At 37.2% G+C, this 100,635-nt stretch carries 88 protein-coding genes and 1 tRNA gene (1 of these 89 running past the window's edge); 43 read left to right on the forward strand and 46 right to left on the reverse strand.

Going from position 1 to position 100,635, the window contains the following annotated elements:
* From C0975_RS01975 to C0975_RS01995, 5 genes are all read left to right on the forward strand, one after another.
* Positions 1–902, forward strand: partial view of a DNA topoisomerase III gene (locus C0975_RS01975; RefSeq protein WP_101774719.1) — the end only. Its footprint begins 1,066 nt before the window's first position; only the last 902 of its 1,968 coding nucleotides appear in the window; its start codon lies beyond the left edge, outside the window; its stop codon occupies positions 900–902.
* A gap of 116 nt (positions 903–1,018) precedes the next feature.
* Positions 1,019–1,366 (forward strand): preprotein translocase subunit SecG, encoded by a 348-nt coding sequence (gene secG, locus C0975_RS01980; protein WP_101774720.1) that lies wholly within the window; start codon positions 1,019–1,021, stop codon positions 1,364–1,366.
* A gap of 20 nt (positions 1,367–1,386) precedes the next feature.
* A tRNA-Leu gene (locus C0975_RS01985) sits at positions 1,387–1,472 on the forward strand.
* Positions 1,473–1,603: 131 nt separating this feature from the next.
* Positions 1,604–2,155: a sigma-70 family RNA polymerase sigma factor gene (locus C0975_RS01990; RefSeq protein WP_101774721.1), complete on the forward strand. Its 552-nt coding sequence runs from the start codon at positions 1,604–1,606 to the stop codon at positions 2,153–2,155.
* Entirely contained in the window at positions 2,156–2,350 is a 195-nt protein-coding gene (locus C0975_RS01995) for an anti-sigma factor family protein (RefSeq protein ID WP_101774722.1), read from the forward strand. It abuts the gene before it with no gap.
* A gap of 537 nt (positions 2,351–2,887) precedes the next feature.
* Here C0975_RS01995 and C0975_RS02000 read toward each other — a convergent pair.
* The 4 genes from C0975_RS02000 to C0975_RS02015 all read right to left on the reverse strand — a co-directional run bounded on the left by C0975_RS02000 (position 2,888) and on the right by C0975_RS02015 (position 5,373).
* Positions 2,888–3,604 carry an HvfC family RiPP maturation protein gene (locus C0975_RS02000; protein WP_101774723.1) on the reverse strand — a complete coding sequence of 239 codons (717 nt, stop codon included), beginning with the start codon at positions 3,602–3,604 and terminating at the stop codon, positions 2,888–2,890.
* Entirely contained in the window at positions 3,594–4,514 is a 921-nt protein-coding gene (locus C0975_RS02005; protein WP_101774724.1) for an HvfB family MNIO-type RiPP peptide maturase, read from the reverse strand. The genes C0975_RS02000 and C0975_RS02005 overlap by 11 nt, the downstream gene beginning before the upstream one ends.
* Positions 4,515–4,578: 64 nt before the next feature.
* Positions 4,579–4,872 (reverse strand): oxazolone/thioamide-modified RiPP metallophore HvfA, encoded by a 294-nt coding sequence (gene hvfA, locus C0975_RS02010; RefSeq protein WP_101774725.1) that lies wholly within the window; start codon positions 4,870–4,872, stop codon positions 4,579–4,581.
* Between the two features lie 39 nt (positions 4,873–4,911).
* Positions 4,912–5,373, reverse strand: coding sequence for an HvfX family Cu-binding RiPP maturation protein (locus C0975_RS02015; RefSeq protein ID WP_101774726.1), 462 nt, complete (start codon positions 5,371–5,373; stop codon positions 4,912–4,914).
* Between the two features lie 363 nt (positions 5,374–5,736).
* Here C0975_RS02015 and C0975_RS02025 point away from each other — a divergent pair, with 363 nt between their 5' ends.
* The 3 genes from C0975_RS02025 to C0975_RS02035 all read left to right on the forward strand — a co-directional run bounded on the left by C0975_RS02025 (position 5,737) and on the right by C0975_RS02035 (position 8,095).
* Positions 5,737–6,408: a response regulator gene (locus tag C0975_RS02025; protein ID WP_101774728.1), complete on the forward strand. Its 672-nt coding sequence runs from the start codon at positions 5,737–5,739 to the stop codon at positions 6,406–6,408.
* Positions 6,377–7,792, forward strand: coding sequence for a quorum sensing histidine kinase QseC (gene qseC, locus C0975_RS02030; RefSeq protein ID WP_101774729.1), 1,416 nt, complete (start codon positions 6,377–6,379; stop codon positions 7,790–7,792). Before C0975_RS02025 ends, qseC begins: the two co-directional genes overlap by 32 nt.
* 93 nt (positions 7,793–7,885) lie before the next feature.
* Positions 7,886–8,095, forward strand: coding sequence for a TOBE domain-containing protein (locus C0975_RS02035; RefSeq protein WP_101774730.1), 210 nt, complete (start codon positions 7,886–7,888; stop codon positions 8,093–8,095).
* Between the two features lie 63 nt (positions 8,096–8,158).
* Here the strand turns inward: C0975_RS02035 and smpB are convergent, their stop codons facing one another.
* Complete coding sequence (gene smpB, locus C0975_RS02040; RefSeq protein ID WP_049216363.1) at positions 8,159–8,641, reverse strand: SsrA-binding protein SmpB; 483 nt, start codon at positions 8,639–8,641, stop codon at positions 8,159–8,161.
* A gap of 217 nt (positions 8,642–8,858) precedes the next feature.
* Between smpB and ubiD the strand changes: the two genes are divergently transcribed.
* The gene (ubiD, locus tag C0975_RS02045) at positions 8,859–10,331 is read left to right on the forward strand and encodes a 4-hydroxy-3-polyprenylbenzoate decarboxylase (protein WP_101774731.1); all 1,473 of its coding nucleotides are present in this window, start codon (positions 8,859–8,861) and stop codon (positions 10,329–10,331) included.
* 131 nt (positions 10,332–10,462) lie between these two features.
* Here ubiD and arcA read toward each other — a convergent pair whose 3' ends face one another.
* Entirely contained in the window at positions 10,463–11,173 is a 711-nt protein-coding gene (arcA, locus tag C0975_RS02050) for a two-component system response regulator ArcA (RefSeq protein ID WP_101774732.1), read from the reverse strand.
* 468 nt (positions 11,174–11,641) lie between these two features.
* On the opposite strand from arcA, the gene C0975_RS02055 reads away from it, so the two are divergent.
* The 6 genes from C0975_RS02055 (at position 11,642) to C0975_RS02080 (ending at position 18,708) form a co-directional block, all read left to right on the forward strand.
* Complete coding sequence (locus tag C0975_RS02055) at positions 11,642–13,369, forward strand: protein-disulfide reductase DsbD (protein ID WP_101774733.1); 1,728 nt, start codon at positions 11,642–11,644, stop codon at positions 13,367–13,369.
* Positions 13,370–13,519: 150 nt separating this feature from the next.
* A complete protein-coding gene (locus tag C0975_RS02060) occupies positions 13,520–13,924 on the forward strand; it encodes a DoxX family protein (RefSeq protein WP_101774734.1) in 405 nt (134 codons plus the stop codon).
* Positions 13,925–14,076: 152 nt separating this feature from the next.
* Complete coding sequence (gene purH / locus C0975_RS02065) at positions 14,077–15,678, forward strand: bifunctional phosphoribosylaminoimidazolecarboxamide formyltransferase/IMP cyclohydrolase (protein ID WP_101774735.1); 1,602 nt, start codon at positions 14,077–14,079, stop codon at positions 15,676–15,678.
* A 73-nt stretch (positions 15,679–15,751) separates the two neighbouring features.
* The gene (gene purD, locus C0975_RS02070) at positions 15,752–17,041 is read left to right on the forward strand and encodes a phosphoribosylamine--glycine ligase (RefSeq protein ID WP_101774736.1); all 1,290 of its coding nucleotides are present in this window, start codon (positions 15,752–15,754) and stop codon (positions 17,039–17,041) included.
* A 127-nt stretch (positions 17,042–17,168) separates the two neighbouring features.
* Positions 17,169–18,431 carry a serine hydroxymethyltransferase gene (gene glyA, locus C0975_RS02075; RefSeq protein ID WP_101774737.1) on the forward strand — a complete coding sequence of 421 codons (1,263 nt, stop codon included), beginning with the start codon at positions 17,169–17,171 and terminating at the stop codon, positions 18,429–18,431.
* A 13-nt stretch (positions 18,432–18,444) separates the two neighbouring features.
* Positions 18,445–18,708: a DUF1294 domain-containing protein gene (locus tag C0975_RS02080; RefSeq protein ID WP_167383023.1), complete on the forward strand. Its 264-nt coding sequence runs from the start codon at positions 18,445–18,447 to the stop codon at positions 18,706–18,708.
* 188 nt (positions 18,709–18,896) lie between these two features.
* Here C0975_RS02080 and secF read toward each other — a convergent pair whose 3' ends face one another.
* The 12 genes from secF to C0975_RS02140 form a co-directional block, all read right to left on the reverse strand.
* The gene (gene secF, locus C0975_RS02085; RefSeq protein ID WP_101774739.1) at positions 18,897–19,868 is read right to left on the reverse strand and encodes a protein translocase subunit SecF; all 972 of its coding nucleotides are present in this window, start codon (positions 19,866–19,868) and stop codon (positions 18,897–18,899) included.
* Between the two features lie 10 nt (positions 19,869–19,878).
* Positions 19,879–21,729 carry a protein translocase subunit SecD gene (secD, locus tag C0975_RS02090; protein ID WP_101774740.1) on the reverse strand — a complete coding sequence of 617 codons (1,851 nt, stop codon included), beginning with the start codon at positions 21,727–21,729 and terminating at the stop codon, positions 19,879–19,881.
* Positions 21,730–21,754: 25 nt separating this feature from the next.
* Positions 21,755–22,051, reverse strand: a complete 297-nt coding sequence (yajC, locus tag C0975_RS02095) for a preprotein translocase subunit YajC (RefSeq protein ID WP_101774741.1) — start codon at positions 22,049–22,051, stop codon at positions 21,755–21,757.
* 101 nt (positions 22,052–22,152) lie between these two features.
* Positions 22,153–22,374 (reverse strand): sulfurtransferase TusA family protein, encoded by a 222-nt coding sequence (locus tag C0975_RS02100; RefSeq protein ID WP_101774742.1) that lies wholly within the window; start codon positions 22,372–22,374, stop codon positions 22,153–22,155.
* Between the two features lie 16 nt (positions 22,375–22,390).
* Positions 22,391–22,906: a hemerythrin domain-containing protein gene (locus C0975_RS02105; RefSeq protein WP_101774743.1), complete on the reverse strand. Its 516-nt coding sequence runs from the start codon at positions 22,904–22,906 to the stop codon at positions 22,391–22,393.
* Positions 22,899–24,050: a tRNA guanosine(34) transglycosylase Tgt gene (tgt, locus tag C0975_RS02110; protein ID WP_101774744.1), complete on the reverse strand. Its 1,152-nt coding sequence runs from the start codon at positions 24,048–24,050 to the stop codon at positions 22,899–22,901. The genes C0975_RS02105 and tgt overlap by 8 nt, the downstream gene beginning before the upstream one ends.
* Before the next feature lie 490 nt (positions 24,051–24,540).
* Complete coding sequence (locus C0975_RS02115) at positions 24,541–25,305, reverse strand: HAD-IIB family hydrolase (protein WP_101774745.1); 765 nt, start codon at positions 25,303–25,305, stop codon at positions 24,541–24,543.
* Entirely contained in the window at positions 25,305–26,396 is a 1,092-nt protein-coding gene (gene queA / locus C0975_RS02120; protein ID WP_101774746.1) for a tRNA preQ1(34) S-adenosylmethionine ribosyltransferase-isomerase QueA, read from the reverse strand. The genes C0975_RS02115 and queA overlap by 1 nt, the downstream gene beginning before the upstream one ends.
* A 283-nt stretch (positions 26,397–26,679) precedes the next feature.
* Positions 26,680–27,135 carry a MarR family winged helix-turn-helix transcriptional regulator gene (locus C0975_RS02125; protein ID WP_101774747.1) on the reverse strand — a complete coding sequence of 152 codons (456 nt, stop codon included), beginning with the start codon at positions 27,133–27,135 and terminating at the stop codon, positions 26,680–26,682.
* Positions 27,132–27,545: an SRPBCC family protein gene (locus C0975_RS02130; protein WP_101774748.1), complete on the reverse strand. Its 414-nt coding sequence runs from the start codon at positions 27,543–27,545 to the stop codon at positions 27,132–27,134. The genes C0975_RS02125 and C0975_RS02130 overlap by 4 nt, the downstream gene beginning before the upstream one ends.
* Before the next feature lie 177 nt (positions 27,546–27,722).
* Entirely contained in the window at positions 27,723–29,093 is a 1,371-nt protein-coding gene (gene trhP, locus C0975_RS02135; protein ID WP_101774749.1) for a prephenate-dependent tRNA uridine(34) hydroxylase TrhP, read from the reverse strand.
* Between the two features lie 162 nt (positions 29,094–29,255).
* The gene (locus C0975_RS02140) at positions 29,256–31,388 is read right to left on the reverse strand and encodes a hypothetical protein (protein ID WP_101774750.1); all 2,133 of its coding nucleotides are present in this window, start codon (positions 31,386–31,388) and stop codon (positions 29,256–29,258) included.
* Between the two features lie 205 nt (positions 31,389–31,593).
* Here C0975_RS02140 and metF point away from each other — a divergent pair, with 205 nt between their 5' ends.
* The 6 genes from metF to C0975_RS02170 all read left to right on the forward strand — a co-directional run bounded on the left by metF (position 31,594) and on the right by C0975_RS02170 (position 38,541).
* A complete protein-coding gene (metF, locus tag C0975_RS02145; protein WP_101774751.1) occupies positions 31,594–32,478 on the forward strand; it encodes a methylenetetrahydrofolate reductase in 885 nt (294 codons plus the stop codon).
* A 357-nt stretch (positions 32,479–32,835) separates the two neighbouring features.
* Positions 32,836–34,434 carry an ABC transporter substrate-binding protein gene (locus C0975_RS02150; RefSeq protein WP_101774752.1) on the forward strand — a complete coding sequence of 533 codons (1,599 nt, stop codon included), beginning with the start codon at positions 32,836–32,838 and terminating at the stop codon, positions 34,432–34,434.
* Positions 34,435–34,609: 175 nt separating this feature from the next.
* Positions 34,610–35,614, forward strand: a complete 1,005-nt coding sequence (locus C0975_RS02155; RefSeq protein WP_101774753.1) for an ABC transporter permease subunit — start codon at positions 34,610–34,612, stop codon at positions 35,612–35,614.
* 23 nt (positions 35,615–35,637) lie between these two features.
* Complete coding sequence (locus tag C0975_RS02160; RefSeq protein ID WP_101774754.1) at positions 35,638–36,531, forward strand: ABC transporter permease subunit; 894 nt, start codon at positions 35,638–35,640, stop codon at positions 36,529–36,531.
* 10 nt (positions 36,532–36,541) lie between these two features.
* The gene (dppD, locus tag C0975_RS02165; protein ID WP_101774755.1) at positions 36,542–37,537 is read left to right on the forward strand and encodes a dipeptide ABC transporter ATP-binding protein; all 996 of its coding nucleotides are present in this window, start codon (positions 36,542–36,544) and stop codon (positions 37,535–37,537) included.
* 23 nt (positions 37,538–37,560) lie between these two features.
* On the forward strand, positions 37,561–38,541 hold the full coding sequence (locus C0975_RS02170) for a peptide ABC transporter ATP-binding protein (RefSeq protein WP_101774756.1): 981 nt from the start codon (positions 37,561–37,563) through the stop codon (positions 38,539–38,541).
* Positions 38,542–38,605: 64 nt separating this feature from the next.
* Here the strand turns inward: C0975_RS02170 and znuB are convergent, their stop codons facing one another.
* Together znuB and znuC are read right to left on the reverse strand one after the other, a co-directional pair.
* Positions 38,606–39,391, reverse strand: coding sequence for a zinc ABC transporter permease subunit ZnuB (gene znuB, locus C0975_RS02175; RefSeq protein ID WP_101774757.1), 786 nt, complete (start codon positions 39,389–39,391; stop codon positions 38,606–38,608).
* Positions 39,392–39,402: 11 nt separating this feature from the next.
* Positions 39,403–40,194, reverse strand: coding sequence for a zinc ABC transporter ATP-binding protein ZnuC (gene znuC / locus C0975_RS02180; protein ID WP_101774758.1), 792 nt, complete (start codon positions 40,192–40,194; stop codon positions 39,403–39,405).
* A gap of 192 nt (positions 40,195–40,386) precedes the next feature.
* Here znuC and mepM point away from each other — a divergent pair, with 192 nt between their 5' ends.
* Positions 40,387–42,183 carry a murein DD-endopeptidase MepM gene (gene mepM, locus C0975_RS02185; protein WP_245853279.1) on the forward strand — a complete coding sequence of 599 codons (1,797 nt, stop codon included), beginning with the start codon at positions 40,387–40,389 and terminating at the stop codon, positions 42,181–42,183.
* A gap of 212 nt (positions 42,184–42,395) precedes the next feature.
* Here the strand turns inward: mepM and C0975_RS02190 are convergent, their stop codons facing one another.
* The 7 genes from C0975_RS02190 to C0975_RS02220 form a co-directional block, all read right to left on the reverse strand.
* Positions 42,396–43,343, reverse strand: a complete 948-nt coding sequence (locus tag C0975_RS02190; RefSeq protein WP_101774759.1) for a ribose-phosphate pyrophosphokinase — start codon at positions 43,341–43,343, stop codon at positions 42,396–42,398.
* A 69-nt stretch (positions 43,344–43,412) separates the two neighbouring features.
* Positions 43,413–44,300, reverse strand: coding sequence for a 4-(cytidine 5'-diphospho)-2-C-methyl-D-erythritol kinase (gene ispE / locus C0975_RS02195; protein WP_101774760.1), 888 nt, complete (start codon positions 44,298–44,300; stop codon positions 43,413–43,415).
* On the reverse strand, positions 44,300–44,917 hold the full coding sequence (gene lolB, locus C0975_RS02200) for a lipoprotein insertase outer membrane protein LolB (protein WP_101774761.1): 618 nt from the start codon (positions 44,915–44,917) through the stop codon (positions 44,300–44,302). Before lolB ends, ispE begins: the two co-directional genes overlap by 1 nt.
* 40 nt (positions 44,918–44,957) lie before the next feature.
* Entirely contained in the window at positions 44,958–46,235 is a 1,278-nt protein-coding gene (locus C0975_RS02205; RefSeq protein WP_101774762.1) for a multifunctional CCA addition/repair protein, read from the reverse strand.
* An 11-nt stretch (positions 46,236–46,246) separates the two neighbouring features.
* Positions 46,247–46,858: a TIGR04211 family SH3 domain-containing protein gene (locus tag C0975_RS02210; protein WP_101774763.1), complete on the reverse strand. Its 612-nt coding sequence runs from the start codon at positions 46,856–46,858 to the stop codon at positions 46,247–46,249.
* Positions 46,859–46,928: 70 nt separating this feature from the next.
* Positions 46,929–48,191, reverse strand: coding sequence for an inorganic phosphate transporter (locus C0975_RS02215; protein WP_101774764.1), 1,263 nt, complete (start codon positions 48,189–48,191; stop codon positions 46,929–46,931).
* A 27-nt stretch (positions 48,192–48,218) separates the two neighbouring features.
* Entirely contained in the window at positions 48,219–48,899 is a 681-nt protein-coding gene (locus C0975_RS02220; RefSeq protein ID WP_101774765.1) for a TIGR00153 family protein, read from the reverse strand.
* A 175-nt stretch (positions 48,900–49,074) separates the two neighbouring features.
* On the opposite strand from C0975_RS02220, the gene C0975_RS02225 reads away from it, so the two are divergent.
* From C0975_RS02225 to serS, 7 genes are all read left to right on the forward strand, one after another.
* Entirely contained in the window at positions 49,075–50,145 is a 1,071-nt protein-coding gene (locus tag C0975_RS02225; RefSeq protein WP_101774766.1) for a CYTH domain-containing protein, read from the forward strand.
* A 3-nt stretch (positions 50,146–50,148) separates the two neighbouring features.
* Positions 50,149–51,528: a DNA repair protein RadA gene (gene radA, locus C0975_RS02230; protein ID WP_101774767.1), complete on the forward strand. Its 1,380-nt coding sequence runs from the start codon at positions 50,149–50,151 to the stop codon at positions 51,526–51,528.
* Positions 51,529–51,587: 59 nt separating this feature from the next.
* Positions 51,588–52,067 (forward strand): leucine-responsive transcriptional regulator Lrp, encoded by a 480-nt coding sequence (gene lrp, locus C0975_RS02235; protein ID WP_005721107.1) that lies wholly within the window; start codon positions 51,588–51,590, stop codon positions 52,065–52,067.
* Between the two features lie 4 nt (positions 52,068–52,071).
* Positions 52,072–54,858: a DNA translocase FtsK gene (locus tag C0975_RS02240; protein ID WP_101774768.1), complete on the forward strand. Its 2,787-nt coding sequence runs from the start codon at positions 52,072–52,074 to the stop codon at positions 54,856–54,858.
* Positions 54,859–54,868: 10 nt separating this feature from the next.
* On the forward strand, positions 54,869–55,486 hold the full coding sequence (gene lolA / locus C0975_RS02245) for an outer membrane lipoprotein periplasmic chaperone LolA (RefSeq protein WP_101774769.1): 618 nt from the start codon (positions 54,869–54,871) through the stop codon (positions 55,484–55,486).
* Between the two features lie 13 nt (positions 55,487–55,499).
* Positions 55,500–56,837 (forward strand): replication-associated recombination protein A, encoded by a 1,338-nt coding sequence (locus C0975_RS02250; RefSeq protein ID WP_101774770.1) that lies wholly within the window; start codon positions 55,500–55,502, stop codon positions 56,835–56,837.
* A gap of 361 nt (positions 56,838–57,198) precedes the next feature.
* Positions 57,199–58,488 carry a serine--tRNA ligase gene (gene serS / locus C0975_RS02255; RefSeq protein WP_101774771.1) on the forward strand — a complete coding sequence of 430 codons (1,290 nt, stop codon included), beginning with the start codon at positions 57,199–57,201 and terminating at the stop codon, positions 58,486–58,488.
* A gap of 178 nt (positions 58,489–58,666) precedes the next feature.
* Here the strand turns inward: serS and cdd are convergent, their stop codons facing one another.
* From cdd to potA, 6 genes are all read right to left on the reverse strand, one after another.
* The gene (gene cdd / locus C0975_RS02260; RefSeq protein WP_101774772.1) at positions 58,667–59,563 is read right to left on the reverse strand and encodes a cytidine deaminase; all 897 of its coding nucleotides are present in this window, start codon (positions 59,561–59,563) and stop codon (positions 58,667–58,669) included.
* Positions 59,564–59,666: 103 nt separating this feature from the next.
* On the reverse strand, positions 59,667–60,713 hold the full coding sequence (locus C0975_RS02265; RefSeq protein WP_101774773.1) for an extracellular solute-binding protein: 1,047 nt from the start codon (positions 60,711–60,713) through the stop codon (positions 59,667–59,669).
* A 261-nt stretch (positions 60,714–60,974) separates the two neighbouring features.
* Positions 60,975–62,021, reverse strand: coding sequence for an extracellular solute-binding protein (locus C0975_RS02270; RefSeq protein ID WP_101774774.1), 1,047 nt, complete (start codon positions 62,019–62,021; stop codon positions 60,975–60,977).
* A 127-nt stretch (positions 62,022–62,148) separates the two neighbouring features.
* Positions 62,149–62,916 carry a spermidine/putrescine ABC transporter permease PotC gene (potC, locus tag C0975_RS02275; RefSeq protein WP_101774775.1) on the reverse strand — a complete coding sequence of 256 codons (768 nt, stop codon included), beginning with the start codon at positions 62,914–62,916 and terminating at the stop codon, positions 62,149–62,151.
* Positions 62,916–63,770: a spermidine/putrescine ABC transporter permease PotB gene (gene potB, locus C0975_RS02280; protein ID WP_101774776.1), complete on the reverse strand. Its 855-nt coding sequence runs from the start codon at positions 63,768–63,770 to the stop codon at positions 62,916–62,918. Before potB ends, potC begins: the two co-directional genes overlap by 1 nt.
* On the reverse strand, positions 63,760–64,872 hold the full coding sequence (gene potA / locus C0975_RS02285) for a spermidine/putrescine ABC transporter ATP-binding protein PotA (protein ID WP_167383024.1): 1,113 nt from the start codon (positions 64,870–64,872) through the stop codon (positions 63,760–63,762). Before potA ends, potB begins: the two co-directional genes overlap by 11 nt.
* A gap of 326 nt (positions 64,873–65,198) precedes the next feature.
* Between potA and pepT the strand changes: the two genes are divergently transcribed.
* Positions 65,199–66,437 carry a peptidase T gene (gene pepT / locus C0975_RS02290; RefSeq protein ID WP_101774778.1) on the forward strand — a complete coding sequence of 413 codons (1,239 nt, stop codon included), beginning with the start codon at positions 65,199–65,201 and terminating at the stop codon, positions 66,435–66,437.
* An 81-nt stretch (positions 66,438–66,518) separates the two neighbouring features.
* Here pepT and C0975_RS02295 read toward each other — a convergent pair whose 3' ends face one another.
* Together C0975_RS02295 and C0975_RS02300 are read right to left on the reverse strand one after the other, a co-directional pair.
* Positions 66,519–69,173: a PqiB family protein gene (locus C0975_RS02295; RefSeq protein WP_101774779.1), complete on the reverse strand. Its 2,655-nt coding sequence runs from the start codon at positions 69,171–69,173 to the stop codon at positions 66,519–66,521.
* The gene (locus C0975_RS02300) at positions 69,151–70,407 is read right to left on the reverse strand and encodes a paraquat-inducible protein A (protein WP_101774780.1); all 1,257 of its coding nucleotides are present in this window, start codon (positions 70,405–70,407) and stop codon (positions 69,151–69,153) included. The genes C0975_RS02295 and C0975_RS02300 overlap by 23 nt, the downstream gene beginning before the upstream one ends.
* Before the next feature lie 219 nt (positions 70,408–70,626).
* Here C0975_RS02300 and proQ point away from each other — a divergent pair, with 219 nt between their 5' ends.
* From proQ to C0975_RS02325, 5 genes are all read left to right on the forward strand, one after another.
* Positions 70,627–71,262 carry an RNA chaperone ProQ gene (gene proQ / locus C0975_RS02305; protein WP_101774781.1) on the forward strand — a complete coding sequence of 212 codons (636 nt, stop codon included), beginning with the start codon at positions 70,627–70,629 and terminating at the stop codon, positions 71,260–71,262.
* Positions 71,263–71,350: 88 nt separating this feature from the next.
* Positions 71,351–73,402: a carboxy terminal-processing peptidase gene (gene prc, locus C0975_RS02310; RefSeq protein WP_101774782.1), complete on the forward strand. Its 2,052-nt coding sequence runs from the start codon at positions 71,351–71,353 to the stop codon at positions 73,400–73,402.
* A 67-nt stretch (positions 73,403–73,469) separates the two neighbouring features.
* Positions 73,470–74,978 (forward strand): L,D-transpeptidase family protein, encoded by a 1,509-nt coding sequence (locus tag C0975_RS02315; protein WP_101774783.1) that lies wholly within the window; start codon positions 73,470–73,472, stop codon positions 74,976–74,978.
* 143 nt (positions 74,979–75,121) lie between these two features.
* Positions 75,122–75,682 (forward strand): peptidoglycan L,D-endopeptidase MepK, encoded by a 561-nt coding sequence (mepK, locus tag C0975_RS02320; protein WP_101774784.1) that lies wholly within the window; start codon positions 75,122–75,124, stop codon positions 75,680–75,682.
* Between the two features lie 100 nt (positions 75,683–75,782).
* Positions 75,783–76,412 (forward strand): MBL fold metallo-hydrolase, encoded by a 630-nt coding sequence (locus tag C0975_RS02325; protein WP_101774785.1) that lies wholly within the window; start codon positions 75,783–75,785, stop codon positions 76,410–76,412.
* Between the two features lie 289 nt (positions 76,413–76,701).
* Here C0975_RS02325 and C0975_RS02330 read toward each other — a convergent pair whose 3' ends face one another.
* A complete protein-coding gene (locus C0975_RS02330; RefSeq protein WP_101774786.1) occupies positions 76,702–77,994 on the reverse strand; it encodes a citrate synthase in 1,293 nt (430 codons plus the stop codon).
* 319 nt (positions 77,995–78,313) lie between these two features.
* On the opposite strand from C0975_RS02330, the gene sucA reads away from it, so the two are divergent.
* The 4 genes from sucA to sucD all read left to right on the forward strand — a co-directional run bounded on the left by sucA (position 78,314) and on the right by sucD (position 84,787).
* Positions 78,314–81,109 carry a 2-oxoglutarate dehydrogenase E1 component gene (gene sucA, locus C0975_RS02335; protein ID WP_101774787.1) on the forward strand — a complete coding sequence of 932 codons (2,796 nt, stop codon included), beginning with the start codon at positions 78,314–78,316 and terminating at the stop codon, positions 81,107–81,109.
* A gap of 69 nt (positions 81,110–81,178) precedes the next feature.
* Positions 81,179–82,402 (forward strand): 2-oxoglutarate dehydrogenase complex dihydrolipoyllysine-residue succinyltransferase, encoded by a 1,224-nt coding sequence (gene odhB, locus C0975_RS02340; protein ID WP_101774788.1) that lies wholly within the window; start codon positions 81,179–81,181, stop codon positions 82,400–82,402.
* Between the two features lie 347 nt (positions 82,403–82,749).
* Positions 82,750–83,916: an ADP-forming succinate--CoA ligase subunit beta gene (sucC, locus tag C0975_RS02345; RefSeq protein WP_101774789.1), complete on the forward strand. Its 1,167-nt coding sequence runs from the start codon at positions 82,750–82,752 to the stop codon at positions 83,914–83,916.
* A gap of 1 nt (position 83,917) precedes the next feature.
* Positions 83,918–84,787, forward strand: coding sequence for a succinate--CoA ligase subunit alpha (sucD, locus tag C0975_RS02350; RefSeq protein ID WP_101774790.1), 870 nt, complete (start codon positions 83,918–83,920; stop codon positions 84,785–84,787).
* A gap of 67 nt (positions 84,788–84,854) precedes the next feature.
* Here sucD and adk read toward each other — a convergent pair whose 3' ends face one another.
* From adk to galE, 3 genes are all read right to left on the reverse strand, one after another.
* On the reverse strand, positions 84,855–85,499 hold the full coding sequence (gene adk / locus C0975_RS02355) for an adenylate kinase (protein WP_101774791.1): 645 nt from the start codon (positions 85,497–85,499) through the stop codon (positions 84,855–84,857).
* 153 nt (positions 85,500–85,652) lie between these two features.
* Positions 85,653–86,936 (reverse strand): AmpG family muropeptide MFS transporter, encoded by a 1,284-nt coding sequence (locus tag C0975_RS02360; protein ID WP_425440134.1) that lies wholly within the window; start codon positions 86,934–86,936, stop codon positions 85,653–85,655.
* A gap of 2 nt (positions 86,937–86,938) precedes the next feature.
* Positions 86,939–87,955: a UDP-glucose 4-epimerase GalE gene (gene galE, locus C0975_RS02365; protein ID WP_101774793.1), complete on the reverse strand. Its 1,017-nt coding sequence runs from the start codon at positions 87,953–87,955 to the stop codon at positions 86,939–86,941.
* Positions 87,956–88,138: 183 nt separating this feature from the next.
* Here galE and C0975_RS02370 point away from each other — a divergent pair, with 183 nt between their 5' ends.
* Together C0975_RS02370 and C0975_RS02375 are read left to right on the forward strand one after the other, a co-directional pair.
* Entirely contained in the window at positions 88,139–88,543 is a 405-nt protein-coding gene (locus C0975_RS02370; protein ID WP_101774794.1) for a DUF805 domain-containing protein, read from the forward strand.
* Positions 88,544–88,699: 156 nt separating this feature from the next.
* Complete coding sequence (locus C0975_RS02375) at positions 88,700–90,013, forward strand: NCS2 family permease (RefSeq protein WP_101774795.1); 1,314 nt, start codon at positions 88,700–88,702, stop codon at positions 90,011–90,013.
* 47 nt (positions 90,014–90,060) lie between these two features.
* Here the strand turns inward: C0975_RS02375 and tilS are convergent, their stop codons facing one another.
* The 3 genes from tilS to accA all read right to left on the reverse strand — a co-directional run bounded on the left by tilS (position 90,061) and on the right by accA (position 93,330).
* Positions 90,061–91,374 carry a tRNA lysidine(34) synthetase TilS gene (gene tilS, locus C0975_RS02380; protein ID WP_101774796.1) on the reverse strand — a complete coding sequence of 438 codons (1,314 nt, stop codon included), beginning with the start codon at positions 91,372–91,374 and terminating at the stop codon, positions 90,061–90,063.
* A gap of 55 nt (positions 91,375–91,429) precedes the next feature.
* Positions 91,430–92,290 carry a pyridoxal kinase PdxY gene (pdxY, locus tag C0975_RS02385; protein ID WP_101774797.1) on the reverse strand — a complete coding sequence of 287 codons (861 nt, stop codon included), beginning with the start codon at positions 92,288–92,290 and terminating at the stop codon, positions 91,430–91,432.
* A gap of 86 nt (positions 92,291–92,376) precedes the next feature.
* Positions 92,377–93,330: an acetyl-CoA carboxylase carboxyl transferase subunit alpha gene (gene accA / locus C0975_RS02390; RefSeq protein WP_101774798.1), complete on the reverse strand. Its 954-nt coding sequence runs from the start codon at positions 93,328–93,330 to the stop codon at positions 92,377–92,379.
* Between the two features lie 275 nt (positions 93,331–93,605).
* On the opposite strand from accA, the gene C0975_RS02395 reads away from it, so the two are divergent.
* On the forward strand, positions 93,606–93,959 hold the full coding sequence (locus C0975_RS02395; RefSeq protein WP_101774799.1) for a c-type lysozyme inhibitor: 354 nt from the start codon (positions 93,606–93,608) through the stop codon (positions 93,957–93,959).
* A gap of 99 nt (positions 93,960–94,058) precedes the next feature.
* Here C0975_RS02395 and guaA read toward each other — a convergent pair whose 3' ends face one another.
* The 3 genes from guaA to guaB all read right to left on the reverse strand — a co-directional run bounded on the left by guaA (position 94,059) and on the right by guaB (position 98,544).
* Positions 94,059–95,630: a glutamine-hydrolyzing GMP synthase gene (gene guaA / locus C0975_RS02400; protein ID WP_101774800.1), complete on the reverse strand. Its 1,572-nt coding sequence runs from the start codon at positions 95,628–95,630 to the stop codon at positions 94,059–94,061.
* A gap of 101 nt (positions 95,631–95,731) precedes the next feature.
* Complete coding sequence (locus tag C0975_RS02405) at positions 95,732–97,003, reverse strand: hypothetical protein (RefSeq protein WP_101774801.1); 1,272 nt, start codon at positions 97,001–97,003, stop codon at positions 95,732–95,734.
* Positions 97,004–97,080: 77 nt separating this feature from the next.
* Complete coding sequence (guaB, locus tag C0975_RS02410) at positions 97,081–98,544, reverse strand: IMP dehydrogenase (RefSeq protein WP_101774802.1); 1,464 nt, start codon at positions 98,542–98,544, stop codon at positions 97,081–97,083.
* 170 nt (positions 98,545–98,714) lie between these two features.
* Between guaB and birA the strand changes: the two genes are divergently transcribed.
* Positions 98,715–99,650: a bifunctional biotin--[acetyl-CoA-carboxylase] ligase/biotin operon repressor BirA gene (gene birA / locus C0975_RS02415; protein ID WP_101774803.1), complete on the forward strand. Its 936-nt coding sequence runs from the start codon at positions 98,715–98,717 to the stop codon at positions 99,648–99,650.
* Between the two features lie 48 nt (positions 99,651–99,698).
* On the opposite strand, the gene C0975_RS02420 is transcribed toward birA, so the two are convergent.
* The gene (locus C0975_RS02420) at positions 99,699–100,538 is read right to left on the reverse strand and encodes a DUF5718 family protein (protein WP_101774804.1); all 840 of its coding nucleotides are present in this window, start codon (positions 100,536–100,538) and stop codon (positions 99,699–99,701) included.
* Positions 100,539–100,635: the final 97 nt, after the last annotated feature.

Consider the following 100,635-nt stretch of genomic DNA (forward strand, 5'->3'; position numbering starts at 1 on the left):
CTGAACGATTTCATGTATTAAAAGCAATTTCAACGCACATTAATGAATATCAACCTTTGCCAGATATTGTTCAGCCTGAACAAAAAAATCGTTGTTGGAATGATAAAAAAGTAGAAGCGCATCATGCCATTATTCCAACAGCAAAAAATAGATTGGTGAATTTGACGCAGCAAGAATGGCAAATTTATCACCTCATTGCGCGACAATATTTAATGCAATTTTGTCCTGATGCGGAATATCGCAAAAGTAAAATTACTCTCAATATTGCTGGTGGAACATTTATTGCACAAGCACGAAATCTACAAATTGCGGGTTGGAAACAGCTTTGGGGGAAAGAAGATGAGGATGAGCAGCAAGAACCTTTATTGCCAGTCGTCAAAAAAGGACAGATTTTGTTTTGTAAGCAAGGTGAAATTGTGAGCAAAAAAACACAACCGCCAAAACCTTTTACTGATGCAACATTGTTGTCCGCAATGACTGGAATTGCACGTTTTGTTCAAGATAAAGAATTAAAGAAAATTCTACGTGAAACAGATGGACTAGGCACAGAAGCTACTCGAGCTGGCATTATTGAATTGTTATTTAAGCGGGGATTTTTATATAAGAAAGGGCGTAATATCCATAGTAGTGAAACGGGGCGAATTTTGATTGAAGCTTTGCCTGATATTGCTACACAGCCTGATATGACTGCACATTGGGAGTCCCAATTAACAAGTATTAGCCAAAAAGAAATGAGTTATCAGCAATTTATGTCCGCATTAACTCATTCTTTGCCTGAATTAATGCGCTATGTTAATTTTGCTGCATTGAGACAATTAAGCCAAGTTGCCGCGAAGACAGCTCAACATTTACCTAAAAAACGGAGAAGTACGATTAAAAAAAATGAAAAAACAGATGATTGAGTGAAATACCACCAAATGATGTCATTTTTCATGAAAAAACTTGCAAAATGTGTGGATGTCCGCTAATATCCGCACGTTATTTTCAATGCTAATTTGCGAATGTAGAGAAGAGTATAATGTATCAAGCACTATTAATTGGTTATCTATTAATTTCACTTGCTGTGATTGTTCTGATTTTACTTCAACAGGGTAAAGGTGCAGATGCAGGTGCATCTTTTGGTGGTGGCGCGTCTGGTACTATCTTTGGTTCAGCAGGTTCAGGTAACTTCTTATCTAAAATGACTGCAATTTTAGCAACAGCATTTTTTGTTATTAGTATTGTGATTGGTAATATCAACTCACATCGTAACAATGTGAAGCAAGGTGCTTTTGATGATTTATCTTCAACGGTTGAACAAATTCAACAGCAACAAAAAGTAGAAGCGCCAGCTGTTGAAAGTAAAAATAGTGATATTCCTCAATAAATTAAAAAGAATTTAAATTTGCTCTGGTGGTGGAATTGGTAGACACGCTATCTTGAGGGGGTAGTGTCCATAGGACGTGCGAGTTCAAGTCTCGCCCAGAGCACCAAATAGATTTATTTAGGCTAGAATTTTTAGAATTCTAGCCTTTTTTGTCGACTTTAGTTTAGTAATAAACTAGTTTGTGATATGGCTAAAATTTGATAAAATTTAATGAATTAAATAAAGGTGGAAATGAATATGCAAAGTATTTCATCGGAAGAACTTGAAGCAATCCGTGGGCAGATGTTGAAGTTTGCAGAATTACAGATAAAAGATCCAGTTTTAGCTGAAGACATTGTGCAAGAAGCATTTGTTAGTGCATTGAAAAATATAGAGAGTTTTAAGCGACAATCTGCATTAAAAACATGGATTTTTGCTATCCTGAAGAACAAGATTATTGATTATCTACGTGTTAATAATCGCTTTGTTGTAGAAAGTGATTTAGTAAGTGATGAAGATGAAAATAGTTTCTTTGAAAGTGGTCGTTGGAAGAAAGAATATGCGCCATCACGTTTACAAGAAGATGAAAATACAGTTTATTCAGAGCAATTTTGGGCATTGTTTGAAGTTTGTTTGACTCGTTTGCCTGCAGTACAAGCTAAAGTGTTTATGATGCGTGAATATTTAGAATGTACTACAGATGATATTTGCTCGTCTGAACAAATTACAGTGTCTAATTTACATGTATTGCTCTATCGGGCGCGTTTACAATTGCAACATTGTTTGACAACAAAAATGGGGGAGAGATAAATGAAGTATTGTTTCAAAGTAACTAAATTAATTTCAGAGTCTCATGAAAGGCAACTCTCATTTGCGGAAAGTGTTGGGGTACGTTTACATCGTTTAATGTGTCCAAGATGTGATAATTTTGGTAAGAACTGTGAAAGCTTAAGTCAAATGATGAAAGATTTTGCTACAGAACAGGATAAAGCAGAAAATAAATGATCAATGTTGTTATATTTAAAGTAAGAGGAAGTCTAGCTGTCGCACTAGGCTTTTTTATTGCATAAATGATAGATGATTTCGTTGGATAGTGATTTTAGCAAATATAATTTGCTCATTTTGTGCTTATTCAATAAAGACTCACATTAAGAGAGTAGTAGCTTGGATTAGTGCTTTCAGAAATCTATATAACCTATATTTCAACACAAATAAGAGTAAAAAAATAGTTTGTTGCGTTCTGCAATTAGCATGTTCAAGTTGTTAGTAGTTAAATTGTTAAAGACGGCATTTAAAAAGTGAATAGTATTTTCAGAGAAGTTACTTTTGTGGTATTGAATTGCTTCATAAGTTTTTTCTTTATGATGATTATTAACTTTTCAGCAAAATTTTTATGTGTTTTTTATTTAAGTAAAACCGTTTAAGGCGGTGACTATTTTCAGCGAAGATAGTTTTCAGTTGTAATAAAAAAGTGCGGTAAAAATTTTGAAAATTTCGACCGCACTTAGAATTAAGTCCTTTTAAAATCAGCCTTAGCTGAATTTACCCTTCCATTGGATAAATTACTTCTGCATTTACCCATTTAACCCAAGCTTGTTCCAATAAGGGTTTTAATGGTTCACTATCATCAATAATGGTACTTAATGCATTTAGCAGATTTTCTAAGGATATCGTTTGTTCTGCAAGATAAGTAAGTAACCAGAAATCAAGCTCTGATAATTGTTGCTGATTTACTGCGAAATCACTATCTCGCCATACAATAAGCTGGCAAGGTGTTTCTGCAAAGGTAGCGAAATCACTAGATAAAAAATCAACGTCATAGCTTTTTAGAAAGGCTGTTTTTGATAAGCCCATTTCTGTATTTCTATCCCATACAAATGTCTCAGGTACGGTAGTGGTGACAACCTCAGCAAGTAGCTGTGTATTTTCAAAATCCATTAACGCAAGGACATTGGCATTGAATACTTTTCTTTGTTGGCAAAAAGTAAGAAACTCGCCTGCAATATCTTGGAAATAAGGAGAATGCGCCTTGCCTTCTCTGACAAAGGTTTCTTTTACTTCTTGCCAAGCATCTGCTGCAATATGGCGAGGTGCCTCAACAAAACAACGATCAATAAAACTAAAAGTATTGTTGCGTACTAAACGCGCATAAATAGCTAAACGATTGGGTGCATAATTATTAAGCGGATCTGCATTACCTAAACGAACGGCTTGTGCCAACGCATTTTGTGTTTTTACAAGATTTGATTTAGGCTGCATAACGATTTTCCTGCATTGGTTTCGCATATTTTTGCTGTAATTTCGCAATATGCTCAACTTCCGCATATAATTCAGCAAATGGTGGAAAATTAAAATCACGCTCTAATAATGTCGGTGGAATTTGTGGTAAGCGTTGGTAAGTGTATTCTAATAAATCCCAAACACTCCCTTTAACGGCTTCTCCATGCGTATCCACTAAGAGTTCAGGTAAATGGCGATATTCACCTTTTACTTTGTTAAAAGATTCACCCGTTTCTTGGATTGGCTTCGCAGCTGCGTGTTCTTCATCATGACCTGCAATGTGAATATAATCTACACGTTTTACATCCACTTTATCAAGGAATACATAAGGATTAAGTAAACCATGATTGACGCCATTCACATAAATATTATTAACATCTAAGTGAATCCCGCAGTCTGCTTCTTGAGCAATGGCATTTAAGAATTCAACTTCGTTCATTGTACTTGTTGGTGAATGTAAGTAGTAAGACGTATTTTCAAGTGAAATACGTAACCCTAAAAAGTCTTGTACCTCACGAATACGCTGTGCAACGTGTTTAACTGCTTCATCTGTGAATGGCATCGGTAATAAATCGTAAAGATGACCTTCACATTCACAATAACTCAGATGCTCAGAGAAAAAGACTGAATTATATTGTGTCATCAATGTTTTAATGCCTTTTAACAATTCACGATCTAAAGGAGCTTGTCCACCTAGAGAAAGTGATAATCCATGTACTGCTAATGGAAAACGTTCAGCAGCCTGATCAAATTTATAGCGTGCTGCACCACCCATTTTTATCCAGTTTTCAGGAGCGACCTCCATGAATTGAATTGCATTTTCTGTTGGAAGTGATAAAAAATCATCGGCTAAGTCGCGACGATAGCCCAATCCTGCACCTTTTAACATCGTATTGACTCCATTAATTTTGAAAAAGCGCTGGTGCAAAAAACGTTACACCAGCAAAATAAGATTATTTAGAACCGCATTTACCTTCGCCACATTTGCCTTCACCAGCTTTTGCTTTTTTATGGTCATGTGCGCCGCATTTGCCTTCACCACATTTACCTTCGCCAGCTTTTGCTTTGTCGCCATGTGCGCCGCATTTACCTTCGCCACATTTACCTTCACCAGCTTTAGTCTTCATGCATTTGCCTTCTACGCATTGCTCAGCTTTATCTGCCATTTTAGTTTCTGCGCTTACTGGTGCTGAAACTGCCATAGTTAATGCGCCTGCTAATGCTGCTAAAGTTGCTAATTTTTTCATACTTAAATCTCCTATTATTAATTGTGTTGAACTAAATGATTAAAGGAACTTCAACCAATTTTTGGTTGAAAATTTTCTCTGTAATAGAGAGTCTAAAGAAAGCATCCCTGCTCCTTGCGTAAATAATGGTAGTAGTGCCACTAAGTAAATTAATGCCATTTTGTAACCATTGCTACACACGTTATAACCTGCTCCAGTATGTACGGTATACCATGCAACAGCGGTTAAAATTGCTAAACTTAAAGTGCTAAAACGAGTTGCTAAGCCAAGTACAAGAAATATTGGTAGTAATAATTCTGCACTCATTGCTAATAGCCAGCTCAAATCTGTTGGCAGTAAATTGAATGGGAATGGAAAGCTATCTTGTACTTCCATAAACCAGTTCTCTCCATTCAACTTTTCCATACCTGATTCAAAAAACTCCCAAGCGAGAAAAAGGCGTAAACCTAACAAGCCAATCCCTGTGCTTACTGCTTGAAAATAACATTTCTGTTTATCCATTGTTTTTATCCTTATAAATCCGTTTACGTTGAATTAGTCGAATTAAAAATGTTTTTCTTACAACTTTTTTTAATTTTTCTTATTGAATTTCCTTATTCTGGGGTATTAGTCGCGCCTATTATCTTTTTCTTACAACTTTTTTTAAAAAATTGTGTTATATCGAAAATGAGTAGAGAAAAGCTAAGTGCGGTCAGTTTTGATGCAGTTTTTATTATGGTTGTCATTCTCAATACAATTGGTTATCAATATTAAATTTATTAAGTATTTCTTCAGTTTTGTTTGTTATGTTTGATTTTGATTGAGATTTGTATGCTTATTTTGTGTACAATTGGATGAATTGAGCGAAAAAGTGCGGTGTGAAATATGCGAATTTTATTAATAGAAGATGATACGCTGATTGGTAATGGGATACAGACAGGGTTAACTAAATCAGGTTTTACGGTGGACTGGTTTAACGATGGAAAAATGGGATTAGAAGCAGTGAAAAGTGCACCTTATGATGCAGTCGTGCTTGATTTGACTTTACCAAAAATGGATGGGCTTGATATTTTGCAAATTTGGCGCCGAGAAAAATATGACGTACCAGTATTGATTTTGACAGCACGCGATACTTTAGATGAGCGTATTACTGGATTACAACGTGGTGCAGATGATTACTTATGTAAACCTTTTGCCTTGGCTGAAGTTGTTGCGCGCTTGCAAGCGTTGATTCGCCGTCGTTATGGACAAACTAATCCTGTAATTGAACACAGTTTAGTGAAGTTCGATCCAAATCAACGTAAAGTATTTTTAAAAAATGAAGAAATATCACTGACAACAAGGGAATATAAGTTGCTTGAATTATTTATGCTCAATAAAGAGCGTGTTCTAGCTCGTACATTAATTGAAGAAAAATTGTACACTTGGGATGATGAAGTGAGTAGCAATGCCCTTGAAGTGCATATTTATAATTTACGCCAAAAATTAGGTAAGCAATTTATTCGTACAGTACATGGTGTTGGGTATGCATTGGGGAAAAATGATGACGCGCTCTGAATCATTGGAAAAAAGGGTGATTTCAAATAAAAGTTTGCGTTTTCGTTTAATTCTTGTGCTGTCATTGACTGCATTAGCGACTTGGCTTATTTCCACAGCCGTGGCTTGGCTTCAAGTTCGCAAGGAAGTTAATGAACTATTTGATGCGCAACAAGTACTGTTTGCACAACGTTTAGCTTCGTCGAATTTACGTAATATTTTAATTGAGAATAGAGCCTCAAAGTATCAGCCAGTGAAGTTTAAGAAAGTCGGTTTTGATGATGACGCGCTTGGTTTTGCAGTATTTACACAAGATGGCAACATCTTATTAAGTGATGGTCATAATGGCGATAATTTTATTTTTACGCCTAAAAAAGGTTTTTCAGTAAACCATATTTTAGGTGATGATGATAAATGGCGTATTTTTTGGTTACCTGTAAATAATGGGCGTCTAGTCATTGCTGTAGGGCAGGAGCTAGATTATCGCAATGATTTAATTAATAAGATGGTATTTGGTCAAATGTGGATTTGGTTTGCTAGTTTGCCTTTCTTATTAGGGATTATTGTTTGGGTAGTCACGCGTGAATTACAAAGTGTAAGACGGGTCAGTGAGCAATTAGAACAACGTAGTCCAGATGATAATACTTTAATTGCAACAGCACATTTGCCGAAAGAAATTTTGCCATTAGTACAGAACTTAAACCAATTTTTTGATCGTACGGCAACGATGTTACTGCGCGAACGGCGTTTTACTTCTGATGCAGCACATGAATTAAGAAGCCCTTTAGCAGCACTACGGGTTCAAACAGAGGTGGCACAAATTGTTGGTGATGATGCTGCGTTGCGACAGGAAGCGCTAGAGAATCTAACTAAAGGAATTGATCGTGCGAGCCAGTTAATTGACCAATTATTAACGCTTTCACGTTTAGATAATTTAAATGAATTAGAAAGTGTTGAAAATGTAGATTGGCAAGCTTTAGTCACTTCATTAATAGGAGAGCGATATTTTGCTGCACAAAAACGTCAAATTGAGTTGCAATTTGAATTGATTTCTAAGCCTGCAATTATGCAAGGACAACCATTATTATTATCTTTGATGGTGCGTAATTTGATTGATAATGCTATTAAATATTGCCCAGATGGCAGTACAATTAAAGTGATTTTACAGCGAGATAGATTATTAATTGAGGATAATGGTGAAGGGGTAAGTGAGGCTGATTTAGTGAAATTAGGTCAACGTTTTTATCGTCCTGCGGGGCAGAATGATAAGGGCAGTGGGCTGGGGCTATCGATCGTACATCGTATTGCGGAATTACACCATTATCAAGTACAGTTAGAAAATGTAAAAAATTCGCAAGGCATTATTAGTGGATTTAGCGTTTTGATTTTATTTGATAAAACCTAGAAAGAGTGATTATTTGATTTTTATTATTGGTTATAATCAAGACACATTTTTACTGAATTTTATTCACTTAATTCTTAAAGAGGAAAAAACATAATGAAAATCAGTGCAAGAAACCAATTGAAAGGTAAAGTTGTTGGCTTAGAAAAAGGAGCAGTAAATGCGGTAGTGAGTATTGATATTGGTGCGGGTAACATCATTACTTCCACAATTTCTCTTGCTGCGGCACAAGAATTACAACTTGAAGTCGGCAAAGAAGCTTATGCGATTATCAAAGCAACTTCTGTTATGGTTGGCGTTGAGTAATTTCTGTTTAAGTGCGTAAAAAAGCCTTGTAGATACAGTCACAAGGCTTTTTTAATTGTTATTTTAACCAAGTCGAGCGTTTTTCATGATCCGATCTTTAGTGACTTTCCATTCACGCTCTTTAATATCTTCACGCTTATCATGTTGTTTTTTCCCTTTGGCTAAACCAATTTTTATTTTCGCCCAGGCACCTTTCCAATAAAGGGAGAGAGCAACAATAGTATAGCCGTCGCGATTCGCTTTACCAAATAAAGAAGCTAATTCTTTTTGGTTTAATAGCAATTTACGCGTACGAGTAGGATCACACACAATATGTGTCGAGGCGAGGCTTAATGGTTGAATTGTTGCACCAAATAAATAGGCTTCGCCATTTTTGAAAATAATATAGCTGTCGCTGATATTAGCTTTGCCTGCGCGCATTGATTTAACTTCCCAGCCTTGTAATGAAAGCCCAGCTTCGATTTCATCTTCAATAAAGTAGTCATGTCTTGCACGTTTATTTAGCGCAATCGTATTTGAGGCTACTTTGGCTTTTTTCTTTGTCATGATTATCCGTTTTATCAACTATGAATTGGGGAATTCTACCTAAACTTTGTTGAGATAGCAAAACTAGATGGATTGATATAATATAACCAGCTTAGTGCAATTCATGTTGCAGCGCTTAATCAAAGTGTGTTTAAGTATTAGCATATGTCGTTTTGCAGATAGCCGATTAAAAGTGCGGTCTGTTTTTGCAAAATTTTGAAATAAAAAGGTAATAAACATGAAATATAAAGATTTGCGTGATTTTTTGGATTTACTTGAACAACGTGGTGAATTGAAACGTATTAAACAAGAAGTCGATCCTTATTTAGAAATGACGGAAATTTCTGACCGCACGTTACGTGCGGGAGGACCTGCGCTGTTATTTGAGAACCCAAAAGGATTTGCTATTCCTGTTTTGTGTAATTTATTTGGTACCCCAAAACGTGTAGCGATGGGGATGGGGCAGGAGGATGTTGCAGCATTACGTGATGTTGGCAAGTTGCTGGCTTTTTTGAAAGAACCAGAACCACCAAAAGGATTTAAAGATTTTTTATCTAGCTTACCGCAGTTTAAACAAGTATTAAATATGCCAACGAAAGTATTGGGCAAAGCTGATTGCCAACAAGTCGTTTTGAAAGGGGATGAGGTTGATTTGTACAAATTGCCGATTATGCAGTGCTGGAAAGACGATGTCGCACCGTTGGTTACATGGGGATTAACTATTACTAAAGGTCCCTTGAAAAAACGTCAAAACTTAGGCATTTACCGCCAGCAATTAATTGCTAAAAATAAGTTAATCATGCGTTGGCTATCGCATCGTGGTGGTGCATTAGATTTTCAAGAGTGGAAAGAAACACATCCAGATAAACCTTTTCCTGTGTCTGTGGCGTTGGGGGCTGATCCTGCGACAATTTTAGGTGCAGTAACGCCTATACCTGACACGTTATCAGAATATGCGTTTGCTGGATTATTGCGCGGAACTAAGACGGCAGTTGTTAAGTCAGTCAGTAATGATTTAGAAGTACCTGCGAGTGCAGAAATTGTGTTAGAAGGCTATATTGATCCAAATGAAACTGCGCTTGAAGGTCCTTATGGCGATCACACCGGCTATTATAATGAACAAGAGTACTTCCCTGTGTTTACTGTTACCCATATTACGATGCGTAAGGATCCAATTTATCATTCGACTTATACGGGGCGTCCACCAGATGAACCCGCAGTATTAGGGGAAGCACTAAATGAAGTTTTTATTCCTATTTTGCAAAAACAATTTCCTGAAATTGTTGATTTTTATTTGCCGCCTGAAGGCTGTTCTTATCGGTTAGCTGTGGTCACGATTAAGAAACAATATGCGGGACATGCGAAACGTGTGATGATGGGGGTGTGGTCATTTTTACGCCAGTTTATGTACACGAAATTTGTCATAGTCTGTGATGATGATGTGAATGCACGTGATTGGAAAGATGTAATTTGGGCAATGACGACGCGTTGTGATCCTGTACGTGATTTAACCTTAGTAGAGAATACGCCTATTGATTATCTTGATTTTGCTTCGCCAGTTGCTGGGTTAGGTTCAAAAATGGGGATTGATGCAACCAATAAATGGGCAGGCGAAACCCAACGAGAATGGGGCATTCCAATTAAAAAAGATCCTGAGGTTGTTAAACGAGTGGATGAAATTTGGCAAAGTTTAGGCATTATCGTAGATTGATTTTGGCAGAAAAAGCAAGCCTAACCGTCTATGATTTGAAAAGAAGATAATGCTTAAATAAAGATAGTTGTTTATTGGTAATTAAAAAGCCTACCAAAAGTACTTTGGTAGGCTTTTTCTTTGTTAAATTTTTATTCTAATTCACCACAGAAACGATAGCCCTCACCGTGAATTGTGGTAATGATTTCGGGTGTTGCTGGATGATCTTCAAAATGTTTACGAATACGGCGGATAGTGACATCAACAGTCCGATCTTGCGGTTTTAATTCGCGTCCCGTCATTTTCTTCAATAATTCCTCACGCGTTTGGATTTTGCCTGGATGTTCACAGAAATGTAACATAGCGCGGAATTCGCTACGTGGTAATTTATATTCTTCACCTTCTGGATTGATTAGAGTCCGGCTATTGAGATCTAATGTCCAACCATTGAAACGATATTGATCAATAGGTTGTGCCACTTCTTTCGTGTTTTCTTGCATGGTACGTTGCAATAAGTTCCTTGCACGAATAGTCAATTCTCTCGGGTTAAATGGTTTAGTGATATAGTCATCGGCACCAATTTCTAAACCCAAAATTTTATCGACTTCATTATCGCGTCCAGTTAAAAACATTAATGCTGTATCAGTTGTTTCACGTAATTCACGTGCAAGCATTAAACCATTCTTACCAGGTAAGTTAATATCCATAATGACAAGATTAATGACTTTATTAGACAGAATACGGTGCATCTGTGCACCATCTGCAGCCTCAAATACTTCATAACCCTCAGCTTCAAAAATACTTTTTAGCGTATTTCTTGTAATTGCTTCGTCTTCAACAATTAAAATTTGTGGCGTTCCCATTTGTATTTCCTATTACAATTTTCTAAAAGTTAATAATTTTGTTAGCAAGATAAGAACAAAATTAACGTGCTCATTGTATAGTTGCAACATAATTGTAACAATAGAAAAAGTGAGTTTTGTTAAATTAGATAGTCATTTCATGACCTAGATCATAAAAAAATCCCTCAATAGAGTGAGGTTATTGAGGGAATAAGCAGAGCTGAATGCTCGTTTAAGTTACATACAAAATTGTGAATAACGTGATATTTTGGATGAGTTTTTCCTCAACATTGTAGTCAGAAAATGGGTTTATTTTGAGGAATATCACTATAAAGGCTATCCTACAATAATTTTCTGTCCTGATCAAAACTTATTTTTATAAAAAAAATAAGTTAGCTGAATTTTAGCTTATTTACTGAATATTTTTTAGATTTGAAAGTAGCTTATGCTAGAATGTAACTTATGAATTTTCGTTGTAATGATGTATTTATGAAAAAAATATTCTCAGTTTTATTGCTTTTGTCAGTGGCATTAATGGCACAAGCTAGTTTTTTTGATAAAAAACCACGTTTTTTAAGTGCAGATCAAGCATTTATTTTTTCTAGTAGCCAACAAGCAGAAATGATTGAACTGAATTGGTTAATTGCGGAAAACTACTATTTATATAAGCAATCTTTCGAGATTAACGGGATCAATGTTGGACTCGGCGAAATAGATTTTCCTGCTGCCGAAAAGTACCAAGATGATTTTTTTGGTGAAGTGGAAATTTATCGTAATGACGTGACATTACAAGTTCCTCTATCAAAAATTAATCAGCATGCTCAATTACAAATCAGCTATCAAGGTTGTACAACTGGATTTTGTTACCCACCAGAAACAAAAGTTGTTGATATCAACCCAATATTTACAGCAAATGTGTTAGAAAAGATTGAAACTTCGCCAAAATCGACCGCACTTCAACCACCCGTGTTAGCAGAACAAGATCGCCTAGCTGCCAGTTTATTCCAAAGTAAGTATGCCGTATTTTGGTTCTTTTTATTTGGTTTAGGTCTTGCATTTACTCCTTGTGTACTCCCGATGTTGCCTTTGCTCTCTGCGATTGTGATTGGTGCCAATCAGCGACCTTCAACAACACGTGCATTAGGACTCAGTATCGTATATGTACAAGGAATGGCATTGACTTATACTTTACTTGGTTTGATTGTTGCGGCAATAGGCTTGCCATTTCAAGTCGCACTACAAAGCCCTTATGTTTTAGTTGCGCTTGCTATTATTTTTACTTTGCTTGCACTATCGATGTTTGGCTTATTCACTTTACAGCTACCAAGCCGTTTACAAACGAAATTAACGCAGTATAGCCAGCAACAGAAAAGTGGTGCGTTTAGTGGTGTGTTTGTGATGGGGATGATTGCAGGCTTAGTTGCCTCGCCTTGTACTTCTGCGCCTCTGTCGGGGGTGTTACTGTATGTAGCACAAAGCGGCGATTTATTTACTGGGGCGATTACTTTGTATTTATTAGCGTTAGGTATGGGAACGCCGTTAATTTTAATTACTGTTTTTGGCAATAAAGTTTTACCAAAATCTGGTGATTGGATGATTCAAGTAAAAAATGCGTTTGGCTTTGTATTACTTGCCTTACCTGTATTCTTACTTTCTCGTGTTTTTCCTGATATAGAAAGTCATCTATGGTTTAGTTTAGCTGTTGGCTTTGTATTATGGTTATTATTTCAATTGAGACATCGTCGTTGGATTTGGTTCGTACTTTTTGCAGCTTTAGTATTAGGTAAAGTTTATTATTTTCCATTGCAGAGTGAGGTGTTAGGAAAAAGTGCGGTTAAAAAATTAGAAATTTCACAACATGTGCCGTTTCAGTCAGTCACAAGTTATGCACAGTTACAACAAGTGTTACAACAAAATCCTAAAGCAATGGCTATGTTAGACTTGTATGCAGATTGGTGTGTGGCATGTAAAGAATTTGAAAAATATACTTTTTCTGATCCACTAGTACAAAAGCAGTTTGAGCATATTTTATTATTGCAAGTGGATATGACGAAAAACACGGAACAAAATCGTGAATTATTACAGAAGTTACAAGTTATCGGATTACCTACGCTTATTTTCTTTGATCAGCAAGGCAATGAAATTGTGGGAAGCCGAGTGACAGGTTTTATGCAAGCGGCCCCTTTTGCTACTTGGTTACAACAAATTAAACCTTAGTTTTCAAATGCAAATTATTAACTTAAAGTAAAAAATCCCTTTCTTGTTTACTGGTTTTTTGCTTTTTAGATGATTGTTAAGATAGGGTTAACTTTAGTTCAACGAATAGAATTGAAGTTAACCTTTTTTATTGTATTGAAGGAAAGCAAAATGGATTCATTAAACAAATTTCAACCTTATGTGTTAGCCTTATTGCGTATTATTGCTGGTTATATGTTTTTATTACATGGTACCGCGAAATTTTTTGAGTTCCCTATTTCTATGACTGGCGGCAATGGGGCTGTTGAATTTTTTTCACTTTATGGGATTGGTGGGCTAATTGAAATTACAGGGGGAATTTTGATTATACTTGGCTTATTCACTCGTCCTGCAGCATTTATGTTGTCTGGTCAAATGGCCTATGCTTATTTTTTCATACATGCTTCAGTAGAAAATATATTGTTACCAGTAGTTAACCAAGGTGAGTTAGCGGCGCTTTATTCTTTAGTTTTCTGCTATTTTGTAGTTTCTGGTGCAGGTGCGTTTGCATTTGATAATAGACGTAATAAAGGCTAATTTTCTATTTCATAAGCTAAAACGGTCTGTTTCAGTAGATGGAAACAGACCGTTTTTTATTGAAAATTTTCACACAAGCGCAAACGTTTGCGTTATAATTCGTGCTTCTCTTTTATGACTCATTTTTAACTCTCAATTTTAAGGATTTTTCAATGCAAGCTAATCGTCCTATCCGTCAGGCATTACTGAGCGTTTCAGATAAAACTGGTATCGTTGAATTTGCCCAAGGCCTAGTGCAACGTGGTGTGAAATTACTTTCAACGGGTGGCACAGCAAAATTATTAACTAATAATGGCTTACCCGTAATCGAAGTATCAGATTATACAGGATTTCCTGAGATGATGGATGGGCGTGTGAAGACCTTACATCCTAAGGTGCATGGTGGTATTTTAGGTCGTCGTGGCACGGATGATGCGGTGATGAGCCAACATGGTATTGATGCTATTGATATGGTTGTGGTGAACTTATATCCTTTTGCAGCAACGGTAGCAAAAACGAATTGTACCTTAGAAGAAGCCGTTGAAAATATTGATATTGGTGGACCAACAATGGTACGTTCTGCGGCAAAGAATCATAAAGATGTAGCGATTGTGGTCAATAATCAGGATTTTTCAGCGATTCTGGCAGAAATGGATCAGCACCAAAACAGCTTAACTTTAGAAACGCGTTTTGATCTTGCTATTAAGGCGTTTGAGCACACCGCACAATATGACTCAATGATTGCGAACTATTTTGGTCAATTAGTCAAACCATATTTTGTGGCAGAGGAAGAAGATACGGAAGCGAAGTGCGGTCAATTTCCACGTACTTTAAACTTAAATTTTATCCGTAAACAAACCATGCGTTATGGTGAAAATGGTCATCAAAAAGCGGCATTTTATGTGGAAAAAGAAGTGAAGGAAGCTTCTGTTTCAACGGCAACGCAATTACAAGGTAAAGCCCTTTCTTACAATAATATTGCAGATACAGATGCCGCACTAGAATGTGTAAAAAGTTTTGTTGAACCAGCTTGTGTCATTGTGAAGCATGCAAACCCATGTGGTGTGGCTTTAGGTAAAGATATTTTGGAAGCTTATGATCGTGCTTATCAAACCGATCCAACCTCTGCATTTGGTGGCATTATTGCCTTCAACCGTGAACTTGATGCGGAGACGGCACAAATTATTATTGATCGTCAATTTGTAGAAGTGATCATTGCGCCAACGGTGTCTGAACAAGCAAAAATATTATTAAAAGCGAAAAAAAATGTGCGCGTTTTAGCTTGTGGTCAATGGGCGCAAGCAGAGCAACGTTTAGATTTTAAACGAGTAAACGGTGGCTTGTTAGTACAAGAAAGCGATTTAGGTATGGTTGAGCTTGCCGATTTAAAAGTGGTGAGTAAGCGTCAACCTACAGAGCAAGAATTAAAAGATTTATTATTTTGTTGGAAAGTAGCGAAATTTGTCAAATCCAATGCGATTGTTTATGCCAAAAATAATCAAACGATTGGTATTGGTGCGGGACAAATGAGTCGTGTGTATTCTGCCAAAATTGCGGGAATTAAAGCACAAGATGAAGGTTTGGAAGTGGCTGGTTGCGTAATGGCTTCTGATGCATTCTTCCCATTCCGCGATGGTATTGATGCCGCTGCGAAAGTGGGCATTCAATGTGTTATTCACCCTGGTGGTTCAATGCGCGATCAAGAGGTCATTGATGCGGCAGATGAGCATAATATGGTGATGGTATTGACGGGAATGCGTCATTTTAGACATTAGGATGGATTGTTACTTTTCTTTACTTCCGTAAAGAAAAGTAACCGAATGAAATAAACCAATACAGGAAAACATTATGAATATTCTCATCATCGGAAATGGCGGTCGTGAACATGCTCTTGCTTGGAAAGTAGCACAATCACCATTAGCAGGTAAAATTTTTGTGGCTCCGGGTAATGCGGGAACGGCGTTGGAAGATAAAGTTGAAAACATAGCTATTTCGGCGACAGATGTTGAAAAATTAGTCGCTTTTGCACAAGAGAAGAAGGTTGGTTTAACGATTGTTGGACCAGAAGCGCCACTTGTTATTGGCGTAGTAGATGCATTCCGTGCAGCTGGTTTGAAAATTTTTGGACCGACTCAAGCCGCCGCGCAATTAGAAGGGTCAAAAGCTTTTACCAAAGATTTTTTAGCGCGTCATAACATTCCAACGGCTGAATATCAAAACTTTACCGAAGTTGAGCCTGCGTTGGCTTATTTACGTGAAAAGGGTGCGCCAATTGTAGTTAAAGCTGATGGGCTTGCCGCAGGCAAAGGCGTGATTGTGGCGATGACATTAGAAGAAGCTGAAGCCGCAGTGAAAGATATGTTGTCAGGCAATGCCTTTGGTGAAGCGGGTAGCCGTGTCGTGATTGAAGAGTTTTTGGACGGTGAAGAAGCCAGTTTCATTGTGATGGTGGATGGTAAAAATGTCGAGCCAATGGCAACCAGTCAAGATCATAAACGTGTGGGGGAAAACGATACTGGGTTGAATACTGGTGGTATGGGTGCCTATTCTCCAGCCCCTGTAGTCACGCCAGAAATCCACGATCGCATTATGCAACAAGTGATTTATCCAACAGTACATGGCATGGCGGCAGAGGGTAATGTTTATACAGGATTCCTTTATGCTGGTCTGATGATTATGCCAAATGGTCAACCAAAAGTGATTGAGTTTAACTGTCGTTTTGGTGATCCAGAAACCCAGCCTATTATGTTGCGTTTAGAATCCGATTTAGTTGAACTTTGTCTTGCTGCTTGTGATGGTAAGTTAGATCAGAAAAAATCACACTGGTGTGAAAAAGCGTCATTAGGTATTGTGTTGGCTGCGGAAGGTTATCCAGGCGATTATCGCAAAGGTGATGAAATTACAGGGCTTGAAAGTGCGGTCGAAAATCAAAAAGTTTTCTTGGCTGGTGTGGAAAATAAAGTAGGTAAATTAGTCACAAATGGCGGACGTGTGGTATGTGTGACCGCATTAGGTGATAGCGTTTATGATGCGCAACAACAAGCGTTAAGCTTAGCTGAAAAAGTCAACTGGACAGGGCGTTTTTATCGTCGTGATATTGGTTATCGAGCCGTAGCGAGAGAGCAACAAAAAGGCTAATTTGGCATGATGAATTTTTTTCATTAAAACAATGAAAAAATTCCGACTAAATTTTAATTAAAAAATACGCTATAAACCTGTACACTAACAAAATTCACAATCATCTTTACTTAAAGAGGAAATCATAATGTTAAAAAGAAGTATGAACATCGCTGATTACGATCCCGTTTTATGGCAAGCAATTCAAGATGAAAATCGCCGTCAAGAAGAACACATTGAATTAATTGCATCTGAAAACTATGCTAGCCCTCGTGTTATGGAAGCGCAAGGTTCTCAATTTACTAATAAATATGCGGAAGGTTATCCGGGTAAGCGTTATTACGGTGGTTGTGAGTATGCCGATATTGTTGAGCAATTGGCAATTGATCGTGCAAAAGCGTTATTCAACGCAGATTATGTCAATGTACAACCTCACTCAGGTTCACAAGCAAATGCGGCAGTGTATGGTGCTTTATTACAGCCACATGACACCATTCTTGGTATGAGCCTTGCACACGGAGGGCACTTAACGCACGGTGCATCAGTGAGCTTCTCGGGTAAAATCTATAACGCTGTACAATATGGTATCACTGCTGACGGTTTAATTGATTATGCAGATGTTCGTCAGAAGGCGTTAGAATGCAAACCCAAAATGATTGTCGCGGGTTTCTCTGCCTATTCTCAAGTCGTTGATTGGGCAAAAATGCGTGAAATTGCTGATGAAGTGGGCGCTTATCTTTTCGTTGACATGGCGCATGTTGCTGGTCTTATTGCGGCAGGTGTTTACCCAAGCCCATTACCACATGCACATGTTGTTACCACAACAACGCATAAAACTTTAGGTGGACCTCGTGGTGGTTTAATTCTTTCGGCAGCAAAAGATGAAGAACTGTATAAAAAATTACAAAGCTCGGTGTTTCCTGCTAATCAAGGTGGTCCATTAGTGCATGTAATTGCAGCCAAAGCAGTCTGCTTTAAAGAAGCACTTGAGCCTGAGTATAAAGTATATCAGCAACAAGTGGTGAAAAATGCTAAAGCAATGGTAGACGTATTTAAACAGCGTGGTTATAACGTGGTTTCAAATAGTACAGAAAACCATTTATTCTTAGTGGATTTAGTCAGTCACGGTTTAACGGGTAAAGCCGCAGATGCGGCATTAGGTAGTGCAAACATTACGGTAAACAAAAATGCGGTACCAAATGACCCACAAAAACCATTTGTGACTTCAGGTATTCGTGTGGGAACACCTTCAATTACGCGTCGTGGCTTTAAAGAAGCAGAGTCTGCTGAATTAGCAGGCTGGATGTGTGATGTATTAGATGCGATGGGTAAGGAAAATGAAACACAAGTGATTGCAGAAACAAAAGAAAAGGTTTTAGCAGTTTGTCAGCGCCTTCCTGTCTATGCCTAATCTTTGGCTTTGGATGTTTATTTATTTCGCGGTGGCAAATGTCACCGCTTATTTTTTGATGTATAAAGATAAGCAGCATGCAATTAAACAACAATGGCGTATTGCTGAATACTTGTTTTGGCTACTTTGTCTTGTTGGTGGATTCATTGGTGTACACTTAGGCATGCAACATTTTCAACATAAAACAACACGGCTTGCTTTTAAAAGTGCGGTCTGTTTTGCGGGAATTTTGTGGATTGTGCTTGTGCCGTTATCTTTTCTGATTTTGAACCATTAAAGCAAAATTTTGCTAAAACAGACCGCACTTTTGCTTAACATATAGTATCTTGTTTCTTCAATGGTAATTTCATCTTACTAGCCCATAGATTTATTGAAGTCGTCAAGCTGTATTGTTATTTTAACTTGGTTGCTTAATAAAAAAGGTGAAACAGATGTTTCACCTTTTTCCGATTTAAAAACAATTTGTTATGGAATATCATTTAAATCATCGTTATCAATTTTTGGTGGTAACATATGTTCACGTTTTAAACCCAAATCATAAGCTAACGCGATAGCGACGAAGATAGAAGAGTAAGTACCAAAGCCAATCCCAATTAATAACGCAACAGAGAAGCTATGGATACTTGGTCCTCCAAAGACCAATAATGATACGACAACAATTACTGTTGTTGCTGACGTCATTAAGGTTCTCGATAAAGTTTGTGAAAGCGAAATATTGATAATATCAATGACTTCGGTACGTCTGATCTTACGCATATTCTCTCTAACACGGTCAAATACGACGATACTATCATTTAATGAATAACCCACAACCGTTAAGATTGCTGCAACGAAAGTCAGATTCATCTCAATTTGCAATAGCGAGAAGAAACCAAGTGTGACAATTACATCATGTGTTAGTGAAGCAACAGCACCAACAGCTAAACGCCATTCAAAGCGCATACCGATGTAGACTAGTAACATGAGTAAGGTAGCTAAAGTGGCATAAATAGCAGATTGTGTTAATTCTTCACCTACGTTTGGACCAACGAATTCAATACTGTGTACTGTCACATTTTTATCTACTGCAACTGCAAGCATTTCTTTCACATTGTTACCGATATTGGCATCACTAATTGCTGCGGGTAAGCGAATGATAATATCTCTTACACTACCTGAATTTTGTACGATGGCACCTTGAATACCATTTTGCTCTAAAGTTACTCGTACTTTATCTAATTCGGCTGGTTGTGAAAAGCTTATATCAATCACTGTTCCACCAGTAAAGTCTAGCCCCCAATTAAAGCCTTTAGTGACAATGAAGAAGATAGAGGCAACCATGACCAGCACAGAAACGAGATAGCCCCATTTACGAAAATCCATAAAGCGAATTAAACGATATGGTAGTTTGATATTTCCGACTTCAGAAGTTTCTTTTTTATTTGTAAATAAACTCACAATATCCTCGCTAAATCGACAATTTGTTTACGCGCTTGCCACCGTATAAGAAATTTACGATAGCGCGAGTGCCTACAATGGCGGTAAACATGGAAATACCTACCCCAAGTGCGAGCGTAATTGCAAAACCTTTGACTGGTCCAGCACCCACTGCATAAAGAATAATTGAGGTTAAAATAGTAGTTAAGTTTGCGTCAAAGATACTGGTAAATGCACCAGAATATCCTTCATGAATTGCTTGCTGGATTGGTCTACCATGGCGAATTTCTTCCTTAATACGCTCAAAGATAAGTACGTTCGCATCAATCGACATTCCCACCGATAATACAATACCTGCGATACCCGGCATAGATAATGTGGCGCCTGGCAGTAATGACATTAACCCGACAACTAATACGATATTCGCGATAAGGGCAATATTGGCAATCAGACCAAATTTACGGTAGTAAATTGTCATGAACACAATAACAGCCAACAGTCCCCAGAAGCTCGCTTCTAATCCCTGACGGACATTTTCTGCACCAAGTGATGGTCCAATTGTACGTTCTTCAACAATTTGAATTGGCGCAATTAAGGCACCAGAACGTAATAGTACCGCAAGATTTAATGCTTCTGCTGGGCTATCAATTCCAGTAATTTGGAATTGGCTACCAAAACGCCCTTGGATTGTTGCAACATTGATGACTTCTTCATGTTTTTCTAAGATAGCTTTACCGTTTTCATCTTTTTTACTACTGTCTTTATATTCAACATATAAGGTTGCCATTGGTTTTTTTAGATTCAAACGAGTCGCTTGTGACATGATTTCACCACCTTCACTGTCTAAAGTTACACTCACTTGTGGACGTGAAGTTTGTTGATCAACACCTGAACTCGCATTAGTAATGTGTGCACCACCGAGTACTGCACGTTTATAAAGTACGACTGGGCGACCATGACGATCAAGTTTCACTTCAGAATCATTTGGTACAAAACCACGTGTTGCTGAATCAAGATTAACATTCTCATTGACTAAACGAAATTCTAACGTTGCTGTTGCTCCTAAAATTTCTTTTGCGCGAGCTGTGTCTTGTACACCGGGTAATTCAACCACAATGCGTTCTGCACCTTGGCGCTGAATAACTGCTTCAGAAACACCTAGCTCTGAAACACGTTTACGCAAAATAGTTAAGTTTTGTTCGATTGCACTTTCACGTGATTCACTCAATGCTGCCTCAGAAAGTTCTAGAGAAATAGTATTGTCTGAGATAGCTTTGATATCTAAATTGTGATGTTGTTTACGCAAGAAACGTTGTACGTCGTCTAATTGTTCTGGTTTTAATAACGTGACTAAGGTGCTGAAATTATCACCCGATTTAATTGCAGTATATTGATATTTTTCTTTACGTAATTGAGTGCGTAACGCATCTTGTAGTTGTTCTTGACGCTTAGTTAAAGCAGAGTTCATATCAACCTCCATTAAGAAGCGAACTCCACCTCGTAAGTCTAGACCCCATTTCATTGGATAGGCACCTACTGAAGTTAACCATTTTGGTGTGGCAGGCGCAAGATTAAGTGCAACAGAATAACTATTGCCGAGCTTTTCAGACAATTTATCTTTGGCGAGAAGTTGATCGTCGGTATTGTGAAAACGTGCAAGAATAGAACCGTTTTCTAAGATAATTGATTTTGTTTCTAACTTATTTTGATTTAATAAAGCTTGTACTTCACTAAACACTTGTGTATTGGCTTCTTGTCCTCGCGTTCCTGAAACTTGAACAGCGGGATCTTCACCATAAAGATTTGGAAGAGAATATAAAACACCAATGGCGATCACAAGGATCACCATTAGGTTCTTCCAAAGAGGGTAACGATTTAACATAGTTTTCCCTTTAGGAATGAAAAAATTAAGATTTTAATGAGCCTTTTGGTAACACTGCAACAACGTAGTTACGGTTGATGGTGACTTCAGTAGAGTCATTTAATGCAATGATGATGCTGTCGCTATCTGGTGATACTTTGGTGATACGACCAATTAAGCCACCTGAGATTAATACTTCTGTACCTTTTGCTAACTCAGACATTAACTTTTTGTGTTCTTTATTACGTTTTGCTTGCGGACGATAAATCATAAAATAGAAAATCAATCCGAAGATCACGAAAATAAATAACATTGACATTGGACTACCTTGTTGAGCTTCCATTTGTTATTTCCCTTCTTAAAAGTAAAATTAAAACATAAATTTGACGAAAAAATCGCTTGCTAAAAATACCATAAAATCAGGTGAAGTGAAAGGAATTGGCGTTATTTTTGAAGGGTTAGGCGATAAGCACAACGATTGATTTGTTCAATGTTCAGTAATTGATAATTTTGTTGCTGACAAAGTAATTTAATATCATTTATTGTGCTTTCATTATTAAGTATAAGCGTGAGAGTTTCTGCTGGATTAAGCTGCTTTAATGCTTTTTGGCTCATTAGCAGAGGTAAAGGGCAAGTAAATGAGGTTAAATCAAGAAAATAATCCATATTACTTGCCCTTTGCTTATTTTACGCAACGACGTGCAAACATGATTTTGCCCATACTATTTAATTCTTCAATAGATAAATACTGTTTACCCAGTTCAAATAGTGGTTCTTCAATTGCAATATGTTCATCATAGCTTGCAATAAATTTACTGATAAGCTCAACATCAATGTTGGCACGTTGATTGCTTAGAAATGCGCTCAATTGCACGGATAATTCTGCCCAATTTTGATGCAATAGGCTATGTTGCGCTGCTAATTTTTCAATTTCTGACCGCACTTGTGGGGCTTTTGCTAGTAATGCAGGAAAGAAATCATCTTCTTCATCTTGGTGATGTAATGGCGCAGATTGATTAAAATAAGTCAGAATTTGTTGGACATCATTTTTTACTGCTTGGTTACAGCCGTGTTCTGCCAAATAATTAGGTAATATACTCAATTGATGGCAAAAACGCTTGACTTTACTATGGCAAGCGTAAAGCATCTCAATCGGTTGCTCCCAAGTCACAAATTGTTGCGGTGACAGATTAAGCATGTTGAGCGTCCAATTGCATTGGTGGAACAGGTTTACCAATTTTAGCGTAAAATTCGTGTACAAAATCATCAAAGCGATTTTGTTCTATAGCCTCACGAATTTGAGCCATTAAACGCTGATAATAACGTAAATTATGAATAGTATTTAATCTTGCACCAAGAATCTCATTACACTTATCTAAATGGTATAAATAAGCTTTAGTGTAATTTTTGCAAGTATAGCAGTCACATTCAGGATCTAATGGCGTTGTATCATCGCGATATTTGGCATTGCGGATTTTGACAATGCCATTGCTGACAAACAAGTGACCATTACGAGCATTGCGAGTTGGCATGACGCAGTCGAACATATCTATTCCGCGACGTACGCCTTCGACTAGATCTTCAGGTTTACCAACACCCATTAAATAGCGCGGTTTGTCTGCAGGAATTTGTGGACAAACATATTCTAAAATGCGGTGCATATCTTCTTTAGGTTCACCAACAGCTAAGCCACCAACGGCATAACCATCAAAACCAATATTCACTAAGCCCTCTACTGAAACCTTACGCAATTCTTCATAAACGCCACCTTGAATAATACCGAACAATGCGTTTTTATTACCCAGTTCATCGAAGCGAACACGACTACGTTTTGCCCAGCGTAATGACATTTCCATCGATTTTTTGGCGTAGTCAAAAGTGGCTGGATAAGGTGTACATTCATCGAAAATCATCACAATATCTGAACCAAGATCGTATTGGATTTCCATCGATTTTTCCGGAGATAAAAAAATACGTTCACCATTAATTGGGTTTTGGAATTTCACTCCTTCTTCAGTAATTTTACGTAGTTTACCTAGACTGAAGACTTGGAAACCGCCTGAGTCAGTTAAAATAGGGCGGTGCCATTGCATAAAATCGTGTAAATCGCCATGCTTACGCATGACTTCTTGACCTGGGCGTAGCCATAAATGGAAAGTGTTGCCTAATAAGATTTCTGCGCCAGTGGCACGGACTTCTTCTGGGGTCATACCTTTTACTGTGCCATAAGTACCAACGGGCATAAAAGCAGGGGTTTCAACCGTAAAGGTTCCTTGCGGGCGTTCAAAAACAAGGCGTCCACGTCTTGCATTACCACTTGTTTTATCAAGTTCGTATTTCATTTAATTTCCTTTCAACGAATAAACAGTTCGAAGTGTTTTATGAATAAAAAAGCCTGTGTCAATAAACAGGCTTTATACTATGATTTTTTTCAATGTTCTGACAGGGTATAAGTGAGAACAGTGATGGATCTGCTAAAATTTAGTTTGCCAATTGTTGCTGTTGGATTGCTTTGTTTAGTTGATCCAAACGTTATATTTTTAATATGAGGATAAAAATATGAAACGCATAATTATGTGTTGCATTGTATGTGCTCAGTACGCATAAGTCAAATTTCCGCAGCCAACACGTATCGTCATTTCTATAACAACAATAGAGAGTAACAAAATTTAACTATATGGGATATATAGGTTTTTAGTCTTTAATATTGTCAATGTTTTTACACAACCAACACTAGTATTACATTAGAAATAGACCATAAGCAGTGGTCAACATTTAAGGTTTATGAGCTTGGGGTGAGTCGGTATGTAAGATGATGATTCAATGGGTTAATTAGCCATCATTCGCTATTAATTGTATGATTTTATCGGCAATAAGCGCTGGATTTGCGGGTAGCGTTATATCCGCAACTGATTGTAATGGTGCAAAATTACCAATGCAAACCGCATAAGTTGCATGTTGTAGTAATTCAAAATCATTGATGTCATTACCAAATGCAATATATTTTTCATATCCGATTAATCTAGTTAACGTATTGTATTTGTTGATATGACTTGCAGTAATGTCCAGATTAAATGAGCCATTTTGTTCTGTATGTTCGATGACATTTAGATCTAACTGGCTGAGATTCTGCTTTAAAGAAAAGTAATGTGTTGTAGAAAGATTGAGCAATATTGTTTTGATGGGGTGTTGAATTGTAAAGAGCGGTCGGTTTTCAGCGAGTTTTGCACTGTCAATTTTATGCTCAATACTATGAGGTTGGCGAATACGTTTACTATAGTGCCAAAGATCATCTGCGAGGTAATCTAAATCATATTCTTGAATCCATTGCTTTATTTGATTGAAATCGTTATGCGTAATAGGATTATTGGCTTGAATTTGCTGATTGACTTGTGTAATTGAACCATTACCACCAATTAATAAGGCTTGTTTTAGTTGGGTATTTAAAAGCGGGAGCAAATCTCGAATAGGACGGGCGGAAGCAAAAATCAGTTGATGATTTGTGATCATCAACTGTTCAAGGGCAATTTCAATTTCAGATGGAATATGTTTACCATCAAAACAAATTGTCCCGTCCAAATCAAATACAAAAATCATTAATCTAATCCAGTGACATTTGGATTTTTGTTGATAAACATCGCATCGCCATAACTGAAAAAACGATAGCGATTTTCGACCGCACTTTGATAGGCTGTCATTGTATGTTTATAACCTGCAAATGCCGACACTAGCATAATTAATGTACTTTCGGGTAAGTGGAAATTAGTAATTAAGCAATCTACTACACGGAATTTTTTACCTGGGTAAATAAAAATTGAGGTATCAGAAAAGTAAGGTGTAATTAATTGTGCACTCCCTTGTTGTTCGGCAGCCAAAGCAGCACTTTCTACGGAACGGACAGAGGTCGTACCTACTGCAATGACACGCTTACCCGCCCGTTTAGTTTCGATAATTGCCTCACAAACTTCGGCTGGCACTTTGACATACTCTGCATGCATTTTATGATCTTCAATTTGTTCAACACGCACAGGTTGGAATGTACCCGCGCCGACATGCAGTGTGACAAAAGCGAAGTTCACCCCTTTGTCTTTGAGTTGTGCTAATAATGCATCATCAAAATGTAAACCTGCAGTCGGTGCCGCTACTGCACCAGGGACTTTGTTATAAACCGTTTGGTAACGTTCTTTATCAGCTTCCTCATCAGGGCGATCGATATAAGGGGGGAGAGGCATATGCCCAATTTGTTGTAGAACATCTAAAAGTGCGGTCTGTTTTTCTGTAATTTCGAGTTCAAATAATGTGTCATGACGCGTGATCATGCACACTTTCACGCCATTATTTTCACCTAACTTATCTTCACCTAGCCAAAGTTCCGCGCCTTCTTTTGGCGCTTTTGAGGAACGAACATGAGCTAAAAATCGCCTGTCAGATAAAATTCGTTCTACCAAGACTTCTACCTTCCCCCCACTGGCTTTACGACCAAACATCCGAGCTGGAATAACTCGTGTATTGTTAAAAATAAGTAAGTCGCCTGCATTGATTTGATCAATGATATCCGCAAAAGTGCGGTGTGAGATTTCACCATTTTCACCATTGAGTTGGAGTAAACGGCTTGAAGTACGATCGGTTTTAGGATAACGAGCAATGAGCTCATCAGGTAAGACGAAATTAAAATCAGCAACACGCATAAGAAATTGTTATCACAGTTATCTAAAAAAGGTGGGCGTAAGTCTATTGCGAATTCAAACATAGTACAAGGAAAAATCCCGAATTTTATGCGAAGAACCGATTTAGTCTGACGCAAGGCAAAAAAAAGCCCTTTCAAAGCGAAAGGGCAAAAATATATTTGGAGTCATACTTTTTAGGGTATGGGTTGCATTATACACATAAAAATAACAAATGCAACAATTATTTAACAAAAAATGCGCATGATAATATTTAAGATTTACCGAAATCTTTTTTGCTAAAAAATTAGACTAAATTTGTATTATGACAAATCAATGCATGTAAGTTTTCTTGGAACTGTTTTAGTTTTTGCTTATTGGTAAAAAAGAATTGACTATCCACATATTCTACTTGCTGAATAGCTTGAATAAGTCGCTCTTTTCCTTGTGTTGTATTGCAGATAGAGTAAGCTCTGGTGTCATTTTTGCTTTGTACACGCACAATATAATGCTTTTTTTCCAACAATCTTACTGTTGAAGAAACTGTCATCACATCTATCATGGAAAAATCGGAAATCATTTTTTGTGTGATTTCATCCTCTTTTTCGGACAATTCTTCGACTACAGCCAAAATAACAAATTGAGTATGAGTGAGATCTAAGGGCTGTAATACCTCTTTAATTTTTCTTTGCCATAGTACGGTCGTTTGCCAAAACAAGAGTCCCGTGCTTTCCTCTGTATTTTTATAGTGAGAATATTTCATTCTTGATTTACCAAGTGAATTAAGTTTTGTAAGCTCTCAGTTAAGTCGTTGGAGAATTTATTACCAAGCATTTTTGCTTGTTGTTCATCTTCACTTTGAATAATCACTTTATGATGAATGATTATGTCATTGTTTTTTTGTTCTAATCGATGAACGAAATTAATACAAAGATTACCTAATTCTGCTTTTGTAGTAAAACTTTTATTCGGTGTGCATTCAATAATAGTAAAAGGAATACTCATCTTATTTTGCATATACATGACACCATCAGTGCCATTTTTGAATGGACCAGAAAGACTAACTGAGCGAATTGTTTTATCCCAATGCGCCCATTTATTTACATTCACATATAATTGCCAGACGCTTTCAGCTTTGGCTAACCCTTTGATATTTTGCTCAAATTCAAACATGTTACTCTCCTCGTGTTTATTGTGTACGTTTGCTTATTATAAGTTAACTTATAATAAGTATTTTTATTATGTGGGAGGGAGTTGTTATTGTCAAATGTCATGTTTATTTTTTATGACTAATACAAAGCAAAAGCATGCAAATGAATGCATGCCTTTGGTTTATATTGAATAGAGAGATTATGCGCTGTGAGGCTGGCGAGTATTGGTATTGACTAAATTACGCATGAGCAGCGCATAATCTAATTGTACATCTTCTGGTACGTCTAAGAATACGAAATGCCCGTCACCTAAACCTGCTTCCACTTGTTCATTTTTACAGTTGAGCATATGTTGAATTTTAAACACAATATTACCTTTCGGTGTCATCATTTCCACTTCATCGCCAAGTAAAAATTTATTTTTTACCGCCACTTCTGCCATGCCTTGTGCGTTACGTTTGCCTGTAAATTCACCAACGAATTGTTGGCGCTCAGAAATCGAATAACCATAGTCATAGTTCTGATATTCATCATGTGTATGACGACGTAAGAAACCTTCGGTATAGCCACGATGTGCAAGAGATTCTAGCGTATGCATCAGACTTTCATCAAATGGTTTACCTGCCACCGCATCATCAATCGCTTTGCGATACACTTGTGCTGTTCTTGCGCAGTAATAGAAAGATTTAGTCCGCCCTTCAATTTTAAGTGAATGTACTCCAAGTGCGGTCAGTTTTTCCACATGTTGTACGGCACGTAGATCTTTGGAGTTCATGATGTAAGTACCATGTTCATCTTCGAAGGCCGACATTTGCTCTTCTGGGCGTTGGCTTTCTGCAAGTAAGAATACTTTGCTAGTGGTATCACCTTCACCAAGGGTTGGTGCGACATTTTTCACTGGAATTTCTTCGCCCACATTGACAATATTGCCGATGTCATCTTCTTTCGCTTCTGTCACGCTATATTCCCAACGGCACGCATTGGTGCATGTGCCTTGATTTGGGTCACGTTTATTAATATAACCTGACAGCAAACAACGCCCTGAATACGCCATACATAATGCGCCGTGAACGAATACCTCAATTTCCATATCGGGTACTTGCTGGCGAATTTCAGCAATTTCATCAAGTGAAAGTTCACGCGATAGAATCACACGAGTCAAGCCCATTTGTTTCCAGAATTTCACTGATGCCCAGTTAACTGCATTTGCTTGTACAGAAAGATGAATGGCTACTTGCGGAAAATGTTCACGCACCAACATGATAAGACCGGGATCGGACATAATAAGAGCATCAGGTCCCATTGTGATCACGGGTTCTAAATCACGAATAAACGTTTTTAATTTTGAATTGTGTGGTGCGATATTGACCACCACATAGAATTTCTTGCCTAGCGCATGGGCTTCATCAATCCCAATTTTTAAATTAGTATGATTGAATTCATTATTACGTACACGCAAGCTATAGCGTGGTTGCCCTGCATAGACGGCATCTGCACCATAAGCAAACGCATAGCGCATGTTTTTTAATGAGCCAGCAGGTGAGAGTAGCTCTGGAGTGAAAGTTGTCATCGTTTTTCCGTTAGTCTGATTACAAGTCAGGTATTCACTGTAGTGAATAATTAAAGGGCAATATTGTAGGAGGATTTTGTACTTTGTAAAGTAGAAAGCTTTAACTGGGATAAAAAGCGCGGTCTATTTTAAAAATTTGGCAAAAACAGACCGCACTTTTGTTTACGGCGCAACAGATTGATTCTCTTGTTCTACTGTTGATGGTAATTCAGAACTTGACTGTTCAAAAGAAGAAGATGACTCATCGTTCGTTTTTGGCTCTGGTGATGAATTGAGTTTATTCATTATGTCATCAAATGGTTGGTCATTAACTGTTTTAACATCATCTTGTTGCACATAATGCATGACATAACTATCATTTTGTTCGATAAAATAAGGCGCGAGTTGATCATTTGGTTTAACGAAAACATGTAACATATCCCAAACGCGTCGCTCTTTAGAGTCTATTTGAAGCAACGTTTGAGCGTCTTTGATCAAGCCTTTTGCAAGTGTTAATTTGATATCCACATTCGCATTCATCAAGTTGGGTAGCATATCGATAATATTGAAAGACATCATTTCATTTTCAGATGGCATAAAGCCAATGGTGAAGTTAGCACTAATCGGATAAGCTTGGCTGTTAGGTAATGTATCCAAAGCAGCTTTAAGTTCTGCATTGTGAATTGTTGGTGCCGTTTCTTTGATAAAACTTTTTTGCCATTTTTGGTAGGTTTTTTCTGAAAGATAGAATACGCACAACATTCGATAACTATTGTCATAGCATAAGTCTAATGGTGAAGGTGTTGTACGCGGTGATAGACGAAATGGGACTCGATTACTCAAATCGTTGACTTGTAATCCGAGAGCGTTATCGACAAATTTTTCAATAGAAAACGTCGAGGTATAGCCATATTTAGCTTGCTGTTGGTCCTCAAAATATGTCATGTTGAGCTTGTCGAACGCCAATTTTTTTTCTGATTCTGTATTGGCATAGCTCAGTGCATCTATATTGAGAGTAAATTCACGTTTTTCGTTAAAATTATCTAAGCTTTGTTTTAATTTTTCAATGAAAACGGGATTATCTTTCTCTGGGAAGGTCTTCATTGTTGACGTATTTTTAAATAGATCAGTATAGAATGGGAGCAAACTTAAGCGATCAGTTAAGTTTATTTGATCGAGTTTATGTGTTGCAGATAATCCTTTGATTGTTAATGCTTCTTTTCCATCTCCGTCTAGTATGATTTGTTTAGCATTGAGTGCTAGTTCTGCATTAATATTTTGGCGATCTTTATTATTTGCTTCAAAAGAGAGAGCAAGATCTTTTAGTTTTAGAAATTTATTTTGGTGAGGATTATCTGGCAGACTTAATGCTTTCATCGTCACTTTTGCTTCGACAGTATCATTATTAAATAGCGTATCAATGAGTAAATTAATGGCCTCTGGTAAGGTTTTATTTTCTTCAATGATATTGCTGAATTCACGGTAGAAGCTTAGACTATTGGGAATTTGTGTATGTTTAGATGAGAAAACAAATTCATCAATGTCAGTTTGATCTTGTTCTGAACTTTTATTTTTGTTTGAGATATTGATTTTTTTGCTATTAAATTCTGTACTCAAATCATAATGTTGTTCATTTAAGGATTTACTCAGTGAGTAGTTCAGCTGTTCTAGTTTAATATTGGTATTTTCGCCATTTAATAAGTAAATGTCTGCGCTTTTTACTTTTAATTCTAACTCAGCCAGATCATATTGGTGATCACCAGTTGGAATTAACACATATTGCCCAGTTAAGCCGTCGAATTTCGTTTTGGCATCATAGTTAAAGCCAGAAAGCTGACTTTGGATTTCCATTGATTTTGTTTTTGCCGCATAGTTAATATGAATTTGTAGATCTTGTGGTTTGTTCGCGAGATCTCTAAATTGGGTCACGATGTTGGACTGTAAATAATCACCGACGACAGAGAATTTGCTGTTAATACTATTTTTATCAATAGTGATATTGAGTTTTTTATTTAACTCGCTAATAAGTGGCTCAGGAACATGAGATTCAGCAATAATCGTAAAAGGAAGTGCGGTGAGTTTTGTTGAAATAATATCTGTTTTACGTTGTTTATCATCTTCAAGACTAAAAACTAACTCGCGTTGGAAAAAATTCGCATTTTTTTCTGTCACATGTAATGTTAGCTGATCTTTTAAATGGTAAGGAAAACTTTGTAAACTGCGATTAATTTTATGATTAGTGTAATATTGTGCCGTAATAGCTAAGGCAAGCGTAATACTGGATAAAATAAGGGTGATTTTGGCTTTTCTCTTCATGTTTTCCCTACTCCGTCTGTTTTGACGTGATTTACATAATACAAAGTATAACCAATTCATATTGTGAGTACAAATTCCAGTACTCAGTTCGATTATGAATCGAATTCATTGATTGAATGAAATTTTTTAGCATTGACATAATCGCTTTTTCTCTTTAATTTAGCCATATAGACATCTAAAAATAATTTTGTTCATGAGGTGAATGATGAGTTACGCGAAAGAGATTGATACACTTAATCAACATGTTGCAGATTTAGACGGGAGGATCAACGTATCCTTTGAGTTTTTTCCACCTAAAAATGAAAAGATGGAAACGATTTTGTGGGATTCTATTCATCGTTTAAAAGTGCTTAAACCTAAATTCGTTTCGGTGACTTATGGGGCGAATTCAGGTGAGCGTGATCGTACACATTCAGTCGTGAAAAATATTAAGCAGTTAACTGGATTAGAAGCAGCTCCTCACTTGACTGGCATTGATGCGACGGCAGAAGAATTAATTGAAATTGCTAAAGATTATTGGAAGAGCGGTATTCGTCGTATTGTTGCATTACGTGGTGATGAGCCAGCAGGCTATGTGAAAAAGCCATTTTATGCGGCTGATTTAGTCGCATTATTACGCTCTGTAGCCGATTTTGATATTTCAGTTGCGGCTTACCCTGAAGTCCATCCAGAAGCGAAATCTGCTCAAGCAGATTTGATTAATTTAAAACGTAAAATTGATGCAGGGGCAAACCATGTGATTACTCAATTTTTCTTTGATATTGACAGTTATTTACGTTTTCGTGACCGTTGTGCTTCAATTGGTATTGATGCGGAGATCGTACCGGGAATTTTACCTGTAACTAATTTTAAACAGCTGGTTAAAATGGCAGCACTCACTAATGTCAAAATTCCTGCTTGGTTGGCTAAAAACTATGAGGGTTTAGATGATGATCAAACAACACGTAACTTAGTCGCTGCGAGCGTGGCGATGGATATGGTGCGTGTACTTTCTCGTGAAGGTGTGAAAGACTTCCATTTTTATACGTTAAACCGCAGTGAATTGACTTATGCAATTTGTCATACACTCGGCGTACGTCCAACAGAATAGGATAAAAGAGCGGTCTGTTTTAACAAAATTTTAGTTGTTAATGCTAAAAATAAGACTTAAAAATTCAATATTTGTGTTTTATGCTAAAATTTTTTTAGAAAATAGATAAAAATGCTATTTTGAATGTCACAAATAGAAAAATTGTAATCTATGTATAGCCATATTTAGAGATAAATAATGATTTTTATCTAAAAATATGGCTTTTTTTTTGAAAAAGATTCAATAAAAATCCACGTTATTTCACATTTTGTTTACATTAGGGATTGCTATTTGATTTAAAACTTGCCATATTCGTAAAAGCATATGCAAACAAAAGGTACTGTTTGGTACCAAACCAACAACATCTTGGAGTGAAAAATGAAAAAATTAACCAAACTCTCTCTTATCGCAGTAGCGATGACTTCGACAGCAGCCTTTGCAGCGGGTCCGAAAACATTCGTTTACTGTTCTGAAGCCTCACCTTCTTATTTAAGCCCTGTGCTTGGTACTGATGGTGCAACTATTGATGCTTCTGGACAAGCCATGTTCAATGGTTTAACGACATTTGAGCGTGGTACCACGAATGTGATTCCTGCACTAGCAGAAAAATGGGACGTGGCAGATGATGGTAAAACCTATGTGTTTCATTTACGTAAAGGGGTGAAATTCCACAGTAATAAAGCGTTTAAACCAAGTCGTGATTTTAATGCTGATGATGTGGTTTTCTCTTTTAATCGTCAATTAGATCCAAATCATCCTTATCACAAAGTTTCTGGCGGTAATTACGAGTATTTTATCGGTATGGATATGCAAAATATCATTGATAAAGTAGAAAAACTGGATGATTACACAGTGAAAATCAGCTTGAAAGTCCCTAATGCACCATTTTTAGCGAATTTAGCGATGGATTTTGCCTCCATTTATTCTGCGGAATACGCAGCTGCAATGGCAACAGCAAAAACGCCAGAGAAATTAGATAGCGCACCAATTGGTACGGGTCCATTTGAATTTGTTTCGTATCAAAAAGATTCTTCTGTTCGTTTTAAAGCCTTTGAAAATTATTGGCAAGGTAAAGCGAAAATTGATCGCTTAGTTTTCTCTATTACGCCTGATGCTTCAGTGCGTTATGCCAAATTACAGAAAGGGGAATGTCATGCTGCGCCATATCCAAATCCTGCAGATATTGTAAAATTAAAAGCAGATCCAAATATCAACTTATTGACTAAACCGGGTTTGAATGTAGGTTATTTAAATTTCAATGTAAAAAAAGCGCCTTTTGATAATGTCAAAGTGCGTCAAGCATTGAATTATGCGGTGAATAAAGAAGCGATTATTGAGTCAGTTTATCAAGGGGCAGGACAGGTCGCTAAAAACCCAATTCCACCAACAATGTGGTCTTATAATGATGATGTGAAAGATTATGAATACGATCCAGAGAAAGCAAAAGCCTTATTAAAAGAAGCGGGTTTTGAAAATGGCTTTGACACGGATTTGTGGGCAATGCCAGTTTCGCGTCCATATAACCCAAATGCACGCCGTATGGCAGAATTGGTACAAGCTGATTGGGAAAAAGTAGGGGTAAAAGCAAAAATTGTTAGCTACGAATGGGGTGAATATCTTAAACGTATGCGTGCAGGCGATCACCAAACAGGTATGATGGGATGGACAGGAGATAATGGTGATCCCGATAACTTCTTAAATACGTTATTAAGCTGTGCCGCAGTAGAATCGGGTTCCAACTATGCGAAATTCTGTCATCAAGAATTTAATGATCTTGTGACAAAAGCTGCACAAGTGACTGATCCGACTGAGCGTACTGCGCTTTATAAGCAAGCCCAAGTCGTATTTAAAGCACAGGCACCATGGATCACCATTGCGCATTCAACTACTTACTTCCCAGTACGTAAAGAAGTGAAAGGCTATGTGATTGATCCATTTGGCTTACATAACTTCTATTTAGTTGATTTAGTGAAGTAAGCTTTGAAAGTGCGGTCAAATTTTTGAGGATTTGGCAAGATAGGATAGGGCGAGTTGATCAGGCTTGTGCTATCCTACATTGATTTTTATTTATTCCATTTTCAGTGTGACCGCTGATGATTTTCCTCAATGAGAGGAAACAGGGATTCAAAATTATAAATATAGAGAGTCTTCGATGTTTCAATTTATTTTTAAACGCCTTTTAATGGTTATTCCAACATTTATTGCAATAACCCTCATTACTTTTGCGTTAGTCCACATGATTCCGGGTGATCCAATTGAAATTCGCATGGGTGAGCGTGGCTTAACACCAGAAATCCATGCTGAAATGATGCAAAAACTTGGATTAGATAGACCTTTACCAGAGCAGTATTTCACCTATGTTAAAGGTGTGTTACAAGGGGATTTAGGCACTTCATTTCGTAATAACGAACCTGTACTCAAAGAGTTTTTTACGCTCTTTCCCGCCACAGTCGAATTAGCTTTTTTTGCTTTATTGTGGTCGTTAATTTTGGGTATTTTCTTAGGGATAATTGCCGCCGTAAAAAAAGATTCTTGGATATCGCATACCGTCACGGCACTTTCTCTCACAGGCTATTCTATGCCGATTTTTTGGTGGGGGCTGATTTTAATCCTCTATTTTTCCACACCTTTGGGCTTGCCTGCTTCGGGTCGTCTACCCGCTGAATATTGGATTGAAGCTGAGACAGGATTTATGCTGATTGACACCTGGAATTCTGATGAACCAGGTGCATTCTTAGCTGCCATTAAATCGTTAATTTTGCCTGCTATTGTACTCGGTACTATTCCGCTGGCTGTCATTACACGTATGACGCGTTCCTCGATGTTAGAAGTACTTGGCGAAGATTATATTCGTACGGCAAAAGCTAAGGGACTAAATACAACTCGAATTGTTGTTGTACATGCATTACGTAATGCATTAATTCCTGTTGTAACAGTAGTCGGATTAATTGTTGGACAATTGCTTTCTGGTGCAGTATTAACTGAGAATATTTTCTCTTGGCCTGGGATTGGTAAATGGATTATTGATGCGATTAATTCACGTGATTATCCTGTGTTACAAGGTTCCGTACTGATTATCGCTACGCTGATTATTTTAGTGAATTTAACGGTTGATTTAATTTATGGCGTTGTTAATCCGCGTATTCGCCATACTTAATTTTGATTTGATTGGAGTGAAACATGTCAAGTGTAACCACAGTGAGTTCACCTGCACCGAAAACGCCATTACAAGAATTTTGGTTTTATTTTAAACAAAATCATGGTGCAGTGATTGGGCTGACTTTTATTACGATTGTGTTAATCGTTTGTATTTTTGCTGGGGTAATCGCCCCTTTTGATCCTATTACACAGGATCGCAGTGCCTTATTGCTTCCTCCTGCATGGATTGAAGGCGGAAATAGTGCTTATTTATTAGGCACTGATGATATTGGACGTGATATTTTATCGCGTATTATCTATGGTGCACGCCTTTCTGTGTTTATTGGCTTGACCATTGTTTTATTGTCTTGTTTCTTTGGCGTGATTCTCGGTTTACTCGCGGGTTATTATGGTGGCTTAATTGATACAATGATTATGCGTTTTGTCGATATTATGTTGGCTATTCCAAGTTTATTATTAACTATTGGGGTGGTAACGATTCTTGGACCTTCTTTAACCAATGCTGCGATTGCGATTGCTGTGGTTTCTATTCCAAGTTATGTTCGTTTAACACGCGCTTCAGTTTTAAATGAAAAAAATCGTGACTATGTAATTGCTTCTCGTGTTGCTGGGGCAGGCGTATTTCGTTTAATGTTTATTGTCATTTTACCTAATTGTTTAGCGCCATTAATTGTACAAATGACAATGGGCATTTCTAATGCAATTCTTGAACTTGCTGCATTGGGTTTCTTAGGTATTGGTGCACAGCCTCCAACACCTGAATTAGGTACGATGTTAGCGGAATCTCGTAGCTTTATGCAAACAGCACATTGGCTCGTCACAATTCCCGGTTTAGCAATTCTTTCTCTCGTACTGGCTTTCAATTTAATGGGCGATGGTTTACGAGATGCGCTAGATCCAAAATTAAAACAATAAGGGGAAAAGCATGGCATTATTAAATGTAGAAAATTTATCTGTTCATTTTGGTGATGAAAACACCCCGTTTAAAGCCGTTGACCGAATTAACTACACGATAAATGAAGGTGAAGTATTAGGGATTGTGGGGGAGTCTGGTTCTGGAAAATCCGTCAGTTCATTAGCAATTATGGGCTTAATTGATTACCCAGGACGTGTGTATGCTGATAAGTTAGCCTTTAATCAAAGTGACCTACTTACACTGAATGCGAAGCAAAAACAGAAAATTGTAGGTGCGGATGTTTCCATGATTTTCCAAGATGCGATGACTAGCTTAAATCCAAGCTATACTGTAGGTTATCAGATCATGGAAGCGTTGAAAGTCCACCAAGGTGGGAGCAAAGCATGGCGATATGAGCGAACAATTGAATTATTAACGCTAGTGGGTATTCCAGATCCGACTTCTCGTTTAGATGTTTATCCTCACCAGCTCTCTGGTGGTATGAGCCAACGAGTGATGATCGCGATGGCGATTGCTTGTAATCCAAAATTATTAATTGCCGATGAACCGACTACCGCGCTGGATGTGACGATTCAAGCTCAAATTATTGATTTGTTACTTGAATTACAACGTAAAAAAAATATGGCATTAATTTTGATTACGCATGATCTTGCTTTAGTGGCAGAAGCAGCACATCGTATTATTGTGATGTATGCAGGGCAAGTTGTAGAAGAAGGGAAAGCGGAAGAAATTTTTAGCACGCCATTACATCCTTATACTCAAGCATTATTACGTGCCTTGCCTGAATTTGCAGAAGGAAAATCTCGCTTGCAATCCTTACCTGGTGTAGTGCCGGGTAAATATGATCGCCCAACAGGTTGTTTACTTAACCCACGTTGTCCGTATGCAACAGAATTATGTCGCCAGCAAGAGCCAGAAACACAAGTTGTGAATGGTCATCGAGTGAAATGCCATACACCATTAAATGCACAAGGGATTCCAAGCACACCCGCACTTGCCGTGTGATAACAATAATAAAAGAGAGCAATATGCAACAAAATCAATTACAAGCACCACTTTTGGATGCGATAAATCTCAAAAAATATTATCCCGTCAAAAAAGGGATGTTCAGTAAACCAAAGCTGGTTAAAGCAGTAGATGGTGTTTCGTTTACTCTTGAACGAAGCAAAACTCTTGCTATTGTTGGGGAATCAGGTTGTGGTAAATCGACACTTGGTCGAATGCTAACAATGATTGAACAACCAACTTATGGGGAATTATTTTACAAAGGGCAAAACTTTTTAGTGAATGATACCGCGACGCAAAAATTACGCCGTAAAAAAATTCAAATTGTTTTCCAAAATCCTTATGCGTCTTTAAATCCACGTAAAAAAATAGGGACAATTTTAGAAGAACCTTTACTCATTAATACTAATTTGTCTGCTCAACAACGTAAACAACAAGTCTTGGAGATGATGGCGAAAGTAGGCTTAAAACCAGAGTTTTATGATCGTTATCCACATATGTTTTCAGGTGGTCAGCGTCAGCGTATTGCAATTGCACGTGGCTTAATGTTACATCCAGATATTGTGGTGGCGGATGAACCCGTTTCAGCACTTGATGTTTCTGTCCGAGCTCAAGTACTCAATTTAATGATGGATTTACAAGAAGAAATGGGGCTGTCTTATGTGTTTATTTCCCATGATCTTTCTGTTGTAGAGCACATTGCTGATGAAGTCATGGTGATGTATTTAGGTCGTTGTGTTGAACAAGGCGATACAAAAACCATTTTTAGTCACCCGCGCCATCCTTATACACAAGCGTTATTATCTGCAACACCAAGGTTAGAAGCAGAACATCGTAGAGAGCGGATTAAGTTGACAGGTGAATTACCTAGCCCATTGAGTCCGCCTAAAGGTTGTGCATTTCATGCGCGTTGTCGCTTTGCTACAGCACAATGTGCCATTGAAAAACCTACATTAAAAACCTATGCAGATGGGACTAAAATCGCTTGTTTTATCGTCGATTAATTGAACAAAGCGAATATTATGTTCGCTTTTTAATCTTGAAAATTTATAGAAAATCGACCGCACTTTAAGTTCTCTCTTTTTTAAATAAAGAGAGTAAAAATAATAAGCTGGCACTAATCACTACGGAAGGTCCCGCAGCTGTATCGTAGAAGGCAGAAAGTAATAACCCTAAACTAATTGCTACCATGCTGACAAAAACAGCAATAATCACCATATTTTCTGGTGTTTTAGCAAATCGACGCGCGGTTGCAGAAGGAATGATAAGTAGTGATGTAATAATTAATGCACCAACAAATTTCATACTGAGTGCAATAGTTAATGCGGTGAGAATCATCAAAATAAAGCGCATTTTTTGTACATTAATCCCTTCTACTTGCGCTAATTCTGGACTGACTGTTGTCGAGAGCAACGGTTGCCAGAAATACAGTAAAGTGACTAACACGATGGTGACACCTAATCCGATGAAAATAAGATCGTCATAATTCATCGCCAGTAAGTCACCAAATAAATATGCCATTAAATCAACACGTACGTTTTGTAATAAACCCACCGTTACTACACCTAAGGATAAGCAACTGTGTGCGATAATGCCAAGCAAAGTATCGACTGAAAACTGTGTTTTTCCTTCTAACCATACCATGCTGACAGCAAGAATTAGAGTTAAAATGACAATGGACAAATAAGGATTAATTTCCAGAAAAATACCAAGTGCCACACCGAGTAAGGCGGAGTGTGCTAGGGTATCGCCGAAGTATGCCATTTTGCGCCATACTACAAAAGCACCGAGTGGCGCTGTAATCAGAGAAAGTAAAATACCAGTTAACCAAGCGGGGAAAAGAATTTCAAACATGATTTATCTCGTTATTTTTGATGTGTACATTGCTGTGATGTAAAGTTGGGTGCACAACATATATCACCATGTATGTCATGTTTATGATTATGCTTATGGGTATAAAGTGCAACATTCTTAGCAAATTGATCACCAAAGAAATGAATAAATGTGGGATCATTCGATACAGTTTCAGGCGTACCAGCACAACAAATATGTTGATTGATACACAATACTTCATGTGTGTCAGCCATTACAATATTTAAATCATGGGACACCATTAAAATCGCACAATTCAGTTTTTGTTGTGTTTGATGAATTAATTGGTAAAGTTCTGCTTGCCCGTTAATATCAACACCTTGAGTTGGTTCATCAAGCACTAATAAGTTAGGTTTGTTTAAAATAGCTCTGGCAAGTAATACTCGCTGCATTTCACCACCAGAGAGCTTTTGCATGTTATTTGTGCTCAAATGAGAAATTGACAATAAAGTCAGTGTTGCTTGGATTTCTTGTGGGTAAATCCCTTTTTTGAGTGATAAAAATCGTTCTACGGTAATAGGCAAGCTTTGGTCTAAATGAATTTTTTGTGGCACATAACCAATACGCACATTTTTACTATAATGCACTTGACCGGATGTTGGTGCTAATAGTTTAAGTAACACCTTTAATAAGGTCGATTTACCGCCACCATTTGGACCAACGATCGTAATGATTGAATTTGGATAAATTGTAAGATTGATATCTTGTAATGCCTTTTTCTGTTCAAAAGTGACATTAATATTTTTTAGTTCAACTAGAGGTAATTTGATAGAATGAATTTGCATTATTTGCTAGACTTGACGGCTTAAGAATTGCAGTAAAAATAGCTTATTTTTCGCTGTTTAACAAGTTTGCTGTATGAAAATGAGTAGAATGGATACAATTTCAGCATTTATTGGCTTTTTTTAAAGAGTTGTAGAATTTTTTATCATTTGCTTGGTCATAATAAAACGAAATTATAGGAATAAAGGAATAGAATGGTGCGACATGTTAAGTTAGCAAGAGAGAGACGAAGAAAAAAGTTGCAAGTAAAAGCGATGATTTTCTTTGCCGCCATTTTATTAATTATTACTGGTGTTTTATTAGAAGATAAACAAGAGACATCTGAACCAAAGCTTAACTCGGTTGCTGGTCAAGTACAAGAGAATACTCAACTGTCTGAATTAGAATCCACGAATAAGCTTTCAGAGGCAAGTTTGTCATCTGAATCAAATTCAACATTTAATCCGCCTGAAAGCTTACCCTCTGTTAGAGCGGAATCTTTTGTTGCAAGAGAAGATTCTCGTACATCACAATCTTTTGACACATTACCATCTTCTACCCAATCACAACCTTCACTTGAGATAGCAGATAATGAACTCAAGACAGAAACAGCAGCAAATGACGTTGCAGTGAGTGAGTCAACCTTATTAATATCAACAACGCCTGCATCGGCAGAGCTTACTCCAACAGCGGTTAGCCCTGCAGCCTCTTCTTTAAGTACCACTTCAGTTTCTGTTGAAAATACGTTATCTAAGCAGGATGAAATGGAGCATGTATCGACAAATAAGTTAGATGTTAATGCGCTCGATGCGACTTCGTATTACGATGATCTCGAGGCGAAAGATGATGAAGTTGATGAAATTAAGCCTGATAGCATTGATGAATTAGCTGAATTTCCAGAATCAGCACGCAATGCTTTAAATGATCTGTTTGATGTGATGGATCAAGCCATGCGCATTAAAAACCAGTTTAGTCATACTGTGGTTAAGGGCGATACATTAAAAGATGTGCTAGAACTATCTGGGTTAGATGTACATGTCAGCGAGGCATTAATAAAGAGCTATCCAGAATTTAAGAATCTTAAGCCTGGTCAGCAATTTTATTGGATATTAGATAATCAGGGCGAATTAGAATATTTAAACTGGTTAGTTTCTGAACGTGAAGAACGTATTTATGAAAAAACAGAAGAGGGCAAGTTTAAACGTGAAATTTTAAAAAAACAAAGTGTGTGGAAAAAAGAAGTGTTAAAAGGCAAAATTGATGGCTCTTTTAATACGACTTTAAGAACATTAGGTTTAGAGTTACGTCAAATTAATCAGCTTGCAAATGCGTTACAGTGGCAAATTAACTTAAAGCGCCTGAAAAAAGGGGATAAATTTGCAGTACTTGTCACGAGAGAATATATCGATAACAAGCGTACTGGGCAGGGGAATGTGGATGGTATTCACATTATTTCTGGTGGGAAAAGCTATTATGCGATTCAAGCCAGCAATGGGCGTTATTATAATCGCCAAGGCGAAACTTTAAGTAAAGGATTTGCCCGTTATCCTTTGCAGCGTCAAGCACGTGTTTCTTCTCATTTTAATCCTTATCGTCGCCATCCTGTTACAGGACGTATTGCCCCACATAAAGGCGTTGATTTTGCCATGCCAGTAGGCACGCCAATTATTGCGCCTGCCGATGGTATTGTAGAGAAAGTAGCATATCAGGCAAATGGCGCAGGGCGTTATATTGTGATGCGACATGGTCGTGAGTACCAAACAGTGTACATGCATTTAAGTCGTCCGTTAGTGAAAGCAGGACAAAATGTGAAGCGTGGTCAACGTATTGCGCTTTCGGGGAATACAGGACGTTCTACTGGGCCGCATTTACACTATGAATTTCATATTAATGGGCGAGCAGTGAATCCATTAAGTGTGAAATTACCAGGCACGAGTAGTGGAATGGGGACAGCTGAGCGTAAACAATTCTTAGTTAGAGCGAAAGACGTTGAACGGCAATTAAAGCTATAGTTATTCAGTGAGCCTTTGTTACATTAAAGTGCGGTCAAAAATATTGAAATTTTGACTGCACTTTACTTTTCAATATCTGATAGTTGACAGTATTGGTCTAGGTTAAGGAAAGTTCTTATGAATATCATGACTTATTTTGATCAAGCTAAGATGGTTTTCTAATACATAAAAAAGGCAAACGCTATGGTTCGCCTTCATTGTTTCGATGTGTTTTAGGTAAACATCGCAGAGATTGATTCTTCGTTACTGATACGACGAATTGCTTCTGCTAGCATGCCAGAAAGGGTCAATACACGTACTTTATTCAGTGCTTTGATTTCTGGTGAAAGTGGAATAGTATCAGTAACTACTACTTCATCTAAAGCATCACTTGCTAAGTTTTTGGCGGCTGAGCCAGAGAAAACAGCATGTGTTGCATAAGCGAACACGCGTTTAGCTCCACGTTCTTTTAACGCTTCAGCTGCTTTGCATAATGTCCCACCAGTATCGATCATATCATCAACTAAAATACAATCACGACCAGCTACATCACCAATAATATGCATGACCTGAGCAACATTAGCACGAGGACGACGTTTATCAATGATTGCCATATCAGTATCATTTAATAGCTTCGCAATCGCACGCGCACGTACAACACCGCCAATATCTGGTGAAACGACAATAGGGTTTTCTATATCAGTTTTCTTTAACACATCATGTACGAGTACCGGGGAACCGAATACGTTATCTACAGGTACATCAAAGAAACCTTGAATCTGTTCCGCATGTAAGTCACAAGTCAGTACACGATCTACACCGACGCTGGATAAGAAATCTGCCACAACTTTGGCTGTAATTGGCACACGTGCAGAGCGCACACGGCGATCTTGGCGAGCATAACCGAAATAAGGGATGACGGCAGTAATTCGACCTGCAGATGCGCGGCGTAGCGCATCAACCATTACAATCAACTCCATTAGGTTATCATTTGTTGGTGCACAAGTAGATTGAATAATGAACACATCACTACCACGTACGTTTTCATTGATCTGAACTTGGATTTCACCATCGCTGAAACGACCAACTGTCGCATCACCTAATGAGAGATATAAACGTTCAGAAATTCGTTTTGCTAGTTCTGGAGTTGCATTACCAGTGAAGAGTTTTATATCAGGCATTGTTAATTGAACCTCGAGGTTTAGATTGTAAAGAATAAAATGGTTGAGTTAGTCTGTTATTGCATTAAGCTAGCTTAATTGCGTGAGCATTTTATGCAAAGGTGAAATATTTAATCCTTGTGTGACAAAGCCAAAATATTGTTTTGGCATGGCTTGAAAGGCTACTTTAGCACTTTCTTCATCATTAAATTCAGCAAATACACAGGCGCCAGTACCCGTTAATCTTGACGGCGCATATTGTAGCAACCTGTGGAGTATTTCTTCAACCTCTGGATAATGATTTATGACAACTTTTTCGCAATCGTTTTCATATTTTTGCGCGAGTAATTGTTCCAGTGATTTTTTTGCTGTATTCCGTGTTAAATTGGGATCAGAAAATATAGCTGCTGTCGAGATAGCCACATTTGGTTTTAATACGACATACCATTTTTCTGGTGGATCACAATAAGTAATTTGTTCACCTACACCTTCTGCAAAAGCAGCATGGCCATGTACAAAGATTGGCACATCAGCACCTAGTGTCAGTCCTAATTTTGCTAATTGCGCAATAGTTAATCTGGTATTCCAACGGTGATTGAGCGCAAGTAAAGTCGTTGCTGCATTTGATGAACCGCCACCAATACCTGCCCCCATCGGCAAAATTTTATCTAAATGTAAATTAGCACCTAAGTTACAGGCTGTTTTTTGTTGGAGTAGTTTAGCGGCTCGATAGACTAAATTATCTTCGGTATTTAAATTTGGTATTTCTGGCGTAAGATAAATTTTATCATCTTGGCGAATTTCAATTTCTAGCCAGTCACCGAAATTCAGGAATTGAAATAAGGTTTGTAGTTCGTGATAGCCATCAGGTCGTTTACCATTAATGTAAAGAAATAAATTCAGTTTAGCAGGGCAGGGAAAACGTAACTTGTTTTCTTGTGATGATAAAAGTGTGGTAGAAAATTGATAATTTTGCATTAATACTTCCAGTTATCGATACGAATTTTCAAGGTTTGCCCTTCTGTTTTTAACAAAATATCTTTGGGTAAAGGTAAATTTTGTTGATGGTAGCTCAGATAGTCTGCTGTCCAGATCCTGTTGTTAAGTGGATAACTAAAACTTGCTAATAAATGGTTTTCTCCAACTTTATAATCAAGTTTTTCATCTGGTTGACCTTTTAGCCATAGTGCAAATTGTTCTAATGGAAAATCTACCCCAATCATCTCTTTTAATAGTTGTTTAGCATCTGGTGTAGCACGTTGATTGCCTTTATTATCATAAACACGCATTAGATTGTTACGCATTTCAAGTGTGAGAGTTGTGCTACTGATAGTCGATGAAAGAGTCAACAGATAGTTTGCTGAATTTTGATATTGCCAATTAAAACGCGTTGAAAAGCGTTCTTGTGTGCTGATGTAGCCTAGTTGTCCTTGATTACTATATTGTTGGATTTTTTTTATTTGACTGAGGTGCTGCTGCCAGTTTGGGTTTGTTTTATCAATATACTTTATATTTATTGGACGCTCTGTATCAAGCGTACAAGCGCTTAAAATAAGACTAATGATAACTGAAAAAAAGAAGTATGGTTTTTTCATAACATAAAAGGAGGCTAAAAATTATGGGTATTTTACGAGCTTAACTTACATTAGTAAAGCGCGGTAGAATTTCGGCGCGTTTTTGTTTAACTATATGCATGCGACGACGATTAAGTTCATCGCGAATAGCTTGTTTTTCAAAGCCATCAGCAATCACTGCTTGTACATCAACTTGCCGTGCAGTTTGGTAAAGGTGCCATAGGAAATCTTTTTGTGGATAAGCGGCTTGTTCAAATCCGGTTCGTCCGCGACTATCTGCGACACAAACGACTAATAGTTCTGCAAAACGCTGGGGTTTACGCCATACATCTAAGGCATTAAATAATTTGATGATAGTTTCGGGGCGTAATTCAAAAGCTTTATGGACATGTGAATGATATTGACAGCAAAGTTCAGCAAAGGTTTGAATCGTATTTGGTAATTTAAAGCGTTGACACAGCATTCTGATGGGCTTTATGCCTGCTTTTTCATGTCCATAATGGTGAGGCAGAATGGCTTCAGGTGTTAATGCTTTGCCAAAATCATGACAAATTGCTGCAAAACGGACCGCACTTTTCTGATAATGTGTATTTTCAGTGAGCAAGACAGCTTGCTTTAAAACCAACATCGTATGAATAAACGAGTCTATTTCTGGGTGGTATTTAGCTGGATTTGGGACACCACATAACGCATCTAATTCTGGAAAGAGTATATTCAGCGCACCAATTTGGCGTAGCGTTTCAAAATAGATTTCGGGATTTTTTTCTAAGAGTGCTTTTTCTGTTTCTAACCAAACTCGTTCAGCAGTAAGCCGGCAAAGTTCACCTGTTTGCGTTAATTGTTGCATTAATGCAACAGTTTCTGCTGCAATTTTGAAGCCAAGATAATGATAACGGGCAGCAAAGCGAGCAACACGTAAAACACGTAGTGGATCTTCTGCAAATGCAGGGGAAACATGGCGCAAGATGCGATTATTCAGATCTTGTACGCCACCATAAAAATCATGTATTTTTCCTGCTGAATCTTGTGCTAATGCATTAATTGTTAAATCACGCCGCATTAAATCTTGTTTGAGTGAAATAGTCGGAGAAAAATCACAGATAAAACCCGTATAACCACTACCTGCTTTTCGTTCTGTACGTGCAAGTGCGTATTCTTCTTTTGTACATGGATTGAGAAAGACAGGAAAGTCTTTACCGACTTGTTGATAACCTTGTGCAATTAAATATTCTGGTGTAGCGCCAACGACAACCCAATCGCGATCTTTGACTGGAAGCTGGAGGAGCTGATCTCGCACAGCGCCTCCTACTAAGTAAATTTGAATGTTGCTTTTTTGCATTGGTTTAGAAATTATGCCCAACCATTATTACGGCGACGTCTTGGTAAGATTAATGGAATAATAAGACCAAGTAGCAGACCAACACCAAGTACTGAACCACCATAAATAAACCATTGAATCGCAATTTCACGCTTTCCTGCATCAAGCATCGCTTCTAGATCACGATTTTTATTTTTAGTAATTTCCAATTCACGTTTTAACTGAGAATTTTGTTCTAATAATTGGCTGCTTTGTTGTTCCGCTTGGTTTGCTCTGCGCTGCATTTCACTGGTGCGTTGTTGCCAATCACTGTCTAAGCGGTTAAGTTTCATGGTAAGTTCTTGGATTTGTGTTTTTAATTGCGGATTTTCTTCTTTGCTACTTGGTGTTGAGGTTAATTCACTGGTTAAAATCCATGCATCACGATTTTTACTATCGCGGATTAAGCTATATTTATCTTTTTGATCTAATACGGTGACTGGTTCACCTGCACGAATTGCGCCTGCAATTTTATATTGCTCACCAGCACCTTTACGTAGAAACGTAGTTAAATTTTCTGTGACATATTTGGTTTCAGCATGAACCAATTGAATGGATACACCGAGAAAAAGACAAGAAAGTAAGACTTTGGTGATTTTCTGCATAAAACAATATCCTATATAAAGCAATTACGAAAGAAAAGTGCGGTCAAATTTCACCGCACTTTAAGCAAGATTAGTGAAAAATGAAGCTTAACACATAATAAATGATAATGGCGAAAAATGCACCTGCTGGCAGTGTGACAATCCAAGAGGCAATAATATTACGGATCACATTTAAGTTTAATGCAGCAATTCCACGTGCAAAGCCTACACCTAATACGGCACCAACTAGTGTTTGTGTTGTTGAGATTGGTAATCCTGTGCCTGAAGCAAGTACAACTGTGATTGCTGTAGCAAATTGTGCAGCAAAACCACGACTTGGTGTTAAATCGGTAATACCTGTTCCAATTGTTGCCATGACTTTATATCCCATCACAATCAGACCAACAACAATACCTACTGCACCTAGTGGTAGAATCCACCAAGCAAGCTGTGTTTTCGGTAAGATTTGTCCACCATGTTCAACAATTGATACGACGGCGGAAAGCGGTCCAATTGCATTAGCAACATCATTTGAACCATGTGCGAATGCCATAGCGCAGGCAGTTAATAACATTAAAATACTGAATACTTTTTCAACTCCACCAAAAGTACCTCGTTGTACTTTTTGTATGAACGTTGGGCTTTTGAAATAGAAGTGGCAAAACACGATAGAGACAATGCCGATAACTAAAGAAATTAAAAACACTTCAAAGCCATTTAAATGTAACCCAATGTGTTTTAAACCTTTAGTAAATGTCACAATACAAAGGATAAATGAAGTTAATCCCATGTAATATGGACCGTATTTTTGGGCATTTTTAAGTGGTTGATCAGTATCAAAGATTAATTTCTGAGTGCTAGCAAAAATACCATAAGCGACAATACCTGCGATAATAGGGGTAATAAACCAACTTCCGACAATGCTTTTAATTGTTCCCCATTCAACCGCTTCTTTACCTACAGTCACACAAGCGAAACCAACAACTGCGCCAACAATAGAATGGGTGGTTGAAACTGGCCATCCCATGCGTGAGGCAATTAATAACCATAGTCCAGAAGCGAATAACGCCGCCATCATGCCTAATACTAAAATATCGGGAGTAGCAGCGAATTGCATTGGATCGATAATACCACTTTTGATTGTTTCTGTTACTTCGCCACCAGCTAAATAAGCACCAGCAGATTCAAAAATCATTGCAATAATAATGGCTTGCTTGGCAGTAATAGTCCCTGAGCCGACTGAGGTTCCCATTGCGTTAGAGACATCATTGGCCCCGATACCGAATGCCATGAAAAAACCAAAAACTGCAGTGATAAGAACGAGCACAGTACCATATTGATTAAGTAGTTCCATTTTTTGTTCTTCCTATAAACCGGTGGGTTATGAACGAGCTAACATTAACTCTATCCGTGAGCCTACGCGTTGAGCTTGATCTGCTAACACTCCAACCCATTCAAGGGTTTTATATAAAAACATGACATCAATAGGGTTATAGCGAGATTCAATACCAAGCAACATTTTTCTTAAATGGATTTGCATTTGATCTGTATCATCTTCAATGGCGTCAAGTTCATTGATCATTCGATTGACAAGATCCAGTTCGCGACCTTTGAAACCAGTTTCAAGTAATTGTTCCATTTCATCAATCACGCGATGTGCTTGTACAATTGAATCTAAACTGCGTTTCAAATATTTTTCAAATTCAGGCTGCATTTCTTGTGGAATAGCAAAATGACGACCAATCATTCGCCCAGAGATATCTTTGGCAAAGTTAGCTAATTTATCTTGTTGAGTAACTAATTCAAGTAAATCAGTACGATCAATTGGCATGAATAAACCACGAGGTAATTTCAATCGAATTTCGCGTTTTAAGGTGTCTGCTTGGCGTTCACATTCTGAAATTTTAGCGCGTAATTCTTCGGCTTTGTCCCATTCAGCACGGAAGGTATGTTCAAAGAAAGGAATAAGCAAGTTGCAGCATTCAGTGACTTTTTCTGAATGTCTCTGCAATGGCTTTAACGGCGAATGTGCAAATAATCCAAGGATATTATTAATTGCCATAAGATAACTCCCAAATAGAGGTTGATGTATTTTTCAGGCGAATCTTACCTTATGTCCGCTAAAAATTCACGATTTTAATCGAAAAAGTTCAGTATTTGTTGGATAATGCGAAAGTTAAATTCTTTTCGTCTTCTTTATGACTTATATAATTTATTGAAATAAAAGGATTTTTAGAATGAGTGATGAAATAGAACTAAAATTAGCGGTTGAACCTAGCTTTGTTGATTTTTTACGCCAAGAAATAACGCATTTTCGTTTGTTAGCACAGGACACACAATTTTTAGGCAATTGTTACTACGATACCGTTGATCATTTGTTAGCAGCTCAAAAAATGGGTTTACGTGTGCGGCAACAGAACGGGCAATATACGCTAACTTTAAAAACAGATGGTGAAGTGAAAGGGGGACTGCATATTCGACCCGAATATAATGTTGCTTTGCCAAATGCAGAACCTAACTTAACTTTACTCGTTGAAAAGTGCGGTGTGAATTTGGAAAATTTTGCACAGCTTAGCTTGCAACCTGTGTTCAGTACAGATTTTGAACGCCAATCGTGGTTAGTTGAATGTGGCAAGGGCAGCGTTATTGAAGTTGCTTTTGATCTGGGGAAGATTGTGGCGGGTGAAAAGCAAATGCCGATTTGTGAAGTTGAATTTGAGTTAAAATCAGGTTGCACAATTGATTTGCTTCGCTTTGTGCGTAGTTTAACCTTAGAAAGTGCTGTGCGTTTAAGTGCTGCTTCAAAGGCAAAACGAGGTTATGCATTAGCTAATGCACAAGCTGTCGAAGTAAGTCATTGGCTCGATAAATGGCGTGAGTTTTTACAATTTGAACAAAATAGCCGTAATCCAGTGGATAAACTTAGTGCGCTTTTTCAATTAGAACAAGCCCTAATTGAAGAAACCTTCGCTATTGATGTGCATTATTTCAGTGTGGATTTTTTACGTACTGTAGAGCGCATTGGGGCATTTTTTAATTTGTATCATTATTACACTGATAATGCGAGGCTATTAGAAACGATTTTTACTCAACAACTATCGCAAAATACAATAGGATTAGATGGTGACGTATTAGCAGATTTATTAGAAAGCAATAATGATTTGTTTACACAAATTCGTGACATTATACTTTTACATAGTGAAACTAAAAATAATCAGCTCGCTTTAGAAAAATTAAAACAATTACTGCAAACAGGACAATATGTAAAACGTATGATCAATTTAATTTCTCTCACATTGGATCATTAATTTATGGCAAAGGCTCCCAAAAGTGCTTATGTATGCAATGATTGCGGCGCGGAGTTTTCGCGTTGGCAAGGACAATGTGCTGCTTGCAAGGCATGGAATACAATTAGTGAAGTTCGTTTAGTTTCTGCGAGTACAAATGCTAAAGGCGATCGTTTTAGTGGCTATGCCGGCGAAACTCGTGCCAAAATTCAAACACTGTCAGAAATTTCACTACAAGAAACTCCTCGTTTCGCAAGTGGTTTTAATGAATTAGATCGTGTCTTGGGCGGGGGCGTTGTACCTGGTAGCGCTATTTTAATTGGTGGACATCCCGGTGCGGGAAAAAGTACCTTATTGTTGCAAGTGATGTGTGGTTTAGCACAGAAAATGACCGCACTTTATGTCACTGGAGAAGAGTCTTTACAACAAGTTGCAATGCGAGCCAAACGTTTAGGCTTACCAGCTGATAAATTAAATATGCTCTCTGAAACTTCAGTTGAACAGATTTGCGCTTTAGCTGATCAGTTAAAGCCACAGATTATTGTGATTGATTCTATTCAAGTGATGCATTTAGCCGATATTCAATCTTCACCGGGGAGTGTTGCTCAAGTCCGTGAATGTGCTTCTTTTTTAACGCGTTATGCTAAAACACGACAAGTTGCTATTGTGATGGTAGGACATGTGACGAAAGATGGCACCTTAGCTGGACCTAAAGTATTGGAGCATGTGATTGACTGTTCTTTGTTATTAGAGGGGGAAGCTGATTCACGTTATCGTACTTTGCGCAGTCATAAAAACCGTTTTGGGGCAGTAAATGAATTAGGGGTATTTGCCATGACGGAACAGGGATTACGTGAGGTGAAAAATCCCTCCGCAATCTTTTTAAGTCGTGGTGAAGAACAGACTTCAGGCAGTTCTGTGATGGTGATTTGGGAAGGTACACGTCCATTATTGGTGGAGATTCAAGCGTTAGTTGATCATTCAATGTTAGCCAACCCTCGTCGCGTTGCTGTTGGACTGGAACAAAATCGTTTAGCGTTATTATTAGCTGTATTACATCGACACGGTGGTTTACAGATGTCTGATCAAGATGTTTTTGTCAATGTCGTTGGTGGAGTAAAAGTGACGGAAACCAGTGCGGATCTTGCCTTGTTATTAGCCTTGATTTCGAGTTTTCGTAATCGTCCATTGCCACAGGATTTAGTCGTATTTGGTGAAGTGGGATTAGCGGGTGAAATTCGTCCTGTTCCAAGTGGACAAGAACGGATTAGCGAAGCGGCTAAACATGGTTTTAAGCGGGCGATTGTGCCCTTTGCTAATCGTCCTAAAAATACAGTGCAGAATATGGAAGTGTTTACTGTGAAAAAATTGTCTGATGCATTGGTGATATTAGATAATTTTTAAATATCATAGTATGATCTCATTATTATTACAGTTAAAAAGTACAACAAAGGATGTCGCCAATGGAAAAGAAATTGATGAAAGCGCTTGATAGTATTGATATAAAAATTTTGAATGAATTGCAACGTAACGGCAAAATTTCAAATATTGATTTGTCTAAAAAAGTGGGTTTATCACCGACACCTTGTTTAGAGCGTGTTAAACGCCTTGAAAAACAAGGTGTCATCATGGGCTATCGTGCTTTGTTAAATCCAGAATTATTAGATTCGCCATTATTAGTCATTGTGGAGATTACCTTAATCCGTGGTAAGCCAGATGTGTTTGAAGAATTTAATGCTGCGGTGCAACAACTTGATGAAATTCAGGAATGTCACTTGGTATCAGGTGATTTTGATTATTTATTAAAAACGCGGGTAGCAGATATGGCAGCGTATCGTAAATTACTTGGTACGACGTTGTTACGCTTACCCGGTGTGAATGATACACGCACTTATGTGGTGATGGAAGAAGTGAAGCAAACCAACTTTTTACAACTGAAGTAAGACCATGATTAAACGAATTTCTGAAAAATTTACCCCTAAGCAGTATTTATTGGAATTTTTCTTTATTTTGACCGCACTTTTCGCACTTTACCTGATTGCGGCGTGGTCAAGTTATTCCCCATTAGATAACTCATGGGCATCTTCAAGCTATATCGAAAAAACGATCAATAAAGCAGGAGCGTTAGGTGCTTGGTTTATTGATTTATTTTTTGTGTTATTTGGGCATATTGGGCATCTTATTCCTTTCGTCGTTTTAATCACCTCGCTTTATTTTTTACGCAGTAAAAGAAAAGCACAATTTAATCTATCACGTTTAACTATTGGCTTACTTGGCTTTGCTATTTTTTTATGTGGCTCTTGTGTATTAGCGACTTTATTGTTGACGAATTCACCTTATTATTTAGCCGGTGGTGTACTTGGCGGCAGTTTAGTGACAGTATTTTTCCCTCTACTGGATTTTGTTGGTTTAATGTTATCTGGCTTTGTTTTAACGTTGCTTGGATTCATTTTATGCTCTGGTTCTTCGCTGATTCGTTTATGTATCAATTTTTTTCATTGGTTGACCATGAAAAATGATGATAAAACAGCACAAGATGGCGAGCAGTCTTTATCCCCGCAGCAAGATTTAGATTTACAAAATACAAGCTTAGATGAAAAAGATGTTGATAATCAAATTAGCTTAATTGAAGACCCACAAATTGATGTATTACCACAAGTTGAAATGGAAACACCTGCTTTAGTGAGTGTCGAAAACTTTATTAATATTAATGGGTTGAATACTGAGCAAGCAACATCATCGCAAACATCAGATGCTGCATCTACATTTGATAGCTTAGAAAAAGCACAACTTGGTGGTTATGCAGTTGAACATGAGCTTTCCTTGCCAACAGTTAGTGTACAAGAGGAATATGACGTTCCTGTTTTTTCAGCGGCAGTAGTCAACCCTCAGTTAACACCTGTAGAAGAATTGCGCCAAAGTGTCAGTGATTTCTCACCTGAGCTGGTTGAAATGCCAACAGTTTCGTTATCTCCACTTTCACATAAAATTTCACAAAATTCGACCGTACTTAACGAGCAAGAAAGTGATTTAGCCCGCCAATTCGCTGCCCAAGAACAACAACGTCTAGATGAGATGGCAGTACGCGCAAAAGAATTAAATGCAGAGGATGCACTACAAACCATTTTTGCGGAACCTGAATTACAAGAAAATGATTTAGCACCAGCGGCACCAATTTATAAGTCTTATGGCGATTCACTTATTCATCCTGCATTGCAGCAGAAAGTGACGACCAAAGCAAAACCGACAACGCCAATGCCAAGTTTGGAGTTATTAGAACATCGTCCGAGTCAGGCTCATCGTATTACTCAAGAAGAAATCATTGAAACATCACAACGTATTGAACATCAGTTGCGTAATTTTGGCGTTAAAGCAAATGTGAAAGATGTATTAGTGGGACCGGTTGTTACCCGTTATGAACTTGAGTTACAACCGGGTGTCAAAGCAGCGAAAGTAACCGGCATTGATACCGATTTAGCGCGCGCATTAATGTTCCGTTCAATTCGTGTGGCAGAAGTCATTCCGGGTAAACCTTATATTGGGATTGAAACGCCAAATGTAAATCGCCAAATGGTCACATTACGTGAAGTGTTAGACAGTGATGAATTCCGTCAATCAAAATCATTACTTTCAATGGCATTAGGTAAAGATATTAGTGGTAAACCTGTAGTGGTAGATCTGGCTAAAATGCCTCATTTATTAGTAGCAGGCTCAACGGGGTCAGGAAAATCTGTTGGGGTCAATACGATGATTTTAAGTTTACTGTTCAGAGTTAAACCTGAAGAAGTCAAATTCATTATGATTGATCCAAAAGTCGTTGAATTGTCTATTTATGATGGTATTCCACATTTGTTGACAGAAGTTGTGACGGACATGAAGAAAGCCGCGAATGCATTACGTTGGTGTGTCGATGAAATGGAGCGCCGTTATCAATTACTTTCTGCATTACGCGTGCGTAATATCGAAGGTTACAATGAAAAAATAGACGAATATGAAGCCATGAATATGCCAATCCCAAATCCATTGTGGCGACCAGGAGATACAATGGATGCTCTGCCACCACCATTGGAAAAGTTAAGCTATATTGTGGTTATTGTTGATGAGTTTGCTGATTTGATGATGGTAGCGGGTAAACAAGTGGAAGAATTGATTGCACGTTTGGCGCAAAAAGCACGTGCGATTGGAATTCATTTGATTTTAGCGACACAACGCCCGTCAGTAGATGTCATCACTGGCTTAATAAAAGCCAATATTCCAAGTCGAATTGCCTTTACAGTGGCAAGTAAAATTGACTCTCGTACTATTCTGGATCAGGTTGGCGCAGAAGCATTACTTGGACGCGGTGATATGCTGTATTCAGGTGCAGGCTCTTCTGATTTAGTTCGTGTACATGGTGCCTTTATGAGTGATGATGAAGTTGCTCGAGTCGTCGATGATTGGAAAGCGCGTGGCAAGCCAAGTTATATCGAGGGTATTTTAGAAGGCTCTGATGATGACGAAGCAGACTCGCAACGTTTAGCGACAGATTCGGATGATTTAGATGATTTATTTGATGAAGTCGTTGAATTTGTTACTACTACGGGCAATACCTCTACTTCGTATGTACAGCGTAAATTTAAAGTTGGCTTTAACCGCGCTGCACGTATTATGGATCAACTAGAAGAACAAGGGATTGTTTCACCAATGCAAAATGGCAAGCGTGAAATATTAGCACGACGTTCTTCTGATTTTTAGGAAAGTAAATATGCAAAAAATTTTGTTAAAAACGACCGCACTTTTGCTTGCTGGTTTTAGTAGTTTGGCTTGGGCTGATGCGGCAAGCGAATTACAACAGCGTTTAGCTAAAGTAAATGTATTAAGTGCGGATTATGCACAAACAGTGAGTACAGCTGATGGGAAAAATGTACAGCAAGGCAGTGGTCAAATTCAAATTAAACGTCCTAACTTGTTTCGTATGGATAATAAACAGCCACAAGAAAGTCAAATTATTTCTGATGGTAAAACACTGTGGTTTTACGATCCTTTTGTCGAGCAAGTAACCGCCAATTGGGTAAAAGAAGCAGTAAATAACACGCCTTTCGTCTTGCTTACTAGTGATGATAATAGCCATTGGGCGCAGTATTCTGTTGAACAAAAAGCAGATACTTTTACTTTAAAGCCAAAAGCAAAGAACAGTAATATCAAACAATTTGATATTCGTATTGATAGCGAGGGGGTATTACGCAATTTCAGTACGATTGAAAAGGATGGACAATCGAATTTATATGTATTGCGTAATATTACTAACCAGCCTTTGGCTGACAGCTTGTTTAAGTTTACTGTGCCAAAAGGTGTAGAATTAGACGACCAGCGTAAAAAATAAATTGGAATAGGATATGTCGAACTTGAACCTTGATTTTACGCATGATGATTTTCGTCCTCTTGCTGCGAGAATGCGACCGACGACACTAGAACAATATTGTGGACAAACGCATTTAATCGGTGAAGGAAAACCCTTGCGTAAAGCGATTCAAGCTGGACATATTCATTCAATGGTATTATGGGGTCCCCCCGGAACTGGAAAAACTACTCTGGCAGAGATCATCGCGTTGCGAATTCAGGCAGAAGTAGAACGAATTTCTGCTGTCACTAGTGGCATAAAAGAAATTAGAGAAGCGATTGAACGAGCAAAACATAACCGTTTAGCTGATCGCCGCACTATTCTTTTTGTGGATGAAGTTCATCGTTTCAATAAAAGTCAACAAGACGCTTTTTTACCTCATATCGAAGACGGTACTATTATTTTTATTGGTGCAACGACTGAAAATCCGTCCTTTGAATTAAATAGCGCCCTTTTGTCTCGAGCTCGAGTGTATATTCTAAAATCCCTTACTACACAAGATATCAGCCAAGTTTTGCAACAGGCTTTGCAAGATGAAACCCGTGGATTAGGTAAAACAAAATTTGTTTTAGAGGCTAATGTGCTTGAGACACTTGCTGAGTATGTGAATGGTGATGCACGCTTAGCATTAAATAGCCTTGAATTAATGGTTGACATGGCGGAAGAAAGTGAAAACGGCAAAATTTTAGACCACACTTTATTGAAAGAAATTCTAGGAGAACGCCAGGCCCGTTTTGATAAACAAGGCGATCGTTTTTATGATCTGATTTCTGCATTACATAAATCAGTGCGTGGTTCGGCACCAGATGCAGCATTATATTGGTATGCGCGGATTATCACTGCGGGAGGTGATCCGCTTTATGTCGCAAGACGTTTATTAGCTATTGCTTCGGAAGATGTAGGGAATGCTGATCCAAGAGCAATGCAAGTTGCGCTTGCTGCTTGGGATTGTTTTACTCGTGTTGGTGCGGCTGAGGGGGAGCGAGCGATTGCACAGGCAATTGTTTATCTTGCTGTTGCACCAAAAAGTAATGCTGTTTATAGCGCGTTTAAACAAGCAAAAAAACAAGTGCAGGAATTACCTGATTATGACGTACCAGAACATTTGCGTAATGCGCCAACTAATTTGATGAAAGAGCTTGGTTATGGAGCAGAATATCGTTATGCTCATGATGAAGCAAATGCTTATGCCGCAGGTGAGAATTATTTTCCTGAACCTCTCAAAGATACGCAATACTATTTCCCAACCAATCGGGGTATGGAGATTAAAATCAAAGAAAAACTAGATTGGTTGCGGCAACAAGATCAAGTAAGTAAGAGAAAGCGTTATTGAGATTTTCTCTGATTAAAACGCTTGGTCAGTTATAAATTGAATTGATAATTCCGGTTCATTATTTGTTTAAAGTAAATTCGCTTTCTTCTTAGTTTTATTTGTTTTTAATTGAAGTGTTTTGTCTTTTAAGTGAATTTCATTGCATATTTTTATGAGTAAAATCAGGCGATTTATTCAGAAAAAATTTGCAACTTTTTAAGCTCATCGTGTTTTGATAGAGGAATACTGCATTTTGTTTTTAATCTTTATGCTCTTTGATTTTAAACTGGTTTATTAGTGTAATTCGATCTAAAATAAGTCGATTAATTTTATGCAAAAGTGCGGTTAATTCCGTCTAAATTTTAATGAAAGTAGGTAAAAAATGATCGATCCAAATCTATTGCGTAATAATCTTGCAGAAGTGGCTAAGAAATTAAAAATTAAACGTAATTTTATATTAGATGTTACGTTGTTAACTAAACTTGAAGACCAACGTAAAACATTGCAAGTAAAAACAGAAACCTTACAGGCAGAACGTAATACTCGTTCAAAAAATATTGGTCAGGCAAAAGCGCGTGGTGAGGATATTTCTGCTTTGTTGGCAGAAGTGGAGCATATGGGGATTGAGTTAAGTACGACAAAAGCGAAATTAGACGATGTATTAGCAGAGATTAATCAAATTGCTTTGGCAATTCCTAATTTACCAGCTGATGAAGTGCCTTTAGGTAAAGATGATAGTGATAATATAGAAGTATTGCGTTGGGGAAATCCAAAAATCTTTGATTTTGATGTAAAAGATCATGTGTCATTAGGCGAAGATTTAGGCGGTTTAGATTTTGCAGCTGGTGCAAAATTAAGTGGATCACGTTTTGTTGTCATGAAAGCACAAATTGCTAAGTTACATCGTGCTTTATCACAATTTATGCTGGATTTACATACTGAGCAACATGGTTATACTGAAACTTATGTGCCTTACTTAGTAAATCATGCCACGCTTTATGGTACTGGACAGTTACCAAAATTTGGGGAAGATTTATTCCATACTCAAGCATTAGAAGGTCAGCAACCTTATGCATTAATTCCTACTGCGGAAGTTCCAGTAACAAATTTAGTACGTGATGAAATTTTAGATGAAGCAGATTTGCCATTAAAAATGACGGCACATACGCCTTGTTTCCGTTCTGAAGCAGGATCTTATGGGCGTGATACGCGTGGTTTAATTCGTATGCACCAATTTGATAAAGTTGAGCTAGTACAGATTGTTGTGCCAGAAACGTCAATGGACGCTTTAGAGGAATTAACTGGGCAGGCAGAAAAAGTATTGCAATTGCTAGAATTACCGTACCGTAAAGTATTGTTATGTACAGGTGATATGGGCTTCAGTGCTTGTAAGACTTATGATTTAGAAGTGTGGTTACCTGCACAAAATACATATCGTGAAATTTCGTCTTGTTCAAATATGTGGGATTTCCAAGCACGTCGTATGCAAGCACGTTGCCGCTCTAAAGCGGATAAGAAAACGCGCTTAGTTCATACATTAAATGGTTCTGGTTTAGCGGTTGGACGTACTTTAGTTGCAATTTTAGAAAATTATCAAAATGCAGATGGTTCAATTACGGTACCAAGTGTGTTACGCCAATATATGGGTGGTTTAGACGTGATTGGAAAATAACGCTTTTCTAATAGAGGTAAATAAGGATAGCTAATTTACGGCTATCCTTTTTTGTGTCTGAATTAATCAAAATAGTATGTTTATTGCGCTAAACTTAATTTTCAGAAAATAAAAAAGTGCAGTTAACATTTTGGTAATGTGACCTGCACTTTTATTTACATTTTAATCAGTTCATTTGTTAAAGCGCGATATATTCTAATTTGGTTGCACAAATACTTTCGACTAAGTCTTCACTCATTTTACGGTAACTTAATGTATTGGCTTGTTCAACCATGACGACTTGTTGAATATTTGCTAACTCTTCTCCATTTAAGAAAAGATGATTAAGTGCGACCTGTAGTGCTGGTAAACTAGGATTAAATGCCGCATTTTCAGCATAACTACCAAAGAATATGCGTTGATCTTGAGTTTGGATTGCAACACCATGATAGGAATTAGAATAGGGGGCATGTGCGGTATTAGCGGCTTTAAGTGCGGTCAAAATAAGTGGATTTTGACTGTGATAATTCAAGTGATTGTCATGCTCATCTAGCAATAATTGATTGATGTTAAGATCTTTTGGACCAAAAGAATCGGGTAAATATTTTTGTAATGGGTTGTTTTGGCTATGAGGTAAGTGAATCTGAAGCTCGGAAGCAGAGTTTAGTTCATTCATAAATTGGCGACAATGACCACATGGCGTATAGTTGACAACAATACCTGTGAGTGATTTTTCGTTATTTACCCATGCATGTGAGATAGCACTTTGTTCAGCATGAATAGTTTGTTGAATGTTAGTGTTTGAAAATTCCTGATTTGCTCCAAAGTAAAAATTGCCACTAATACCAATAGCTACAGCGCCAACATGAAAGTTTGAAATAGGGGTATGAGAGTAACAAGCTGTAATTGGTAATAGTTTTAATGCAAGCTGTTTATGATCAAGATGGTGTTTTTGACAAATATGATTAACAATAAAGTGTGGTAATAAACCAATAAAATGTTGTTCTTCTAAAATGTGCCATATATCTTGCCCGAGTTGTTCTGGCTCAATGAGATGAATGGCTTGTTTAATTTTCTCTGAAATATGTAGATTCATATTAGCTCTCCTTGTCTGAATATCTGTGCTTATATTAATGTACAAAATAGAAAAGATCTTCATTCAGAAGATCTTTTTGTGATTGAAATCAAGCTATGGTTGATTATTTTGCTGCTTTGAGCTTTTGGTAATAGCTGTCGTATAAATCAATTGCATTATCCACATCAATTTGCCATTGGCTACGATCAATGACTTCTTGTGTTAAGAAAGTCGCTTGATCTTCTGTAAGTGCTTTAGGCAGGCGTTTTAATGCTTCTAAGTTAGATGTTGGATAACCAATGTTTAGTGTCAATTTTTCTGAAACATCCGCACTTAATAGATAGTTAATCAATTTATAAGCATTTTCTGTGTTTTTAGCTGTTGCCGGAATAGCAAGATTATCAATCCAAAGCATTGTTCCTTCTTTCGGATAGATCATGTCTACTGTAGCACCTTCATTTTTAGCGATACGTACAGAACCATTCCAAAGTAAACCGATATCTGTTTCTCCTGAGATAAACGTACTTGCAGGGTTATCAGAATTAAAAGAGAGAATATTTGGACGTAGTTTTAATAATTCTTCATAAGCTTCTTTTAACACCATCGGATCTTGTGTATTTGGGTCTTTTCCCATTTTTAATAAGGCGATATTAAAGAGTTCACGAGGATCATCGAGCATTTGCACTTTGCCTTTGAATTCCGTATTCCATAAGTCACCCCAAGATTGAAACTGTTCTGGATTTTGGTTTGAAGTATTATAAGCAATACCTGTTGCACCAAATAGTTGAGGTAATGAATATTTATTCCCTTTATCATAAGGGCGATCAAGCATGTTTGGATCAAGTTGTGCTATTACGGGTAGTTTACTGTGATCCAATTCTTTTAGCATTCCTTCTCGAGCCATTTTTGAAACGAAATAGCTTGTTGGTGCGATCACATCATAACCACCATCTTTGCCAAGTGTTTTTAATTTAGCATACATGGTTTCGTTTGATTCTAAGCTTGAAACAATAACTTTGATTCCTGTTTGTTTTGTGAATTCATCTAATAAGCCTTCTGGAACATATTCTGTCCAAGTATAAAGATAAACTTCATTATTTGCTGCGTTTGCATAATTACTTATGCTCAGCATCATCACACCAGCAGTTAAAATACGAGTCAGTTTTTTCATTAATATGGCTCCCGTAAAAGGGTAAAAAATGTGTCAGTTAAGGGCATAACTTAATTGACCTGAAGACGCCGAATGGATACGGACAAGAATGGATTGTAGGCTAGAACGTATTGATTGTAAATGCATTATTATATTAAATTTATGCTTAAAAATTCAATTGACGAGCATCTAAAGATATAAGTTAAAGTATGAAAAAAGTGCGGTTAAAATTTTTGAAATTTCGACCGCACTTGAGCTGTTTACTGACGTTTTAACAACAGATTATTTTGCTGCTTTTAATTGTTGGTAATAGTTTTCGTATAATTCAACTGCATCACCTACATCATCTTGCCAGTAGCTTTTTTGTAATACTTCAGCTGTTGGATAGATAGCAGGGTCTTGTGTGATTTCTGCTGGTAAGAGATTTAATGCTTCAATATTTGATGTTGGATAGCCAATTTCTTCTGTTAGTCGAGCAGAAACTTTTGCACTTAATAAATAGTTAATTAATTTATGTGCTCCATCAGGATTTTTTGATGTTGCAGGAATTGCTAATGTATCAACCCAAAGTACAGGTCCCTCTTTTGGGAACACCATATCTAAAGGTGCTTGTTCTTTTTTAGCAATACGCACAGAACCATTCCATAATTGACCCACTTCAACTTCACCAGAAATAAATGAGTTAGCTGGATTATCAGAGTTGAATGAAAGCACATTTGGGCGTAACTTTAATAACTCTTCATAGGCTTGTTTGATCACTGCTGGGTCAGTCGTATTTGGATCTTGACCTAATTTTAATAATGCAATGTTAAATACTTCACGTGCATCATCAAGTAACTGTACTTTTCCTTTAAACTCAGGTTTCCATAAATCACCCCAAGCAGTGAAATTTTCACCCTTATAGCTATCTGTACTATAAGCAATACCTGGAGCGCCTAATAGTTGTGGCAATGAATATTTGTTACCTTTGTCATAAGGTTTATTTAACCAGTCAGGGTTTAATTCTTTGATAACAGGTAATTTGCTGTGGTCTAGCTCTTTTAACATACCTTCACGCGACATTTTTGACACAAAATAATTTGATGGTGCGATAACATCATAGCCACCAGTTTCACCTTGTGTTTTTAATTTCGCATACATAGTTTCGTTTGATTCTAAACTAGAAACGATAACTTTGATGCCCGTTTCTTTTGTAAATTCATCTAATAAACCATCTGGAACATATTCAGTCCAAGTATAAAGGTAAACAGTATCATTAGTTGCATGTGCATTCGCTGTTAAGCCAAGTGTCATGATTCCTGCAGTCACAAGACCTGCAAATTTTTTCATTTCTATCATTCTCCTGTTAAGGGTAAACATTCTCTTTACTTAAGAGGCATAAAAAACGCCTTGTTTTAAGGCAAGGCGTATTCTATTTTGTATTAAGTTGTTTGTGAAGTATTATTTTTTACAATACTTATTTTCCTTTTTTTGCAACAACTTGACTTAGAATGACTAATCCTAATGATAAGATAATCATAATTGTTGCTAACGCGTTAACTTCAGGTGTAACACCTGTTTTTACCAGTGAGAAAATTTTCAGTGGTAAAATTTCATAGCTTACACCACTAACAAATGATGAAACAACGACATCATCTAATGAAATAGTAAAGCTAAGTAACCAACCTGAAATGATAGCTGGTAATGCTAGTGGGAAAATAATTTTACGTAAAATCGTGATTTCACCTGCACCAAGATCTTTCGCCGCTTCAAGCATTTTGGCATCAAAACCTTTAAGGCGTGAAAAAATGGTCACTACTACATAAGGCAAACAGAATGTGATATGTGCCAATAATAATGATAAAAAGCCTAAATTAATGCCAACAATCATGAATAAAGCAAGGAGTGATACTGCCATAACGATATCTGGTGACATCATCACGATAAATAACATACCGCTTACTGCTTGTTTACCACGAAAACGGTAGCGATATAGTGCAATTGCAGTAAGTCCACCAATAATTGTCGCTATTGTCGCAGCAAAAAATGCAATAGTGACAGAGTGGATTGCAGCTTGGATTAGCGTATCATTGTTAAACAAACGCTCATACCATTTCCAGCTAAAGCCTTTCCAAGTTAAACCATAACGATCATCATTAAACGAATTTGTCACTAAGATAATGATTGGGATATACAAATAAGCGTATACCACAAGCATAAAAATATTGCGTAGTAAACGGCTCATTATTCCAACTCCATTTTCTTATTCATTAATTTACTTGCTTTGTAGTAAACAAAAATGAGCAATGCCATCAGAATGGTTAAACCAATACTGATTGCAGAACCAAATGGCCAGTTACGTGAAATTAAGAATTCGCTCTTAATGACGTTACCGACTAATAAGACTTTTGCTCCACCTAATAGATCTGCAACGTAGAACATGCCCATTGCTGGTAATAATACTAATAAGCAGCCTGCGATGATACCTGGCATAGTTAGTGGAATAATCACTTTAATAAAACGCTGGAATGCATTTGCGCCTAAATCTTTTGCAGCCTCGAGCAAACGATGATCTAGTTTTTCGATTGCCGCATAGAGTGGCAAAATCATAAATGGCAAGAGTAAATAAACTAAGCCAATAACTACTGCAACTTCAGTATTTAAGATACGGATTGGAGTATCAATAATACCAAGTGCCATTAGTGTATTATTGAGAATACCTTTAACACCTAAAAAGATTTTCATACCATAAATACGAATTAGCGAGTTAGTCCAGAAAGGCAACACGACTAAAAAGAGTAGAAATGGGCGATATTTAGGGTTGATTTTAGTTAATAAGAACGCAAAAGGATAGCCAATGATTAAGCAGACAAGCGTTGCTAAGCCTGACATATACAATGAATTCCATACAACTTGAGCATAAAGTGGCTCAAATAGGCGTGCGTAGTTTTCAAATGTAAATGGCAGCGCATAAAAATGACTACTGTCACGAGTTAAAAAACTGACAATAAGAACCAATAGATTTGGCGCAAGTACAAAGAAAATCAACCAGCCAAAGATAACGGCAATAGTTGATTTTTGAAAGGCATTATTCTTCATCGCTCAACACAACCTCCCAGCCCTCGTGCCATGTTAATGCCACTTTTTGACCTAAAGAGTGATCAATATTTGGATCGTCTTCATTAAAGAATTCGCTAACTAGCACAGTCATCCCATTATGATCTAATGTGATATTAGATTCTAATGTCATACCTTTATAGTTACGATCAGCTACGTGTCCAATAATGGCTTTGGAGCTTTGATTTTCATCGAGTTCTTCGATCAGAATATCTTCTGGGCGGAGTAAAACTTTCAATTTTTGTTCTGGTGTAACATCAAGTGTGGTGTAAATCTCGCAAATGCGACCTTCGACATTAGCGCGTACACGTTTTTCATCAATACGTTCTAGTACAGTGGCATTAAAAATATTGATTTCACCAATAAATTTAGCAACAAAGAGATTTTTAGGCTCTTCATAAATTTCACGTGGAGAACCATCTTGCTGGATATGACCTTTACGTAGCACGATAATACGATCAGACATTGTGAGTGCTTCTTCTTGATCATGGGTGACAAAAATGAATGTAATCCCTAATTTACGTTGCAATGCTTTTAATTCATTTTGCATTTGTTTACGTAATTTATAGTCCAGCGCAGAAAGCGATTCATCAAGTAACAATACTTTTGGTTTATTTACAACGGCACGTGCGATAGCGATACGTTGTTGTTGACCCCCAGATAGTTGAGCAGGTTTGCTATCTGCATATTCTTCAAGTTGAACCATACGTAATGCTTCTAATACACGAGGTTTAATTTCTGCATTAGGCACTTTTTGCATACGTAAGCCGAATGCCACATTTTCAAAAATTGTCATATGTGGAAATAGGGCATAACTTTGAAAAACAGTATTGACATGACGATGTTCAGCAGGAATGTTTGTGATATCTTCACCGTCAAGAATAATATGACCAGAATCTAATTCTTCTAAGCCTGCAAGTAATCGTAAAACCGTAGTTTTACCACAACCAGAAGGACCAAGAATGGTTAAAAACTCCCCATTATTGATAGTTAAATTAAAGTTTTCAATGATAGTTTTATTACCATAGGATTTAGTAATAGAACGAAGCTCAATAATAGGCTTGTTTTGAACTGAACTTTCCACTAGCTTTGGTTTTCTCCCTAATGTACCGATGATTTAGGTATTGAGTAGAAACAAATGCCAACAGAGAAACTGTTGGCGCTTACGATTAAAAAATAAATGCTAATGATATAGCGATTATTTAATAAATAAAAGTGATTTTATAAAAAAATTAAAGGAAAAAAGAGAATTACTTCAGTGAGAAACAATATGATTTTCAAACAGCATTTTGTAGTCTAAAGACAAATTATAGCTTTTGCCAAAATTAACGGAAAAAGTTGTGATATATCAATGAATAGAGAAAGATTTGCCGTTAGACTTAAACAATTATTTTGTCGCGAGTAAATTTTATGTTGAATGAAGATCAAGAATATCGATTATTAGAGCGTTTTTTGCACTACACGACTTATGATACTCAATCTAAAGTTGGTGCTAAGCTTTCGCCGAGTTCACAAGGGCAATTGAAATTAGCGAAACACTTGCAGCAGGAGTTAGTCGCTTTAGGTTTAAAAGAGATTGAAGTATCAAAAAATGCTGTTGTAACAGCCTTCCTTCCTTCTAATATTGATCCTAACTCTCCAACTATTGGTTTAATTGCTCATTTAGATACCGCAACTGAATGTAGTGGTAAAAATGTGCAAGCTGAAGTGATTGAAAATTATCGTGGAGGCGATATTGCATTGGGAATGGGAGAAGAATTTATTAGCCCTGCACATTATCATTTTTTACATCAATTAGTTGGGAAAACATTGATTGTTGCTGATGGTAATACGTTATTAGGGGCGGATAATAAAGCTGGAATTGCAGAAATTATGACCGCACTTTCAGTATTGAAAGATAATAATTTACCACATTGTAATATTCGAGTGGCTTTTACGCCTGATGAAGAAATTGGATTAGGTATGCAATTTTTCCCATTGGAAAATTTCTCTTGTGATTGGGCATATACCATCGATGGCGGTGAAGTAGGCGAATTAGAATATGAGAATTTTAATGCAGCAAGCGCAGTTGTTACGATTGAAGGAATTAATATTCATACAGGCTCTGCGAAAGATAAAATGATTAATGCGTTAAGTTTAGCCTGTAAGTTTCAACAAGGTTTTCCTAGTGAGGAAACACCAGAAAGAACGGAGGGCAAACAGGGATTTTATCATCTCAGTCGCTTTATTGGTGATGTAGAAAAAGCTGAATTACATTATTTGATTCGTGATTTTGAGCAAGAAGGATTTTTACAACGTAAAGCATTTATTCAGCAACTTGTTGATGAGTTTAATACGAAGAAATCATTGAAAAAACCTGTATTAGTCGAAATTACAGATAGTTATAAGAATATGAATGATGTTGTTAAAACTGTGCCGCAGGCTGTTGAACTTGCAGATAAAGCAATGTTGCGATGTGGTATTCAACCTATTCATAAAGCGATTCGAGGCGGTACAGATGGCGCATGGCTAGCAGAAAAAGGATTAGCATGTCCAAACATCTTTACTGGTGGTTATAATTTTCACAGTAAGCATGAGTTGATTACTTTAGAAGGGATGAAAAGTGCAGTGAATGTGATTACAACAATCGTTGCATTGGCTTTGGAATAATCATTCTTTTCACCGAAATTGGAGGCAAAACAGACCGCACTTTGTTCATCAAGTGCGGTCTGTTTTTTACAAATTTTACGCTTATTTTGGTAATGCGCCAGAATTCCATTGTGGCGCATCAGCTGGGCGTTTGATTTGTAGTAAAAAGTGTTGATTAGCTTTTGCAGCAGGTTGAATGACAGTAGTTGTTGGTGTAGAGAAGGCAATGCCTCCTTTCAATAATTGCTGTACTGAGCCTGTGTTGACTTCTGCACCGCTTAACCCAAAGCTAAAATCATAGCCTGCGGCAATCCAGAATTCTGAATTTTCGCGTACCAAATGTTTATATTTTTGTGCAATTAGAATATGGACAAAGACACGATCACCTAGCTCATTTAATTTAATTTGATTTATCGTGCCCACTTCTACACCTCGATATAATACAGGTGATCCTGTTGTGATATTAAGTGCATCATGGGTTTCCAATACGAGTGGGAAGCCTTGGGCGTATTGATTATTTTTACGTGGTGCAGATTGAATCAATTGGAATTGCGTTTTTGTTTTTCCAGAACCCATTTCAACATCAATATAAGGTTGTAATAAGCTCTCTAAATTTTCAATGCCCCCTGCTGAAATTTGTGGTGAAATTAGCGTAAATCGGCTACCTTCTTTTGCCACTAATGCCATGTATTGTGGGTTAATTAATGCTTTTGCGATAACTTTATTACTTTTCGTGTCTAAATTAATTTGATCAATTTCGCCGATAGTTAAACCGAGGTAGCGTAAGCTCATTCCTTTAACTAAATTAGTTGCGTCATCAGTTGTGAAAGTGAGTTGCTGTCCTGCTGATTTTGCACGTAATTCATTTGGATAAAGAGTATTAGGTGAACCATTTCCAGTATTATCAAAACTCACCGCACCTTTTAGCGAGCGAGCAATAGGCGTTGCCTGAATACTAATCCCTTTTGCAGTAATATCAATTTGAGCTGCACTTTCTACCCAGAAAATACTTTTACTGGTTAATAACTCTCGATGTTTTGGATAAATAAAAACATCGACCTCAAATGTTTTAGCTTTTGGGCGAATTTCTAAAATTTTCCCTACTTCATATTGGCGGTATAGTACTAACGAACCCTGACTAATACTTGGTAATGTCGCAGTTGTTAAGGTAATTGTTGGGGTTAATTTACCATCTGTAATACCAGATTCAGCATGAGTAATATCTTTATATAAAGGGTAGTGAGCGAGTGGTTGTCCCTGATTTTGTTGACCACCCAAGACACGAATACCTCCTTGTAGCCATTTTTCTGGTGAAGCAGCTTCAAATCGTAATCCATTTACATCTAAGTTGATATCTAAATTAGACGCGGCGATAAAGCGAGTATCTTGGTGAATTAAATGGCGATATTTTTCTGCAATAGCAATTTTAAAAGTTACCCCTTCAATATCAAGAGTTTGGGCGATAATTTCTCCAATAGTGATATTGTTATAGTAAATAGGTTGACCTTCACTTACACCATAAGTTTCTGGGGAAGTTAATGTTAAAACCAGTGTATTAGGTTGTTGCAGTAATAATTCATTTTCTTTAATAACGGTAAAGCTGGTTTGTGGTTCACCTAGACCGGCAATCACTTCAAAATATTCGCCACGTAACAAATTTTGAATATTGGCAAGATCACCTAAACTCAGTTTTTTATTACGTAAAACAATATTGGTTTTGTTGGTAAAAAGATCGACTGTTAACGGATCAACGAGTAATGTTCCAGTTAATAGCTCAGCATTATTTTCGATTTCATTAAGCTCTGACAAAACGCCAATTTGTTTATTTTGGTAATATACGCTGGTTTGTCCCGTTTGTAGTCCTGATGTATTTGGTAGCGTAATTGTTATCGGAATTCCACGTTTAGCCGCATTGAAATTCGCGTAAAGTGTAAATTTGTCATGATTTTGTGCAAGTTCGCTATGACTTGGCGAATCAAAAGCTACAGCACCTTGTACAATTGCATTTAAGCTATCAACATTGATATTAATGCCAGATAAACCAATTTGTGCATCAATGCCACTAATATTCCAGAAGTGGCTGTCTTTTTTGACAAAATGAGCGTAGGCTTTATCAATAACTAAGTTGATTGATACTTTCTTACCATCCTCAACAAAACGGTAATCGTAGATTTTACCAACAGGTAATTTTTTAAAATAGACAGACGCACCAATTGAAATTGAGCCCAGATCATCTGCTAATAAATGCACTAATAGATCACCATCATCAACTTGCGCAATAGGACCTTCTGTTTCAGCCACAAATTTATCTTCGCTGTCACCATCACCTGGTTGTAAAGTGATATAGTTGCCTGACACTAAAGCATCGATGCCCGAGATTCCAGCCAGTGAGGCGCTTGGTTTCACTAACCAAAACTTGGTGTTTTCACGTAAAACGGTTTTAGCTTCAGGATAGATATTAGCAATAACCTCAACTTGTTTGAGGTCATTCGTAAAACTGACTTTTTTAACAACGCCAATTTGTAATCCTTGATAACGAACTTGTGTTTTACCCGCAACTAATCCTTCACCATTAGCAAAAGTGATTTTGATAGTATATCCCTGCTCTTGAATGATTTGGAAAAAAAGTATTGCGCCAATACAAAGTGCAATAAAGGGCAAGAGCCAGAAAGGTGAAATTCGTCTGACTTGCTTTAAATTGGCTTTTGCTTCCGTATAAATTTGTTCAACAGCGTCATTGTGATGATTGTTTGTCATAGATTTTCCAAATTAAGCGACTATCAAATTGTGAAGTCGATATCATAGTTAAAAATACGGCAATACCAAAGTAGAATGCCGCAGGTCCTACAGAGAAATCAATGATTTGTCCACGTGCAACTAGGGACATCATTAAGGCTAGTACAAAGAGATCAAGCATGGACCAGCGACCTACAAAGTGTACAAAATGTAATAAACGCATTTGCCATTTTATGGCGTGTTTTAATTGAAAATGTACACAAATCAGCAAATACAGCATGATAATAATTTTACTAATGGGAACAAAAATACTTGCTACAAAGACAACAAAAGCAATTAAATAACTCCCCATGTTGATAAAACTCAATACACCAGACATTAATGTATCTTCGCTTGGTGCACCATTTAAATAAACGACTGACATTGGCAAAATATTCGCTGGGATAATCATAATAATGCCCGCGATTAGAGTTGCCCATGTACGCTGCAATTTAATCTCTGGTGATAAATGGAGGTAAGACTGGCAGCGTGGACAAATTGCTCGTTGCTTATCATCATAATCCGCTTGAGCGAAGCTATATTGACATTCAGTACAAAAGTGCGGTTGATTATCTGTTGGTATTTCGGTTAATGGATGGTTATTGGGATAAAAGTCATTCCAAAGTGCTTTGGGATTTAGTTTAATAAAAAGCAATGTTGTCAGTAGTGCTGTAAAGACGAAAGCAATTAAGTAAATGTCGATTTGCAACGTGGCGTATTCACGTACTTTGAACATTGTTACTGCAAGAGCGACTAAATAAACATCAAACATCACCCAAGGTTTAATATAAGTAAGTGAAATTAACAGATTACGAGGTTTGATGCGAAGAAGTTGGGAAATCCGTAATAAAATTACTAGTAAAGCAAAAGAAATAGGCATAAAAACGGCACAAATGAAAACGAGAAATGCCGTATAAGGATAACCTTGAGTTGCCATTTTCCATACACCACCCCAAACAGAGGCATCAATTTTCGAACCTAAGAGATCAATACTGAGTAAAGGATAATTGAGCGCGAAAGGCATTAGAATCAAAATAGATAAAGCTAACATGGCACAACGATGTAAGCTCCAGCGATCTGTTGAACTCAGTGCATTGTGGCAACGTGGGCATTCAGCATACTGTTGCTCCTGCAATGGAGGAAAAGAAACAACCGCATCACAATCAGAGCAACAGACTAATTCATTTGTAGGTTTGTGAGATATGGTGTTTATCATATGAGTTAACGCACTAGAATCAACATTAAAGAAGGGATATTCTATACTGTCTAAAAAAATTTGGGAATAGCCATTATAACTGCGCTAAAAGCAGTATTACTTTCTATTTAGAAACGTAAATTAACGTATTTATATGATTATATAATTGTCATTTTTTCTGAAAGTGAGCTAAACTATGTCGAGTTTTTTCTAGTAGAAATGTATATTCAGGAAGAGAGAATGAGCGAACTCCAAAAATTAACAAATAATAAAGAAATCATTGCTTATTTAGTGGAAAAATTTCCACTTTGTTTTTCATTGGAAGGCGAGGCAAAACCATTGAAAATAGGGTTGTTCCAAGACTTAGCCGAAGCGTTGAAAGATGATGAACGTGTGAGTAAAACTCAATTGCGCCAAGCATTACGTGCTTATACATCGAATTGGCGTTATTTACATGGTTGTAAGTTAGGTGCAGAACGTATTGATTTACAAGGTAATGCTTGTGGTGTATTAGAGCAAGAGCATGCCGCGCATGCTGCCACTCAGCTTGCAGAAGCAAAAGCGAAAGTCGCAGAAAAACGCGCGGCAGAGAAAGCTGCTAACCCAGAGAAAAAACGTCCTGTTCGCTATACAGAAGCAAAATTAGCGCAAACAAAAGAAGCCAGAACTGAGAGAAAACCAAAACTGGTACGTAAACCAAAAGTAAAATTAAATACGGTTGATTTCTCAACATTGCAAAAAGGTGATTCAGTGAAAGTCAAGGTCGGAGGCAGGCCTAAAAATGCTATTGTATTAGAGATAGTGAAAGAATCAGCTCGAGTACAATTAGATAATGGGGTTGTTATTAATGTTTCAGCTGAACATTTATTTGCATAAATTTAAATGAAGATGAAAATGCCATCATGCTCGATGGCATTTGTGTATTTTAAGTTATAAGTTATATTCTCTTTTTTAGGAATCATAAATGAGATTATGTAGAGCTAAAGGTTACTTAACAGCACTTTTGTTAGGCACTTTTTTTATGAACTTCAATGTCGTACAGGCAGTGCAGCCAAAAATTAAACAAAGCGATATTGTGATTCCACAACCTACAGAAGAAAATCAATTAGCCACTAAACGTGCTACAACGCGTTTAACGCAAAGTCATTATCGTAAATTTCAACTTGATGATGCATTTTCACAGAAGATTTTCGAGCGTTATTTAAAATCATTAGATTTCAGCCGAAATATTTTTTTGCAATCTGATGTTGAGAAAATGAGAGAAAAATTTGCTACTAAGTTTGATGAGTCATTAAATGAAGGTAATCTTGCAATTGCATTTGAAATGTATGATTTAATGATGAAAAAACGTTATGAACGCTACAAATATGCACTTTCCTTATTAGACAAAGAACCAAATTTATCGGGAGATGATCAAATTGAAATTGATCGTGAAAAAGCGGATTGGGCAAAAGATGTGGCAGAGCTTGATAAATTATGGCAACAGCGTGTTAAAAATGATGTGATTAATCAGAAGTTAAAAGGGAAAAAGTGGTTAGATATTAGGAAAACTCTAACTAAGCGTTATGATTTAGCAATTCGTCGTTTAACTCAAACTAAAGCTGATGATATTCTTCAAGTTTATTTAAATGCGTTTGCGCGAGAAATTGATCCACATACAAGTTATTTAGCACCACGTACAGCCAAAAGCTTTAATGAAAGTATGAATCTTTCTTTAGAAGGCATTGGCGCCACATTACAACAAACAGAAGATGATGGTACCACTATTAAATCTTTAGTCCCTGGCGCACCAGCAGAACGGAGTAAAAAATTAAAAGCTGGCGATCGTATTATTGGCGTTGGTCAGGCAACAGGAGAGATTGAAGATGTGGTTGGTTGGCGTTTAGAAGATATTGTTGACAAAATTAAAGGTAAAAAAGGCACAAAAGTACGTTTAGAAATTGAGCCAGCAAAAGGTGGTAAGTCTAAAGTGATTACTTTAACTCGTGATAAAGTAAGAATTGAAGATCAAGCTGCCAAATTGACGATAAGTAAAGTAGATGATCAAACTGTTGCTTCGATTAAAATCCCAAGTTTCTATATTGGTTTGACGCAAGATGTGCGTAAATTGCTTGCGGAAATGAAAATCAAGAAAGCAAAGGCATTGATTATTGATTTACGTGACAATGGTGGCGGTGCTTTGACCGAAGCAGTGGCATTGAGCGGATTATTTATTAGTGATGGGCCAATTGTGCAAGTACGTGATGCATTCCAACGTATCCGTATTCATGAGGATCCTGATAGTGAACAAGTTTATTCTGGACCATTATTTGTCATGATTAACCGTTTTAGTGCATCTGCATCGGAGATTTTTGCTGCAGCAGTGCAAGATTATAATCGTGGTATTGTGATTGGGCAAAATACTTTTGGTAAAGGAACAGTACAACAGAGCCGCTCATTGAATTTTGCTTTTGATGCAAATCAGGAACCATTAGGCTTGATTCAATATACTATCCAAAAATTTTACCGAATTGATGGTGGAAGTACGCAATTGAAGGGGGTGGCTGCTGATATTGATTTCCCTGCCGCAATTGATGCCAAAGAGTATGGAGAAGAAAAAGAAGATAATGCATTGCCATGGGATAAAATTCCTGCGGCGAATTATGTGGAAGTTGCACAAGCAAGAGATGCAGTTCCTTTCTTGAATAAAAATCATCTTGAGCGTATTGCCAAGGATCCAGAATTTATCGCATTAAATGAAGAACTCAAAATTCGAGATGAACGTAGTGAGCGTAAATATTTGTCTTTGAATTATCAAACACGTAAAGTTGAAAATGATAAAGATGATGCAAGACGGTTAAAAGAGTTAAATGCGCGCTTCAAACGAGAGGGCAAAAAACCATTAAAAGATTTAGATAGCCTGCCAAAAGATTATGAGGCACCTGATTTTTATCTCAAAGAGGCAGAAAAAATAGCAGCAGATTTACTGAAATTAGAAATAGAAAAAGCTAGATTAGCTCAAGTAAAATTAAATTAGGTTTATTTTGACCGCACTTTATAGCTAGAAGTGCGGTCGTTTTCTAATTATTTTAAGGAACTATGTCATGTTAAACATCAAATCATTTAAGTTTGTACAATTCGCATTTTTGTTTTCCTCGTTGTATGCGACGAATGTACTTGCTAATCCAGAGAATCGAGATTCAGTGGATGTTAGTACAGAGTTAGTGCAAGACGCGGATATTTTAACTAATCAACAACTTGAATTAGAAGCAAAAGCGATTGAAGATCAACTTGCGGCTGAAAAGAAACTTGAAGAAGAACGTATTGCCGCAGAGAAACAAGCGCTAGCGGAAGAACAACTGAATGCAAAGTTAGGTGAGATAGAATTACAATTTAAACCAACTGTTGCCAAAATTTATGCAGAGAATAATTTTCAGCCTCTTTGGCATGATAATGCAGTAGAAAAACAGTTTTTGCGTGAATATGCAATGTTAGTCGTGAGTGGTATTTCTAAAAATTCTGCAGCTATTTTAGCCAAAATAGACGCAATGCCAGAAGCGAGCTTTGAGCGTGATGCGTTGTTGACAGACACATTTTTAGATTACATGTATTATAGCCATAACATCGTTAAATCTGCCCAAAAATGGCTTTATTCCGCAAATAATTATAAGTCTGGCTTACCAACAGAGGCTCAAATCTCAAGTTGGTTAAGTGCAATTCAAACAGGAAATATGCCAGCGTTTTTAAATACGCTGGCGACTGAAAATAATTTATATAAACAAACATTAGCAGCATTGCCTGAATTAATTAATACGCCAAATATAGATAAAGAGGCTTTGGCAAAGCTATATAAATTGGCAATTAATGCTCAGCGTTTACGAGTACTCCCTGTATTTGAAGATGGCTTATTCGTTAATATTCCTAGCTATGAATTAGATTATTACCGTGATGGTAAACTCGTTTTAAGCTCTAAAGTTATTGTTGGCAAAAAAGCGCGTAAAACGCCTGTGTTATACAGTAAGTTGAGCAATGTAGTTGTTAATCCACCTTGGAATACACCAACACGTTTAATTAATGAAGATATTATTCCAAAGGTACGTAAAGATCCAAGTTATATTTATCGTAATGGTTATACTATTATTGATAGTAAAGGTAAGACTATCGACCCTTATACTATTGATTGGGAAAACATGACGGCGAAAAAATTTCCATATCGCTTACGTCAAGCACCAGGCGATAGTGCATTAGGTAATTTTAAATTTAATATGCCAAGTTCTGATGCCATTTTTTTACATGATACGCCAAGTCGAGGTTTATTTGCGAAGAAAGATCGTGCTTTAAGTTCAGGTTGTGTGCGTGTTGAGAAAGCTGATGAATTAGCCACAATTTTATTGAAAGAAGCAGGTTGGTCTGAAGAAAGAAAACGGAGCACGTTACAAAGCCGTAAAACAACTTCAGCGAATGTGACCTCAAATAATCCAGTATTTTTATATTATGTCACAACTTGGGTAAATAGCGGTAAGACCTATACGTTACCAGATATTTATGGTTATGATGTGACGCCAAATTTAAGTTATATTAATTGGGATATTATTAGAAAATACGTAAATTAATGTCATTTTTGTTAAAAATTAAGCTAATTTTCCCTTCCATTTTGAAGGGAAATAGGTAAAATTAATACGTTTTCTTAGTTTGAGAACTAATATTAATTACGTTGGTCAAAACAAACATCAAATAACATAGAGACATTAACAGAATGAATAGTATTAACCATAGTCGTCGCAAATGGTTATCCTTAGGTGGAATTGTATTAGGTGCTGCTTTATTACCTAATAGCTTGTTAGCTGCTGTTTCAACCCCAAAACCACGTATTTTACGTTTTAGAAATATTAATACAGGGGATAAATTCAGTTCTGAATTTTTACCGAGTAAAGGATTCTCATCAGTTGCTTTAAAAAAATTGGATTATTTAATGCGTGATAAACGTAATAATCATATGCATAGAATGGATCCAAAACTATTTTTAAAATTCTATCGTTTACAAACAAGTTTGGGTTTACGTAATAGTGAAATTCAAATTATTTGTGGTTATCGTTCGCCAGCCAGTAATGCCGCAATGCGCCGTAAAAGTCGTGGAGTAGCAAGCAATAGTTATCATACACGTGGACAGGCTATTGATTTTCGCATTGATGGCGTACCATTAGCTAAGCTTCGACAAGCGGCAGAAAAGTTGAATAATGGTGGTGTAGGTTATTATCCTCGCAGTAATTTTATTCATATTGATACTGGTCCAGTAAGAACTTGGCGCGGTGTCTAATAGAGTAAAGCTAGCTAGAGAGTAAAACGAGAGTCAATTTTTTTAAAAAAACGAACCGCACTTTGAGTGCGGTTTTCTTATTTAGCAGTAGAGAGATGCAATGAATATTGAAATTATTCCAGTAACAGCTTTTCAACAAAATTGTTCTTTAATTTGGGATGAGCATAAGAATGCGGCAATTATTGATCCTGGTAGTGAAGCAGATAAATTAATTAAACGTATTGAGGAGCTTGAATTAAATTTAAAGACAATTTTATTAACACATGGGCATCTTGATCATGTTGGCGCCGCGCCTAAAATTAAGCAACATTTTCAAGTCGATATAATTGGTCCTAATTCATTAGATGATTATTGGTTCGCCCAATTGCCTCAGCAATCACAAAAATTTGGTTTATTTGAAATTGCCGCGTTTGAGCCTGATCGTTGGTTAAATCAAGAAGGGGAAATTATTGAGATCGGTGAGATAAAATTTGAAGTCTTGCATTTACCAGGTCATACGCCTGGACATATTGGTTTTATAGAACATCAAAAACGCATTAGTTTTACAGGAGATGTATTATTTAAGCAAAGTATTGGTCGTACGGATTTTCCTGGCGGAGATCATCAAACTTTATTAAAAGTGATTCGTGAAAAATTATATCCTTTAGGTGATGATATGATTATTGTAGCAGGACATGGGCCTTATACGACTATTGGTCAGGAGAAGCAAAGTAACCCATTTGTGCGTTAAGTCAGATTTGATAAAAATATCCCAGTAGTATGGGGTATTTTTGTTTCTATGTGTCACACACGGATAATTTTTGTTGCTACTTTAAATAAAAAATTTGGATAGAAGGAAAAGTGAAGACTGAGACGATGGTGCACTGTGATGTGGTCAGCCTAAAATCGCATAGTTAAGATAGGACTTGAATTTGTTAACCTGTAGCTCGTTAGCAAAATTAGCATAAAGATAAAAGGCAGCGCTTTAAGCTGCCTTTTGCACTTATTTGAACTAAAGTGCGGTCTGTTTTTGACAAATTTTATAACTGATTTTTCTCCATCGCATCGAATGTGCGTTCAGTTTCACCCATATAAAGCTGGCGAGGACGTACAATTTTCATATTACCCGGTTTGAACATTTCTTTCCAATGTGCGATCCAACCGACAGTTCTTGCAAGCGCAAATATAACTGTAAACATAGAAGTCGGTATACCAATTGCTTTTAAGATGATACCTGAATAGAAATCGACGTTTGGATAGAGTTTGTGATCAATAAAATAAGGATCACTTAATGCAATACGTTCAAGCTCCATTGCAACGTCAAATAATGGGTTTTGGATATTAAGTTCTTTCAATACTTCATGGCAAGTCTGGCGCATTACTTTGGCTCGAGGGTCGTAGTTTTTATATACGCGGTGTCCAAAGCCCATTAAACGGAATGGATCATTCTTATCTTTTGCACGTGCAATAAATTGTGGAATGCGCTCAACTGTACCGATTTCTTCCAGCATATTGATACAAGCTTCATTGGCACCACCATGAGCAGGTCCCCATAACGACGCAATTCCAGCTGCGATACAAGCAAATGGGTTAGCGCCAGAGGAAGCGGCTGTACGCACAGTAGATGTTGAGGCATTTTGTTCATGATCGGCATGTAAAATAAAGATACGATCCATTGCACGTTCTAATACTGGATTAACGATATAAGGCTCACAAGGTGTTGCAAACATCATATATAAAAAGTTACCAGAATAAGAAAGGTGATTCTGTGGGAACATGAATGGTTGACCAATCGAATATTTATAACACATCGCAGCAAGCGTTGGCATTTTAGCTAGTAAACGAATCGCAGTAAGTTCACGGTGTGCAATATCATTAATATCAAGAGAATCGTGGTAGAATGCCGCAAGTGCACCACTTACCCCACACATGATTGCCATTGGGTGAGAATCGCGACGGAAACCGTGGAAGAAGCGCGAGATTTGTTCATGTACTAGAGTATGGCGGCGAACAAGTTGAGTAAAATTTTTATATTCTTCAGCGCTAGGACGTTCTCCAAATAATAATAAATGTGCAACTTCAAGATAATCTGCATTTTTGGCAAGCTCGGCGATAGGATAACCTCGATGTAATAAAATGCCATTATCACCATCAATATAAGTAATTTCAGAGCGGCAACATGCGGTTGACATAAATCCAGGGTCGAAGGTGAATAATTTATTCTTGACTAAAGATTGTACATCTACCGCGTCATAGCCAAGAGAGCCTTTATGTACTGGTAGGTCGTATTCACGTCCATCGCTAAGGGTCAGTTTTGCAGTTAGTTCAGACATAAGTCATCCTTCCTTTATATTAGTTGTGTTTTATTGCATTTCCATTAACTATAACGCTTAAAAAGTCAAGTGTCTTTATTATTGTTAAAAAAAAATTGTAAATAAAATGTTATTTTCTAAAAGTGCGACAGAGATCAAAAAATAGCAAAAATGTTAATGTTGTGTTACATAATTGTATTGCTTATTCAGCTGTTTTGCTTTTTAATCCTATTTAACTTTGATTGAAGAAAGAAAGGGATATTCTTACTAAATTCGCGGTATAATAAGCAGGATATTCTTCATTATTATTATTACCAAATACTTTTGTCAGGTGGTTATAATGCAACAAAATAAACCCATTAGCGAATGGTTAACTTCAAGTGCTCTCGGTGGTATCAACCAGTCTTATATTGAAGAACTCTATGAAGATTACCTTCGTGACCCCAATTCTGTCGATGCCAGTTGGCAAGAAATTTTTAACTCCCTTCCAAAGTCCAATACGTTTGTTGAACAACCTCATTCTCAAGTCCGTGATTATTTCAAACGTTTAGCTCGTGATAATTCACCAAATGGTGTTGGTGTGATTGATCCAAATGTCAGTGCAAGATTAGTAAAACTGTTGCAATTTGTGAATGCGCACCGTAATCGCGGTCATTTACATGCTGATTTGGATCCGCTGAATTTATGGCAACGTATGGATGCACCAACGTTAAGTTATAAATACCATGGTTTTACAGAAAATGATCTTGACGAAATATTTGATGTTGGTGGGGAAATCGCGCATAGAGATAAAATTTCGTTACGTGATTTAACTGATTTATTAAAGAAAACTTATTGCAGCACGATTGGGCTTGAATTCATGCATGTTAATGATGTAGAAGCTAGAACGTGGTTGCAACACAAACTTGAATCACGCTTAACCCAATCTTTTAAAAAAGAAGAACAGATTAAATTTTTAGAAGAATTAACCGCTGCAGATGGTTTAGAGCGTTATTTAGGCGCTAAATTTCCCGGTGCTAAGCGTTTCTCATTAGAGGGAAGTGATGCATTTATTTTATTAATGAAAGAAATTGTTCGTCACGGTAAGCGTAATGGTATTGATGAAATTGCAATGGGGATGGCGCATCGCGGTCGCTTGAACATGTTAGTTAACCTATTAGGTAAAAAACCATCAGAACTATTTGATGAATTTGCGGGTAAACATTATGGTAATGGTACGGGAGATGTAAAATATCACCAAGGTTTTTCTTCCGATTTTATGACCGATGATGGTATTGTACACTTAGTCCTTGCATTTAACCCATCGCACTTAGAGATTGTCAGTCCAGTCGTTATTGGTTCTGTACGAGCGAGACAAAAACGTATCCATGATCATGAAAAATCGAAAGTATTACCTGTAACTGTGCATGGTGATTCTGCAGTGACTGGACAAGGTGTGGTACAAGAAACTTTAAATATGTCTGCTACACGTGGTTATAGTGTAGGAGGGACAATCCGCGTAGTGATCAATAATCAAATTGGTTTCACGACATCGAATCCACATGATACACGCTCAACAGAATATTGCACTGATATTGCGAAAATGATTGAAGCACCAGTCATTCATGTAAATGGTGATGATCCTGAAGCGGTAGTTTATGCCGCACGTATGGCTGTTGAATATCGTACTTTATTTAAACGCGATATTTTCATTGATTTAGTATCTTATCGTCGCCATGGGCATAATGAAGCAGATGAGCCATCAGCAACTCAACCATTAATGTATGATCGTATTAAAAAACATCCAACTCCACGTAAAGTTTATGCAGATCGTTTAATTGCTGAAGGGATAATTAACGAAGAAGAAGCAACAGAATTAGTGAATAATTATCGTGATGCATTAGATCGTGGTGATTGTGTCGTAGCAGAATGGCGTGAGATGGATTTAACAACTAAAGATTGGACAAAATACCTCAGCCGTGAATGGTGTGAATATGAAAGTAAATTTGATGAAGAACGCTTTCAAGGTTTAGCTAGAAAAGTTTGTGAATATCCAGCACACCATGAATTACATTCTCGCGTAAATAAAATTTATGCTGATCGCAGTTTGATGGCAAATGGTGAAAAGCTATTTGATTGGGGAATGGCTGAAACTATGGCGTATGCAACTTTACTTGATGAAGGTTATCATGTGCGCTTATCAGGTGAAGATGCTGGACGAGGTACCTTCTTCCATCGCCATTCTGTTTTACATAACCAAAAAGATGCTACGCTTTATATTCCATTAGCGAACTTACATGGCTCACAAGGTCGTTTTGAAGTGTGGGATTCTGTATTAACTGAAAATGCTGTGCTAGCTTTTGAATATGGCTATGCTACAACTGATCCAAAAACGCTCACTATTTGGGAAGCACAGTTTGGTGATTTTGCCAATTGTGCACAAGTCGTCATGGATCAATTTATTAGTTCTGGTGAGCAAAAATGGGGCAGAATGTGTGGTTTAGTGATGCTGTTACCACATGGTTATGAAGGTCAAGGACCAGAACATTCATCCGCTCGTTTAGAGCGTTATTTACAGCTTTGTGCACAACAAAATATGCAAGTTTGTGTGCCTTCAACACCTGCGCAAATTTATCATTTATTGCGTCGTCAAATGTTGCGCAAAGTTCGCCGTCCATTAGTTGTCATTTCACCAAAATCGTTGTTACGCCATCCATTGGCGGTTTCTTCTATGGATGAGTTAATCAATGGCGCATTCCAAAATGTAATTCCTGAAGTGGATGATCTGAATCCACAACAAGTCAGACGCGTTGTGATGTGTTCAGGTAAAGTGTATTACGACTTATTAGAGCAACGTCGTAAGAACAATCAAACAGATGTAGCGATTATTCGTATAGAACAACTTTATCCATATCCACATGAAGAAATGAAAGAGGTGCTTGCACCTTATAACCACGTCACGGACTATGTATGGTGTCAAGAAGAACCATTAAATCAGGGGGCATGGTATTGTAGTCAACATAATTTTGTGACATCAATTCCTGAGCATGGCAAACTCCGTTATGTGGGACGCCCAGCATCAGCGTCACCAGCCGTAGGTTACATGTCGTTACATAATGAACAACAAATAGCCCTTGTGACAGAAGCGCTAGCTTAATTCAAACGAAAAGTGTGTTAAAACTGACCGCACTTTTCAGAGAAATAAATCTGAGAAAAGGAAAGAACAATGAGCAATTTTGAGATTATCACACCAGATTTACCAGAGTCAGTTGCTGATGCAACTGTGGTAACTTGGCATAAAAAAGTGGGTGATACAGTAAAACGTGACGACATTTTAGTGGAAATTGAAACAGATAAAGTTGTATTAGAAGTACCTGCGGTATCAGATGGAGTATTGGAAACGATTATTGAAGCAGAAGGGGCTACTGTAGTCAGTAAGCAGTTATTAGGCAAACTTTCTGCAATAGCAGTTGCTGGAGGTGTCACAAAAGAAACGGTCGCAACACAAGAGCCAACACCTGCAGATCGTCATAATGCCACATTAAGTACAGAATCTATTGGCGCAGATTCAGTAAGCCCTGGCGTTCGTCGTTTACTTGCTGAACATGATTTAAATGCAGAGGAAATTAAAGGTAGTGGTGTAGGTGGTCGTATTACGCGTGAAGATGTAGAAAAAGTCTTAGCTACGAAAGCACAACAAGTTACTCAAGTCGACAGTAAGTCTGTACTTACCAATTTTAATGTTGGCAATCGTGAAGAAAAACGTGTACCAATGACCCGTTTACGTAAGCGTATTGCTGAACGTTTATTAGAAGTGAAAAATAGTACGGCGATGTTAACCACATTTAATGAAGTGGATATGTCACCAATTATGGAATTACGTAAAACTTATGGCGAGAAATTTGAGAAACAGCATGGCGCACGTTTAGGTTTTATGTCGTTTTATATTAAGGCTGTTGTAGAAGCGTTAAAACGTTATCCAGAAATAAATGCTTCTATTGATGGAGATGATATTGTGTATCACAACTATTTCGATATTAGTATCGCTGTGTCAACACCACGTGGTTTAGTGACCCCAGTACTACGTAATTGCGATAAATTAAGTATGGCAGATATTGAGAAAGAAATTAAAGCGTTGGCAGAAAAGGGACGTGATGGCAAGTTGACTGTTGAAGATTTAACGGGTGGTAACTTTACGATTACGAATGGTGGTGTGTTTGGTTCATTGATGTCAACACCTATTATTAATCCTCCACAAAGTGCGATTTTAGGTATGCACGCGATTAAAGATCGCCCTGTTGCAGTGAACGGTGAAGTCGTGATTCGTCCAATGATGTATCTAGCGCTGTCTTATGATCACCGTTTAATTGATGGACGTGAGTCTGTTGGTTTCTTAGTGGCAATTAAAGAGTTACTCGAAGATCCAACACGTTTGCTGTTGGAGATTTAAATAACGAGATCTTGGTAGAATTTAGATATCAGTATAATTTATTTTCTGCCAAATCTCCCTCGTCCCACTTTAATGCAGGATGGGGAATATTAATCAAGCAAGCAGTTAGCATCATTAAGAAAAACGTTACAAACACATCATGAAGCGATGATATGCCTGAATGGGTCCTCTTTGATCGCCTGAGCTGTAGGAAAAATTGAATGTTTAAGCGAGCTTACGAGTAAGTTTTCAATTTTTCTATTCAAAATTAAAACAAAGCGAAGAAGAGCAGTAAAGCGGAGGTGTGCTTTCTTTTGGTTACTTTTCTTTGCACAAGTAAAGAAAAGTAACAGATACGAGGAGAAGTTATGAACCTACACGAATACCAAGCAAAGCAAATTTTTGCTGAATATCAATTACCAGTAGGCAGCGGTTATGCCTGTAAAAATGTAGATGAAGCCGCCGATGCCATCAAAAAGCTCAATGGTGATGTTTGGGTAGCGAAATGCCAAGTTCATGCTGGTGGACGTGGTAAAGCTGGTGGGGTGAAATTAGTACGTAATGAAGCGGAAGTACGAGCTTTTGCAGAAAAATGGTTAGGACAACGTTTGGTGACTTTCCAAACTGATACAAATGGTCAGCCGGTGAATACAATTTATGTTGAAGAAGGTTCAAATATTGAGCGTGAATTGTATTTAGGTGCTGTACTTGATCGTGCTTCACAACGTATTGTGTTTATGGTGTCCACTGAAGGTGGGGTAAATATTGAAGAAGTAGCAGAAAAAACACCGCACTTATTACATAAAATGGCGATTGATCCACTAACAGGTGGCATGCCATACCAAGGGCGTGAACTGGCATTTAAATTAGGTTTAAAAGGCGATCAAATTAAACAATTTGCCCATATTTTTGTACAAATGGCGAAGATGTTTGTGGAAAAAGATTTAGCACTATTAGAAGTGAATCCATTGGTCGTAACAAAAGAGGGAAACTTACTTTGTTTAGATGCGAAAATTGTAGTGGATAGTAATGCGTTATACCGACAACCTACATTGAAAGCCATGCAAGATCCAAGCCAAGAAGATCCTCGTGAGGCACGCGCGGAATCTCATCAATTAAACTATGTGGCACTAGAAGGTAATATTGGTTGTATGGTCAATGGCGCAGGTTTAGCTATGGGGACGATGGATATTATTAAATTACATGGCGGTCAACCAGCTAATTTTCTCGATGTAGGCGGTGGAGCGACTAAAGAACGTGTTGCTGAGGCATTCAAAATTATTTTATCTGATAGTGCAGTGAAAGCCGTCTTAGTCAATATTTTCGGTGGTATCGTACGTTGTGATTTGATTGCAGAGGGAATTATTGCTGCTGTGAATGAAGTTGGCGTTAGTGTGCCAGTTGTTGTACGTTTGGAAGGAAATAATGCGCCGTTAGGGCGTGAAATTTTAGCAAATAGTGGCGTGAATATTATTGCGGCAAATACTTTAACTGATGCTGCGATTCAAGCGGTAAAAGCGGCGGAGGGAAAATAATATGTCTATTTTAATTGATAAAGAGACTAAAGTGATTTGCCAAGGTTTTACGGGCGGACAAGGTACATTCCATTCTGAACAAGCATTAGCCTATGGTACACAGCTGGTGGGTGGTGTTTCGCCAGGAAAAGGCGGTACAACCCATTTAGGATTACCTGTTTTTAATACAGTGCGTGATGCAGTTGAGGTAACTGGTGCTACTGCAACAGTAATTTATGTACCTGCACCGGGTTGTAAAGATGCCATTTTAGAAGCCATTGATGCAGGAATTGAATTAGTGATTTGTATTACTGAAGGGATTCCAACCCTAGATATGTTACAAGTGAAACAACGCTTAAACCAAACTGGTGTACGTATGATCGGTCCTAATTGTCCAGGGGTGATTACTCCAGAAGAATGTAAGATTGGGATTATGCCAGGTAATATTCATAAAAAAGGTAAAATTGGGATTGTTTCACGTTCAGGTACATTGACCTATGAAGCAGTGAAACAAACTACTGATGAGGGCTTTGGGCAATCTACTTGTGTTGGTATCGGTGGTGATCCAATTCCAGGCTCAAACTTCATTGATATCTTGAAATTATTCCAAGATGATCCACAAACAGAAGCCATCGTTATGATTGGTGAAATTGGCGGTTCGGCGGAAGAAGAAGCTGCCGCCTTTATTAAAAACTATGTCACAAAGCCAGTGGTGAGCTATATTGCTGGTGTCACCGCACCAAAAGGTAAACGTATGGGGCATGCAGGTGCGATTATCAGTGGTGGGAAAGGTACAGCAGATGAGAAATTCGCTGCCCTCGAAGCGGCAGGTGTGAAAACCGTGAGAAGTCTAGCGGAAATCGGTGTTGCGCTAAAATCTCTGTTAAAATAAACCGCACTTTTGTGTCGACAACAAAAAAGGCTGTTTAACACAGCCTTTTTCATTGGATCAAAGTAAATTAAGCAAGGATTGAATCTAATTCTTGGCTCACTTCTTCGACTTTTTTGGTGCCGTCTAAGCGGAAATATTTGGTATTGCCTGTTTTTGCTTCGGCTTGATAGTAGTCCACTAATGGTTTAGTAGTTGAGTGATACACTTTTAAACGATCTAATACCGTTTCTGGCTTATCGTCAGCACGAATGATTAAATCTTCGCCTGTGACATCATCTTTACCTTCTAATTTTGGAGGATTGTAAATAATGTGGTAAGTACGACCTGAAGCTTGATGAACACGACGACCACTCATACGTTCAACAATCACTTCATCTGGTACATCAAATTCTAGGACGTAGTCAATCTGAATGCCTACTGTTTTTAGTGCGTCAGCTTGTGGAATAGTGCGTGGGAAGCCATCTAGTAAGAAGCCCTTAGCACAATCTTCTTGTGCAACACGCTCTTTAACTAATGAAATAATCAATTCATCCGGTACTAATTGACCCGCGTCCATTAACGTTTTTGCCTGTTTGCCTAATTCGGTTCCCGCTTTAATCGCCGCACGTAACATATCCCCTGTTGAAATTTGTGGGATACCAAATTTATTCATAATAAATTGTGCTTGCGTGCCTTTACCTGCACCGGGTGCACCTAATAGGATAATTTTCATAATGACCTCTGTTGGTTGAAATAATCTTGTTTTTGACCGCTCTTCCTGACTGGGTAGAAAAAAGTGCGGTATGATTTTTCATGTTTTTTGATAGTAAAACAAAACGATTAATAGTTGCCCAATTCATTGGAAATGTCAACCGTTGAAAACGGGTTAAGCTTGTTTCTCTGTTTGAGTATTGTCATGCCAGGGTGCTACTTTAAATAGCATTAACATACCTGGAATTGCGGCAAAGAAACAAATCCAAAAGAAAGTGTAGTAGCCATGATTAGCCACAATGACACCTGAAAATGCACTAAACACTTTACTTGGGATGGCGGCTAAACTGGTAAAAATAGCTAATTGAGTTGCAGTGTAAAGTGGATTGGTTTCTCGTGCCATAAATGCCACAAATGCCGCTGTGCCTAAACCAACACCAATATATTCACCAATAATCACTGTAGTTAACACAAAAAACTCAAAAGAACCAATGGTTTCAAATTTGCCGTAACTTGCCATCCAAACAAAACCAAGAATTGTGATTAATTGTACGAAACCAAATAACCATAAAGAACGATTAACGCCTAAACGCAGCATTAAAATACCACCTAATATGCCTGAGATAATTAATGCCCAAAACGAATTAAGTTTTACTACTGTACCAATGTCTGCTGTGCTAAATCCCATATCTAAAATAAATTTGGTTTGTAGTGATGTTGCAAGAGAGTCACCAAATTTATAGAGGAAAATAAACAAGATTAAACCCAGTGCAGAAGCGACACCTTTGCGAGTGAAGAATTCTTTAAATGGCAATGCAAAGGCATGATAGAAAGGCAAAGTGCGGTCGATTTGTGGGACATTTGGCTCTTTACTGAGAAACAGTGAAAGTATTAAGCCAGGGATCATAAATAATGCGGTGAAAATAAAGACTATATCCCAAGGCAGGCTGCCTGCTAAAATCAGAGATAAACCACCAGGGATTAAGCCTGAAATACGATAAGCATTAACATGAATAGAGTTACCTAATCCGAGTTCTTCGTCACTTAAAATCTCACGTCGATAAGCATCAATGACAATATCTTGCACAGCCGAGAATACAGCAATTATCGTTGAAATAATGGCGACTGTTTGGATATTTTCTGCAGGGTTATATTGACCAAGGAGAATAAGTAATCCAAGTAAGCCAATTTGAGTTATAAACATCCAACTACGACGGCGACCTAAAAAATTAGGGTAGTAGCGATCGAGTAATGGCGAAATAATAAATTTCCAAGTATAGGGAAAGCCAATCAAGGTAAAGAGACCAATTGTTTTTACATCGACATTACTCGAAGAAAGCCAAGCTGGCACCATTTGGAATAGAACATATAAGGGTAAGCCAGAACTGAAGCCCGTAAAAATACAAAGTAACATATTACGGCTAAAAATCTGCGACAGTAAACTTGGTTTGTTTTGCATAATTAATCTCGATATCCTTTAGGATTATTTTTTTGCCAGTTCCACGTGTCTTTCATCATTTGCTCGAGACCACGATCAGCACACCAGTCTAATTCTTGTTTAGCGAGGTTTGGATCGGAATAACAAGTTGCAATATCACCTGGGCGGCGCTCTACTAGTTTGTAAGGAATTTTTATTTGGTTAGCTTGCTCAAAGGCTTTTACCATATCAAGCACAGAATAGCCTGTACCAGTTCCTAAATTGTAGATATGTAAACCTGCATCATTTTCATGACGAGCTAAGGCTTTCAAATGCCCAATGGCAAGATCAACAACATGAATATAATCACGTACACCAGTACCATCATGTGTATCATAGTCACTACCAAATACGGCAAGTTGTGGTAATTTACCAATAGCAACTTGGCTGATATAAGGGAGTAAGTTATTTGGAATTCCATTTGGATCTTCACCGATTAAACCACTTTCGTGCGCGCCTACTGGATTGAAGTAACGTAAGATGATGATACTAAATTCAGGGCTTGCTGTTGCAATATCACTAAGGATTTGTTCCACCATAAATTTTGAAGTGCCATAAGGGTTAGTGGTGCCACCTACTTTACAACTTTCTGTGATAGGGATAATTTCTGGATCACCATAAACTGTGGCGGAAGAACTGAATACCAAATTCCGTACACCTGCTTTTTTCATTTCTTGTATTAAAACTAAAGAGCCTGTGACGTTATTCATATAGTATTCAGCAGGTTTTTGTACGCTTTCACCTACGGCTTTTAGTCCGGCAAAATGAATGACTGATTGGATCGTATTTTCTGCAAAAATCTTTTGTAAAAGTGCAGTATCTAAAATATCACCTTGGTAGAATTTAACTGATTTGCCTGTAATTTGAGAAACGCGCTCAAGGGACTTGGGAGAAGAGTTACAAAGATTATCTAAAACAACAACTTCTTTATTTGCATTAAGTAGTTCAACAACAGTATGTGAGCCGATATAACCAGCACCACCAGTGACGAGAATTGCCATAATTATGTCCTTAGTTGCTTTGATTTCTAAACAAAAAGAATTAACAGTATAAATCTTTCCGCTTGGAAGTGAAAGAAATAGCACAAAAATTAGTAATAGTACCATTTACTCTTGCTGTTTTTTTATGTAAATTTAATACTTTCTAGTCGTCTGGTATTTTATAAAGTTTTAAGGATAAACCGTATGAATTGGTATTTTCATGTATTAAAAAATTATGTGACATTTAGTGGTAGAGCAGGGCGCAAAGAGTTTTGGATGTTCACTTTAATTCAGTTTATCATCATCGTATTGCTTTTTATTGTAGACATTAATAATGGAACATATAATTCTGATGTTGAAATGGGGCTTTTATCTGGTATTTATATTTTATTGACTTTCTTACCTACGTTAGCTGTCACGGCTCGCCGTTTACATGATATGAATCATAGTGCTTGGTGGCTTTTACTTAATTTGATTCCTATTGGTCAGATAGCCTTACTCGCTTTGTGTTGCGCGAAAAGTACACCGGGTACGAATCGTTTTGGACCAAACCCCAAAGAAATCGATATGAATAATGAATCTAAAAATGACACAACGTTAATCAGTTAATTTGATTAGAAAAACAAAGAATCGGCATCATTTAGATGTCGATTTTTTTTGTTATTTTCCGCTAAAATACCTGACGCAAACGTTTACTATTGAAAATTTTAGCGTAGAATATGCGCTTATTTTTTATTTTTATTACTTTTCACTTAAGGAAACAATATGTCTTTAGAAAAACATTTTGAAGTTACTAAACGTGGCTCAAGTGTGCGTCAGGAAGTGATTGCGGGTTTAACTACGTTTTTAGCTATGGTGTACTCCGTTATCGTCGTACCTAATATGCTTGGTGCCGCAGGTTTCCCTGCTGAATCAGTGTTTATTGCAACTTGTTTAGTCGCAGGGTTAGGCTCAATTTTAATTGGCTTATGGGCAAATGTACCTATGGCGATTGGTTGTGCAATATCTTTAACCGCATTTACCGCATTTAGCTTAGTGTTAGGTCAACAGGTTAGTATTCCTGTGGCATTAGGTGCGGTATTCTTAATGGGGGTTGTGTTTACTCTCATTTCTGCAACTGGGATTCGTGCTTGGATTTTACGTAACCTACCAATCAGTATTGCGCATGGTGCTGGTATCGGTATCGGTCTATTCTTATTATTAATTGCAGCGAACGGTGTGGGTTTAGTGGTAAGTAATCAAGCTGGTTTACCTGTAAAATTAGGTGACTTTACGTCGTTTCCTGTGTTGATGGCATTAATCGGTTTAGCCTTAATTATCGGCTTAGAAAGAATGCAGGTAAAAGGCGGTATTTTGTGGGTGATCATTGCAATTACAATGGTAGGTCTTATTTTTGATCCAAATGTGAAGTTCGGTGGTCAAATTTTTAAAATGCCAACTTTTGGTGAAAATTCGTTATTCTTACAATTAGACATTATGGGGGCATTACAGCCTGCAATTTTACCCGTAGTATTTGCACTGGTAATGACGGCTGTTTTTGACGCAACAGGAACAATTCGTGCAGTTGCTGGTCAAGCAAATTTATTAGATAAAGATGGTCAGATTATTAATGGCGGTAAAGCATTAACTTCAGACTCAGTAAGTAGTATTTTATCTGGGGTGTTTGGTACTGCACCAGCAGCGGTTTATATTGAATCTGCGGCGGGAACAGCAGCAGGAGGGAAAACAGGGATTACTGCTGTAGTAGTTGGTGTATTATTCTTATTAATGTTGTTTTTCCAACCGTTAGCATTCTTAGTACCGGGGTACGCTACTGCGCCTGCATTAATGTATGTTGGTTTATTAATGTTAAGTAATGTAAGCAAATTAGATTTCAATGATTTCATTGGTGCAATGAGCGGTCTAGTTTGTGCTGTGTTTATCGTATTAACAGCCAATATCGTGACAGGTATTATGTTAGGCTTTGCAACATTAGTGATTGGTCGTTTAGTGTCTGGTGAATATAAAAAATTAAATCTTGGCACGGTGGTCATTGCTATTGCGTTAGTCGCATTTTATGTCGGAGGCTGGGCAATATAATTTGTTTTGATATTAATATAATGAAGGGCAGCGATCATAATCTGCCCTTAATTTTTTTCTTCTGAACAAACTACAAAAAAACCAACCGCACTTTTTAAGGTATTACCATAGAAAATCAATGGGATACGTTGCCGTTGCCAAACGGGTACATTTAATTGCTGCCAGATTTTTTTAATCTCTTTATTAGCGGATTTTTCAGTTAAACGGACTTTACCAGAATAACCAAAGCGTACTTGGATAGGGCTGGTGGTAAAAGGTAATTCGCTACTTAATTGCTGCTGAGAACATTGCCAACGTGCGATAAGTTTTTGGGATTTTTGTTGTAATGTTAGGCTACCCAATTGATCAGGTAGTTGGATTGTTTCGCCAATGTGAATGTTAAGTGCAATCTGTGTCAGATTAGCAAATTGGCATGTCATATAGAGTCGTTGTTGATAGCGGCGAATAATTTGGCTACCTAATTGAAACCGTGGCTGACTGTCTGGCTTAGCAAAAATGACATCTTGGATGATTTGTGTTAGTTGTAATAAGGAAGGCATCGGCACTTGCCATTCTGCTAGCCATAAGCGTAATAAGGCTTTTTGTTTTAAAGCTGAAAAAGTGGCAAATTGACTGATATTAAAAGTGCGGTCAGTTTTATCAAAATTTTGTGTAAATTCTTCGCTAAGTAATTCATTGAGCAATTGTTGTTGTTCAAAACAATGTTGGGCAGAACGTTGTACTGCTAAATCAAAATGAGCCCAACGTTGGCGTAGATGAGGCAAAATTGCATTGCGTAGAAAGTTGCGTTCATAGCGGTTATCAATATTGCTTTCATCTTCAATCCAAGTTAATTCTTCAGACTGTACAAATTGTTCTAATTCTATGCGAGTAAAGTTAAGGAGTGGGCGGAAAATAGGTAAATGATAGAGCGTACTTTGCACTTGCATTGCGCTTAATCCTTGTAGACCGCTACCACGCTTTAAGGCAAGAAAAAAAGTTTCTGTTTGATCTTGTAAATGATGTGCAGTGACCAGCATTTCATGAGGCAAAATATGATGTGCAATGGCTTGATAACGCGCTTCTCTTGCTCCTGCTTCAATACCATTACTACTACTATCTACTTGTACTTTTTCAATAATTAAGGGCACTTGTAATTGTTCACAAATTTGCTGGCAATGTTGCGCCCAGTAATTGGCATTTTGGCTTAACCCATGATGGATATGAATTGCTCTAAGTTGTAAGTGCGGTCTATTTTTACGCAATTTTGCTAACAATAAAAGTAGTGCAGTCGAATCCAAACCGCCACTAAAACCAATTAAAAATTGGTTTTGGTCGGGAGTATGTTGATCAATTTGTGTTTGGAATCGTGGTAATAGCATAGGTGTTTTGATTAAAGTTAAAGGACGTTAATTGTAACGTCCTTTGGATTTGAAATTAAGCGATTTTCACTGCTTTATATTGACTGATAGGCTTCATAATATAGTCACGAGCCGCAATAATTTGTAGTTCATAATTATCTTTTTGCTGAGTAACAGTCATTACATCATTGACAGCATTTGCAGTATGCTCAAAAGCTTCAAGGTCAGATTTGCCATTGAGTAAATTAGCAATAAATAATCCTGCGGTTAAATCACCGACGCCAACAGGCTCTTTACGGAATTGATGTAAAGGACGGCTGATGTGCCACATTCCCTCTTGATTCGCTAATAGCATTTCAAATTGAGTGGTATCTTTACCCACTTTACTTAGGTGTTTCACTAACACTTTTTTTGGACCTTTAGAGAGAATGATTTTAACTGCTGCTAACGCTTGCTCAAAATTTTGAACAGACAAGCCACTTAATTCACGTAATTCAACGAGATTAGGGGTGATTAAGTCTGCTTCAGCCATTGCCAAATTAATTAATCCTTCTTTGACACCTTCCGCGACGATACAGCCTTTGTCTGGATGTCCCATGACTGGGTCACATAAGTAAAGTGCATTTGGATTTTTTGTTTTGACAAATCGTACTGCATTGATAATTTCTTCTACTTGTTCAGCTGAACCAATATAACCTGAAACAACGGCATCACATAAATGTAATGCGTTAATAGCATCAATACCACGTACAATTTCGCCAATTTGTTCTTTTGGAATAACCATACCTGTCCATTTACCATATTGGGTATGGTTAGAAAATTGCACGGTATTTAGCGCCCAAACATCAACGCCTAAAAGTTGCATAGGAAAAGTGGCTGATTTGTTACCTGCATAGCCATAAACAACATGAGATTGAATTGAAAGAATGTGTTTCATGATGACTCCTGAAATAAAATTGTTGCGTTATGATCAAAAACGGCATAATGCAGAGATATACATTATGCCATTGAGTAAATTAATGATTACACATAACCATAATCCATTAAGCGTTGATAGCGGCGATGGAGTAGATTATCTTGATCTAACATATCTAAATCCGCAAGATCAGCTAATAAACGTTGTTTTAAGTTTTGTGCCATGACATCAAAATTACGATGAGCACCACCTAACGGTTCTTCGACGATATTATCAATCAGATTGAGTTCTTTTAAGCGATTAGCGGTTAAGCCCATTACTTCAGCAGCGGTTGAGGCTTTGTCTGCGCTTTTCCAAAGAATTGATGCACAGCCTTCGGGCGAGATAACTGAATAGGTGCTGTACTGCAACATATTTACTTTATCACCAACACCAATTGCAAGTGCGCCACCTGAACCCCCTTCACCAATGACAGTACAAATCACAGGGACTTTTAACATTGACATTTCACGTAAGTTGCGTGCGATAGCTTCTGATTGACCACGTTCTTCAGCGCCAACACCCGGATAGGCGCCTGGTGTATCAATAAAAGTAATAATAGGTAAATTAAAACGTTCAGCCATTTGCATTAAACGCAATGCTTTACGATAGCCTTCTGGTGCAGGCATACCAAAATTGCGTTTAACTTTCTCTTTTACACTTCGTCCTTTTTGATGGCCAATGACCATTACTGGTTTACCTTCTAAACGGGCTAAACCACCAATAATCGCTTTATCATCAGCAAAAGCACGATCGCCTGCTAATTCTTCAAATTCAGTGAAAATACGTTCAATATAATCTAAAGTATAAGGACGGTTTGGATGACGAGCCATTTTTGAAACTTGCCAAGCATCTAGATTGGAAAAGGTTTTTTGAGTAAGTTCTGCACTTTTCTTTTGTAAACGTGCAATTTCGTCATCAAGATTAATCTCATTATCTTGACTTGCCACAGAGCGAAGTGACTTAATTTTTGCTTCAAGCTCTGCAATAGGTAATTCAAAATCTAAATATTCTGGGCTCATTTTTCTTCCTGTTTTCAAATTAGCACAATTTATACCGCACTTTATCAAGATTTTTCTGAAGGTGCAAACACAGGCCGTATTGTATGCTTTTTTTTGTGAAAAAGCATGTGCTGTTTGACTTGTTATACCATCGAATTACTATCAAGTATTGATAAATAAGTCTGGTCATTTTGAAGTATTTTTTATGGAAAAATACTGAGTTGAACTTTTACTTTTTCTTATGTGTCAAAGGAAGTGCGTTTTAAAAACGTTATAAAACAGCATGAGGAGTATTTATGAAATTGAATAGAGCAACATTGGTTACAACATTAGCTGTACTTTCTTTTACTATGATTTCAGCACAAGCAACTATTATGGAAGCTAGCTCAAAAGGAGAGTTAACAAAAATTGTTTATAGCTGTGAAGGAAAAAAAACATTAGATGTGATTTTTATAAATACGGCTAAGGATTCTTTTGCAATCATTAATCAAGTTGATGAGATGATTCCTATGGAACTCGTGAAATCCGCTTCAGGTGCAAATTATAAAGCAATTAATAAAAATTATACTTACGAACTTCAAACTAAAGGTAATCAGGCAACCTTGCTTGGTGATAATCAAGTTATCATTGGAAATTGTGTGACTGAATAATAATATTTATTGATATGCAGCTATCTATTGAAAATAGCTTGAATTGAATTTAAAAGCCCTGAAAAATTTTTCAGGGCTTTGTTATTAGTACATGAAGAGTTATTCCCACTCAATTGTCGCTGGTGGTTTACCTGAAACATCATAAACAACGCGAGAAATACCGTTGACTTCATTGATAATTCGATTTGAGATTTTGCCTAAAAGATCATAAGGTAAATGTGCCCAATGTGCGGTCATAAAATCGATAGTTTCGACGGCACGTAATGAAACCACCCAATCGTATTTACGCCCATCTCCCATCACACCTACTGATTTCACTGGTAGGAAAACAGTAAATGCTTGGCTGACTTTGTAGTACCAGCCTGAGGCATGTAACTCTTCCATAAAGATTGCATCAGCACGGCGGACTAAATCACAATATTCTTTTTTGATTTCACCTAATACACGCACACCTAAACCTGGACCAGGAAATGGATGACGATTTAACATTTCTGCTGGTAAACCTAGTGCTAAACCAATTTTACGTACCTCATCTTTGAATAATTCGCGTAGTGGTTCAACTAAGCCAAGCTTCATATAATCAGGTAAGCCACCTACATTATGGTGTGATTTAATCACATGGGCTTTACCTGTTTTACTTGCCGCAGATTCAATCACATCGGGATAGATTGTACCTTGTGCTAACCATTTTACACTCGATAACTTTTTCGATTCATCATCAAACACATCAACAAAGACTTTACCGATTGTTTTACGTTTTGCTTCAGGCTCATCAATGCCTTTCAATGCTTCTAAGAAACGATCTTCTGCTTTCACGTGGATAATGTTTAATCCAAATTTATCACCAAACATTTCCATGACTTGTTCAGCTTCGTTTAAACGTAATAAACCGTTATCAACAAAAACACAGTGTAAATTTTTACCGATAGCACGATGTAATAAGAGCGCAGTTACGGATGAATCGACTCCGCCAGATAAACCTAAGATGACTTCATCATCACCGACTTGCTCTTTGATACGTGCAACCGCATCTTCAATAATATTTTCTGGAGTCCAGTTACACTCACAGCCACAAATATTCACCACAAAATTAGTTAATAACTCAAGACCACTCTTGGTGTGAGTAACTTCTGGATGGAATTGTACACCATAAAAATGGCGACTTTCATCAGACATAGCCGCAATCGGGCAAGTCGGTGTGACTCCCGTAACTTGGAAATTCTCTGGTAAACGTGTAACTTTATCACCATGACTCATCCAAACATCTAATTTTGGCGTTGCACTTGCTAAGTTATCATTTAATTTCGCAAATAGAGCATCAGTTGCTTTTAAATCTACTGAGGCATAACCAAATTCACGATGATCAGATGTTTCTGTTAAACCACCTAGTTGCATTGCCATGGTTTGCATACCATAGCAAATACCTAGTACTGGCACACCAGCATTAAAAACATATTCTGGTGCACGAGGGCTATTTTCTTCTGTTGTACTTTCAGGACCGCCAGAAAGAATAATCCCCGTTGGGTTAAATTCACGAATATCTGCTTCAGTGACATCCCATGCCCAAAGTTCGCAGTAAACACCGATTTCACGGACTCGACGTGCAATCAACTGGGTATATTGTGAACCGAAGTCTAAAATTAGAATTTTATGATTGTGAATGTTGTTCATTTAAGTTCTCTTGGTTGTTTTTAGGTAAATATCAAATAGTGTTAAAGTGTCCTGCGCAAAAGGGATTTTTAATTTGCTATTGTGTTACATTTAATGGGCTTTTAAACATCTTCGATGTATTGTTCAATATACAGAACCTCTTTTTGAGTGAGCGTTTTTATTTTATCCACATATTGAGTCAAAAAATGATGTTCAGCTAAAAATATTGTGATTGCTTCTTTATTTTTATCAAAAAAACATATCGTTAGTGAACTTTCATTATTTCTTCTCGTTGTTTCCGTATTCGCAAGCGTAAAGCATTCAATTTCATTTTTATCAAACACTATTGCACGATCATTACTAGTAAAGCCTATTTTATGATTAACATCATCTGTCCAAATAACCGTTTGCTCATCTCGAAATTTTTCTTTTATTTTAGGAGGGCGTCTTTTAACACTTGCGCTATAGGTATAATCTATTTTTATTAAGTCTTGATGATCAATAATTAAATAATCACTAATGATTAATTGGCTTTCATAAGGTTCATTAATCACATATTCTAAATATTCAGTATTATTTCTAATTATTAGCTTGCTATATCCAGTATCAAAGTAATATTTAAAATGGCGATGATAATGCAATTCAAATTCAATATGATTAAAATTTACAACAGATTTATATAACTTAGGATTATTTCTCTCTTCAGAAAATGATGTGATTAGCTTTTTATTGTTAGTTAATGAGGATTTTAATTCTAAGTAACTTTTCTCTGTTGCTGATTCGTGATAACAATCAGTATATAGCTCTAAAATAGGCACATCTCTTCTGACACTTGGCGTAAGCCAAACATTCTTCAATAATAAGCGACCTATTCGAATAGGATAGATAAAATTATAAGAAATCCATTTTTCTTCAAATTGTGTATGTTGAAATAATGCTTCATAAGTGGTACCCCAAGGAATAAATTTTTTTTCAGGAGATTGAATTTCAAAACCCTGCGTATAGTCAGTATATTCCTCATCAAGAATATCATAATTTTGTATTTGTTTTTTTCGCCAAATTTGTATAGAAAAAGGTCCTTTTTTATAAAGGTATTGAAAAAAAAGAGCATCATCAAAACCAAATCGGCAAGATAATTCCTGATACATTTTTGTAAACCCTCTATAGTTTACTCCAATTTTGAAGATATCATTAAGGTAAAGCGTAAGGCGATTGTTTCTTATATCAGGATCTTTAACAAGATAAACATAATTTAGCTGGCTTAAATCAAACTCATCATATTTTTTTTCAATTTTAACAATGTTATTTTCAATATTTATCTTATATTGATATTTATTTCTTAAAAACTTTAATAAAAAAAGTTTGATAATATTTTTAACATTAATATTATGCATAAAAATAATCTTCTATATTAAAGTAGTTACATTTAAAATATAAACTTAGGTGGGATTTTACCCACCCTAAGACATTATTAACCCATACGATAGTTAGGCGCTTCTTTGGTAATAGTGACATCATGCACATGACTTTCTTTGATTCCTGCACCACTAATACGCACAAATTGTGCTTTAGTACGTAGTTCATCAATAGTTGCACAGCCAGTTAGACCCATACAAGAACGCAAACCCCCCATCTGTTGATGAATGATTTCTTTTAAGTAACCTTTGTAAGGAATACGACCTTCAATTCCTTCTGGCACTAATTTATCAGCCGCATTATCTGATTGGAAATAACGATCACTTGAACCTTTGCTCATTGCACCCAATGAACCCATTCCGCGGTAAGATTTGAATGCACGACCTTGATAAAGCTCAATTTCACCAGGTGCTTCTTCAGTACCTGCGAACATCGAACCTACCATCACACAAGATGCACCTGCAGCAATCGCTTTTGAAATATCACCTGAAAAACGGATACCTCCATCAGCAATAACTGGTATACCACGATCTTTTAAAGCTTCTGATGCATCGGCGATAGCCGTGATTTGTGGAACACCAACCCCTGTTACGATACGAGTAGTACAGATTGAGCCTGGACCAATCCCCACTTTCACTGCACTTGCGCCTGCGTCAGCTAGAGCGAGGGCACCTTCTGCTGTTGCAACATTACCTGCTATGATAGGTAAATCTGGGTATTTAGCACGTGTTTCACGTACACGTTGTAGTACGCCTTCTGAGTGACCGTGTGAAGAATCGATTAATAATACGTCAACACCTGCTTTTACTAAAGCATCAATACGTTCTTCATTACCTGGCCCAGCGCCTACTGCAGCACCAACACGTAAACGCCCAAACTCGTCTTTACATGCATTTGGTTTTTGTTCTGCTTTTTGGTAATCTTTTAATGTGATCATACCTTTTAACTTAAAGTTATCATCAATCACTAATACTTTTTCAACCCGATGTTCATGCATTAAAGTAAAAATTTCATCACGCTTAGCCCCTTCTTTCACGGTCACCAAACGTTCTTTCGGTGTCATAAACTCAGAAACAGTTTTATTTAAGTCAGAAACGAAGCGAGTATCGCGACCTGTAATAATGCCGACTAATTCTTTATTTTTATTCACTACAGGATAACCCGCAAAGCCATTTTTCTTAGCAACTTCAGCTAATTCTCCTAATGTTAGATCTGGTGTGACAGTAATTGGATCTGAAACGATACCACTTTCAAATTTTTTCACTTTGCGTACACGTTCTGCTTGGCGTTCAATGGACATATTTTTGTGAATAAAGCCAATACCGCCTTCTTGGGCAAGAGAAATTGCTAATTTTGCTTCTGTGACAGTATCCATAGCGGCGGATAACATTGGAATATTGAGGCGGATTGTTTTGGTGAGTTGAGTGGATAGGTCTGCGGTATTTGGGAGCACTGTAGAGTGTGCTGGGACAAGAAGTACATCATCGAAGGTTAAAGCTTCTTTTATTACTCGTAACATTGCAATATTCTCTCTTAGATTAATGTTGAAAATAAAAAAAAGGGTAAAAAATATTGCGGTCGCATTATACAGATTTCATTCTTATTTGAAAATGGATTTTTTTATGGATTTAAGACAAAATGCACAAGAGAAATAAAAAGGTAAAACAAGTTATATCAATAAGGTTTTTTATGCACAATTTAATTGATGTTTTAGCGCAAAATGAAAGAATATCATTATGTAAATTAACTGAACTTTTGCAATGTTCTGAACATCTTGTCTTAAAACAAATTGCTGAGTTAGAAGCACAGGGGATTGTGATTGAAAAAAGTGCGGTTGATTTTAGGTTAATTCCACAATTAGCACGTTTAGATGAAGCTTATTTAAATCATATGCTTGCGCCACAGAAGCTCATTATAAAACCCGTTATTCATTCTACTAACCAATATTTATTAGATCATATCCATCAACTTGAAACAGGTACACTTTGTTTGGCTGAGTATCAAACGGCAGGGCGAGGTCGAAGAGGCCGTCAATGGCTATCACCCTTTGCAGGTCAAATTATCATGAGTATGTATTGGACAGTAGAACGTACAACAAATTTAGAAGGATTAAGTCTTGTTGTTGGTATGGCAATTGCCGATACGTTAAAACAATTTGGCGCGATTGGTGTAACATTAAAATGGCCAAATGATGTTTTGCTAAATAACAGAAAGCTAGCAGGGATTTTAATTGAAATTGCGAATAGTCCAAATAGATTACATAATTTAGTTATTGGCTTAGGCATTAATCTTTCATTGCCTAAGCAACAAAATTCGATTGATCAGCCATGGGCGGAGTTAATCGAAGTATTACCAGATATAGATCGTAATCAATTGATCATTGTATTAGTGAAAAATCTGACTTTTTATTTAGATTATTTTAAAGATAAAGGGATTGATGATCAGTTTAAACAGCGTTGGCTAGAACTTGATGCTTATTTAGGTGAGGAAGTTAGTATTATTAGTGAAAATCATCGCACGATAGGAGTTGAACAAGGTATTGATGAACGAGGTTATATTAAAATTATGACATCAGAGGGAGTTCAATATTTTAATGGCGGTGAAGTTTCTCTTAGGAAAGCTTAAAGAGTGGTCAAAACTTTAGAAATGTTGACCGCTCTTTTGTGTGAGAAATTAGATTACTGTTTGGATAAGAGCTGAAATGTCTTGTGGAAAACATTCTTGTTTTGCCATAGTAGCAATATCACTATGGCTATATTTTTCCGCATTATAGACAACAACAATGCTTGTATCACCAACTTGCAAGAAGTTATGTTCACCAAAGTCAGTATAGCGCGTGGCACCAATGCTAATGATCGCTTGCTTAGGATAATCTGCTTTTTCAATTAAAGCTGAAATATTGTTCATTGGACCTTGATCAGGCTGTGTATTCATTTTATCAACAATCCAATTCAAGAGTTTTTGATGAAAAAAACTATAACCTAAAGCTGGGCTATCAACGCCATATTCGTTAAATTGTTCACCGCGTTTATGAAAACAAGCAATATGAAATTGATCAATTTCACTACCTAGTTTAAAAGAGGTAAGTGGTAATAAAGTAGGTGAGAGACCTTTACTTTCTGGGGCCCAATTTTTCTTTTCACTAATTTTCTGCGCATTAGGGCGACGAATTGAGCAGTCATTATAAGCTGCAAACAAGCGAGGAATAAGCTGAATTACTTTTTGACCAGAATATTCAATGTCACAAATAAGTGCAATCTCTGGTTCAATTTGTAAGTTATCAGCTCCAATTTCATTTGAAAAAGAAAGATGTTGATGACTAATTGGATAGGTTGCAAGAAACTGATGCTCTGGATTTAATTTGTTACTTGGTACATAAAAAGGAAAAATTGCTTTAGGTTGAATAGATTCTTCAGTTTGTACCGATATAAAATCAGAAGCCTCGCCAGCTTGCTCTAAATGCCCAGCAAAATTACCAGCAACCCCTAAGCCGATCATTTTTTTGAAATCCATATCTTCTCCTCTATCTATATAAATGTAAAAACGAAGTTACTTTAGTATTAAATTTAGGCTAAAACAATTATTTTTGTTTGCTTTGTAAACAGTTAAC

This window comes from Pasteurella oralis (assembly GCF_002850605.1).
GTDB lineage: Bacteria > Pseudomonadota > Gammaproteobacteria > Enterobacterales > Pasteurellaceae > Pasteurella > Pasteurella oralis.

Excerpts from the sequence above, each read along its gene's own strand:
- secG (WP_101774720.1), top strand. The coding sequence starts at position 1,019 with ATGTATCAAGCACTATTAATTGGTTATCTATTAATTTCACTTGCTGTG.
- C0975_RS01990 (WP_101774721.1), top strand. The coding sequence starts at position 1,604 with ATGCAAAGTATTTCATCGGAAGAACTTGAAGCAATCCGTGGGCAGATG.
- C0975_RS01995 (WP_101774722.1), top strand. The coding sequence starts at position 2,156 with ATGAAGTATTGTTTCAAAGTAACTAAATTAATTTCAGAGTCTCATGAA.
- C0975_RS02000 (WP_101774723.1), bottom strand. The coding sequence starts at position 3,604 with ATGCAGCCTAAATCAAATCTTGTAAAAACACAAAATGCGTTGGCACAA.
- C0975_RS02005 (WP_101774724.1), bottom strand. The coding sequence starts at position 4,514 with ATGTTAAAAGGTGCAGGATTGGGCTATCGTCGCGACTTAGCCGATGAT.
- hvfA (WP_101774725.1), bottom strand. The coding sequence starts at position 4,872 with ATGAAAAAATTAGCAACTTTAGCAGCATTAGCAGGCGCATTAACTATG.
- C0975_RS02015 (WP_101774726.1), bottom strand. The coding sequence starts at position 5,373 with ATGGATAAACAGAAATGTTATTTTCAAGCAGTAAGCACAGGGATTGGC.
- C0975_RS02025 (WP_101774728.1), top strand. The coding sequence starts at position 5,737 with ATGCGAATTTTATTAATAGAAGATGATACGCTGATTGGTAATGGGATA.
- qseC (WP_101774729.1), top strand. The coding sequence starts at position 6,377 with ATGCATTGGGGAAAAATGATGACGCGCTCTGAATCATTGGAAAAAAGG.
- C0975_RS02035 (WP_101774730.1), top strand. The coding sequence starts at position 7,886 with ATGAAAATCAGTGCAAGAAACCAATTGAAAGGTAAAGTTGTTGGCTTA.
- smpB (WP_049216363.1), bottom strand. The coding sequence starts at position 8,641 with ATGACAAAGAAAAAAGCCAAAGTAGCCTCAAATACGATTGCGCTAAAT.
- ubiD (WP_101774731.1), top strand. The coding sequence starts at position 8,859 with ATGAAATATAAAGATTTGCGTGATTTTTTGGATTTACTTGAACAACGT.
- arcA (WP_101774732.1), bottom strand. The coding sequence starts at position 11,173 with ATGGGAACGCCACAAATTTTAATTGTTGAAGACGAAGCAATTACAAGA.
- C0975_RS02055 (WP_101774733.1), top strand. The coding sequence starts at position 11,642 with ATGAAAAAAATATTCTCAGTTTTATTGCTTTTGTCAGTGGCATTAATG.
- C0975_RS02060 (WP_101774734.1), top strand. The coding sequence starts at position 13,520 with ATGGATTCATTAAACAAATTTCAACCTTATGTGTTAGCCTTATTGCGT.
- purH (WP_101774735.1), top strand. The coding sequence starts at position 14,077 with ATGCAAGCTAATCGTCCTATCCGTCAGGCATTACTGAGCGTTTCAGAT.
- purD (WP_101774736.1), top strand. The coding sequence starts at position 15,752 with ATGAATATTCTCATCATCGGAAATGGCGGTCGTGAACATGCTCTTGCT.
- glyA (WP_101774737.1), top strand. The coding sequence starts at position 17,169 with ATGTTAAAAAGAAGTATGAACATCGCTGATTACGATCCCGTTTTATGG.
- C0975_RS02080 (WP_167383023.1), top strand. The coding sequence starts at position 18,445 with ATGTTTATTTATTTCGCGGTGGCAAATGTCACCGCTTATTTTTTGATG.
- secD (WP_101774740.1), bottom strand. The coding sequence starts at position 21,729 with ATGTTAAATCGTTACCCTCTTTGGAAGAACCTAATGGTGATCCTTGTG.
- yajC (WP_101774741.1), bottom strand. The coding sequence starts at position 22,051 with ATGGAAGCTCAACAAGGTAGTCCAATGTCAATGTTATTTATTTTCGTG.
- C0975_RS02100 (WP_101774742.1), bottom strand. The coding sequence starts at position 22,374 with ATGGATTATTTTCTTGATTTAACCTCATTTACTTGCCCTTTACCTCTG.
- C0975_RS02105 (WP_101774743.1), bottom strand. The coding sequence starts at position 22,906 with ATGCTTAATCTGTCACCGCAACAATTTGTGACTTGGGAGCAACCGATT.
- tgt (WP_101774744.1), bottom strand. The coding sequence starts at position 24,050 with ATGAAATACGAACTTGATAAAACAAGTGGTAATGCAAGACGTGGACGC.
- C0975_RS02115 (WP_101774745.1), bottom strand. The coding sequence starts at position 25,305 with ATGATTTTTGTATTTGATTTGGACGGGACAATTTGTTTTGATGGTAAA.
- queA (WP_101774746.1), bottom strand. The coding sequence starts at position 26,396 with ATGCGTGTTGCTGATTTTAATTTCGTCTTACCTGATGAGCTCATTGCT.
- C0975_RS02125 (WP_101774747.1), bottom strand. The coding sequence starts at position 27,135 with ATGAAATATTCTCACTATAAAAATACAGAGGAAAGCACGGGACTCTTG.
- C0975_RS02130 (WP_101774748.1), bottom strand. The coding sequence starts at position 27,545 with ATGTTTGAATTTGAGCAAAATATCAAAGGGTTAGCCAAAGCTGAAAGC.
- trhP (WP_101774749.1), bottom strand. The coding sequence starts at position 29,093 with ATGACAACTTTCACTCCAGAGCTACTCTCACCTGCTGGCTCATTAAAA.
- C0975_RS02140 (WP_101774750.1), bottom strand. The coding sequence starts at position 31,388 with ATGAAGAGAAAAGCCAAAATCACCCTTATTTTATCCAGTATTACGCTT.
- metF (WP_101774751.1), top strand. The coding sequence starts at position 31,594 with ATGAGTTACGCGAAAGAGATTGATACACTTAATCAACATGTTGCAGAT.
- C0975_RS02150 (WP_101774752.1), top strand. The coding sequence starts at position 32,836 with ATGAAAAAATTAACCAAACTCTCTCTTATCGCAGTAGCGATGACTTCG.
- C0975_RS02155 (WP_101774753.1), top strand. The coding sequence starts at position 34,610 with ATGTTTCAATTTATTTTTAAACGCCTTTTAATGGTTATTCCAACATTT.
- C0975_RS02160 (WP_101774754.1), top strand. The coding sequence starts at position 35,638 with ATGTCAAGTGTAACCACAGTGAGTTCACCTGCACCGAAAACGCCATTA.
- dppD (WP_101774755.1), top strand. The coding sequence starts at position 36,542 with ATGGCATTATTAAATGTAGAAAATTTATCTGTTCATTTTGGTGATGAA.
- C0975_RS02170 (WP_101774756.1), top strand. The coding sequence starts at position 37,561 with ATGCAACAAAATCAATTACAAGCACCACTTTTGGATGCGATAAATCTC.
- znuB (WP_101774757.1), bottom strand. The coding sequence starts at position 39,391 with ATGTTTGAAATTCTTTTCCCCGCTTGGTTAACTGGTATTTTACTTTCT.
- znuC (WP_101774758.1), bottom strand. The coding sequence starts at position 40,194 with ATGCAAATTCATTCTATCAAATTACCTCTAGTTGAACTAAAAAATATT.
- mepM (WP_245853279.1), top strand. The coding sequence starts at position 40,387 with ATGGTGCGACATGTTAAGTTAGCAAGAGAGAGACGAAGAAAAAAGTTG.
- C0975_RS02190 (WP_101774759.1), bottom strand. The coding sequence starts at position 43,343 with ATGCCTGATATAAAACTCTTCACTGGTAATGCAACTCCAGAACTAGCA.
- ispE (WP_101774760.1), bottom strand. The coding sequence starts at position 44,300 with ATGCAAAATTATCAATTTTCTACCACACTTTTATCATCACAAGAAAAC.
- lolB (WP_101774761.1), bottom strand. The coding sequence starts at position 44,917 with ATGAAAAAACCATACTTCTTTTTTTCAGTTATCATTAGTCTTATTTTA.
- C0975_RS02205 (WP_101774762.1), bottom strand. The coding sequence starts at position 46,235 with ATGCAAAAAAGCAACATTCAAATTTACTTAGTAGGAGGCGCTGTGCGA.
- C0975_RS02210 (WP_101774763.1), bottom strand. The coding sequence starts at position 46,858 with ATGCAGAAAATCACCAAAGTCTTACTTTCTTGTCTTTTTCTCGGTGTA.
- C0975_RS02215 (WP_101774764.1), bottom strand. The coding sequence starts at position 48,191 with ATGGAACTACTTAATCAATATGGTACTGTGCTCGTTCTTATCACTGCA.
- C0975_RS02220 (WP_101774765.1), bottom strand. The coding sequence starts at position 48,899 with ATGGCAATTAATAATATCCTTGGATTATTTGCACATTCGCCGTTAAAG.
- C0975_RS02225 (WP_101774766.1), top strand. The coding sequence starts at position 49,075 with ATGAGTGATGAAATAGAACTAAAATTAGCGGTTGAACCTAGCTTTGTT.
- radA (WP_101774767.1), top strand. The coding sequence starts at position 50,149 with ATGGCAAAGGCTCCCAAAAGTGCTTATGTATGCAATGATTGCGGCGCG.
- lrp (WP_005721107.1), top strand. The coding sequence starts at position 51,588 with ATGGAAAAGAAATTGATGAAAGCGCTTGATAGTATTGATATAAAAATT.
- C0975_RS02240 (WP_101774768.1), top strand. The coding sequence starts at position 52,072 with ATGATTAAACGAATTTCTGAAAAATTTACCCCTAAGCAGTATTTATTG.
- lolA (WP_101774769.1), top strand. The coding sequence starts at position 54,869 with ATGCAAAAAATTTTGTTAAAAACGACCGCACTTTTGCTTGCTGGTTTT.
- C0975_RS02250 (WP_101774770.1), top strand. The coding sequence starts at position 55,500 with ATGTCGAACTTGAACCTTGATTTTACGCATGATGATTTTCGTCCTCTT.
- serS (WP_101774771.1), top strand. The coding sequence starts at position 57,199 with ATGATCGATCCAAATCTATTGCGTAATAATCTTGCAGAAGTGGCTAAG.
- cdd (WP_101774772.1), bottom strand. The coding sequence starts at position 59,563 with ATGAATCTACATATTTCAGAGAAAATTAAACAAGCCATTCATCTCATT.
- C0975_RS02265 (WP_101774773.1), bottom strand. The coding sequence starts at position 60,713 with ATGAAAAAACTGACTCGTATTTTAACTGCTGGTGTGATGATGCTGAGC.
- C0975_RS02270 (WP_101774774.1), bottom strand. The coding sequence starts at position 62,021 with ATGAAAAAATTTGCAGGTCTTGTGACTGCAGGAATCATGACACTTGGC.
- potC (WP_101774775.1), bottom strand. The coding sequence starts at position 62,916 with ATGAGCCGTTTACTACGCAATATTTTTATGCTTGTGGTATACGCTTAT.
- potB (WP_101774776.1), bottom strand. The coding sequence starts at position 63,770 with ATGAAGAATAATGCCTTTCAAAAATCAACTATTGCCGTTATCTTTGGC.
- pepT (WP_101774778.1), top strand. The coding sequence starts at position 65,199 with ATGTTGAATGAAGATCAAGAATATCGATTATTAGAGCGTTTTTTGCAC.
- C0975_RS02295 (WP_101774779.1), bottom strand. The coding sequence starts at position 69,173 with ATGACAAACAATCATCACAATGACGCTGTTGAACAAATTTATACGGAA.
- C0975_RS02300 (WP_101774780.1), bottom strand. The coding sequence starts at position 70,407 with ATGATAAACACCATATCTCACAAACCTACAAATGAATTAGTCTGTTGC.
- proQ (WP_101774781.1), top strand. The coding sequence starts at position 70,627 with ATGAGCGAACTCCAAAAATTAACAAATAATAAAGAAATCATTGCTTAT.
- prc (WP_101774782.1), top strand. The coding sequence starts at position 71,351 with ATGAGATTATGTAGAGCTAAAGGTTACTTAACAGCACTTTTGTTAGGC.
- C0975_RS02315 (WP_101774783.1), top strand. The coding sequence starts at position 73,470 with ATGTTAAACATCAAATCATTTAAGTTTGTACAATTCGCATTTTTGTTT.
- mepK (WP_101774784.1), top strand. The coding sequence starts at position 75,122 with ATGAATAGTATTAACCATAGTCGTCGCAAATGGTTATCCTTAGGTGGA.
- C0975_RS02325 (WP_101774785.1), top strand. The coding sequence starts at position 75,783 with ATGAATATTGAAATTATTCCAGTAACAGCTTTTCAACAAAATTGTTCT.
- C0975_RS02330 (WP_101774786.1), bottom strand. The coding sequence starts at position 77,994 with ATGTCTGAACTAACTGCAAAACTGACCCTTAGCGATGGACGTGAATAC.
- sucA (WP_101774787.1), top strand. The coding sequence starts at position 78,314 with ATGCAACAAAATAAACCCATTAGCGAATGGTTAACTTCAAGTGCTCTC.
- odhB (WP_101774788.1), top strand. The coding sequence starts at position 81,179 with ATGAGCAATTTTGAGATTATCACACCAGATTTACCAGAGTCAGTTGCT.
- sucC (WP_101774789.1), top strand. The coding sequence starts at position 82,750 with ATGAACCTACACGAATACCAAGCAAAGCAAATTTTTGCTGAATATCAA.
- sucD (WP_101774790.1), top strand. The coding sequence starts at position 83,918 with ATGTCTATTTTAATTGATAAAGAGACTAAAGTGATTTGCCAAGGTTTT.
- adk (WP_101774791.1), bottom strand. The coding sequence starts at position 85,499 with ATGAAAATTATCCTATTAGGTGCACCCGGTGCAGGTAAAGGCACGCAA.
- C0975_RS02360 (WP_425440134.1), bottom strand. The coding sequence starts at position 86,936 with ATGCAAAACAAACCAAGTTTACTGTCGCAGATTTTTAGCCGTAATATG.
- galE (WP_101774793.1), bottom strand. The coding sequence starts at position 87,955 with ATGGCAATTCTCGTCACTGGTGGTGCTGGTTATATCGGCTCACATACT.
- C0975_RS02370 (WP_101774794.1), top strand. The coding sequence starts at position 88,139 with ATGAATTGGTATTTTCATGTATTAAAAAATTATGTGACATTTAGTGGT.
- C0975_RS02375 (WP_101774795.1), top strand. The coding sequence starts at position 88,700 with ATGTCTTTAGAAAAACATTTTGAAGTTACTAAACGTGGCTCAAGTGTG.
- tilS (WP_101774796.1), bottom strand. The coding sequence starts at position 91,374 with ATGCTATTACCACGATTCCAAACACAAATTGATCAACATACTCCCGAC.
- pdxY (WP_101774797.1), bottom strand. The coding sequence starts at position 92,290 with ATGAAACACATTCTTTCAATTCAATCTCATGTTGTTTATGGCTATGCA.
- accA (WP_101774798.1), bottom strand. The coding sequence starts at position 93,330 with ATGAGCCCAGAATATTTAGATTTTGAATTACCTATTGCAGAGCTTGAA.
- C0975_RS02395 (WP_101774799.1), top strand. The coding sequence starts at position 93,606 with ATGAAATTGAATAGAGCAACATTGGTTACAACATTAGCTGTACTTTCT.
- guaA (WP_101774800.1), bottom strand. The coding sequence starts at position 95,630 with ATGAACAACATTCACAATCATAAAATTCTAATTTTAGACTTCGGTTCA.
- C0975_RS02405 (WP_101774801.1), bottom strand. The coding sequence starts at position 97,003 with ATGCATAATATTAATGTTAAAAATATTATCAAACTTTTTTTATTAAAG.
- guaB (WP_101774802.1), bottom strand. The coding sequence starts at position 98,544 with ATGTTACGAGTAATAAAAGAAGCTTTAACCTTCGATGATGTACTTCTT.
- birA (WP_101774803.1), top strand. The coding sequence starts at position 98,715 with ATGCACAATTTAATTGATGTTTTAGCGCAAAATGAAAGAATATCATTA.
- C0975_RS02420 (WP_101774804.1), bottom strand. The coding sequence starts at position 100,538 with ATGGATTTCAAAAAAATGATCGGCTTAGGGGTTGCTGGTAATTTTGCT.